The organism is Paraconexibacter antarcticus, assembly GCF_024220175.1.
GTDB lineage: Bacteria > Actinomycetota > Thermoleophilia > Solirubrobacterales > Solirubrobacteraceae > Paraconexibacter > Paraconexibacter antarcticus.
The window spans coordinates 3682766-3798108 of sequence record NZ_CP098502.1 but is presented as its reverse complement, the minus strand read 5'-3'; the positions used below and the strand labels follow the sequence as shown (position 1 = coordinate 3798108).

The window sequence follows — 115343 nt, the reverse complement described above, 5'->3', positions numbered from 1 at the left end:
GGCTGCGCCCTGGCCAGCTCGACACCCTCGTCCTAGACCACCTCCACACCACCGTCAGCCCAGGACCTCACGCACCCGCTGCCGTCGCTAAGGCCCTGGGACGATCCTCCGGCGCCGTCGCCAACTGCCTCACGCGACTCGCCGCCACCGGCCGCCTGCAGCAGGTCAGTGACCGCCCGCGACGCTACGACCTGTCGCCCGCCCGTAGCTGAGCGATGAGGAACCAACACCCCACGATTCGAACGCTGATCGCTGATCGCCGGTTGCTCAGACCCCTCGCGGAGCACCCGGCCCCTTACGAGGGCAGCGCGTAACCGCGGTCGGCCTTGACGAGCTCTCCGGCCTTGGCCATCCGGCTGAGCATCGTGCTTGCGCTGGCGGCGCCGATGCCGGTCTTGCTGGCGATCTCCGTCGCGGTCATCGGACCGCTCTTCAGCGCCGCGAGCACCTTCGCCTTGTTCTCGCCACGCGGAGCGCGCCCGCTCGTGCTCTTCGGCTTTGGAGCTGCGGTGCGCTTGGCAGCCGGCGTGGTCTTGGGCGCGGGGACGTTCTTCGTCACTTGGGTGCTCGTCGGTGCCGCGCCCGAGCCGCGAGCGCCGCCGACGAGTGAGCGGACCTCGCCCTCCAAACGACCGAGCACGTCACGGACTCGCTCAAGACCGTCACCGATGCCCTGATGCTGCCGCCGCTGCTCGTCCAGTCGCGCCCTGATCTGCTCAGAGATCGCCGAAACGTCGAGGACCTTCACCATGCTGACTCCTTCGTGCCGTAGAGCACGGATCGTAATGCGCATGGCGCCCACGCCGCCCGCCGGACCCCGTACCCTCGGGCGCAGGTGTATCCGATCGCGGCCGCGCTCGCTGCTCGCACGGCGCCTTTCGCCCAAACAGCTCCTTCAGACGGACAGACCCCGCAATTGGAAGGGCAACGCCCAGTCTCGGTCGGCCGCGCGTCCGCGGACGCCGACACGCGACGTCAGTCCGCTTCGCCTCTGGCGCTGCTTCCGGAAGCCACGGCGACGGGTGCCGGTGCCTCGCCCCAGAGCACCTCCACCGTGGCCGGCCATCGCTTGGTGAGGTGGCGCTTGAGGAACTTCTGGGCGTGCCCCCGCCGGCTGCTGCCCGCAGTGTCGACGGCGTGCGTGCCGGTGAGGGCGCAAGACACGGTGCGCAGCGGCGTGCGAGTTCTGGCGGGGGTGCTGCCGACAACGTGCATCCACTGGCGGTCGGCCTGCCCGATGACGAGCTCGTTGATCGTCGCGGCGATGTCCTCGCCGATGTCGCGAGGAGCCTCGCGGTCAGGGAGGTCCTCCCAGGTCATCACGACCGCGAGGCTTGGCGTGAGCGGCATGAGGACTTCCTGCGCGGTCATCGGGCCGAACTGCGGCCGGGTCGGCGCCGCGGCGACGGCCTCGATCCCGGCTGGCCACAGCACAACGGGCTGGTCGGAGTAGACGAGTGCTGGGCGGGCGACCTGCAGCAACTGCCAGCGCATCGACCCGAGGATCGTCGCGAGCTTCAGCGACATCTGCGTCATCGACATGAGCGCCGGTGTCTGCTCCTTGAGCTTCTCGATGGCGATCTCGCGGGCACGATCGGTGTCGTCTCCAGCGAGCTCGAGGAGCGCCGGCTTGGCGTGGTCGCGAACGAAGAGCTCCTCGATGGCGGTCGCGACGCGCTGATCGCGGATGCGGAAGAACTCGGGCGAGCGGACCATCTGAAGCGCGATGAACTGCGTAAGGCCGCCTTTGCGTTCGAGCGTGAGGCCCGGGCTATGCTCGAGCGCGTCGAGGATCGGCGCGAAGCGGCCTTCGGCCTCGCCGAGCGCGGCCTCCATGTCGTCGGTGCGTGTCCCGTCGGGTCGGTGGCGGCTGTACGGGCGGCGGCGGGTGCCGGCGTCCGCGATGTTCATCGTGACGGGCGCCGGCTTGGCGGCGATGTGCACCGTGATCTGGTCGTTGGTCGCCCAGGCCCGCTGGTAGACCCGCGGCACGATGTGGCCCTTCTTGACCTCGGGGTAGCTGCGACGCGTCATCACGTTGGTCGGTCGGTCCGGCGCCGCCTGATGGGCACGCCGCCGCTCAAAGCGTTTCTGTTGCTGTCGCCGGTTCATCGCGGTCCCAGGTTGACATCGCCTACGGCGTCCTTCTCCCGTTCGCATGGCACCCCGCGGTCCAGGACGGTCAGGTTGCGGGCCTCGTCGTAGTGCACCTTCGGCGGGTCGCCCTCTCTGCCAAGGTGACGTGAGACAGGTTCTACCGTTGTATTTACTGAGCCTGAGGGCGAGAACGGACGTGCGTTGTGTCGCAGTTCTCTGCAGGGATGAAGGACGAGCTGGAGGGTTCCGCCGGCGGTGTGCCGGAGGGAGCCGAAGGCGAGCGTAGGCACATCGCCGGCGGCGCGTCGTCGCTGGTGGGGGTCCCGGATCCCGAGCTCGTGCCGCGGGCGACGCGCCGCAGGTTCACCGCGGCGTACAAGCTGAAGATCGTGCTCGCCGCCGAGGCGTGCACCAAGCCCGGCGAGATCGGCGAGGTGCTGCGCCGCGAGGGCTTGTACTCCTCGCTGCTGACGGAGTGGCGGCGGGCCCGCGACAGCGGCGCGCTCGGGGCGCTGGAGCCTCGCCAGCGTGGCCCCAAGCCGCCGAGCGCCGAGCGGATGGAGAACGCGGCGCTGCGTCGCCAGCTGGAGCGCTCGCAGGCCGATCTGGTGACGGCGCGTCGGGTGATCGAGGTGCAGGGAAACGTCTCCGCGCTCTTGGAAGAACTGCTGGCCAAGAGCGCGCCGGAGACCGACGAGCAGCCGCCGCGATCATGATCGATCAGGCCGTCATTGAGATCGAGCCGCTGGTCGGCATCCTGCCCGCGTGCCGCGCCCTCGGCGCGTCCAGGGCGTCGTTGTATCGCCGACGCAGCCCGCCGCCCGCGCGCGCGTCAGTGCCGCGCAGGCGGCCCGGCCGGGCGCTGTCGGATGAGGAGCGTGCCGCGGTGCTCGAGCAGTTGCACAGCCCGCGCTTTCAGGACGCCTCCCCTGCCGAGGTCTGGGCGACGCTGCTGGATGAGGGGATCTACCTTGCGTCGCAGCGCACGATGTACCGGATCCTCGCCGCCGAGTACGGCGGCGTCACCGAGCGCCGCGCGCAGCTGACCCATCCGCCCTACGCCGCACCGGAACTGCTCGCCGAGCGGCCGAACGAGATTTGGTCCTGGGACATCTCGAAGTTGAAGGGTCCGGCGAAGTGGACCTACTACTACCTCTACGTCATTCTCGACGTCTACAGCCGCTACGCCGTCGGCTGGACGGTGCAGCACCGCGAGAACGCGCACCTGGCCAAGGCGCTGATCGGCCAGGCGTGCGAGCAACAGAACATCGTCCGTGGCCAGTTGACGGTGCACGCCGACCGCGGCCCGGCGATGACGTCCAAGCCCGTCGCGTTCCTCCTCGCCGACCTCGGCGTCCTGCGCTCGCATAACCGGCCGTACACGTCGACGGACAACCCGTACTCCGAGTCACAGTTCAAGACGATGAAGTACCGGCCCGGGTTCCCCGCACGGTTCGACCACATCGACCACGCCCGCGCCTTCTGCCGCGACTTCTTCGGCTGGTACCACCACGCTCACCGCCACGCCGGCATCGGCCTGATGACCCCACACGACGTCCACCACGGCCACGCTCCGGCCGTCCACGCCGCCCGCACCACCGTCCTCGACGCGGCCTACGCCGCCACGCCCGAACGCTTCGTCCGGCACCCGCCCCGACCGCCCGCGCTGCCGACCGCCGCCTACATCAACAAGCCCAAGCCCGAGGAGCCCGCCGCTCACTAAATTCGCCCCGACACTGTCTCATCCGGCTTGACAGGTTCCGTCGGCTACCGCCGGTAGTGGCGGCGGGCGGAACGCGGCTCCTCCGAGCGGTAGCGGGGGGAGCAACTGCATCGTCTCACTCACGCCGACGGCGGACGACCCCGGAGCTCCACACGGTCACCAGCAGGCCCGCATTGAACTCCGTCCCAAACCGAGTTCGCCGAGGCGCTCACAGCAGGTCGCGATCCCTCTATTGGACGGGTCCCGCCTCCGTAGAGTCGGCTTCCGGGTCGGTTACGCTTGATCGTCGCGTGACGGAGGCCGAATCATGGCCACGTTTGAGATGCCGCCTTGGTTCAAGCAGTCCTCGGCGAGGTCGTGGACGCTCCAGAAGAAATCAAGGGTCGGTTCCAGGGCCCTTACGGTGGTCTCGACAGGAGCGTAGTAGTGCAGGGGGGTCGATACGCCGTCGTAGGCGAAGCCGCTGTGGTCCTGCGTAAGGATCATGAGTGGCTGCTCACCCGTCCACTCGACTCCGACTCGCAGGTCGTATTCGTCCTGGTCGGTCACTTCCGCGGTAGTCCGAAGGAGCGCCATGACGTCCGCGATCGCGCACTCTACGGCGGAGGACTCGAGCTGCCAGCCCTCGAAATACGCCTCGTGGCTCCGACGATGTCCTCCGACCGTGGCCGCGAGGGTCACCGAGCCATCGTGGTGGATGCTCATCCAGGACTGCTTCCACATTGAGCGCTCATCCGTCGCCGTGTTCACGGCGACCCAGCGGCGGAGCCCCGGACGGGGGTTGAGCCGGTCCACGCTCTCCAACGGATGAATGCCGCTTTGCCCCGCGTAGGTCAACGCGATGCCTCGAGCCTTCGACAGCACATCTCGGGCCTCATCGCGGGTCAGCCGATCCCGAACGCGAGGCAAGCGAGGATGGGCCACCGCGATCAGCCATGCCCGCTGGTTTGTGTTGCGGCCGGCAGCTGCCTCGGTGAACAGCGCGTTCAGGGCCTCCGTTGCGTGGCGGCGCTCCTCGAATCGAGAACGGTACATGGCCTCGATCTGCCGTTCCTTCATCCACACGGTGTCTGCGTCGTTGCGCACGGGCGCGCCGAAATACTCGTGCCTGTAGATCAGGTGCGGCCCATCGACGCTTGCGGGCACCTCGACCACGACAGCCCGCTTCCCGTCGGCCCCCAAGCGGTGCACACCCAGACCGAACACAGGCGGGGAGATAGCGGTAATCGCGGCGCTGCGCAGGGAACGCTCGTACGCCTCGTCCAACTCGCCAACGTCAACGCGCGCAGTCGCCGCCTTCTGATTCTCGCGCACTCCGAAAACGATCACGCCGCCGCCGCTGTTCGCCATCGCTGCCACATCCTTCGGAAAGTCCGTCTGCGGCAGGCCCCGCATCGGCGGCAGCTCAGACTTCCAGTCCAGATCGTCGGTCTCCGATACGGCGGCGGCAACCGCGATATCAAGGAGCTCATCGGTCAACGGTCCGGGTCCAACCCCGAGCGCCCGGTGAAGTGCTGTGAAGCTCACGCACCAAGCCTACGGACGGCTAGCGAGAGATCCCGTCGCCACGCCCCGATGAGCCGCGCCGCGCCTCGGAGATCAAGGATTCCCAGCTCTCCTGCGATGTCACGTCCCAGATGCGGTGGATGCGAGCATCCACGAGCTGGTTGCCGGCACCGTCGATTCCCCAGTGCGCTTCGCTGGTGGTCTGTCCGAGCACTGCGGCCTCCACGTACCAAGCGGCGGTGTCGAGAACGCTGGGCGATGCGTCGCCGGGCATGATAATCTCCACGATGCAAGGACGAGTCGCATCGAGGTAGCGGCGGTGGAGGGGCAGGTCGTAGGCAGCGGCGACCGCGTCGCAGATGTCGACAACGATCTCGGCGCCGGCGAGGTAGTCGACAGTCCCCGGATATCGCTCGGCGTGCAGCACCGTGTCGAGAACGAGCGCCGCGCACGGGCCTTGCTGGGAGCGATGGTCGAGCCGGTGGCGGTATGGGAGATCAGCTCCGATAGTGCCGCTGTCCATGGCCCGGCGCACGTCTCGCCACTGAGTCGTCGTGATTTCCGGTTCGGCCAAGCGACCGATGAAGTCCCACAGCTCGTCAAGGACCACCGCCGTCGGATACAACCCACGCCTGAGCAGCGTCGGCGGGTCGGCCAGTCGCGTCGCGTGAAAGTAGAGGACCTCACCCGGTGGCGTGGGATCGTGGCCAAGGCATCGCGAGATCGCGTCAGGGAGCGCCCCTCGCGGGTCGTGGCCGGCGTCGCGGATTGACGCTGCCGCCTGCAGCAACGCGCCCTGGAAGTCCCCGGCCCCGACGCCCCACGCCATCGCAAGGCCGCGAAGGGTGCGTAACGGGCCGGAACAGCTGAGCAGTTGCGTTTGCGCGATCCGCTGAGCCTGCCGGATCGGTTGTCGATGAGCAACGCGAAGCCCCGACCTGCTCATCGCCCTCCTTGCCAAGGACGCCTGAGCCGGGTCGCTGAACACCTCCGTCAAACAGCCTGGCTCAACCCCACCACCCGCCGGCCACGTAGGACCGATTATCGAGCGCCTCGCGCGGCCAGGCTGAAGTTTCGGCCGGCGGCCGACCGCATCCATCCAAAGCGGCGCGATCGGGCGCTCGGGTTCACGCTTGCTGGGGGTCCTTGCTCAGGCAGTCGCGTACTGCACATCGTCTGCAGGCGCGAGGAGCGTCTCCGCTTCTTCGAGAGCGCGCTCGGTGCGGCCCGTCTCGGCGGTGATCTCGCGGCGACGCTCGCGGATCGCCGCGAGGTCCGCGGTCGCTTCCGGGGTGGAGGCCAGCGACCGCAGCTCGGCGTGGAGGTCGGACAACCTGCCGCGCAACCGCCGCGGGGCCTGCGGGTCGAGGGCGTACACGCCGGTCTGGGTGCCGCGGACGACTACAGGCGACCGTGACACCTGGGTGAGGAACACGGCCAGCGGATCCTTGCCGGCCACCGTGTACCCGGCGTCGGTCAGCAGCTCGTACCACTGGCGGTAGTGCACGGCCTCGGGACGATCGGGGTGATCGAGCAGCACGCGGACGGCCTCGCGGCGGATCGCAGGCCCGCGGAGCACCTGGCGGGTCGTACCTGTCGGCGTGCTGGTTGGCGATCCGCCGTGCCCGGGGATCTCAGCGGCCGGTTCGGGGTCGACATCGGGTGCCAGCCGCGTCAGCAGCGCAACGCGATCCTCGACTTCGCCGAGGGACGCTTCGATGCGATCCAGTTCGTCGCGGAGGCTGGCTCGGGCGGCCACCAGTCGTTCGCGGTGACGAGCGAGCTCGGCGCGCTCGGCGGCCGCGGCGCGGGCCAAGCGAGGGGATGTTGTCGGTGTCGGAGGAACCACTTGGCGGGTTGTACTCGGTGGACTGAGACGAACGCGAGCATCGCCTGTGCACAAGATGTTCATATGCCCGGCTGCGTGGCTACAGCCGCGCCAGATCCTGTTGACAACCCTGTGCACAACCGCAGGTATTCGCCGCAACGAGCGGGCATTTCACCGACACAGGCCCATTTGTAGGGCCTAGTGCCGCTCACAGCGACTTCGGGCGTCGCCGCGGATCCGTCCGGGTCGGGCGCTCTACTCCCGTGCCACGCAATGTTGCGTAGAGCCACGGAGATCTGATGACCACCCGCCACACCACCCAGATGCCTACCCACGTCGCGCCGCGCCGGCGCTCGTCCCGAGCCGTCAGACTGCTCGACCCGCTGACGGAGACCCGCGCCGCAGCGGCGACGGATGACGCCGCCGAGGCCGAGCGCCTGGTCGACGACCTGCTGGCCCTGGTCGATGCCGGACTGGTGACGATCACCACCGACCCCGGGGCCGCAGCGCGCTACGAGATCGCCGACGACTCCGCCTCCACGGCAGTGTGACTGCCATGGCCGCCCGCGTCCGCATCCAGTGCATCAACAAGACCTCGCGCTATGACCCGCACGAGCGCATCAGCAACGTCGGGGGAGTTAACCCTGACGGCAGACGCTGGAAGCTCACCCAGCCCGAAGCGATCCGCCGCACCGAGAACGGCGAGTTCGCCTTCTACACCCAGGACGCGTTCGGCCGGACGGCCGACGTGGTCGTCGCCGTCAGCCGCTTCGGCCACAAGTATCTGAAGACCGTCGCCGACGGAGAGCAGCCCGACAACCTGCTCTCCCTGCCCGAGTGCCCGCGATGACGTGCACCACCACCGGCTCGCAGGCCGCGCCGCAGACGGTCGCGTCCACCGCCACCTCCACCATGCCGGGCACGTGATCGGCCAGCGGCGACACGGAGATCGTCGTCAGGCACTGACCAGTGACCTCGGTGTCGCCGATGCGGTCGTGCGGGCTCGGTCAGGCGGCGAACACGCAGCCGACGGTGGCTCGCCGCGCGTCAGGTTTCCTACGCATCCTACGACGCCTGCGGCGGGAGACCGCCTCTTGCACATGACCACCGCGACCAGCCGCCTCCAGCCCGTCCGAGACGGCGACCCGACCCTCCGCGCGCTGCGCGGCGGCGCGCTGCTTCTCGGGGCGGCCCCCTGGAAGCCGTCCGGGGTGGAGGAGACCGCGTTCATCCTGGCCCGGTCCGCGGTGACGAAGAAGCGCGCGATCGCGATCGCGGTGCCCCGGGGATCGCATCACCTCGCCGCGGGGATCGCCACATACCTGGCGTTCGCGCGCACCAACGCGCTGCTGCCGTTCCCCGGGAACGTCGCGCTGGCCACCGGCGACGCGACGATCCGCGACACCCTCGACCGCCTGGTCGCGGGCCGCAACGGCCACAAGTCCCCCGCCGTCCGGCGGCTCGTCGCGGGCAAGCCGACGCTCGACGGCCGCCCGACCACCCGGTCGCGGCCGCTGCGTGGCACCAACGGCACCCGCGGCGTGTCCTCCGACGAGGCCCTGTTGCTGCTGCACCGCCCGACCTACCAGCCGACGGTCGCCGAGAACGTCATCGCCGTCTCGGTCGTCGACTGCTCGACCTGCGCCGACCGCACCTGGCCGTCGCTGCGCGTCTGGGCCGACGACAGCCATCGCGGCCAGATCTTCGTCGGCGAGCTCGGCGACAAGACCTTCGAGCAGATGTGCTCCTCGTTCGAGATCCCGATCTGGCGCTTCGACTGGGGGTTGTTGGCAGAGGAGACCGTCGAAGGCTCCGGCCGCCTGGCGCTCGGCGACCTCGTCCGCCGCGCGCGGGAGAGCGCCCCGGTGCTGCGCTACCGCGTCTGCGACGACGGCGAGGTCGACGAGCACCTGACCGAGCTGGACACCCGCTTCGCGCAGATGCTGCGCCGCGCTGGCAGCGACCCGCTGCCGCGCCCGGTGCTAGCCGCCCGCCGGCTGTCGTGGTTCCTGGCCCGCCTGGCCGTGCCGCTGGACACGTACGCGGCCGCGGCGCTGAACGAGTACGGGGCCCTGCAGCCGCACAAGGAGCTGGCCTACGTCACCGGCGCCTACCGCAGCCAGTTCACCGGCAAGTGGGCGGCGCTGTGGGAGAGCGACTGGGCGGCGGTCGCCGGGACCACGAGGCGCCTGTACGAGTACGTGGCCCGCGAGTCCCCGAAGTACCTGGACCTGCACGGCATGGTCGAGCACTACCGGGCGCAGCGCACGAAGCTGACGATCCGCTGCAGCACCCGGGCCGAGGCCCGCGCGCTGGGACCGGCGCTGGTCGACAACGGCGCGATCACCCTCGCCGAGCTGGCCGACGAGAACGGTCCGGTCGAGATCGTCTGGTTCGGCCGGCAGACGCCGCCGCTGCCGCACGGCCCGTCGACCAAGCGGCGCCTGACGATCGTCACTGAGCCGCCGCCGCCGTACCGGGCCAGCATGTACTGCTCCGCAGAAGAGGGCGCGATCGAGGCGCTGCTGTACCCCAGCCAGGCCCGCTGGTTCCCGATCAACGCCCGCCGGGCGGCCGCGTCGTGCGTCGGCGGCGCCAGCAACGCGGCGATCGTCACCGACGCCTACGGCGGCACGCTGGTCCCGGTCACCGGTGTGGTGGACTTCACCGTCCAGGCGCTGGAGCCGATCGGCTTCGGCGGCCGCAAGACCGTCAAGGAGGCCGAGCCGCCGAGCGACTCCGTCTCGCGGATGATGGACTTCTTCGCCAAGATCGCCGAGCTCGGAGACGGCGACCTGCCCGACGTCCAGGCCCCCGGCGCTCCCGCCGACGGCGACGCCTCGCCGCAGGTCGCCGCCGAAGCGGTCCTGATCTCCACGCGGCAGCGCACCTCGATCGCGTTGCCCGCCGACGCGAAGGTCGACCGCCTGGTCGACGGCAAGCTGGTGGCCACGACGGTGGCCCAGCTGGCCGAGGGCCACCACGTCGCGCTGGTCGACGGCAACGACCGCGGCACGCTCGTGCACGACCTGATGGAGGCGTGGGACGAGACGTTCGGCCCGGCCCGCGTCTTCTACGACCTGTACCTGCAGGCGTTTGCGGCCGCGTACGAGGCGTCCGGCGGCACCGACGCCGCGCTGGCCGCCAAGCTCGGCGTGCACGCCGGGACCGTTCGCGCGTGGCGCCGGCGCGACAACCTCGCTCCGCAGCAGGACGCGCCGCTGAAGGAGCTGCTGCGTTTGTCGGGCAACGAGAGCGCGGTCACCCACTTCCCGCAGATCCGCCTGTACCTGCGGACGGTCCGCGGGATGCACCGGCTGATCGGCCGCGTTCTCAACGAGGCGGTCGCCGAGACGCTCGTCACCGACGACGGCCCGCAGCAGCGCGAGCTGCAGGAGCTGACGCACATGGACCTGACGGACTTCTTCGCGGCCCTGCAGGTGTTCACCGTCGTCGGCACGACGATCGTGCGCGACGTCCCCGCGTCACGGCTGGGGCGTTTCCTGGCCCTCGACGACTCGATCGTGACCAAGGCATCTTCATGAGTTCTTCGCAGTCCGTCCGCAACGCCGACCAGGAACGGATCGTCCGGCACCTGTCCGAGTACGTCCGCCGCCAGTTGGCCGGGGAGGCGCAGCCGTACATCGAGCGGGTGCGTCCGTCGCGTACCCTGCAGCTGGGGATCCTGCCGCCGTTGGACCCGATCGACCCGCCGCCGGACCCGGCGTCCGCGGCCGCTGACCCGGCGCCGAACGTGCCCGAGGACGGCGACTTCGGCGGGCGCCCGCCGACGATGGGCCTGGACTTCGTCATCACGCCGCCGGCCGACGGGCAGCCCGCGGTCGAGGTCAGCGGCGGCTTCAGCGTCTACGTCCAGCGCTACCCGACCATCGAGGAGCAGCGCGCGTTCTGGCTCACCGAGGTCGCGCACGACGCCGACGACGAAGCGGCGGGCGCCGCGTCGGCCGCCGCCGAGCAGGACGCGACCAACGGCGCGGCCACGGCCGCCCCCGCCACGACACCGGTCGCCGCGGACGGCGACGACGCAACGACCGGCGACGGCGACGACGGCACGGCCGCGGCCGCTGCCGTCCCGGCCGCAGCGCCTCCGCCGGCCCCTGCGGCCCGGCGCGGACGGGTGCAGGGGATGAGCCTGTTCCCGCGGTACGAGCGGATCGACATCGCGATCCCGGCGACCCTGGTGCCGCTGGACTCCACCAAGGTCCACGACACGATCGACCTGACGACGGTCGCGCAGGCCGCCGTCGACGCGCGCCTGACCTCGGTGCTGACCGACGACCGGACCGTGCACGCCTTCGAGGGCAACCAGACGGTGCCGGTCACCGCGCTCGACGGCGACGAGGGGTTGTGGAGGCAGGCGCTGAAGGCCGGCGAGGGCGCCGCTCGGAGCAAGCGCGCGCTGCGCGCCCATCAGGTGTCGCTGACGCTGCAGACCCGTATGACGCGCCAGGGCGAGATGAACGTCAGCCTGACGCTGTCCAACGACTCGGTCGCGCCGCGCAAGGGCAAGGACGGCGACGCCAAGGAACTGCAGCGCGACATGCACCTGTTCAACTGCCAGCTGCGGTCCGCGTCGCGCGCCGGGCAGCTGACGGCGATCGAGTTCGAGCGCGCCCCCGAGGACTTCCGCTACGACCACCTGCGCCTGGTCTGGGCGCACGGGCGCAACGCCGCCGCCGACGGGTTCACCGAGGCCGGGGAGCAGTGCCCGCCCGACCAGACCCCAGACGAGGTCCGCACCACGACCTGGCCGCTGTTCGCCCAGCGCAAGCTGGTCACCAACCCCGACCTGGAGCTGGCCTTTACCGACCTGGCCGACCCCGGCAAGATGATGGGCGAGCTGGTGAAGGTCCAAACCGGGATGCAGGACTTCCTGCGCCGCTGGGACGTCGAGTTGGCCAACCCCCAGTGGCAGAACGACCCCGACCGCCTGGCCGCCTGCCAGGACGCCCGGGCCGTCTTCCAGGCCGAGGCTGACCGCTTCGACCTCGGGCTGCGAGCCCTGCAGCAGGACCCGCACCTGCGGATCGCGTTCACCGCGGCCAACAAGGTCTTCGCCCGCGTCGGCCAGGCCCGCGGACGCAACATCCGCACCTGGCGCCTGTTCCAGCTGGTCTTCCAGGTCATCCACCTGTCGGCGCTGCGCGCCCGCGAGGTCAACGACCCGGCCTACCTGTCGGAGCTGGACACCGCCGACGTCCTGTACTTCCCGACCGGCGGCGGCAAGACCGAGGCGTACCTGGGCCTGATCGCGATCGCGATGTTCTACGACCGCCTGCGCGGCAAGAAGCTCGGCATCACCGCGCTGCTGCGCTTCCCGCTGCGCATGCTGTCCGTCCAGCAGCTAGTCCGCGTCGGCCGGATCGTCTACGCCGCCGAGGACCTGCGCAGCAAGCTGGAAGCCGACGGCGACACCGACTTCGCCGGCGACCCGTTCCGCCTGGGCTTCTTCGTCGGCAGCTCGAACACGCCGAACCGGCTGTCCAACGACATCACCCGGGAGCGCGACAGCATCGACTGGTGGGCCCGGGAGCTGTCCCGCGACCCCGACCTGGCCGTCAGCGAGCGGACGATCACCGAGTGCCTGAACCCCGACTGCCCGGGCGGCGAGCTGACGCTCCGCGCCGACGTGCCCGGGGTGCGCCTGCTGCACACGTGCAGCAGCTGCGGCGACATGCCGGTCTGCGTCACCGACGAGGAGGTCTTCCGGTACCTGCCCGCGGTGACCGTCGCGACCGTCGACAAGCTCGCCGCCGTCGGCCGCGTCCCCGAGGTGTCGCACTTCACCGCCGGCCCGGCGTACTGCTGCCCCGACCACGGGTACTTCACCCACTACCAGCCCGTCTGGAAGGACGGCCGTCCCAGCCAGACGCGCGACAAGTGCCTGGCGGGCGGTAAGTGCAAGCGCACCAAGCGCGACCACACCTCCGTGCAGATCTACGACCCGGTGCCGGCCCTGCAGGTCCAGGACGAGATGCACCTGCTGCAGGAGGAGCTGGGCACCTTCAACGCGCACTACGAGACCCTGTTCGAGCACCTGCAGCGCCAGGTCGGCACCAAGAAGCCGACCAAGCTGCTGGCCGCCACCGCGACCGTCGAGCGCTACGAGGCCCAGGTCCGTCACCTGTACGCCCGCCGCGCCTGCGTGTTCCCGGCCCCGGGCTGGTCGCTGGAGGAGTCCTTCTACACGCGCCTGTCGGTCGACACGCAGCGGATCTACGTCGGCGCGATGCCGATGCTCCGCGAGGTCACCGAGTTCGGCTCCCGGGTGCAGGCGCTGCTGCACCGCGAGGTCGAGCGGCTCGCCGACGACCCCGACGGCGCGCTGGCCCGCCTGGGCCTGCAGTCGATCACCACGCCCGAGCAGCTGCAGGCCGAGCTGTTCAGCTACGAGCTGTCGCTGGGCTACGTCAACAGCAAGCGCGACGGCGACGCGATCACCAACAAGCTGGACGCGTACGCCAAGGACTTCGGCGGCGACGGGCTGCTGGTCCGCTTCCTGTCGGGGGACTCCAGCCTCAACGAGATCGCCGAGGCGCTGCGGCTGATCGAGGAGCAGAAGCTGACCGACCCGCGAGACCAGCGGCTGCGCGCGAACGTCGGCACGTCGGTGGTCTCGCACGGCGTGGACCTGGACCGCCTGAACCTGCTGATCATGAACTGGATGCCGTCGAACATCGCCGCCTACATCCAGGCGACGTCGCGGTCGGGGCGCCTGCACGTCGGCCTGGTCGTCTCCGGCTACGACCGCATCAAGCTGCGCGACCGCTCGATGTTCCACTACTTCCTGCCCCACCACCGCTTCCTGCAAGAGCTGGTCGCGCCGGTGCCGGTCAACCGCTTCGCGAAGTTCGCGATCGGCCGGACGGCGCCGGGGCTGATCACCGCGATCATCCTGCAGGGCTACGGCCGCCCCGACCGCGAGCGCGGCGCGCCCGCCCCGCTGGCCCTGGACTACGGCAAGGGGTTCGTGGAGTGGTGGAACACGGAGGCGTCGGAGGAGGCGATCGTCGAGCGGGTCTTCGACGCGCTGGGCCTCAGTCGGCACCTGCTGGCCCGCGACGGCAGCACCGCGGAGATCTACGACCCCGGCATGGTCGAGACGATGCGCCAGGACGTGCGCACCGAGATCACCGCGCTGATCCAGGACCTCAAGTCCCCGCGCGACCGGGCGCTGATCAAGATGCTCAACCCGCCGCCGCTGACCAGCTTCCGCGACGTCGACGCCTCGCTCGGCTTCGCCGGGCGGACCTTCACCAACAACGCCGCCGAAGCGATCCTGAGGTAGCCCGCATGCAGCGATCAAAGACCCAGGTCATGTTCAACCACCTGCCCGGGCAGGTGTTCCGTCACGAGAACGGCCTGATCGCGCAGGTCCAGCGCGTGGCCACCGAACCGTCCTACGAGATCAACTCGCAGCTCGTCTTCGACGCCCTGGACCGTGAGCTGCATCGCTGGACGCACCAGACGGGCTTCCGCCCGCCGCTGGTCAACCCCGACCGCTACTCGCTGGTCGAGCCGGTCGACGAGGTCGTCTACGACCTGTGGCCGCTGAACATGCGCTGCAAGCGCTGCGGCGTCATCAAGATCTTCAACGACATCACCGACATCCCGAAGTCGCCGCGGTGCGGGCGCAACGGCTGCCCCGGGCACCTGGAGCAGCTGCCGTTCCTGCAAGTCCATCAGTGCGGCGAGCTCAAGCCGCTGCTGATCCAGCGCTGCAACATCCACGGCTTCAAGAGCCTCGTGCTCGACGACCCCGGAAACTTCGCCGACGCCCAGCTGCGCTGCCTGGACTGCGGCGTGCCCGTCAAGGGCCTGGGGTACCGCGGCTGCACCGGCTGCAACCTGCCCGGCGACCGCTACATGCGCTCGCTGCCGGTCCGCGCCCCCGGCCGGTTCTTCACCCAGAGCTTCCCGCTGGTGACGCTCAAGAGCGGCCCGCTGCAGCGCCTCAAGCGCGACGCCGCCGGCCCGGCCGTCGTGCTGGCCACCTACCTGGACGATGTCCGCGACCTCGAAGAGGAACTCGACGCCGCGGCCTCGGTCCGCAAGGGGTCGAAGTACACGCCCGAGGAGATCGAGCTGATGCGCCAGGGGATGGCCAGCCTCCCCGAGGCGCTGCGCGAGCAGGCGATGAAGGACCTGGTCGGCGGCGGCGACGACAAGTGGTCGGAGATCGAGGACCAGGTCGGCGCGCACGCCGCCGGCGAGCTGGGCATCTCCCAGCGCCTGCAGGAACGGGCGATGATCTTCTCCGGGGCCGGCGACCTGCGGGTGCGCCGCCTGGAGCACTTCGAGGAGATCGCCCGGCGCCTGGGCCAGCAAGCCACCGTCCGCCGGTTGCAGGGCGAGCAGCAGGCGCTGCTGGACGCCGGGTTCGCCCGGGCGGTGGTCGTGGAGAACTTCCCGATCGCCCTGGTCGCCTACGGCTGGACGCGCCTGAGCAACAAGGACAGCGAAGCGCGCCTGAACCCGTTCCCACAGCTGAAGAACGACAAGACCCCGCTGTACGTGTCCACGTCGAACACCGAGGCGGTGTTCCTGGAACTGGACCCGGTGCGCGTCTGCGCGTGGCTGGCCGAGAACGACCTGCTGACCGAGCCCGCCCCGACCGACCCGCGGGAGGCCCGGCTGCTGATCCTGCGGGAGAACGCCGCCGAGGGAGCGGTCGCCCAGGCCACCAGCAACCTCTGCCACACGGTGTCGCACAGCCTGATCCGCAACCTCGGCGAGCTGTCGGGGTTCGGCGAGGACACAATGGCCGAGTACCTGATCCCGCAGGCGCTGACGATCGGCCTGTACGCCAACGTCCACCAGGAGTTCACGCTCGGCGCGCTGGTCTCCCTGGTCGAGCATCACCTGTCCACCTGGCTGCGCGCGGCCGTCCGCGGCACCGAGACATGCACCTGGGATCCGCGCTGCTCCGAGCACGACGGGGCCTGCGCCAACTGCCTGCACCTGGCGTTCGGCTGCGAGCACCGCAACCAGGACCTGGACCGCTCGCTGTTGTACGGGACCGCCGAGCCGACCCGGGCGACGGCGGTCGCCCACGGCTACTGGGCCTGACCGGTGCGCCAGCTGCAATCCGCCCAGCAGCTCGTCGACGCCGCGTACCTGGTATCCGAGCTGTTCGGTGGCGAAGCCCGGGCGCGCGAGTGGCTCAAGCGCCTGGACAGCGCCGGCACGTTCACGGCGGCCGCGCCGACGCACATGACCCCGGCGAACGTCGCGCTGCTGGTGGGGGAGATGACGACCGCGGGCGTCGTGCATGACGACGGCACCGTCGACGAGTACCGCCTGGACGACATGGACCAGGTCTTCCAGCTGCTGCCGTTCGTCCGCGCCGCCGAGCAGGCCCGGATCCCCGACCCGGTCAGCGCCCTGGTTTGCACCGTCCCGCCGCAGGTCGTGCTGCCGCCGAGGCTGCGGCCGCTGGCCCGCAGCCTGTCGACGCTGGTCGCCGACTCGCTGCGCTCCGCCGAGGAGCAGCCGCTGCTTCTGATGTCGCCGTACTGGTCGAGGGAGGGCTGCCAGGCGCTGCGCCCGGCGATGGACCGCGCGCTGGCCCAGCACCTGCCGGTCACGCTGGCCGGCGCGCGCCCGCGCGACAGCACCCATCACAGCGCGATGACGGCGTTCGGCGCCCGGCTGCGCGCGGACGGGTTCCGGCGGGTCACCGTCTACGAGTTCGCGCCGCCGCACCCGGACTCGATCTGTCACGCCAAGGCGGTCTGCGGGCGCACCGGGTACCTCGGATCGGGCAACCTGACCGTCGCTGGGCTGGAACGCCATGTCGAAGTCGGCCTGCCGTTGCGCGATCACGACGTCGAACGGGTCTGGTGGCTCGTCGACCTGCTGGTCGAAGCGAAGCTGCTGGTGGAGGTCTAGGTCGACACGGGGCCCGGAGAAGGCCTACAGTTGCGGCAGTGGGACTTCCGCCTTACCCCGAGATTTCTGCGCTTTCCAGGCACGAAGCTCATCGTAAGGCCGCTCACCGTCCCGCCTACTACGTCCATAAGTGGTGGGCGCGACGAACCGGGTCGGTGTTCCGGGCGATCCTTCTCGACCAGTTGCTGGACGGCGACGAGGACCGCATGGCCGCGATGGCCCGGTCGCACGACTTCTCTGACAAGGTCGTGCTCGACTGCTTCCACGGCGGCGGCACGACGATCGGCGAAGCGCTGCGCCTGCGCTGCAAGGTCGTCGGCTCCGAGCTGAACCCCGTCGCCTCGTTCCTGGTCACCCAGATGGTCCGCGACCTCGACGACGCCGCGCTCGACGCCGCCTTCGCCCAGGTCCGCGCCGCCGCCGAGCAGTCGCTGCGGGCCATGTACGTGACGGCCTGCCCGACGTGCGACCAGCCCGCGCAGGCGCAGTACACCAGCTGGGTCAAGCAGATCAGCTGCCAGGCGTGCGAGGACCCGGTCGACTTGATCACCAGCCGCGTGGTGATGGCCGACTTCACCAACCCCGGCGGAGGCCTCGTGCAGTGCCCGGCCTGCGATCACCCGTGGCGGGTGCGCAGCGTCAAAGCGCGGGTGCGGTGCCCCGGCTGCCATCACCGCTTCGTGCCCGCCAAGCGCCCGGCGTCGGCCAAGGAGTATCGCTGCGGCTGCGGGCATCACGGCCAGATCCTCGACGTCGTCTCCCGGGCCTCCAGCCCGCCGGCGCACCGGATGACCTGCATCGTCACCCACTGCGAGGACTGCGGACGCGGCTTCAAAGCGCCCGACCAGGCCGACCTCGACCTCGACGCCGCACACCAGGCCCTGGCGGCCAAGACCCTGAACCGGCTGAAGGTGCCGCGCGGGACGATCCCCGTCGGGCGCAACACCAACCAGATGCTCCGCTACGGCTACGAGCACTGGCACGAGATGTTCAACGCCCGGCAGCTGCTCGGCCTCGATGCGCTCGTGCGCGCCGTCGGCGCCGTCACTGACCAGGCCAGCCGCGAGACGCTCAGCCTGCACCTGTCGTCGGTGCTGGAGTTCCATTCGATGTTCGCCAGCTCCAAGGGGCTGGGGACCGGCGCGATCCGCCAGGTGTTCAGCCATCACGCGTTCATCCCGGCCAAGGCTCCGCTCGAAGCGCACCTGTGGGGTGTCGGCAGCGCGTCCGGCGGATCGTCCGGCGGGTTCGCCTCGCTGTACGGCACCCGGCTGAAAGCGGCCCGCCGGTGGATGGCCGCCACGCACGAGACGACGATCGTCGACGGGCAGCGCGTCCGAGCCGCCGTCGACGGAGAACGCCTGGCCGGCCGCCCCGCCGAGACGTTCCAGGATCTGCTCGACGACACCGCCGACGTGCTGCTGCTCAACCAGTCCTCCGCGTCGCTGCCGCAGATCCCTGATGGCAGCGTCGACCTGTGCGTCACCGATCCGCCGTACGCCGACAACGTCATGTACGCCGAACTGTCGGACTACTTCTACATCTGGCTGCGCCAGATGCTCCCCGACCATCCTTCCTTCCAGACCGAACTCGTCGACGACACCCAGGAGGCCGTCCAGAATCGCCACCGCGGCCGCGACGGCGACGACTACGCCCAGCTCCTCGCCGACGTGTTCAACGAAGTGGCCAGAGTGCTCAAGGATGACGGCCGCATGACCTTCACATTCCACCACGCCAACAAGGGCGCCTGGCATCATCTGGAGGCGGCACTCATCGACGCCGAGTTCGTTGTCGAGCGGTGGTGGCCCGTGTTCGCCGAGATGGAGAGCGCCATGCCGATCATCGGCAAGGAGCACAACGGCCACCTCGACGTCGTCTTTGTCTGCGCTAACCGAGCCGCCGGCATCCTGACGCCAGCTCGACAGGACACGGTCGCGAACATGGCCCGCAAGCTTGCCGCCGCCGATCTTCCGATGGTCGCCGCCGACCACCGCGCTCTGCTGAACGCGAGGGCGCTACAGAGCGCCACCTTCGCCGCGACGGCGGCGAACGCGGTGCTGATTGGGTCAGCGGAGTAGACACGTGCCCTCGTCCGGGACCACGGCGCTCGCATGTCGTCCGCCGCAGCGCATGTTTCGGCGCGCGAGTCTCAACGGGCGAGGCGAGGGCCGCTCCGCAAAGGTGCTGCGTGTTATTTTGCCGCAGGCGTCGGACCTGCCTCCGGTTGCTTCCGCAGGCATACCTTCGCCTGTGCGCCTGCGTCGGCGGTGCCGGCCGCCGGGATTTCCCGCTAGACATCGTCCGGAGGGTCAAGCAAGCTCTAGCGCTATGTCGCCAGCTACGTCCGTCATTCGGATCGTCCAGCACAGTTGTTCAAGTCCTCTGAGAGATCGAGTGGCGCCTGAATGACTTCACTCCGGAATGTCACTGGCTGTCAGTTCTGCGCGCCGGCCCATCACGAGGTCCTGCTAGAGACCGAGAACGCCTTCGTGCTCGCCGACATTCGTCCGCTGTGTGTGGGCCACGTCCTGGTAACTCCGAAACAACACGTTCGAGCAGCGCTGAGTACAGGCGCGCAGGGGGTCCTTGAGGTCGGCCGCCGCGTGGCGACCGCGATGCAGCAGATCACTGGCGAGGCTGGGATTTATGAGCACGGCGGACACCCGATTTGCCGTCCTGGGTCGTGCCGTACCGGACCAATACACGCTCACCTGCACGTGCTGCCGTTTGCCGAAGACATTTCGTCGATTTGGCGTGATGAGGTACGGCAGACCTATGCCACGCGGCCACTTGTTTCGGCTCGCCCGATGGAGCACTACTTGCTTCAGGAACTACATTCCGGTTCCCTCGACTTCAGCAACGAACTCGAAGCTTCCATGCTGCCGGCGGTGGTGCCACCGCATTTCGTGCGTCGGCTGCTTTCGCGAGCGATGGCCGAACGCCGTCACGCGTGGATACCGCATGGTGCTCAGCAACATCAACATGAAGCGGCGGTTGGTCAGACGTTCAAGCTCTTTGCTGAGTTCAGGCTCGCCGACTCGGAGTGCGGGGCCGCTACGACCGTGCGCGCAGCGTGACCCCATCGGCATCCATAGCCGCCACCCCTGGCCTCTGGCGGCGCACCGTGCTCGACATCGGCATGGTGCCGCGGCACCCAGACAAGTGGACCAAGCGGAGCCTCGCGATGGAGCAGGACCGGATCGCGATTGACCGCGCCGTTTTGCGCAGCAAGCGAGCCCCCGACAAAAGCCTCCGGGAATTGCCTAAGTACTCTTCGCCGGGCTGCCAGCCGTCCCCACGCTTATCGCGATGCGTCGCCTTTGGCAGGTGGGCGACGCAAGTGCCGGAAGGCCAAGAGAACAATGCGCAGTTCGGCATTTTCGGAACGTCGGCGGCTCTGCAGATATTGAGCCAAAGTCATTGGGCGGATTCGTTGAAGGCTGGTGAGTCGGGTGGCACCCTCGCGGAGTGGGTACCCGTCTACCTTCGCACCGTCAACTTCCTCGACTTTGTTGTTCAGGCATCGCTGTCGCCAAACCCGCCACCGGTCGCGACCGAAGTTGAGATTTCTCTTCGTGCGTGCCAGGCGGCTAAGGCGTTTGCCAGTGCAGCGCCGGTACTCGACAAGCTCCGTGAGCCTGTGGGTCATATTGCCAAGTTGATGGAACCCGCTGTGCTCAAAGACCTGTCGTTCAACCTGCACGATGTGAGCAAGCGGAACGTTCGTATCCTGATGGAAGGTCTAGCCAAAGCACAGCGCTCGAGCGCAGATGCGCCCAAGGAGGCGTTCAGGCCGACGAAGGTCACTCCGAGCACGCCTCTCTACGCGTTCACACAGAGAGCGGTCGATTTTCCTAGCGACGTGAACGATTGGGTCTTCCTGCAGTCCTCAGTACTGACGACGGTTGTCCGGTGTTGGACCTCTCAGGTGCTGACGGATCACGAGCTCGCGAAGAGAGTGCTCCCAGGGGAGTCAGTGGCGGCTCTGCGACACGTGCTCGAAGACCCTCCGGAAGAGCTTGACCCGCGGGCACGGCTCCTGGGTCTCTGGGCCCTGAGCCATCTTGACCGGATGACCGCCGGTGGGCCGCTGTCGCAGACAGGCATCGGGGTCACGTTCCTAGCGACCGGCGAGTTTCATAGCGCCGATGTCCGGTGGTGCGCGGGTCAGGTCCGGGGCGTCTGCGCGGCCTTGCTAGAGCGAGAGGCGAGCCTGGCCGACACCAGCTCGCCCTACTACTTTGTCACGGGGCCTGCTGAGGCCGACTACAAGAGCGACCATCTAGTGACACCTGTCGTACCGCTGGTGCTCAGCCTGTCGGCGCGCTACGCGCCGACATTTCTGTCTCGCCGCTCGGTTCTCGACCTCCTCGAGTCATGTGTGTTGCCCGTCGAGCGGATCAGCGTGTTCGCCGCACGCCCCCATCAACTTTCAACTGAAGACGGCGTGGTCAACCTGTCTTATTACCACGAAGCGAGCGCCGAAATCTCGCGCGCGGGTGAGGCGATCAGCGGTGAATTCTGGACGCGCATTAGCGGACACTTCGGCGGCTTTCTCGCTGACTGGGGCCGACTGACAGTGTTGGCCATGTTCGTGCTCATCGGCGGTATCGCGTTTACGGTTGCCAGCCTGGTGCACTCGTCAGCGAATGGCTTTCTCTTCGGTATCTTCGCTTCCATGCTCGCCGCCGTCGTCGGCCACGGGCTCGTCGGGTGGCTTTGGGGCGACCGATGACTTGCATCCACGCGACGTCGGCGCGATACCGAGGCCCGTTCTCTGACGTGGTGACCATCGACGGCGCCAGCGGTAGCGGTAAGTCAGGAGCGATAGGTGCCCTGAGTTGCGCGTACGGCGCACTCCCGATCGAGTTCGGCCCATTGATGCGAACAGTGGCTTACATAGCTCGCGAGCGTCGATTCACTGCACTTGATGCGGCGGCTCTTCTGGCCGCGCTTGAGCGCCGGGGGTGCGTCGAACTAGCGGGTGAATCGTCGAGTGGTTTAGCGGCATCGGAGCTCACGGTCGACGGCACGCCATACAGGCAGATCATTTTTGCAGCGAACATTCAGGAAGCCCTGGCGACGGCGTCGTCAACTCCTGCGATAGTAGATCTGCTCGCCGCAATGACGCGTTCGAGAATCACCGGACGCCGTACCTTGCTTTCGGGCCGGCAGGCGGGGACGATTCTATGCCCGGAAGCTGGATTGAAGATCTTGTTGACCGCGCGATCCGACGTCCGCCGGATCCGGAAAATGACCCAACTCCGGCAGGCGGGTCTGCGCCCGAAGTGGGCCGACGACGTCAGGCTCTTAGCGAATGACTCGCGGTTCGACCTGTCGATCGATACGACTTTCCTAAGCCAACAAGCTGTGGCGCTCGCGATTAGCCGCATTGTTGAGTACCGTCTCGGCTGGACCAGGGCATCGGTCTATCTGGAGCCGTCGCACCGGCCTGACCGAGCGGCATCCCCAGACCTCCTCCTGAGGTGATGCCTTTGACCGGGGGCGAAACCGACGCTGACGGCTGCCGCTTCTGCACCGAGATCGCTCAGACTCCTGCATGCCGCGGGACCGAACTCGCGGTCGTGTTGGAAGACGCGTTCCCAGTTGCGCCAGGGCACAGGTTGATCGTGCCGCGCGAGCATCACGACGACCTGTTCTCGTTGGCCCCAGCAGTGCTGCAAGCGATGTGGCGTTTGATCGCTGAGGAATGTCGCGACCTATCTCGGGGTGCCGACCATGGCGTGAACGTCGGCGCTAACGTCGGGCGAGCCGCGGGTCAGACTGTCGCTCACGCGCACGTCCATGTGATCCCGCGTGTCGTCGGCGACGTCGCTAACCCCCGCGGTGGTGTGCGCGGCGTCATCCCGTTAAAGCAAGACTGGGCGGCGTCTGGGCCGACTGATGTTTGACCGGCCGCTAGTCGTCGCGCCCGGACGGGGCGCATGGTGCGGCAGGGAATCGATCACGGTACCGCGCCCACGGATAGAACCGCTGATCGACCCAGAAGCCCCAGTTGTTCACGAGGGGCCCTGTCACCACGAGCGTAGTGCACCCGTCGGGTCCCACGCTCAGCCGATGAGTGTGGTCTGAACGACGTACCCGGACACTCGCGAACCGCAGCCTATCGGCGCCGCCAGTCTCCGATTGGTCGACGTAGCCGCCACGGAGCACCAGCGTCGCAAACGACCATGGGTGGGAGTGAGAATGAACATCTTCATACCCCGGGACGAAGCGATGCAGCCGTATGGAGAACCCGCCAATCGCCAGTACGGTACGGCTCATCACCGGGCAGGTTGGGTTCCCGACCTTCTCGTTTGCTGCGAGTGCGAACATCTTCATGCGAAGATCTCCTTCTGAAAATACGGGAGCTTGGATAGCGTGCAGCATTCGTCGGACGGAGCCCCGATCTTGCTGAGCCAGGTCGCGCTCGGCGTCAGCACGGCGCCCGTCGTCCGGCGGCCGTCGATGATGGGCGGTCGGGTGGATTTCGCGAGCGCCGGTTGCAGACTGCGCGTGGCGGTCTGCGACCAGATCCGTCGCGGAAGTCGTTTCCGCCCTAGATCGTCGAGGCGGAAACCCGAAGGTCGGAATCGGCCCGTGCGCCTCGTCGATGGGGCAACAATGGGGCAACACGCCCCACACATTCCAGCGAAGTTCGGCGGACGCCTCTTGTGCCGAAAGATACCGACTTGCGGGGTATTCCAGGCCGTGGAGTAGCCCCGGATAGCCCACGGAGACGCCTCATAACCCGAAGGTCGCAGGTTCGAATCCTGCCCCCGCTACTTCGAAGCCCCCCTCTCGCCAGGGGGGTTTCGTGCTTTAGAAGGCCTGCAAAGCGGTATCTTTGCGCGTGTCCGCAAGGGTGGGTCCTCTCTGGTCCGGTCGTGGTTGGCCTCAAGGTTGAGGTCTCAATAGGTCTTGTTCACGGACCGCTTCGCGCGGCCACGAAGGTTGGTGACGCGGTTGTCGCGTCGGGGCTGTGCTGACCGGCGCCTGTGGTCGGGCGCGCATGTCGTCGGCTGCAGCCGGGAGCGTTCCGGCTACCGCGAAGACGGCTCGAAACGCCCCCAGTTCGTGGGCGGCGCGGAACCTGTCAAGCCGGATGAGACAGTGTCGGGGCGAATTTAGTGAGCGGCGGGCTCCTCGGGCTTGGGCTTGTTGATGTAGGCGGCGGTCGGCAGCGCGGGCGGTCGGGGCGGGTGCCGGACGAAGCGTTCGGGCGTGGCGGCGTAGGCCGCGTCGAGGACGGTGGTGCGGGCGGCGTGGACGGCCGGAGCGTGGCCGTGGTGGACGTCGTGTGGGGTCATCAGGCCGATGCCGGCGTGGCGGTGAGCGTGGTGGTACCAGCCGAAGAAGTCGCGGCAGAAGGCGCGGGCGTGGTCGATGTGGTCGAACCGTGCGGGGAACCCGGGCCGGTACTTCATCGTCTTGAACTGTGACTCGGAGTACGGGTTGTCCGTCGACGTGTACGGCCGGTTATGCGAGCGCAGGACGCCGAGGTCGGCGAGGAGGAACGCGACGGGCTTGGACGTCATCGCCGGGCCGCGGTCGGCGTGCACCGTCAACTGGCCACGGACGATGTTCTGTTGCTCGCACGCCTGGCCGATCAGCGCCTTGGCCAGGTGCGCGTTCTCGCGGTGCTGCACCGTCCAGCCGACGGCGTAGCGGCTGTAGACGTCGAGAATGACGTAGAGGTAGTAGTAGGTCCACTTCGCCGGACCCTTCAACTTCGAGATGTCCCAGGACCAAATCTCGTTCGGCCGCTCGGCGAGCAGTTCCGGTGCGGCGTAGGGCGGATGGGTCAGCTGCGCGCGGCGCTCGGTGACGCCGCCGTACTCGGCGGCGAGGATCCGGTACATCGTGCGCTGCGACGCAAGGTAGATCCCCTCATCCAGCAGCGTCGCCCAGACCTCGGCAGGGGAGGCGTCCTGAAAGCGCGGGCTGTGCAACTGCTCGAGCACCGCGGCACGCTCCTCATCCGACAGCGCCCGGCCGGGCCGCCTGCGCGGCACTGACGCGCGCGCGGGCGGCGGGCTGCGTCGGCGATACAACGACGCCCTGGACGCGCCGAGGGCGCGGCACGCGGGCAGGATGCCGACCAGCGGCTCGATCTCAATGACGGCCTGATCGATCATGATCGCGGCGGCTGCTCGTCGGTCTCCGGCGCGCTCTTGGCCAGCAGTTCTTCCAAGAGCGCGGAGACGTTTCCCTGCACCTCGATCACCCGACGCGCCGTCACCAGATCGGCCTGCGAGCGCTCCAGCTGGCGACGCAGCGCCGCGTTCTCCATCCGCTCGGCGCTCGGCGGCTTGGGGCCACGCTGGCGAGGCTCCAGCGCCCCGAGCGCGCCGCTGTCGCGGGCCCGCCGCCACTCCGTCAGCAGCGAGGAGTACAAGCCCTCGCGGCGCAGCACCTCGCCGATCTCGCCGGGCTTGGTGCACGCCTCGGCGGCGAGCACGATCTTCAGCTTGTACGCCGCGGTGAACCTGCGGCGCGTCGCCCGCGGCACGAGCTCGGGATCCGGGACCCCCACCAGCGACGACGCGCCGCCGGCGATGTGCCTACGCTCGCCTTCGGCTCCCTCCGGCACACCGCCGGCGGAACCCTCCAGCTCGTCCTTCATCCCTGCAGAGAACTGCGACACAACGCACGTCCGTTCTCGCCCTCAGGCTCAGTAAATACAACGGTAGAACCTGTCTCACGTCACCTTGGCAGAGAGGGGCGGCCTGAAGTTCAAGCCGTGCTGCGTGCTGTGGGCGCGAGCTTGTGCCAGGCCTGCCGCGGGCCCGGGATCAGCCGGGCTGGTACCCGAGTGCGGTGTAGGCGCGCTGGCGTTTGGCGTACATGCGGCGCAGGACGGGGATCTCGTGGTCGACGTAGTCGAGGATCCGGATCTCGTGCTTGTCGTCGTGGTGGCGGTGCAGCCGGCCGGCGTATTGGGTCATGGTGCCCTTCCAGGCGATCGGCATCGCGAGTACGAGCGTGTCCAGGCGTGGGTCGTCGAAGCCTTCGCCGATGTAGCGGCCAGTTGCGAGGATGACGCGCGGCCCGTCGGTGTCGGCGAGGGCTGCGTCTGCGCGGCGCTGGGCGGGTGCGCCCATGCCGCCGCTGAGCACGATGAGTCCTGGCATCGTGGGTTTGAGCAGCGCGGCGAGGGCGTCGAGGTGCTCGCGGCGTTCGGTGAGGACGAGGGGGTAGCGGCCGGCGGCCAGTTCGGCGAGGACGTCGTCGGCGATCTGCTTGGTTCGGTGTGGGTCGGTGGCGACCGCGCCGAGGATCTCTTGGATGCCCGGATCGGTCGGCAGCGCGCTGGCGTCGAAGGCGGTGCGGCGCTCGATCAGGACGCGGCGTACGGCGGTCTCGGTGGCGTGCGTGACGGTGATGGTGTGGCGGACCGGGCCGCACTGCATGGCGATGATCGGCTGGTGGCCGTCGCGGCGACGAGGCGTCGCGGTCAGGCCGGTGATGTGGCGGGCGGGGAGGTCGCGCAGGAGTCGCTCGACGGAGACGGCGGGGACGTGGTGGCATTCGTCGATGACCACGTGGCCGTAGCGGTCCAGGAGTGTGGTGGTGTCTCGCCGGGTGAGCGTCTGGATCATCGCGACGTCGATTCCGCTGGTCCCCGGTGTGGTGGCGGGCGAGCCGATCTGACCTGGCTCGAGGTCGAGGAACTGCGTCAGGCGCTGGATCCACTGCTCCAGCAGCGGCCGGCGGTGCACGAGCACGAGCGTGGAGCGGCCGCGGGTGCCGATCAGGGCGGTGGCCATCACGGTCTTGCCCGACCCCGGCGGCGCGACCAGCACGCCCGCGTCGTGCTTGGCGAGCGCGTCGACGCCTGCCTGTTGAGCGGTGGACAGGGTCCCGGTGAACGTGGCGCCGATCGCGTTGCCGTCGGTGCGGGCGTCGTCGATGGCCAGCGTGGTGCCGACCGTCTCAAGCTCATCGCGGACCGCGTCCAGGCAGCCCCGCGGCAGCAGCAGATGCTCACCGGTGTCCTCGTGGCAGGCGATCACGCGTGGGGTGTTGTGGGTGGACAGGCGCGCTGCTTCACGTTCGTAGAAAACGGGGTTGGCGAACGCGGCGGTTCGCCGCAGTCGGTCCCGCACGCCGGCCGGCAGGTCGGTGGTAGCGATCTCCAGCCGTCCGCGCAGCCGAGCGGTGAGCGTCTCCGGGGCGGCTGTGCCGGACGGGAGAGGGCGGGCTGGTGATCGCGTCTTCGTGTCCGCCCAATGCGGCAAGGCGAGTGTGCCGCCGGCCTTTTCGGCTTCGGCGGCCAGGAGTCCAGCTCGGTCGGCGTCCAGTCGTTTCGCCTCAGCGAGAGCGCTCCACTGGTCGGCATAGGGCGTCAGGTTCGCGTCGAGGAACAGCGTGCATCCGTCCGGGCGACGGTCGCGTTGCAGCGGTAGTGCGATCAGGTTCCCAAAGCCGCCGGCCGGCATCGTGTCCTGGTTGGGGAACAGCCGGTCATAGGAGGCCATCGAGATTGAGCGACGGCTCATCGCCTGCGTCAGCAGCCAGGACCCGATCGTCCGCGCGACGCGCGCGGCGACGGGCTTGGCGAACAGCAGCCACACGTGAGCGCCTTGCCCCGATCGCGAGCGCTCCACCAGTACGGGGACCTCGGCGTCGGCGGCGACCTCGCGCAGCGCGCCTGCGTCCTCCTTCCAGCTTGGCCCGTCGAGGTCGATGGCCAGCAGCCAGCAGGTCTCGTCGGCGAGCAGCGGATAGATGCCGATCGTCTGATGCCCTTCCAGGTGCCGGCGTACCTCGGCCTCGGAGTAGGCCACGAATCGGCGGTGCGCGCAGACGGCGCATTTCACCCTCGGCTTCTCGCAGACCCCGGGCTTCCACTCGTTCGAGCATTTGGGTGCCCACCCCGAGCTGCCAGGCTTGGTCCGGCTCTGCCAGCGCGTCGCGAACACGTCCGCCCGGCCGCGGAACAGGCTCGCGAACAACGCCACACGGCCCTCCGCAGTGCCGGTCTGAGGTCCACCAAGGTGGCGCTCGAGCTCCGTGATGCCGGCGCGCAGCTCGGCGCGCTCGCGATCCAGGACGACCAGACGCGCGCGTGCGTCGCGGAGCTGCTCCTCAGGCGGCACGATCATCGCAGCGTGCATGCTCGTGGATCGCGCGGACTGCTTGAGCGGTCGGACCTTGCCCGGGGCTACCCCGGAAAGGGTGCTCTGGTCCTGATGTCTCTTACATGCCTTACACTGCCGGTATGACTGACGACCTGATCTCTCGGTTCGTGATGCTCCCGAGCCCGGCGCGGCGGCGCCCGCGGACCAAGCAGGAAGCGGTCAGTCAGATCATGGAGAGCGAGCAGCGGGTGATCGGGCAGCTCCCGCGTGCGCAGGTCGACGTGCTCTGGGACAAGGTCCTCGGCGCGCGCGACGGAATCGATGACGCCACCGCCCGGACGATCTCGCCGGTGACCGGGGAGGCGCAGCCGACGGCCGAGGAGACCGTCGCGGCGCTGAAGGACAACATGCTCAAGGAGTTTGCGCTGCGTCGGCGGGTGATCGAGGCGTGTCTGTCGGCGGCGGATGTCGCAGCGATGTTCGGTGCTTCGCGCCAGACCCCGCATGATCGGTTCCGGGCGGGCACGTTGCTGGCGATCAAGGACCGGGGGCAGTTGCGGTTCCCGCTGTGGCAGTTCGATCCGCAAGCCGCGGATGGTGTCGTGGAAGGACTTGACCGGGTGCTGGCGGCGTTGCCGATCACGCAGCCGCTCGGTCGCGTGTTGTGGTTCATGACGCCGAAGCCGCAGCTGCAGGGACGCGCTCCGATCCAGGTGCTCCAGGATGGCGATGTGGATCGTGTGGTAGCCGAGGCCCAAGCGGTCTACGCCAAGTAGGTGACGCCGGCGCGCAGGACCGTCAGACCGACCGGCGCACTCGGACTGGCGGGGCCTCCGACACTTCCGACGAGGTACCCGCGTGGGGTCGTCCGCACCGTCGCGGCAGGGACGGAGCTTCGTCGTATCTACGTCCCGCCGCCGGCCGGCTACACGCCGTCCGCCACGGCCTTTCGCACCGACGGGCCACGGGCACGGTTTGACCACCACCGGCGCCCCGGCCCGTTCCCCCAGGCCGCCGAGGACCCTTCCCGCGGCATCTTCTACGCGGCTGAAGCGTTCGGGTGCTGCGTGGCGGAGTTCTGGGGCGATGACTGGCTCATCACCCCAGGCCCCGCCCGCCTGGCGGTGCTCCGCGCTGACCGCGAGCTGCAACTCCTCAGCCTCATGGGCTCCGATGCGACGGCGGTCGGCACGCTCGCGGCGGTCACGATGGACGGAGACCGGCACGTCACCCAGGACTGGGGACGCCACTGGTATGAGCATCCGCAGTTCCAAGCGCTTCACGGGATCCGCTTTCCCAGCAGCCACACCTCGCAGCCCGCATGCGCCTTCTGGGAACGCGCCGCTGGCGCGTTTACGGTGCTCTTCGACGAGCCCGTGCTCTCACCGGCCGTCCTCCCCGATCTCCTCGTCACCGCCTCAGCGCTCGGCATCACCGTCCTCGGGACGCTCCCATCCTGAGTCATCCGGCGCCGGGCCGAAGGTCTCGTGCCGTCGGAAGTCCAGCGGATCCAGCTGGAACGCACGTTCCATCAGCGCCTTCTCGTGGGTGCGGGGTGCGTAGTCGGCGTAGATGAGCGTGGTCTTGTAGTCGCGGTGCCCCATCCATTCCTGCAGGGTGCGGAGGGGGACGCCGGCCGCTGCTGCCTGGGTGCCGAATGTGTGCCGCAGGTCGTGGAAGCGGACCTGCCTGACCCCGGCCCTGGTAAGGGTGCCCTTGAAGCGCTTGCGGAGCTTGGAGGTATCCAGGACGGACCCCAGGACGGGGTGGCCGAAGACGAGGTCGTCGTCGTGGCGGAACACCGTCTGCTTGTAGCGCTGGCCCAAGGCGGCGGCGGTCCGGTCGATGATCGGCACCGCGCGGCTGGAGCGCCGTGACTTCGGGGTGCCCCACTCACCACGCGAGTAGCTGACGCGGACCCGGATGACGCCGGCTGACCAGTCCACGTCGCGCCAGCGCAGGGCGACGAGCTCACCTTGCCGCAGGCCGGTAGTGATCGCGGTCAGGTAGAGCGGCCTGTCAACGCCGCCGAAGTCACCCTCGGCGGGGACGGCGCGCAGCAGGGCTTCGACTTCCTCATGGGTGAGGAAGCGGATGTCCGCGTCCGTGTCCGGATCCCGAGGCCGGTCCACGGCGGCGACGGGGTTTGCGTAAACCCAGCCCTTCTTCATCGCGTGGCGGAACAGGCCGTGCAGGAACGTGAGCTGGTTTCCGACGGTCTTGGACGCCAGGCCACCACGCTGCTTGGTCACCAGGTACTCGGCGACGAGGGGCGTGTCGATGCGGTCCATCGACCGGGTGCCGAAGAACGGGACTAGGTGCTTGCGCAGCATGATCTCGTAGTCCTGCGTCGTGGACGGCTTGCGCTTCATCACCTCCGTCAGGTGCAGGATGTAGCGCTCGCCGGCGGTCTTCAGGTCCACCCGCTCAGCCACGGGCACCAGGCGGATCTGCTCGTCGATGAGCTTCTGCAGCGCACGCTCGGCGGCCGGTTTGGTCAGCCCGGTCGCCTGCCCGGCCTGGCGCTTGAGGCCGAGCTTGCGACGGACCTGACGGTGCCCGGCGTAGAGGCGGCCGTAGTACACCTCACGTCCATGCTTGTCGGTGCGGATCTCCAGGCTGCCGGTCCCGTACGACCTGCGCGGCCTCTCGGCGCTCATGAGATCACCCGCTTCGGGCCAGCGGTCCGGGTCAGCGTGCTCGCGTGCATGGAAAAGGTCATGCACATCTTGTCGTGCGAGATCGGAAACACCCCAGGCCCAACTTCGGGCCGACTGCTCATTCTGGGTCTCTTCATGAGGGAACACCTCCGGGTCGGAGACCACCCGACAACAGCTCAAACGCTGCCCACAAGCCTGAGCAGACCGGCAAAGGTCGCGCTCATAACCCGAAGGTCGCAGGTTCGAATCCTGCCCCCGCTACTTCGAAGCCCCCTCTCGCCAGGGGGGTTTCGTGCTTAAAGAAGCCCTGCAAATCAGCATCTTTGTGGCCCGTCGCGGGCAGGTGACTTCGTGGATTGCGACCTGGTTCGCAGCGCGGTTGAGGTCTCAATTGGTCTTGTTCGCGACCCGCACGGCGAGAACCCGAAGGCTCTGCTGGCCAGCGCTGGCCCTGCGTTATCGCTGAGGTCACCTCGGTGGCTTCCGGTCGTGGCGGCGGGCAGACGTCTGGCTACGCGTAAATCCAAGCGCCGAGCGCCGAGCGTCGACGTCGGAGGGAATGCAGCGCCGTGCCGCTCGCCGCGCAAACCAGCACTTTGGATCGGGCGCTCGCTGGCACGCGAGGGGAACCGTCGTACCTCCAGCTCGACAGCACTACTCATCGTCGAGGCCGTCACGTGAATGCCCACTCACCGTGAGCGTCCCGGAGGTCAGCGCCGGAGTATCCCGCGTCAAGGAATCCGCATGGTTTGGCGCGTTGGGAGTGTGACGGGCTTCGGGTCTGACGGCGTGATCGCGGGGTCGGCGAGGTAGCGGTCGAGTGGCCGTTCGCCGCCGAGCGCCTCGTGTGGCCGTACCTCGTTGTAGAGCTGGCGGAAGTCGTCGACCATCCGGGTCATCTCGGTGCCGTCGGCCGGGAGTTCGCGCAGAGCTGTTCGATCTTGATCGCGCCGTGGTAGCGCTCGATCACGCCGTTGGTCTGCGGGCTCTTCTTGCGGGTGCGGATGTGCGTCACCTCCTGCCGGGAGGCGATGAACCTCGTGAACGCGGCGGCCTTGAAGCACGGGCCGTTGTCGGAGACGAGGTAGATCGGCGTGAGCTCGCCCGTGAGCGGGTCGGTGAGGTCTTGCAGCAGCGGCCGGCCGAGGAGGGTCTCGGCCTGTTCGATCGCGGCGAGGACGGAGGCGATCGCGTCGCGGTGTGTCTGGGTTGTAATGACCGGCCCGGCGAGCACGAGCTTGACCCAGTAGTCGACCACGTCGCCGGAGCGCCAGGTGCCGCCGCCCGCCGTTTCGAGCTCGAAGAAGTCCATCTGCCAGACCCGGTTGCGGCGCGTCGGCGGATCGAGGAACGCCTCGCGGCGAGCGCCGGCGAGGTCGTGGCGCTCGCGGGCGTAGTCGATCGGCAACACCAGGCCGGCCTCGCGGAGGATCCGCAAACACGTCGCTTCGGCGACCAGGAGGCCGTGCTCGTGCTCGGCAAGCCAGGCGATCTTGCGGTGCCCCCACATCGGGTACTTCAACGCGAGCTCGGTGATCACCGCGCGGATCCCGTCGCGGGCCGGGGTCGGCCACGGACCCCGCACCGTGTGTCCGGCGTGATGGCGGGAACGGCGGTCGTAGTACGTGCGCTCGGGCAGCCCGACCGCCCGGCAGAACCCGGCGATCGTCAGTCCATGATCGAGGCGGAGCTGCTCGAGCTCAGCGAAACCCCATCCCGGCGGCGCCGCCGCGCTTGATCGCCCGCAGCTCCACGTGAGCCTCGCCGAGGGCACGGGTCAGGTCGTCGACCTGCTCCTCAAGGCGAGCCTCGCGGCCGGTCGGCTTCCCGGCGGTCGGGCCGTGCTCAAGGCCGCTGCGGCCGCCGAGCACGAACTGGTCCTTCCACTTGCCGATCGACGTCTCCGACACCCCGTGCCGGCGCGCGGCCTCGGCCTGCGTGCTCTCGCCCGAGAGGACGGACAACACGATCTTCAGCTTCACATCGACAGGGTGCTTCGGCGGTCTGGCCACGATCGGATCTCCTTGGGCGGGGGCCGGCGCGGGCCGCACGCGAGCGGTGACGCAGATCGCGCCGCTCGCCCTACGGGCTCACGTCACGACCTGCGTCACCGCTCGGCCTCGCCCCACCGCCGAGCCCCAACTAATGACTGTGCGGAAGATCTGGACGCGGGACATCCGGCCATCGTGGTGTGACTCCCTTCGGATCCTTAGACAAGACCCGACGATGATGAGCACCACGGTGGCCGGAACCATCACCGGGCCGCGGAGCGAGCTACACCACAACTTACCGACTTCACCTCGCCGGGTTTAGCCAGCAGGTCGTCGACTGCCACGGGCTGCCACCGCGACCTGGGTAGGCGTCTGCGGAAGTCGGTCCGCTTGCGATCGTTCGTCGTGGAAGGTCCGCGGGTTGGGCAGGGCGCCTTGTCCCCGTATTTCGTCGCGACCCGCTCGGCCCGGATGCGAACCGGGTGCGCCGGGTACCACGACGGGATGCCCTCTGCACCGCCGCCGCTTCCGTCCTGCGCATCCTCCTCGCGTACGGCGACGATCCTGCTGACCGGGGCCTCGGGATTCGTGGGGAGCGAGTTGATGCCCGAGCTGCAGCGTTCGGGTCAGCTTCGCTGCTTTGTGCGCGACGCCGGGCGCCTCGGCGACGCGGGCTCTGCGAGCGTGCATGTCGGCGACCTGACGGAGGTCGACTCCCTGCGCAGCGCGCTTACCGGGACCGACGCGGTGTACTACCTCGTCCACTCGATGGAGCCGGGCGGCGACACGTCCTACGTCGAGCGGGACCGTCTTGCGGCCCAGACCTACACGGACGTCGCGCGGGAGTGCGGGGTCAGGCGCACCACGTATCTCGGCGGCATCGCCGGAGGCGACGATAACTCGAGCGAGCACCTGGTGTCCCGTCGTGAGGTCGAGGATGTGCTCTCGACCGCCGGCCCCGAGTTCGTCGCGCTGCGGGCGTCGATGATCGTCGGTGCGCGCAGCGCGTCGTTCGGGACGCTGGCGCGCATCGTCGACCGGCTGCCGGTCCTGGCGATGCCCACCTGGCGCGACCGCCGGACGCAGCCGATCGCCGTCGCCGATGTCGTGGCCGCCCTCGTCACCGCCCAGACGGTCGAGCCGGGCACATATGACATCGCCGGGCCCGACACGCTCAGCTTCCAGGAGATGACCGAGATCATCGCCGGGATCATGGGCAGGCGCCACCGGTCGTTCGCGCTCCCGTTCAGCAACGCCAAGCTCGAGGGCGTCGCCGCCGCGCTCATCACCGGGGAGGACTCCGAACTCCTCGAACCCCTCATGGCGGGCATGCACGGGGACCTCACGACCCGGTCGAACGCCCTGGCGACGGTGTTCGCCGTGACGCCGACCCCGTTCGCCGAGGCGGCGCGGGCCGCCATCGACCTCATGCCCGACGTCGGACCGACGACGGAGGCGTAAGCCGAAGCGTCCTCACGCTGCGCCCCGAGCCGCAGCCGCGTTCGCCCCTTCCTGTTTGCTCTAGGGTGGTGAGTGTGTTCGTGCCACGTTGTCCTGTCCGGTGAGCGCCACTCATCGCAACAACGTGCACGTTCGCGGCCGACCTGACGGTCGACCGATGCTGCTGGCGCACGGGTTCGGCTGCGATCAGCAGATGTGGCGCCGGGTCTGGCCCGCGTTCGAGGAGCGTTACCGCCTCGTGCTGTTCGACCACGTCGGCGCGGGTGGCTCGGATGTCCGTGCGTTTGATCCGGACCGCTACTCGTCGCTCGAGGGGTACGCGGACGACGTCATCGCGATCTGCGAGGAACTCGATCTTCGCGATGTCATCTTCGTGGGGCACTCCGTCAGCGCGATGATCGGGGTGCTCGCCGCCGCCCGCTCGGACCGCATTGCGCGTCTCGTCCTCGTCGGACCTTCGGCTCGGTACCTGGACGACGTCGACTACGAGGGCGGCTTCACCCGGCCGGACATCGAGGACATGCTGCGGGCGATGGAGAGTAACTACCTCGGATGGTCGAGCGTCATGGCACCGGCGATCATGGGATCCGATCAGCCCGAGGCGCTGCGGAATGAGCTCACCGAGAGCTTCTGCCGTGCCGATCCCGCGATCGCACGCCACTTCGCCCGGCTGACGTTCCTCTCGGACAACCGCGCAGACCTGCAGCGGGTGACCATCCCGAGTCTCGTGCTCCAGTGCCGCGAAGACGTGATCGCACCGACAAACGTCGGGAAGTTCGTCTCCGACGCCCTGGCTGGAGGTGAGCTCGTCCTGCTCGAGGCGACCGGGCACTGCCCGAACGTGAGCGCTCCCGACGAGGTCAACGCCGCGATCTGGGAGTGGCTTGAGCGGTGAACGGGCCGCGCGCGCCTGAGCGACAGCTCGAGGATCTCTTCGAGGAAGCTCCGTGCGGGTACCTCACCAGTGATCTGGATGGTCGCATCGTCCGGGCGAACCGCACGTTCCAGACCTGGACGGGGTACGCGCAACCCGAGCTGGTCGGCCGCCGGTTCCAAGAGCTCCTCAGCCAAGGCGCTCGCATCTACTACGAGACGCACTTCGCGCCGCTGCTGCAGATGCACGGGCGCGTGAGCGAGATCGCGCTGGACGTCGTCCGGGCCGACGGGTCGAGGATGTCGACGCTCGTCAACGCGACGATCAGCCCTGGCCTCGACGACCCGCGGATGCGGACGGTGGTCTTCGACGCGACGGACCGCCGCCGGTACGAGGAGGAGCTCATGCGGTCGCGGACACGCGAGGAGGGCATCGCCCGCGAGCTACAGGCAGGTCTGCTCGCCGGCGCGCTTCCCGCCGCGGCGGACGTCCAGGTCGACATCGTTTACCGGCCAGCGGTGACGGGCCTGGCGGTCGGCGGGGACTGGTATGACGCTTTCTGGCTCGAGGAAGGTCGCTCCCTGGCCTTGGTCGTCGGCGACGTCGTGGGACGGGGCATCCCAGCGGCGGCGGCGATGGGCCAGCTGCGAAGCGCCGTCCGGGCGATCGCCGCGGACGCGAGCGGCCCCGCGGCGGTCCTCGACGGGGTGGAGCGGTACGCGCGCCGGCACGACGTGGGCCGGTACTGCACCGTCGCCTACGGGCAGCTGGTGCTGCCCAGCGGTGAGTTCACGTATGCGTGCGCGGGCCACCCTCCGCCGATGGTGCTGCCGCCGGACGGGGATCCGGTCTTGCTCTGGGCCGGTCGCAGCCCGCCGCTCGACGCGGCCAGGGGCGTGCGGCGCCGGAGCGAGGGTCACTGGTCGCTGGCCCGCGGAACGACGGTCCTGTTCTTCTCGGATGGACTCATCGAGCGGCGGGGTGAGCCGCTCGACACCGGGCTCGCGCGCCTCGGCTCGGCTGCGCACGATCTCCGCGACCTCGACCTCGCGCGCTTCACCCAGGCTACCTCCGACCGGATGGCCGGAGACGACGACGCCGACGACGTCTGCCTGCTGGCGATGAGGTACGGCCTGGACGGGGGCCTATCCACTCCACCCGGGCGGGAGCTGTGATGACGACGGCCGGTGGCCCCGAGCTGTCGATCCGCGTGGTGACGGCCACCGGGCCGCTGGACATCGCCGGAGGCCCTAGGCTCAAGTCATCGCTGGCCCAGGATCCGACCGAGGCCGACACGCACCTCATCGTCGACCTGCGGGAGGTCGAGTTCGCCGACTCGACCGGTTTGTCCATCCTGCTGAACGCCGCCCGCCGCCGCGTCGCCGGAGGACGGCACTTCGTCGTCGTGTGCCGCTCGGGCCCGGTCCTGCGTCTGCTCGAGCTCACCGCCCTCACCCAGACCCTGCGCGTCGTCGGGTCGGTCGAGGAGGCTCGGAAGCTGATTCAGCAGGCCGTCGGAGGCCCGTACCGGCCGGCCGACGGAGACTGACCACACAGCTGCGCTCACCGTCGGTCCCTGCCTGTCCGGCGGGCAGCCACTCATTGGCAGTGCGGCGGGCGCTTGCCGGCGCGACCATGCGAGACGACGGGCATCCAGCTCCGTGGTCCTCGGCCAGCAGCGCCTTGCCGAGCAGGCTGGGCGCTGCCCGGGTCCGGGCATTCGGGTGGTCTCCGTCGCCTCGCCGAGCCCCCTCCCGGAATAGCGCGGCCACCTGCAGCCGGCCGTCCATCCCCATCGATTCGGGACGGCGAACCGCTTGATCCGCCGGCGTGCCTTGTGCAGGTCCCGTCCCTGACGAGCGCGTTCGGTTTCCACGTGTGACTCGGGAGGTGTTGATGTGCCCCTGGCGCTTGATCGATAAGCCAGAAAATGGCATGCTAGTGCCGACAACGCGAGGAGTCAGCGCATGCCCGACGCTGGAGTCCAGGTCTCACCCAGTCCCGCGATCCGCGACGGCGTCGCGCGGCGGACGGTTCCCATGGTCCTGCTCGCGCTGGCCGCGGTCGGGTGGTGGTGGTCGGTCAAGGTCGCCGGCGACATGTCCGGCGGCGGGATGGACGCGATGGCCGGTCCGATGTCGCTCGGCGCGTTCGTCGTGGCGTGGCTGGCGATGATGGCGGCGATGATGCTGCCGGCTGTGCTGCCGGTCGTGAAGCTCTACGGGCTGGCCGCTGCACGCGGGACCGTCGCACCGGCCCCCTTGTTCGTCGCCGGGTACCTCGTGCTGTGGACGACACTGGCGCTCCCCGCCTTTGTCGCGTGGCGCGCGCTCGAGATGCCTTTGGCCGACGGGGCCGCCTGGGCGGGCCGCGTCGCCGGCGCCACGCTGCTGGCCGCCGCCGTGTGGCAGGTCAGTCCCGTGAAGTCGGCCTGCCTGCGCCACTGCCGCTCCCCGATGGGCGTGTTCCTGCGCTTCGGCGGCGACGCCCGCCGGCCCGCCGGGGCGATGCGGATGGGCTTCGTCCACGGCGCCTACTGCATCGGTTGCTGCTGGGCGCTCTTCGCGGTTCTCGTCGCCGCCGCCAGCATGAGCGTCGTGTGGCTCGTGGTCTTCACCGTGTTGATCTTCGCCGAGAAGAACCTGCCCTCAGGCGAGCGGTTCGCGCTCGCCGCGGCTTGCGCGCTGGCCGCGCTCGGCGCCGCGCTGCTCATCGCACCGTCCCTGATCACGCACATCACCTAGGAGAAGGCATGACGACCACCGAGACCCGGACCGCCTGGCGCATCGCCGGAAAGGGCTATGAGTTCTGCAACTGCCAGCCCGGCTGCACCTGCAACTTCAACGGCTTCCCGACCTCGCCCGACGGCAGCTGCAAAGCCGCGGTCATAAACCAGATCGCGTCGGGCCACTGCGGCGACGTGGACCTGGCCGGCGTGACGACCCTCGCGATCCTCGACTGGCCCAAGGCGATCCACGACGGGGGCGGCAAGGCGGTCATGGTCGCCCCGCCGGCGGTCACCGACGAGCAGCTCGGCGCCCTGGCCCAGATCTACACCGGACAGCTCGGCGGCATGCCCTGGGAGATCCTCGGCACGACCTTCGAGGTCGCCGGCGTGGTCCGCGCCGACATCGACGTCGACGAGGACGGCATGCACAGCGGGTTCCGGGTCGAGGGCGTGGGTGAGGCCCGGGGCACGACGCTGAAGAACCCCGTCACCGGCGAGGACCACCTCGTTTCGATCGTCCTGAACCAGGGCTTCATCTGGAAGCAGGGCGACTGCGGCCAGGGCACCTTCGAGGTCGAGGCCGAGGGCATCCACATGTCCTTCAAGGACAGCAACTGGATCCTCTACGACTTCGACTGGACCAACCAGAACTGACACCCCGCAGGCCGGCCGACAGCAGACTGCGAGCACCATCGCGCCCAGCGGTGGTGCTCGAGTTCGGGGAGCGGCCGCGATAGGGTCGGTCGTGCCGGACTCGTGGGATTCTGATCAGTCTCTCGTCGGACGGCTTCTGTTTCCAAGGTGGTTCAGGAGTTGGCAAGACCGATGACGCCCGGAGAGTTCCGGACAGACCTTGAGACGTTCGACGCCCGAACTCATGTGTTGCGGTGCTTCGGCGCGCTCGACATCACCTCGATGATGGTGTGCCGTCAGGCCGTTATGCAGGTCACCGCGCCGTGCCTCGTGCTCGATCTGCGGGAGCTGAGCTTCCTCGACTCGTCGGGCATCGCGGTCCTCCTGATCGCGCAGCGACGCCACCGCGGAGGTCGGCTGGCGACCTGCGTCAGACCCGGCGGCCGTGTGGCACGAATCCTCGCCCTCGCCGGCCTCGAGCCGGCCCTTGGCGTCAGCCCTTCCATCGCCGGAGCAGTGGCCGCCCTCTCGCCCGCCGACGGCACCCCGCGTCCAGCCGATCTCGAAAACCCGCCGGCATGACCACGTCCACCTATCGCCGGAGTCCGCGGCCAGCTCACGACGTCGACGGTCGGCGCGTGCAAGCCCCGTGCAATGAGCTCTCGGGTGCCGGCGCGGCGGCTTGCGGCCGTGTTCCGAGACGCGACGAGTGTTGTCGTCCTACGTGAGGTCGATGTCGCGTATGCCCTCCCGCAACGCTGCCCCACGACCGACGTTCCGCGTCACCACGGAATAGCCGCCGCCAGCACGGGTGATCGGCGTGCGCGGTGAGCTCGTGGTCGCCACCATCGCGCAGCTGCAGCCAGAGCTTGACCGCATCACCCGCCACGAGCGTCGCCAGATCACCATCGACCTGCGCACCCTCACCCGGATCGACTCAAGCGGAGCACGCGCGTGAAGGAGTCCCGCCGTGAGCACCACCGAGAAACCCGCGCGTATCCTCGTCCTCGCCGACCGCACCGCGACCGACCCGGCCCTGCTGGAAGCGATGCGCGAGCGTGCCGCGCGCGGCCCGGCGCAGTTCCGCTTCGTCGTCCCCAACCCGGCCCCGGCCGAGTGGCACCCGATGCACCCCGAGCGGCGCGACAAGGCCGCCGAAGCCGAGCGAGCGCTGACCGAGGCGCTGCCCGCCATCGAGGAGGCCGCCGGTGGCCCGGTGATCGCTTCGGTGTCGATCCGCCACGACCCGATGGACGTCGTGGACGGCGTGATGTTCCACGAGCCGATCGACGAGATCATCCTCTCGCAGGCGTCGCACCCGATCGAGCGATGGTTCCACGTCGATCTCCCGCACCGCCTGGCCCACCTGAAGGTCCCCCTGACGGTGGTCGACAGCGCGGGCTGATCGGCCGCCGGGACGAGGCCGGCCCGCCCCAGCAGCCAACGCTCACGCCGGACCGTGGCGGTGCCCTACGCGACGACCTCGAGCCTACGCGGCAGCGCCGGCCGCCCCCGGGGGCATGGACGCTCGCTCTACAGGTCGCGGAGTTCCTCGATGGCCGGACGCCTCAGCTCGCGGAGAGTCACGATCCTCCCGGGTTCGAAAAAGCAGGGGTAGATCACCCTGTCCACCGAAACGGGGAGAACTCCACAGCGCCCCGGGCCGGCATGCCGCGACGGCACGGCTTCGGTCGTCGAGTGTGGACGGGAGCGGCCTCCGTTCTGCGTCTGCGCGACGCGAGGGCAGTTGTCGAAACGACGCCCGGGATGGGAGTCCAAGAAGGCGATGGCGGCTGGGGGAGGCAAGGGCCGAGAGATGAGGTAGCCCTGCACGACATCGCAACCCAGGTGCCCCAGAGCGGTCCACGTGGCGTCATCCTCCACGCCTTCGGCCACGACGCGCGTGCCGAGGTTGTGCGCGAGTTGGATGGTCGACCGGACGATGGCTTCGTCCACGCCGTCCGACCGCATACGAGCGACGAACGAGCGATCGATCTTGATCTCGCTGACCGGGAGGGTTCGCAGGTGCGACAGCGAGGAGTACCCCGTCCCGAAGTCGTCCAGCGAGATCCGGACACCCGTCTCGGTCAGTTGGGTGAGCACGTCGGCGATCTGCTCGGCGTCGGACATGGTCGAGCTCTCGGTGACCTCGAGCGTCAGGTACGACGGTTCGAGACCGTGGCGCGCGAGGGCAAAGGCGACCTCGGCGGGGAAGGTGGCGTCCATCAGATCGGTGAACGTGACGTTCACCGCCACCTGGATGGGGTGACCTGCGTCGTGCCAATCGCGACAGGCGGCGAGAGCCGCGCCGATGACGGCGCGAGTGAGCTCGCGCATCATCCCGGCCTGTTCGGCAAGCCCGATGAAGGCCCCGGGCGGGAGGAGCCCACGGTGGGGGTGGCTCCAGCGCGCGAGAGCTTCCATGCCGACCACGCGACCCGTTGCGGCGTCGGCCTTCGCCTGGAAGTGCACTTCGATCTGGTCGGAGTTGATCGCGCCGGGAAGCTCGGAGGCCAGGGTGAGGTTGTCGCGCGAGTTGTCGTCGCGCGATGAGGCGTAGAGGGCGTGGCCGGCGCGGTCGCGCTTGGCCTGATACATCGCTACGTCCGCGCGCGACAGCAGTTGCTCTGCGTCGCGGGCATGGAGCGGATAGAGGGCGATCCCGACGCTCGCCGCGACGCGCAGCTGCAGGCTCTCGATCTCGAACGGCCGGCTGAAGCAGACGCCGATGCGTTCGGCGACCCGCACGGCGGCGTCGGCGTCGCAGGGTGAGCCCAGCACGACAGCGAACTCATCGCCGCCCAGTCGCGCGAGCATGTCGTTCTCGCGCAGCGCGTCCTGAACGCGCGGGCCGACTTGGCGTAGGAGCAGGTCGCCTGCTCGGTGGCCGAGTGTGTCGTTGAGCTGCTTGAACTGGTCGATGTCGATGAGCAGGACCGATGCCGGGCGCCCTGCGGTCGCGGCTGCGGCGATCGCCTCGGTGAGCGTCGTCATGAACAGCCGCCGGTTGGGCAGCGACGTCAGCTCATCGGTGACGGCCTGCACGCGGGTGACTGCCAACGTGCGCACGTCGTGGAATGTGAACGCAGCTCGGGTGACCCCGGCGATCAGCGTCGCGCCGGCGAGCAGCACCGCCGACAGCGTGAGCGGTGAGAAGTGGTCGTAGAGCAGCAACCCGATCGACGTCGAGATGAACGCGCTCGGCCCGAGGAGCACCGACCACCGATCCTGTCCCGGAGCCTCGCGGGGCGACACCGGCTGCCAAGCGGCCATCGCCAGCAGCGCCACACCCGACAGGTAGAGGAGCGTGGCTCCTGCGCTGGTGCGGGTATCGCCCTCGGCGACCTCTAGGAGCGACATGCTGTCGGCCATGTAGCTCGCGATAAAGCCCAGGCCCAGCAGAGCCCACACGCGGTCCTCCGGAAATGCTCCGCTCCCTGTCGGGGCGAACACCACCGGTGGCCTTAGAAGGTCTTTCAAAATGACGGCAGGCGCCTGAAGCAGAGGATCGCGCAAGCGAGCTTGAGGAACGCCTCGTGGATCTCGGGCTGGCGTTCGTAGCGGATCCTCAGCCGGCGGAAGTTGTGCAGGTGCGCGAAGCCGCGTTCGACGACCCAGCGCTGACGACCGAGGCCGGAGCCGTGTGCGACGCCGCGGCGGGCGATCACGGGGGTGATTCCGCGGGCCCGGACCAGACGGCGGTGCTTGTCGTGGTCATAGCCTCGGTCGGCGAGCACGACGTCGGGCTTTTGGCGTGGTCGGCCGACCTTGCCGGCGACCGGACGGGCGTGCAGATCCTCAAGCAGCGGGATCAGCTGAGTGACGTCGTTGCGGTTGCCGCCGGTCAGCGAGACGGCCAGGGGGATCCCGCCGGCGTCGACCAGGAGGTGGTGCTTTGAGCCGTTGCGCCCGCGATCTACTGGGGATGGCCCGGTGTGGAGCCCCCCAAAAGCGCACGCACATGAGAGCCGTCAACGGAGGCGCGAGACCAGTCGATCACGCCCGCGGCGTTGAGCTTGACCAGCAGCTTCTGGTGCAGCGCCTCCCAGACGCCGGCCTGCTGCCAATCGCGAAGTCGTCGCCAGCACGTGACCCCGGAGCCGTAGCCATACTCGCGCGGCAGATCCGTCCACGCGATGCCGGTGTGCAGCACGTGCAGGATGCCGTTGAGGACCAGCCGGTCATCGATCGCCTTGCGGCCCGGGTGACGACGGCGACGCACGCGGACGGGGATCAACGGCTCGATCTCCGCCCACAGCTCATCGCTGACTTCAAAGCGAGAGGGCACCTCCACGACCTCCAATCCTCAACGACACCGCCGACAGATTCCAGATCAGGAGACATAACCCTTCATTCCGAAACAGCTTCTTAGCCTCGATCCACCGATCCATCCGGGGTCTGAAGTGGAGTGACCTCCCAAGCAGGGCTTGAAAGCGGTCGTTCGCGGCGACCGCGGCTCTGCTCAGGAGGTCACCCTCATGGTGAACGAGTCGGCGGTCGTGGTGTTCGATGATGCGCGGGCGGTCGCGAACGCTGGGGTGATGCTCCCCGCGCTCCTCGCGCAGCGCCTCGGGCTTGAGCAACTCATCGAAGAGTGCGTGGATCTCGGCGACCGTCCTGGCGCGGCGAATCCGGGCCGCAAGGTCATGACGATGTGCTCGGCGATGGTCCTCGGTGCGGACTGCATCGACGACTGCGATCTGCTGCGCTCAGGACAGACCGGCGCGGTACTCGGGCATCGCGTTGCGGCGCCGTCAACGCTCGGCACGTTCCTGCGGGCGTTCACGTTCGGGCACGTCAGGCAGCTAGACCGCGTGCTTGGCCTCGCGCTTGAACGCGCGTGGGCCGCGGGCGCCGGCCCGGGCGACGAGCGGCTGGTGATCGACGTTGATTCGTTTGTCGGCGAGGTCCACGGCTACAAGAAGCAGGGCGCGGGCTACGGCTACACCCGAAAGCTCGGCTACCACCCACTGCTCGCGACCCGCGCGGACACCGGTGAGGTCCTCCACATCCGGCTGCGGAAGGGCTCGGCGAACACCTCCCGCGGCATGCTCCGCTTCTGCGAGGAGCTCATCGCCCGCGTTGATCGCGCCGGCGCCACAGGCCCGAAGCTGCTGCGCACCGACTCGGGGTTCTGGGCGAAGAAGACGTTCGTGCGGCTTGACCGGGCCGGCTGGCAGTTCTCGATCGGGATCCGCATGCAGCCTCACGTTCGCGCGCTCGTCGACGCGATCGACGAGGACGCCTGGGTGACCTTGGAGGACTACCCCAAGACCTCTGTCGCGCAGATCGCCGAGACCACGATCGGCGACTTCCGCATGATCATCCGCCGAGTCAGGACGCTCTCCCAGCAAGGCGAGCTGCTCCCGAGTTGGGAGCACTACCCGTTCGCGACCAACCGCACCGACGACCTCCAGATTGTCGAGGCTGAGCATCGCCAGCACGCCGTCGTTGAGCTCGCGATCCGCGACCTCAAAGATCAGGCGCTCGCGCACTTCCCCTCGGGCAAGTACCACGCCAACGCCGCCTGGACCGTGATCGCCGCGCTCGCGCACAACCTGCTGCGCTGGACCCAGAAGATCGCCCTCCCGGACGCCACCACCCGCACCGCGCGGACCCTCCGCCGGCGGCTGCTTCAGGTCCCCGGACGACTCGCCCGCAGCGGCCGCCGCACGCTGCTGCGGATGCCCGCCCGCTGGCCCTGGCGACAGGACTTCCTCACCGCCCTAGACCTGATCCGGGCGCTGCCGCCACCCGCCTGACACCAGGGGCTCCCGACGTTCAGCCGCAGGACCGCTGGCCTCGGCCTGCCCGCGACCACCCAAACTCACGCCACCGCGACGGCCTCAACTGGCCCCACCCGCACTGCGAATCCCTCAGCGCGCTCGATCACCCGCGCCGCCACCCCGAGCTGACCCACTCGGCCGCTGACGCGGCCCACATCAAGGCGAACGGTGGATCGAGGCTTAGCTGAGTTCGCTCGGGGAACTCCTCCATGACCCTGTCCCGAACACGCGATGGACCACGTGCATGCGCGTCCCGTCAGGCGCGGCTCACAGTCGCGGCTGATGCTTGCGCAGCGGCACTCTGGAAGTCCCCCGGTCTGGTGGACAGGTCGGGGTTAGGCCGCGTGAGCGGCCGTTGTTGTAGTCAACAGGGTCTGGTCGGGGGAGGGGGAGAAAGCCGTTCCCGTATCGCGTAGAGGGGTGTTCTCGTAGTCCACGGGGCTGAGCATCCCGAGGCGGGAGTGGCGTCGGCGGCGGTTGTAGAACGTCTCGATGTAGCCGAACACCGCTGTTCGCGCCTCGGTCTTGGTCGGCCACGAGCGGCGGTGGATGAGGTCCTTCTTCAGGCTCGCGTGGAAGCTCTCCATCGCGGCGTTGTCGTAGCAGTCGCCCTTGGATCCCATCGAGATGTCGATGTCCACGCTGCGGCAGCGCTGGGTGAAGATCAGAGACGTGTATTGCCCGCCCTGGTCGCTGTGATGTATCGGCCGCCCGTCGGGCCGGCGCCTGGCGACGGCCATCTCCAGCGCGTCGATGACGAGCTCGGCGCGCATGTGATCGGCCATCGCCCAGCCGACGATCCGGCGGCTGTAGCAGTCCATCACCGACGCCAGGTAGAGCCACCCTTCCCACGTGCGGATGTAGGTGATGTCGGCGACCCACAGCTGGTTGATCCGGGTCGGGTTGAAGTCGCGCTCCACCAGATCGGGTGCGGTCCGCACGCCCTGCACGCGGATCGTGGTGCGTCCGCGCCGTCGTTTGTGCAGGCCCGAGAGGCCGGCGTTGCGCATCAGCCGCTCCACGCGTTTGCGGCCGACCAGAACGTCGTGCTGCAGCCGCAGCTCGGCATGGATCCGCGGGGAGCCATAGGTCTTCAGCGCGTCCGTGTGGATGACCGAGATCTGGTCGGTGAGCGCCGCGTCAGCGACGGCCCGGGCCGACGGCGGCCGAACGATCCAGGCGTGATAGCCCGAGCGCGAGACCGCGAGCACACGGCACATCAGGCTGATCGAGTGGCAGGCCTTGTTCGCCAGAACGAACCGGAAGGCGATCACCGGTTCTTGTTCTCTGCCACGAAGAAGGCCGCTGCTTTTTTTAGGATCTCACGCTCCTCCGCGAGGATCCGGTTCTCCTTGCGCAGGCGCCGCAGCTCCTCGCGCTCGCTGGTGCTCAGGCCCTCCGAGCGACCTTCGTCAGCGTCAAGCTGCTCGCGCCAGCTGCGCAGCGACCCTTCCGAGACTCCGAGCTCCTTCGCCAGCTGCGGGACGGTGCGGCCGCTGGACCGCAGGAGCCGAACGGCCTCCAGGCGGAATTCCAACGAGTACGGCGGGACCTTGGGCATATGCAGACATCCTCTCGGGCTGAGCAACCTCAGCCATCAGATGTCCACGAAACCGGGGGAACTCCAAACAGCCCGGCCGGGCTGTCGGGGCCGGCCGCCCCGTCGCGCAACATGGCTGACCACTGGCCTGTGAGCACCCCGCACGCGGGGCGCGCTCGATCATCAGACGGGTCAGCCAGCGACGAACAACGGTCCAGCGGTACCCAGCCCGCGAATATCAGGCAGATCAGTCGTCGCGCAGCGGCGGCCCGCCCCGAGAACCCGGCCCACACACCACGCAAACCGACCGCCGGCGGCCGGCGACACCACACGCCCACTCGACAACCGGATCCCCATATCAGGCCATGGTGAGGCCGCCGCTGACGGACAAGGTCTGCCCGCTGATGAAGCCGGCAGACTCGCCCGCCAGGAACGCAACGGCGGCGGCGACTTCTTCCGGCTGTCCAAGGCGTTTCATCGGCACCGCGCGGGTCATCGCGCCAATGACCTTGTCGGCGTCCTCGGCGGCGTCGACGATCGCACCGAGCAGCGGTGTGTCGGTAGGGCCCGGACACACCGTGTTGGCGGTGACGCCCTTGCGGGCTGCCTCTCGGGCGATCGTCTTCGTGAAGGCGATCACGCCGCCCTTGGTCCCCGCGTAAACAGCCTCAAGTGAAGATCCGACGCGGCCGGCGTCGGAGCCGATGTTCACGATCCGGCCGAAGCCCCGTTCCATCATCCCCGGGAGCGCGGCGTGCGTCGTGCGGAGGACGCCCTTGTAGTTGATCTCGATGACTTTCTGCCAGAACTCCTCGTCGGTCTCGACGAACGGCATCAGGACATCCCATCCGGCGCAGTTGACGAGGACGTCGACCGGCCCGAGTTCTGCGGTCACGCGGGCGAATGCCGTCGCGACGGATGCCGCCGAGGTCACGTCCAGTGAAACGGCAACGGCCCGCCCGCCGTCAGCCTCGATGAGCTTGACCGTCTCGGCTGCACCGTCCTCCAACAGGTCGGCGACGGCGACCGCCCGGTCGTCTGCAGCCAGGGCCTGGGCGATCGCCCGGCCGATTCCCCGCGCTCCACCGGTGACCAGGGCTACTCGCTCAGACATCGTTTTCTCCGCTCCGTTGCAGTTTCCCGGCGGACGCTACCAAGGCGCGTGCGCGGGTGAAGCACGAGTGAACGAGCGTTGCCAACGGGAGTCACGTTCGGGAAGGGGCGACGCGCATGCTCACTCCCATCCCCGCAAGAGTTCCCACGCGACCTCGACCTCCAGTGTCATGCGCCCCAGCGCGCGCTCGAGCTTCGCCACCCGCTGGCGGAGCTCGTCGGCCTCGGTGCGCTCGACAACCGCTCGGCGCCCGTGGCGAGGAACTGCTCCGCCCCTTGCGAAGGAGGCTGTCGGCGATGTCGTGCTCGCGGCACAGCTCGGCCCTCGTGGTCGGCCAGTCCGAGGCCACGCATCATGCCCGCTCGTCGCTTCCCGAACCGCAGGAAGAGGCCGGGCCGCTTCCCGTGGCGGTACTCTCGGAGGGTGCTGATTCGTGTGCTTGACGCCGTGGGGGAGCCGGACGAGGGCGTCGAGCGCATCCTCGACGCCGCTCTCAAGACTTTCGAGGGTTTCGGGTTTCGACGGACGACGATGGACGACGTTGCGCGGGCAGCGGGCGTCTCGCGGGTGACGATCTACCGGCGGTTTGCCGGGAAGGATTCGTTGACGGAGGCCGTGATCCTCCGCGAGGCACGTCGCTTTTTCGAGGCGCTCGACGTGGCCGTCGGGCAGCGTGACACCTTCGAGGAACGTGCTGCTGAGAGCTTCGTGTTCGCGCTCGAGTTCCTGCGCGCACACCTGCTCTTCAACCGGCTGGTCACCACCGAACCCGAATCGGTCGTCCCGCATCTCACGACGCTTGGGGGGCCGGTGATCGCCGCCGCCTCCCGTCTCGTCGCCGAACGCCTCGGCGTCGAGGTGCGCGCCGGTCGTCTTCCGCCGCTCGACGTGGAGGCCACGGGCGAGATCATCGTGCGCCTCGTGCTCTCGTTCATCCTCACGCCGACGAGTGTGGTCCCTCTGGATCGCCCCGACGATATTCGGCGCTTCGCGCGCCGGTACGTTGCCCCGGCATTGATCGGCACTCCACCCGAGGGTGCCGCGAAACGCCGCCCTCGCGCGGGCCGATGAGGCACTGACGCCGCCGCGGCCGCGTGGGGGGGCGTGCGGAGGAGGGCGAGTTACGCAGCGTTGCTCGCTGTTACATTGTTGCGATGCTTGGTCGACTCCTGCTGCCGCAAACCGCGACGATCAACGCGCACGGCGCAGCGGTGGTGCTGCCGATGGCGCACGCCGCGGGCTGGCTGGGTGCAGCACTCTTCGCCGTGCCCATCTTCGCGTTGATCGTGTTCCTCAAGATCCTCTCCCAGGTCGGGGGACGTCGCCTGGAACAGGAGGCCCCGTCGGCGGTGTCCGGCGCCGGGCCCGGGGGGACTGAGGGCGGGTCCGATTGACCGACCAACCTCGGCTTCGGGCACTGGCGCTGGGGGCGCGCGTCGACAGCCGGTCCTTGTTACGGACAGTTGATTTGTGTATCTTTGTTGCCGAGACCGCAGGGGTCTTGTGAGCACCTAAATGTTCGGTGAGGACGGCAGCAAGTCGTCCTACGACGAAAGGACACGAGATGGCGATGACGACGCGGGACCCGCGCGCTGCGGGTCCCGCACGCGGGACGCAGTTCTACGAGGAGCGGCTGAGGCCGTTGCTCCCGCAGCAGGTGGGTCTGATCCACCAGTGGCCGCTGACCTTGGTGATGGTGGCGGTGGTGTATATCGCGTTCGCCGGCGGGTACTGGGACATCGGCTGGCATATCCTGAGGGGACGCGACACGCTGCTTTCGCCTCCACATGTCTTCATCCTCACGGGGCTCGGACTCGTCGCTGTGATCCTCTCCCTGTTCACGGCGATGTCGTCGGCCGCGGCGATCGAGGGGCGCCCAGTGTCCACGCCGATGCGGATGTGGCGGGGCTTGCCGTACTCGCCGATCCTCGTGATCGCCCTGGCGATGATGGCCACCCCTCAGGCCGCGTTCGGCCTCGACGAACTGTGGCATCGCACCTTCGGTCTCGACGTCACGCTGTGGAGCCCGCCGCACCTGCTGATCATCATCAGCGCCGCCGCTGCCCTCTTTGCGATCACCGCGATCATCGCCGGTGAGGCCAACATCCACGACCGCAGTCGCCGCTTGTCGGTGCTGCGGCCACTGCGCTCCATATCGCGCGGAGAGCTCCTGGCCTGCGTGGCGATGGGTTCGATGACGCTCGTCAGCATGGGGACGCTGGCCGAGTACGACTTCGACATCCCGCAGTGGGATCTCCGGCTGGGTGCGCCGCTCATGGCCATCCTCGCGGCCTTCCCGGCGTTTCTCGCGCTGACGCTCATCGGGCGCCGGTGGAGCACGACGATCGTCATGGGGCTCGTCACGATCGCGCGGCTCGCCTTCGTGGGCATCAACGATCTCGTCAACGTCCCGCACGCCGACTTCGTCGTGCTCGTGATTCCCGCTCTGATCCTCGACGGGTTCTTCATCGCGACGGGCGGCCGCCTGCGTGGTCGGCCGCTGGCGATCGCGCTAGGCGCCTTCCCGGCGCTCGTCGTGGGCAGCGAGGCAGTGCAGCAGACCTTCCGCAGCCAGCCCGTTTGGACCGGCACGCTCTCGACTCCCGGCGTGTGGATCGCCGTGGTGGCTCTCGGGGCGCTCGCCGGGTACGTCGGCGTGCGGACCGGCCGGATGCTGCGTCCCTCGGACGACCTGGTCGAGCCTGTCGCCGACGGCGTCGCAGAGCGTCCCGCTGCCGTCGCGGGGGTGGGACGATGATCGTGCGCGGTCGTACGCTTGCCCTCGCGCTGAGCGCGGTGATCGGAGCGGGCTTCTTCGTTCCCAGTACTGCCGGCGCGCGCATCCTCGTGGATGTCAACATGACCGTCATTCCCGGAAACCCGCGCATCGGGGACCCGGTGAAGATCCGCGTGGATGCGTTCCGCGACGTGCAGCAGGTGACGCCCAAACTTCCCTTCACGGAGAAGATCAGGCAGACGTCAGACCCTGCCCCGTTTCTCGCGCACGCAAGCCGGGCTCCGGACATCTACACGCTCCGCGGGGGAAAGCGCCTCTACATCCCGTTGCGGAGGACCGGGCCTCGGAGCTACGAGACGGCGACCTTCAGCTGGCCGAAGGAGGGAAGCTGGTGGACGACCCCGAGGTTCTTCCTCGACAACAAGGTCTGGGCGTTCCGCGAGCGCGTCTACGTGCGTGAGAACGGCCCGCTGTTGACCGCCCCGAAGGTGATGCGCGTGCATCTCGTGGATGAGGCGGCACCAGGAAACCCGCCCTCGTGGGCCAGGCCAACGGCTTACGTGATCATCATCGCGGTCGGACTCGTTGCCCTCATGCTCGCCATGTACGTGGCGCGGCTCATCCGGGACGCGGGATCGACGATCCCGGCGGCCGGTGCTCGTACAGTCTCCCAAGGAGGATCCCATGGATATTCGTGATCGCGTCTGCCTGGTCACCGGTGGTGCGCAGGGCATCGGGCAGGCGACGGCCGAAGCACTGGCGCGCCGCGGCGGCCGGGTGGTGGTGGCGGACGTGCAGCTTGAGAAGGCGCAGCGCGTGGCTGCATCGCTCGCCGTCCCCGGGATGGCCGTCCATCTCGACGTCACCGACAATGAGTCGATCCAGGCCGCGGTCGCCCAGGTGGCTGAGCAGCTCGGTGACATCGCGATCCTCGTCAACAACGCGGGGATCGGCGAGGGCCATCTGATCGAGCACCTGGACGAGGAGGTCTGGCAGCGCACGCTGGACGTCAACCTCACCGGCCCGTTCCGCATGGTCCAGGCGACGCTCCCGCAGCTGAAGCGCACGGGCGGGCACGTAGTGACCGTGGCCTCGCTGGCCGCGCGCATCTGGGCGCCTCTGCTCGGCCACTACAACGCGACCAAGGCTGGAGTCGCGGCGCTCAACGAGACGCTGCGGATCGAGCTGAAGCCCTACGACATCGGCGTGACGACGGTCTACTTCGGCACGATCGACACGCCGTTGCTCAGCCACGGCATGGCCGACCCCCAGGTTGCCGGGGTCCGCGACGTCCTCGGCCGGCTGCAACGGCTCGGGGTGAGCCCGCTGGTCTCGTCGCAGGACGCGGCTGAGGCGATCGTCCGGGGGATCGAGCAGGACAAGGCGGCGGTGGTCAAGCCGCGCCGCGCCTTCCCGATCTACTGGGTGAACATGCCGTTCCAGCGGCTACTGGGCAAGGCTTGCGCGAACATCCCCCGGTCGGCGGCGGAGCGGCGACGCAGCGACGACCACTCTGCCGACGAGGTGGGTGCTTTGCGCTGACGGGCGCGCCGCTGCGGTGCCGGCGGACCCCGCTCGGCGGTGGCCCGCTGCTCGCGGCCGCGCGCACCACCCTCTGATTCGTCGACACACCTGATCACGCACTGCATCTCGAACCGACAGGACCTCGCATGCTCGAAACAGCCTCATCCGCACCGGCTCCTGACCACGAGGTCGTCATCATCGGCGGCGGCTTCTCCGGCATCGGCGCGGCCATCGCGCTCACCCGGGCGCACATGAATGATTTCGTCGTGATCGAAGAGGGCAGCGGTGTCGGCGGCGCCTGGCATTGGAATACCTACCCGGGCGTCGCCGTCGATATCCCGTCCTTCAGCTATCAGTTCTCCTACGAGCAGCGCTCGGACTGGTCGCGCGTCTACGCCCCGGGCCGGGAGCTCAAGGCATACGCGGAGTCTCTGGTCGACCGCTACGGGCTGCGCCCGCGGATCCGGCTGAACACTCGCGTGACCGGCGCGGCATTCGACGACGTTCGCCACGTGTGGAGTCTCAGCACCGCCGGTGGGGACACGATCACCGCCCGGCACGTCGTCGGTGCCACCGGTGTGCTGACGCAGCCCAAGCCACCGGAGATCGACGGGCTCGAGGACTTCGCCGGCACGACGATGCACACCTCCCGATGGGACCACGCCGTGGACCTGCGCGGCAAGCGCGTGGCCGTGATCGGGACCGGTGCCTCAGCGGTGCAGCTGATCCCGGCGATCGCCCCGGAGGTTGCAGCGCTGACCGTCTTCCAGCGCACGCCGATCTGGTGCCTGCCCAAACTGGATCTGCCGCTGGCCGGTCCGCTGCGCGCAGCGATGCGATGGGTTCCCGGCACGCGCCGGGCGCTCCGCGCGGTGAGCCAGACCCTGGTCGAGCTCACCTTTCCGATCGCCGCGCACTACCCCGACCTGGTCCCGGTCGCCTCGCACGGCGAGCGGCTGGGGCGCCGACAACTGCGCCGGCAGGTTCAGGACCCTGAGGTCCGAGCGAAGCTCACACCGAGCTACAGCCTCGGATGCAAGCGGCCAAGCTTCCACAACGAGTACCTGGCGACGTACAACCGTGAGAACGTCGCCCTTGAAACCACCCCCATCGCCCGGGTCACTCCCGAGGGGGTGCAGACGAGCGACGGAGTCGAGCACCCGGTCGACGTGCTCGTCCTCGCCACGGGCTTCAAGGTCTTCGAAGCGGGCAACATGCCCCCCTTCCCGGTCACGGGCGCAGACGGCGCGGACCTCGATGAGTTCTGGGCCGAGAATCGCTTCCAGGCCTATCAGGGCGTCAGCGTCCCCGGTTTTCCCAACTACTTCACGATCCTGGGCCCCTACGCGTACAACGGTGCGTCGTACTTCACGCTTATCGAGAACCAGATGCGCCACATCGTCCGCTGCCTCAAGCACGCGCGGCGGCAGGGCGCCAGCCGGGTCGAGGTGACCCGCGAAGCCAACGACCGCTTCTTCGCCGAAGTCCTCGGCCGGCGTGATCGGCAGGTCTTCTTCCAGGGAAGCTGCGGGACCGCCAACAGCTATTACTTCGACGTCAACGGCGACGCCCCGTTCCGGCCCGCCAGCACGCTGGAAGCCGCCTGGCGCAGCGCCCGCTACGACCTCGGGGACTACCGGTTCGACCCCCCAGGCACGCGCCGCGACGCCCCCGCGGAAACCATCGGTGCCGCCGTGTGAGGCGTGGCTGGTGATCGCGACGAACAGATGCGGGTCCTGTGTCGCCCATGGTGTCCCCGCCGGGTTGGGTCCGCGCTTGCCGCGACGTCGGCGTCGCTGACCACCATCGTGGGACCGGTCCTCATCACACCGTCTCGCGTCCCCGCTGATCCGTCTGCCGGCCTACGGCGCGAGGATGTCGGGCGCGTCCTCATCGGGTCTCTCGGGACCTCTCTGGAAGGGGGGAGACTTATGCCCCCTTTGCTCGGTTGTCTGGGGCCTCGGACGGCGGCTAGCGTCCGGGAACGGCGTTCAAAGGCGCCGGTCGCCACGCGCGATCGGCAGGGAGGATGGAGATGGAGCTTGACGGACGGGTGGCCCTGGTCACGGGCGCAGGGCGCGGCATCGGCAGCGAGATCGCGCAGTTGCTGGCGGCTCGCGGAGCGAGCGTCATCGTCAACGACATCGGCGGTGACTGGCGCGGCGAAGGCGCGGATGCCACGCCGGCGGGGGAGGTCTGCGAGCAGATTCGCGCTGCCGGCGGTGTCGCCGTCGCGGACGGCGGCAGCGTCTCGGACGCGGCCGACGCGCAGGCGATGGTCCAGCGGGCGCTGGACGAGTTCGGCCATCTGGACATCGTGGTGAACAACGCGGGGATCCTCCGCGACCGGATGATCTTCTCGATGGAGGAGGCCGATTGGGACGCGGTCCTCCAGGTCCATCTGCGCGGTCACTTCCTCGTCACCCGCGCCGCGTGCGCCAACTGGCGCGCGGTGGCCAAGCAGACCGGCGCCCCGGTCGACGGCCGCATCGTATGCATGAGTTCGGAGGCGGGGTTGTACGGCAACGTCGGCCAGGCCAACTACGCGGCGGCCAAGGCGGGCATCGCCTCATTCGCGGTGACGGTCGCTCGTGAGATGCAGCGCTACGGCGTCACCTCGAACGCGATCGCGCCGCGGGCACGGACCCGCATGACCGAAGGGACCTTCGGGCAGCTGCCGACCGGCCCGAACGGCGCCGATGTCTGGAGCCCCGCCAACGTCGCCCCCCTGGTGGCGGTCCTCGCCGGCCCACAGGGCGCGCGCTACAGCGGTCAGGTCTTCGTGTGCGGTGGCGGCGTGGCGCAGGTCATCGCCCCCTACTCCGTGGCCGCTGAGGTGCACTTCGATCAGACCCCGTCGACGGAAGAGCTCGAGGCGTTCCTGGGCGACAGCCTGGGCTCCGAGGCTGGGCCGGCGCCCTTCCCCGATCTCGGGCTCACCGTCGGAGGCTGACCGTGCCGCGGCATGGTCACAACCGCAGGCTGCCGGCCGGCGCCGACGGTGCAGTGGGCCGGGCTCATTCGTGAGCTCGGCAGCAGTGCTGGACGGCAGGGACATCGCAGTCGGCTCCGAGGCCGCGGGGCGGGCGTGGATCGGGCGGTCCGGCGGGCGGTCATTGATCAACGTGGCCTGTCAGACGGCGTTCCACCGGTTGTTGGCCGTCGGGGACCTGGTCTCACACGAGGAACAGATCGTCGACGTCAGCGGGCTGAAGCAGACACGGCTCGGACCCGGGCACGTCGTCCGGACGCGGACGTCCTACTTCGACCAACATGAGCATCTGGCGACCGTCACCGAACACGTCCTGCTGCGGTTCGACGCCGTCGGGGGAGCGGGCGGTGAGCCCGCGGCGCCGGACCCCGCGGCGACCGGCCCCGCGGGCGCGGAAATCCTGCCGCCGGTGCGCCTTCACGTCGACCATCGGCGGGTGTGCCAGAACGCCGCCGCCACGTGGGACTGGTTCCCGGGCCACCATGATCCGGGCTACGCTCGCGCGCAGGGCCAGCCGACCATCTACGTCTCCACGCTCTTCTTCCAGGGCCTTGTGGACCGCCTGATCACCGACTGGGCGGGTCCCGGCGCGTTCATCCGCAGCCGCGACATCCGGATCTCCGGCTCGCTGTGCGCCGGCCAAGACGCCGTGGTCACCGGCTGGGTCCGCGACCGGCGGGCAGCCGACGAGCACGACGTCGTCGACGTCGACGCGCAGGTCAGTGGCCCCGACGGGGTCTGCGTTCACGCTGCGCTCAGCGTCGAGATACCCCACGAAGAGGACACGGAACTATGAGTACCACCGCGATTGTCGGATATGGCGCCTACGTGCCGCGCTACCGCCTGAAGCGAAGCGACATCGCCGCGACCCTGGGCACCCCACCCGGCCGCGGAGCACGTCTCGTCGCCTCCTACGACGAGGACTCCACCTCGATGGCAGTCGAGGCAGCGCGGGCGACGCTCGGGGGGTCCCGTGATCTCGGCGCGCTGTACTTCGCCACCACGGCACCAGCCTACGTCGACAAGTCCAACGCCGCGATCGTCCACGCTGCGCTGGGGCTCGGGGAGCGGTGCCTGGCCGCCGACACCGGCGGCGCCGTGCGTTCGGCCACGGCGGCGCTGCGGGCCGCGGCCTTGGATCACGGACTGGCGGTCTTCGCGGATGTCCGCGGCGGGCGCCCGGGCTCCGCCGACGAGCGCGACGGCGCCGATGCGGCCGTGGCTCTCGCGTTTGGCCACGCGTCCGACGAGCAGGCGATCGCCGAGATCCTGGCGACCGTGAGCATCTCGGGTGAGGTACACGACCGGTGGCGACTCCCGGGGGAGAGCAGCAGCCACACCTGGGAGGAGCGCTTTGCCGTCGGCTTTCTGACTGCGGCGGCCACCAAGGCCACCGCGGCGGTCCTCGGCGAGGCGGGTATCACGGGCGCTCCCGAGCACGTCGTCGTGTCCAGCCCGCACACGCGGGCGGCCGCCCAGGTACGCCGGGGGTTTGCGAAGGAGGCGATCGTCGATGGTCCGGTGCTCGCCGGCGGGCACGCCGGGACCGCCGACATCGGCCTGCAGCTGATCGCGGCGCTGGATCGCGCCGCGCCTGGTGACACGATCCTGGCCGTGCAGATCTCGGACGGCTGCGACGCGCTCGTGCTCCGGGTGCTGCCGGGTGCCCTTCAGGCGCCGAACCGCGGCAAGCTCGCGGTTGCGCTGGCCGGGGGCGAGCCGGTGCCGTACCCGGCCTATCTGACCTGGCGAGGCCGGCTCGACCGAGAGCCGCCCCGGCGGCCGGAGCCGACCCCACCCGCGGGGCCGCCGGTCGCCCGCAACGCGAGCTGGAAGTTCGGCTTCGTCGGCTCGCGCTGCACTGCCTGCGACCACGTCCACCTTCCACCGCAGCGGGTCTGCACCGGATGCGGGGTCGTCGACGCGATGGAGGACGTGCGGATGGCCGACCGGCCTGCGACCGTCGCGAACCTGACGGTCGACCGCCTGGCCTACTCACTGGCGCCGCCGGTCACCAACGTGGTCCTGGACTTCGACGGCGGCGGACGCTTCGCTTGCCAGGTGGCAGATGCGGCGTTCGGATCCGTCGCGCTCGGCGACCGCATGGACCTCACCTTCCGCCGGCTCTTCACTGCCGGCGGCATTCACAACTACTTCTGGAAGGCGCGTCCGCTGGACGTGGCCGCTACCGGAGCGACGGAGGCGGCTCATGGCCAGTAACGGGATCTGCGACCGCGTGGCGATCGTCGGCATGGGCTGCACGCCCTTCGGCGAGCACTGGGACAGTTCGGTCGACGACCTGATGGTCGACGCCGTGCAGGAGTGCGTGGGTTCGGTCCCCGACTTCACCCGCGAATCGGTCGACGCCTACTGGCTCGGGACGATGGGCTCTGGCTCCTCGGGCATGACGCTCTCGCGTCCGCTCAAGATCGACCACAAGCCGGTCACCCGGGTGGAGAACTTCTGCGCCACCGGATCGGAGGCGTTCCGCAACGCCTGCTACGCGGTGGCGTCCGGCGCCTACGACTGCGTGATGGCCGTCGGGGCCGAGAAGCTGAAGGACTCGGGTTTCTCCGGGCTCGTGCTGCCGGCGCTCCCCGGGGACGGCACCGAGAGCGACCTGACGGCGCCGGCGCTGTTCTCGTTGCTGGTTCCGGCGTATTCCCAGGCGTACGGCGTCGACGAGGACGTCATGAAGCGCGTGATGACGCGGATCGCCTACAAGAACCACGCGAACGGGGCCAAGAACGAGCGCGCGCAGTTCCGCAAGGTGGTTTCGGAGGAGACGATCGCCTGTTCGCCGCTGGTGGCGGGGCCGCTGGGTATCTTCGACTGCTCGGGCGTCGCCGACGGCGCGGCCGCGGCGCTGATCGTCCGCGCGGAGGACGCGCACCGGTACTCCGACAACCCGATCTACGTCAAGGCGCTGTCGCTGATCGCCGGACCGGGGCAGGGCTCCCAGGACCCGCGTTACGATTTCACGTCGTTCACGGAGGTGGTGGCGTGCGCCAAAGATGCGTACGCCCAGGCGGGCGTGACGGATCCGCGCACGCAGATCTCGATGGCCGAGGTCCATGACTGCTTCACGCCGACTGAGCTCGTGCTGATGGAGGATCTCGGCTTCTCCGAACGGGGGGCCGGCTGGCAAGACGTCCTCGACGGGCACTTCGACCTGGACGGGCGTCTGCCCGTCAACCCCGACGGAGGTCTGAAGTCGTTCGGGCATCCGATCGGGGCCAGCGGCCTGCGGATGCTGTTCGAGATGTGGCTGCAGCTCCGGGGGGAGGCCGGTGAGCGCCAGCTCGAGAACCCGCGGCTCGGCCTCACGCAGAACCTCGGCGGGCAGCCGGGAGCCTGCGTGTCGTTCATCTCCATCGTCGGACGGGAACCGAACTGACATGAGCAGCACGGCGACCAATCCATGCCGGCTCGGCGCCGGCACCGGCTACTGGGGAGACATGGTCGATCCCGCGCTCGAGCTGCTCGAGCACGGCGAGCTGGACGCGATGGGCTTCGACCTGCTCGCGGAGCTCAGCGTGGCTGCGCTTCAGCGGGCACGCCTGCGGAACCCGGAGAAGGGCCATATCCCCGACACTGCCGGGATCTTCGCCCAGTGCCTGCCGCCGGCCCGCCGCAACGGCGTCACGATCGTGACCAACGCCGGGGGCGCCAACCCGCAGGCCGCCGCCCGGGCGATCGCCGGGGTTGCCTGCGAGCAGGGCGACGCCGAGCTGCGGCTCGGCGTCATCGAGGGCGACGACCTGACCGAGCGCCTTGACGCCATCCGGCGGTCTGGCTGGCGCTTCACGAACATGGACACGGGGGAGGAAGACGTCGACTCGATCGCCGACCAGATCGTCGCGGCACACGCCTACCTCGGATGCGATGGGGTCATCGAGGCCCTCGGCGGCGGCGCCGACGTCGTCGTCGGTGGGCGGCTCGCGGACTCGGCGCTGTATTCCGGGCCGTTGATGCACCACTACGGCTGGACCCCGCAGAGCTGCACCGACGCCCAGCGCGGCGCGGCGCTGACGGTCGGCCACCTGCTCGAGTGCGGCGGCGCCTCGAGCGGCGGCATGACATCGCAGTGGCGGGAGTCCGAGGAGCCGTGGCGGATCGGCTATCCCCTGGCGGAGGTGGCCGACGACGGCAGCGCCGTGATCACCAAGCTCCCGGGCAGCGGCGGCATCGTCAACGAGTGGACCATCAAGGAGCAGATGCTCTACGAAGTCCACGACCCGCGCGACTACCGGCTTCCGGACGGCGTCGTCGACCTCTCCGGCGTCACCGTCACCGAGCTCGAGAAAAACCGGATGCTCGTGGCGGGCATGTCGGCGGGCCCGCCACCGGAGCTGCTCAAGGTCCAGATCGGCTACGAGGACGGCTTCATCGGCGAGGGCCGCGTGCTGCTTCCCTGGCCTGACGCGTTCGAGAAGGCCGAGTGGTGCGAGCGCTTCGTCCGCCGGCGGCTCGAGTACCTGAACGTGAACGTGCGGGAGATCCAGCTCGATCACGTCGGCCGCAATACGCTGGCCGGCCCGTCGGCCCCCGGGGCCACCGGTGACCGTGACATCAACGAGATCGAACTGCGCGTGGCGGTCCGCACCGATACCCGCGCCGAGGCCGAGCTCGCCCGGCGGACTATCGTGCACCTGGCCACAGCCGGGCCGGTGGGAACGGCCGTGAACCTGCCGCCGCCGGTGCGCAAGGTGATCGCGCTCTGGCCGACCCTGGTGCCCCGTGACCAGGTCGACGTCCGCGTCGCCGTCCTCCGCGCCGATGAGGTGGTGTCCCATGCACGTGCATGATCTCGCGTACCTGCGCTCCGGCGACAAGGGCGACGTGTCCAACGTGGCGGTGATGGCCCGCAACGCCGACGCCTACGCGCTGCTCGAGGACGCGCTCGTTCCCGAGCGGATCCTCCAGCACCTCGATGGGCTGGTGAGCGGCCCGGTGGTCGTCCACGCCCTTCCGAACCTGCACGCTTTCGAGGTCGTCATGCACGGCGCCCTCGGCGGTGGCGCGACGCGGACCTTGCGCTTCGACGAGACCGGGAAGTCGATGGGCGCCGTGCTGTCCCGCATGGCGGTCGACACCTGATGCTGATGACCGCCACGGCGTTGCCGACGCAGATCACCGGTCGCGAGGACCTCTTCCACCGCAACCGTTCGGCGATGCTCGAGCGGCTCGCCGAGCTCGATGCGGCGCACGCCGGTGTGCGCGCCGGTGGGGGCGAGCGGTACGTCGCGCGGCATGTGGAGCGGGGCAAGCTCGTCGTGCGTGACCGGCTCGAGCTCCTCCTCGATCCGGACAGCCCGTTCCTTGAGCTCTCGCCGCTGGCCGGATGGGGAACCGAGTTCCCGGTCGGCGGCAACGTGGTGACGGGCATCGGGTATGTGGAGGACGTCGAGTGCGCGGTCATCGCCCACGATGCCACGATTCGCGGTGGCTCGCTGAACCCCGTCTCGTTCAAGAAGCTCATGCGGACGATGGTCATCGCGCGTGAGAACCATCTGCCGCTGATCAATCTCGTGGAATCCGGTGGAGGGGACCTGCCGTCGCAGCTCGATGTCGCGATCCCTGGTGGCGCCATGTACCGCGACCTGGCCAAGTTGTCGCGCGCCTCGATTCCCACCATCGCGCTGGTGTTTGGCAACGCGACTGCTGGCGGCGCCTACTTCCCCGGCATGTGCGACTACACCGTCTTCGTCAAAGGGCAGGCGAAGGTCTTCCTCGGCGGTCCGCCGCTGGTGAAGATGGCGACAGGCGAGATCTCCGACGATGAGTCCCTCGGCGGCGCCGACATGCACTCACGAGTCTCCGGTCTCGCCGACTACATGGCGAGCGACGAGGTCGACTGCCTGCGCCTGGGCCGCCAGATCGTGCGCAACCTCAACCGCCAGAAGCAGGGGCCGGGGCCGGTCGAGTCTCCGGATCCGCCGCTCCACGACCCGCAGGAGCTGCTCGGGATCGCCCCCGCCGACCTGACGGTGCCGTTCGACCCGCGCGAGGTTCTGGCCCGGATGGTCGACGGGTCGCGCTTCGACGAGTTCAAGCCGCGCTACGGCGCGAACCTGGTGACCGGGTGGGCGAGCATCCACGGCTTTCGCGTCGGCGTGCTCGCCAACCACCGCGGCATCCTCTTCTCGGAGGAGGCGCGCAAGGCGACGCAGTTCATCCAGCTGGCCAACCAGATAGACGTCCCCCTGATCTTCCTCCAGAACACCACCGGTTTCATGGTCGGCAAGGAGTACGAGCAGGGCGGCATCATCAAGGACGGCGCCAAGATGATCCACACCGTCTCCAACAGCACGGTGCCGCACATCACGGTCGTGCTCGGTGCCGCGTACGGTGCCGGCGTGTACGCCATGAGCGGGCGGGCGTTCAACCCGCGCTTCATGTTCAGCTGGCCCAACGCGAAGAGCGCCGTGATGGGTCCGGCCCAGCTCGCCGGTGTTCTCAGCATCGTCGCGCGAGCCGGCGCGGAGGCGCGCGGCATCCCGTTCGACGCGGAGGAGGACCGCCGTCAGGCAGCCGCGGTGGAGGAGCAGATCGAGTCCGAGTCCCTCGCGCCGATCATGAGCGGTCGCCTCTACGACGACGCGGTCATCGACCCGCGGGACACGCGAACCGTCCTCGGCCTGGCCCTGTCGGTCTGCCATTCGGCACCCGTCGAGGGCGCGGCGGGCTTCGGGGTGTTCCGCCCGTGAGCCATGACCCTGAAGATCGGACCGAGACGGTGGTCCGCAAGATCCTCATCGCCAACCGCGGCGAGATCGCCCGGCGGATTCAGCGCAGCTGCCGTGAGATGGGTATCCGGACCGTGGCAGTGTTCTCCGAGGTCGACGCTGACGCTCCGTTCGTCCACGAGGCGGACGAAGCCTTCGCCCTCGGGGGGCGGAGCGCGGCGGAATCCTATCTGCGGATCGACGCGATCGTCGGCGCGGCGCAGTGCACCGGTGCGGATGCGGTCCATCCCGGATACGGGTTCCTCGCCGAGAACGCTGACTTCGCCCGCGCCTGCGAGGAGGCCGGGCTCATCTTCCTGGGACCGACGCCGGCCACCATCGAGGCGATGGGATCCAAGGTACGCGCACGCGAGATGATGATCGCTGCCGGCGTCCCGGTGGCCCCGGCGATGACGCTCGACGGGGCCTCCGAGGAGGAGACTGCCTCGATCCCGGACCGGCTCGGCCTGCCGCTCATGATCAAGGCGTCGGCGGGCGGCGGCGGGAAGGGTATGCGGGTCGTCCGGCATGCCGAGGACTTCGCGGCAGCGCTGGCCGGTGCCCGTAGCGAGGCGCTGAGCACGTTCGGTGACGACACCGTGTTCGTGGAGCGGTACGTCGAACGGGCGCGGCACATCGAGGTGCAGATCATCGGTGATTGCCACGGCGATGTGCGTCACCTCTTCGAACGGGAATGCTCGATCCAGCGACGCCACCAGAAGGTCCTCGAGGAAGCACCCTGCATGGTGATGAGTCCCGGGTTGCGAGACCGGTTCACGCAGGTGGCGGTCGACGCCGGCAACGCGCTGCACTATCGGGGAGTCGGCACGGTGGAGTTCCTCTACGCGGAGGCGACGGACGAGATCTTCTTCCTGGAGATCAACACCCGGCTCCAGGTCGAGCATCCCGTCACGGAGGCGATCACCGGGCTGGACCTCGTCGCGGCCCAGATCGCGATCGCGGAGCGGAGCCACCTCAGCGAGGTCATCGGCGAGCCGCAGATCACCGGACACGCGGTCGAGGTGCGTCTCTACGCGGAGGACGCCGCGACCGGGTTCCTTCCCGCGACGGGCACGCTGGAGCGATTCCGCATCCCGGCGCTGCCCGGGATCCGGGTCGACCCCGGGCCGGTCGCGGGCGACGCCGTGACGGCGGACTACGACCCGATGATCGCCAAGGTGATCGCGCACGCGGCCACTCGCGCCCAGGCGATCCGGACGCTCGCAGCCGCGCTGCGCGATGCGGAGATCCACGGACTGACGACGAACCGCGATTTCCTCGTCCATCTGCTCGAGCACCCGGACTTCGTCGCGGGCCGGTTCGACACGCAGTTCCTGGACGCGCCGGCCGCGGCGTCGCTGACGGGCGCGCTCGTGGATGACCCTGGACAACTGCGCCTCGCCGCTGCTGCCGCCGCGCTCGCGTTGCAGGCGTGCCAGCGCGCGGGCGTGGTGAACGGACGCTCGCTTCCGTCGGGGTGGCGCAACAACCGTTCCACCCTCCAACGGCGTACCGTGCGCCATGGCGACCAGGACTTCGCGGTCGGCTACCGACTGGACCCCGATGAGATCACCGTCGATGGCGTCGGTCTGGACGGCTGTCGGGTCTACGATGCGCGTGAGGACCGGGTCGATCTGCAGGTCGACGGTCGTCGCATGACGCTCCGCGTTGCGATCTACGGTGAGGACGTCTACGTCAACCTCCCGACCGGACAGCTGCTGTTCCGCGCGCAGCCGCGCTTCCCCGGCGCGGAGGATGAACAGGCCCCCGGGTCACTGACCTCGCCTGTTCCCGGGAAGGTCATCCGCCTGGCGTGCGCTGTCGGCGAGGTCGTGGTCGCCGGGGACGTCGTGCTCGTCATCGAGGCGATGAAGATGCAGCACGAGATCGTGGCGCCGGCTGCCGGTGCCGTCACGCAACTGCTCGTCGACGAAGGAGCGCAGGTCGACGCCGGCGCCGTCGTCGCGGTGATCGCCGACCCTGAAACCGAGGACCGCTGAGATGACCGAGACCAACGAGGTGCTCTACGAGCGCCGTGGCCCTGTTGCGTGGCTCACCCTGAACCGCCCGGGGGCGCACAACGCGCTGAGCGCCTCGGTGCGAGGCGGACTGCGGGAGGGGTTCATTCGCTTCGCCCAGGACGACGAGGCGAGGGTGCTCGTGCTCACGGGCGCGGGCGAGAAGGCCTTCAGTGCCGGTGGAGACCTGAAGGAGATGGCCGACACCGCGCTCGGACCGCCGCCCGCGGACTTCATCGCCCATCTCAACCGCAACATCACCGTCGACAAACCCGTCATCGCCGCCGTCAACGGCGTCGCCTTGGGCGGCGGTTTCCTCCTCGCGCAGATGTGCGACCTGTGCATCGCTGCCGAGCACGCCAAGCTCGGCATCACTGAGGCACGGTGGGGGCGCGGCGCGCCGTGGGCCGCGCCGCTCGCCTGGATGATCCCGCCGCGCGTGGCCCTCGAGCTGCTGATGACCGCCGCACCCATCACCGCCACCCGCGCCTACGAACTCGGCCTCGTCAATCGCGTCGTCCCGGGCGAGTCGCTGCAGGCCGCTGCCCAAGAGCTGGGCGAGCAGATCGCGGCGAACGCGCCGTTGTCGGTGCGGGCCGGCAAGGCCATGGTCTACGCGACGGCGGAGGTCGGGTGGACGGAGGGTCTGGAGATCGGCGATCGCATCTGGGATCCGGTCTACCGCAGCCAGGACGCCCAGGAGGGCCCCCGGGCCTTCAAGGAGAAGCGCGCCCCTCGCTGGACGGCGAGCTGAGCGCGGCGCCAGAGCTTTTCGCCAAACCCCGAACCCAGGAGTCAGATGCCACACGAAGAGTTGAAGGGACGCGTGTTGGACACCGTCACCTTCCCCGTCGAAGCCGGGAAGATCCGCGAGTTCGCCCGCGCCACCCTCGCCACGTCCCCCATCCACGAGGATCCGCAGTCGGCCGCCGAGCGGGGCTTCGCCGCAGTGCCCGCACCGCCGACGTTCGCGGTTTCCGTCGCGCACCACCGCACCGTCGACGAGGCCTCGGCACTCGGCCTGGATCTGCGTCGCGTGCTCCACGGTGAGGCCGCGTGGGAGTTCTTCAAGCCGGTCGTGGCCGGAGACGTCCTGACCGCACATCGCGAGGTGGCCGACGTGATCCAGCGCGAGGGTGGCCGCGGCGGCCGGATGACGATGATCATCATCCGTACCGACTTCACCACCGCGGACGGTGCGCTCGCCATCCGGCAGAGCGACACGATCATCGAGCGGGCGGCATGAGCGCTCCGGACCTGGCTCCGGCCCCGGCCGACCTCACGGCGCTGACCGTGGGCGACGAGATCCACGGGCAGTTCGGCCCGATCACGCGTACCCAGCTTGTGCGCTATGCCGGCGCCGGCGGCGACTTCAACCCGATCCACCACGACGAGGAGTTCGCGAAGTCGGCCGGCATGCCGGGCGTCTTCTCGATGGGCCTCTTCCATGGCGGTGTCGCCGGCGGCTGGCTGGCGGCATGGCTCGGACTGGAACACGTCACGGCACTGAAGCTGCGCTTCACCGGACAGGTCTGGCCGGGCGATGTGCTGAGCCTGCACGCACGTGTGGACGACATCGAGGAGCACGCGGACGGCCGGTTGATCATCTGCTCGCTGCTCGTGGAGCGCCAGAACGGCGACGTGGCCCTCAAGGGCGAGGTCCGCGCGCGCTGAAAGCAGGTCTGTCCCTCTCACCAGTGAGAGGGGCAGACCCCCTTATGGGGATGCCGCACCGACCCACCCGCTCGACAATCACCTCGACCTCACCCGCCCGTCGAAAGGCACCATGCGACTGCACAGCGAAGCGCTCATCACCGAGTTCACCGACCAAGGCCATTGGGGTGACCAGACCGTGCTCGGCATCCTGGACGCTACGGTGGCACGTCTGGGCGACGCAATCGCCCTGGAGGATCCACCGGATCGCGAGGAGCTCGTCGGGAGCCCGGGGCGGACCCTCACGTGGCGCGAGTTCGGGACCGCCGTGGACGGCATCGCCGCTGGGCTGCACGCCCGCGGGGTGGGGAAGGACGACGTCGTAGTCGTCCAGCTCCCGAACGTCTGGGAGCTTCCGGCGCTGTACTTCGCGATCGCCCGCACCGGTGCGGTCATCGCCCCGATGCCCGTCCAGTGGCGCGAGCGAGAGCTTCGTCACATCGTCAGTCTGACCGAGGCGGTCCTGTACATCGGTGTGGACGAGCTCAAGGGCGCTGCGCTGATGCCGTACGCCGACGCCGCGTTGCCCGGCACGGTGCAGCGGCTGGAGCTGCGTGACGTCGCCGCCTTGGCCGCCACACCGGCGCCGCCGACGATCGCGTACCCCACGGTCGACGCTAACGACGTCTTCACCTTGTGCTGGACCTCCGGGACCGAGGCGCAGCCGAAAGGCTGCCCGCTGAGTCACAACAACTGGATCTTCCAGGGCCAGAGCTTCCGCCGCGCCACCAACCTGCGCGACAACTACCGCATTCTCGGCCCTGCCCCGATCGTGAACATGACGGGGGTGGGCATCATGGTCATGTGGCTGCTCAGCGGTGGCCGGCTGATGCTGCACCAGCCGCTGAACCTTCCGGCGCTGCTGCGGCAGATCCCCGACGCGGAGTTCACGATGCTCGTGCCCGCGATCCTGACGATGCTCCTCAAGCTGCCCGAGGCCCAGCAGCCGGATTTCTCGACGGTCGAAGCCATCGCCACCGGGTCCGCCCCACCGTCGCCGTGGGCGATCGAGGAGTTCCGTCGCCGCTGGGGGGTGGAGGTGGTCAACGTCTTCGGCCAGAACGAGGGCACGATTCTCGCTGCCGGCGCGGCCGACGTCCCCGACTCGGTGATGCGGTCCAGCCACTTCCCCTGGTGGGGGAAGGCCGCCGCCGCGTGGGCGTCGGGGGTCGACGGCATCGACGTCAAGCTGTTGGCCGACGACGGCAGCGTCTGCGCGGAGGTCGGCGATATCGGCGAACTCGCGTACCGCGGCCCGAACGTCTTCCCCGGCTACTTCAAGGCGGATGAGCTCAACCTCGAGGCGTTCACCGCGGAGGGGCACGTCCGGACCGGTGACTTGTTCAAGATCCTCGACGACCGGCACATCGGTTTCGTGGACCGCAAGAAGGACATCATCATCCGCGGCGGATTCAACGTCAGCGCGGCCGAGGTCGAGACCGTGGCTCAAGGCCACCCTGGCATCGCCGACGCGGCCGCCGTCGCCGCACCGGACGAGGTCCTCGGCGAGCGCGTCTGCCTGTTCGTCGTCGCGCAGGACAGCTCCGCGCCGCCGTCGCTCGAAGGCATCGTGACCTTCATGCGGGGCGAGGGCATCGCGATCTACAAGCTCCCGGAGCGGCTGGAGATCGTCGCCGAGATCCCGCGCAACCCCGTCGGGAAGATCCTCAAGAAGGACCTGCGAACGCGCCTTCGCGCCGTCACCCCGGCCTGAGCGCCTCCCAGACAGGCGGCGGGCGTGCAGCTCGCCGCCGACTCCGTCAGCCCCTCCCGTGTCCCAGAAAGCCCGCCATGCCATTTGCCCAGCACGCCGCCTTGACTCCCGACAAGATCGCCGCCGTGATGGGCGACAGCGGTCGATCGATGACGTTCGCGGAGATCAACGACCGTTCGATCCAGCTTGCGCGGTACCTCCAGGATCAGGGGTTGGCGCCGGGCGACGGCCTCGCGCTGCTCATCGAGAACCGCCTGGAGTTCTACGAGGTCTTCTGGGCAGCCATGCGGTCGGGGCTGCTCGTCACCCCGGTCAACACGCACCTCGCGGCCGAGGAGGTCGCCTACATCCTGAGCGACAGCTGGGCCTCGGCGATCATCACGTCCGGGACGCTGGCGCCGCTCGCCGAGGCCGCGCTGACGAACGCCCCGTCCTGTGCGGTCCGCCTCTGCCTCGACCACGGCGCCCCAGGCTTCACGGACTACGAGGAGGCGATCGCCGCACAGTCGACCACCCCGCCGGCGCTGCAGCCCCTCGGCGACTTCATGAACTACAGCTCAGGCACGACCGGACGGCCGAAGGGCATCCGCCGCCCGCTCCGTGATCAGGACTTCGCCGAGCCGACGGTCCTGGAGCCGTTGCTCGCCGGGATCTTCGGCGTTGGCGCTGACACCGTGTACCTCTCGCCGGCGCCCCTCTACCACTCGGCGCCGTTGGCGTTCTCGACCGGGACGATGGCGCTCGGCGGCACGGTCGTCCTCATGCCGAAATACGAACCGGAAGCGTGCCTGCGCGCCATCGAGCAGTACGGGGTGACGCACAGCCAGTGGGTGCCCACGATGCTGATCCGGTTGCTGCGCGTCCCCGACGACCGGCGCAGCGCCTATGACCTCTCGACACATCGTGTCGCGATCCACGCCGCGGCGCCCTGCCCGCCGCAGGTGAAGGTCGACATGGTGGAGTGGTGGGGGCCGATCCTGCACGAGTACTACGGTGCGACGGAGCTTCACTCGATGACGCACGTGACGAGCGAGGACTGGCTCGAGCATCCCGGAACGGTCGGGCGGCCCGTGCTCGGCGTCCTGCATATCTGCGACGACGACGGCAGCGAGGTCCCGACCGGTACGCCCGGCCTGATCTACTCCGAGCTGCCCGAGGCGCCATTCGAGTACCACGGCGACGCCGAGAAGACGGCAGCCTCGCGGCACCCCGCCCACGCCAACTGGACGACGGTCGGCGATATCGGCTACGTCGATCGGGAGGGCTACCTCTACCTCACCGATCGCAAGGCGTTCATGATCATCTCCGGTGGCGTGAACATCTACCCGCAGGAGATCGAGCACGTGCTCGTCGGCCATCCGGCGGTCGGCGACGTGGCGGTCTTCGGCGTCCCCCACGCGGAGATGGGTGAGGAGGTCGTCGCGATCGTCGAGCCACTCGGCACCGCGGGGTCCGACGCGCTGGCCGAGGAGCTCCGGGTCTACGCGCGTGAGCACCTCGCCGGCTACAAAGTGCCCCGCCGGGTGACGTTCATCGACAGCCTCCCGCGAATGGAGACCGGCAAGCTCGCCAAGGGCGCGCTCCGCGAACGCTTCCTCGCCGAGACCGTGGCCCGATGACGCCGGCGGCCCTCGGACGACCGGGGCCGGTCGGAAGTCCCGGCGGCTGGAGTGCGCACCGCCGCATCCTCTTCGCGACCGCCGCCATGCTCGCCATCGGCTGCGGCAGCCAGCTGACGACCCTGCTGGGCACCCTCAGCGGAGCCGGCTGGGAGAGGATCGGCAAGTTCGGCCTCTTTTCGCGGGGCTGATGACGCGGCCTGGTCAGGCACCGCCGATGCCTGCCGGCCGCTGCTCCCAGAACGGGTCGCGGATCTCCCGGCGCAGGACCTTGCCGATCGGCGTCTTCGGCAGTGGGCCGCTCCGGAACTCCACGGTCGTCGGCTTCTTCACCGAGCCGAGCGCAGAGCGACACCACTCGATCAGTTCCGCCTCGGTCACGGCGGCTCCGGGTCGCACCACCACTGCCGCATGGGGCGTCTCACCCCATTTGGGATGCGGCACGCCGACGACCACCGCTTCGGCGACCGCCGGATGCGCGTGGAGCGCGTTCTCGATCTCCGCCGGCCAGATGTTGTACCCGCCGGAGATGATCATGTCCTCCTTGCGGTCGGCGAGGTAGAGGAAGCCGTCGTCCTCGACGCGGCCAAGGTCCCGGGTGCGGATCCAACCCCCCGGCAGTGTCCTCGCGGCGGTTCCCTGGGGGTCCTGCCAGAGCCCCAGCATCCCTCCAGGCGATCGGCCCGCGACCTCGCCGATCTCCCCGGCAGGAACGTCGAGTCCCTCGTCGTCCACGATCCGGATGAAGGCGTTCGGGCTCGGCCGGCCCGCCGAACGCAGCCAGCGACGGAGGTCCCCGGAGAACACGTGCTCGTCCGGACGCAGCACGGTCAGCGGCAGGATCTCGCTCTGACCATAGAACTGGTGCAGGACGGGGCCGAACAGCGCGGCGGCATCCTCCAACGTGCGCTCGGAGGCGGGTGAGGCGGTGTAGAGGACGTGGCGCAGGTGGGAGAGGTCGCGCGTCCCTGCGTCCGGATGGGCGGCGAGCAGTTGCATCATGGTGGGGACGAGCAGCACCGTGGTGGCGCGCTCGGCCTCCAAGAGCCGCAGGACCTCGCCGGCGTCGAAGGCGGGGCAGAGCACTTGGGTGGCACCGCGGGCGATCATCGGCCAGAAGAGAAGCCCGGACGCGTGCGACATCGGCCCGCAGACGACCTGGACGTCGGCCTCGGTCAGGCGACCCAGAGACAGGCAGACCTCGTCGGCCATCTGTCGCCAGCCCAAATTCGAATGGGCGATGCCCTTCGGGCGTCCCGTCGTTCCGGCCGAGAAGCGGAGGATGTGCACGTCAGCGGCGGCGACGGCCGCTTGGGGGTCCGCACCGGATCCGCGCGCCACCAGCTCCGCGATCGAGCATTCGCCGGTGGTCGTCCCGACGACGAGCTCCACGTGCTGCAGCGCGCCCCTGCACGCGAGGATCGTCTGCACGTACTGGTCCTCGGCCAGGACGATCCGCGCTCCGCTGAGATTCAGCATGTACGCGTGTGTGTCGCTGGCGTTGTGCGTGTAGAGCGGGCAGCGGACGAAGCCGCCGAGGGCAATCGCGCAGAGCTGCTCGGCGGTGTCGAGCGCGTTGTCGCCCACGGTGGCGATGCGGTCCCCAGGGCGCGCCCCCGCCGCAACGAGGCCGGCAGCGAGCGCGGAGGCGCGCGCGTAGAGCTCGGCGTACGTGAGCTCGGATGCGTCGCAGCGGATGGCCACGCGCTCGGCGTGGTGCCGTGCGCTTCGCCGCAGGATGTCCCCGAAGTCCATGACTGCCTGCTCTCTCGACTGGACAGGCCCGGGTGGCCGTCTGTCACCCGAGAGTCGCAGCCCGTGGCGCTTGCGGGCATAGGCGGAACGAGGGACATCTCTCCTCCGGACGAGACAGCTGCAATCCGCGTGAGCGATCGTTCAGCTACCATCGGCGAAGTCGCTCCTGGGCGGCGGGGCCCGCCGGCGCGTGCTCAACCGTATTCCCTTCTCCGGAGGTCTCTCGTGGCACCCATCACTCCCGTTCGCGGTCGCGTCGTCGCCATCACCGGCGGAGCCCGTGGCATTGGCCGAGCCACCGCCCAGGAGCTGCTGCGGCGCGGCGCGCGGGTAGCGATCGGCGACCTGCAGGCGGACCTGGTGCAGCAGACTGCCACCGAGCTCGGGTCCGGGGTTCGCGGCTACGCGCTGGACGTGACGGATCGCGCGTCGTTCAGCACCTTCCTGGAGGCCGTGGCCGAGGACTTCGGCCGGCTCGATGTGCTCATCAACAACGCCGGCATCATGCCACTCGGAGACTTCGTCGACGAGAGCGATGAGGTCGCTGCGCGCCAGATCGCGATCAACCTCACCGGCGTTATCTTCGGGACCAAGCTGGCCCTTCCGGCAATGCTGGAGCGCGGTTCTGGCCATATCGTCAACATCGCCTCGGCGGCCGGCAAGGTCGGGACCGGCGGCGGGGCGACGTACTGTGCGACGAAGCACGCGGTGGTCGGCCTCTCTGAGGCCGTGCGGGCAGAGGCCCGGAGCCGTGGGGTTCAGATCTCGGTGGTGATGCCCACCATCATCAACACCGAGCTGGGCTCAGGCGTCGGCGCGACGCCGATCCTCGGCAAGCCGGAGCCGGCCGAGGTCGGGACGGCCATCGCCGACGCCCTGGAGCGTCCGCGCTTCGAGGTCTACGTGCCCCGGGCACTGGGCCCGATCTTCCGCGTCATGCGGCTTCTTCCCCGGTCGACCCAGGATCTCACGCTCCGGCTGCTCGGCGCGAACAAGGCACTGACGCAGATCGACCACGGGGCGCGTTCCGCGTACGACCAGCGCGTTGCCGATGTCGTCGACAGCACGCCCGTGCCCCGCTAGAACCGAACGTTCACTTCGTCCGTCATAACATCACCGTACCTCGGAGAACACATGGATCTCGATGACTCCCCTGAGCAGGCCCAGTACCGCGCGACCGTCCGCAGCTGGATCGAGCAGCACCGTTCGTCCGCGCCACCGGCGCGGGGTGACGCGGAGGACGCCGCCTACATCGAGCGCCGTCGCACCTGGCAGCGCGAGATGGCGGAAGAAGGCCTCGTCGGCGTCACCTGGCCGAAGGAGTTCGGGGGCCAGGGACGCGGCCCGCTCGAGCAGGTGATCGTCAATCAGGAACTCAACGCCGCCGATGCCCCGGGGGTGATCGACGTCATCGGCATCGGCCTGATGGGGCCGTGCATCATCGCCCACGGAAGCGAGGAGCAGAAATCACGCTACCTGGCGCCGATGCTCCACGCCGACGAGGTCTGGTGTCAGCTGTTCAGCGAGCCGGGGGCAGGCTCCGATCTGGCGGCGGTGCAGACGCGCGCCGTCAAGCAGGAGGACGGGAACTGGGCGCTCACCGGCCAGAAGGTGTGGACGACCAACGCGCAGTTCTCCGCGTACGGCATGTGCCTCGCCCGCACCGACGCCGACGTGCCGAAGCACAAGGGCCTGACGATGTTCATCGTGCCGATGGACGCCGAGGGAGTGTCGACGCACGGCCTCCGGCAGGTGTCAGGGGAGGCGGAGTTCAACGAGGTCTTCCTCGACGGCGTCGTCGTCGGCGGGGACGAGATGGTTGTCGGCGGGGTGGGCAACGGGTGGATGACGGCCCTGACCGTGCTGATGTTCGAGCGGGTCATGATCGGGCTGAGCGCGGAGGGGTTCGGATACAGCGCGGACCGCTTCGCGCCGGCACTCGCCGCCGTGCCGCATGCGCGCACGGACAAGGAGGTCCGCAAGCGCTTCGGACAGCTCTCTGCCGAGCTTCTGGCAATTCGCTTCGCCGGGTTCCGGGCGTTGTCTGCACTGGAGAACGGCCAGATTCCGGGCCCGGAGGCCGGACTGAGCAAGATCACGACGGTCAACGCGGCGATCGCGGCCGGCGAACTGCTCGCGGACGTGCTGGGCCCCGATGCCCTTGACGAGAGCGGCGAGTGGGCGTACATGATCTCGTTCCTGCCCGGGCTCAAGAGCGCCGGTGGCACCGAGGCCATCCTGCGCAACACGGTCGGCGAGCGGGTACTCGGGCTGCCGCCCGAGCCGCGGCTGGACAAGGGCATCCCATTCGCGGAACTCCGCGCGAAGGAGAAGCAGGCGGTGGCGTCATGAATCTCTCACTCTCAGACGAGCAGGTGTTCCTGCGTGACGCCGCTCGCGGCGCGCTCTCGCGGTTCGACACCCTCGAGGCCGCCCGCACCGGTCTCGAGGACGCCGCGACCCTTCCCGACCTCTGGCCGACGGCGGTCGAAGCCGGGTGGCCGGGCATGCTGATCCCCGAGGACGCCGGTGGCGCCGGACTGGCACCGTTCGATGCGATGCTCGTGGCCGAGGAGATCGGCCGCGCCCTCGCCGGAGTCCCCTTCCTCGGCGTGCTGCCCGCCACGGTCCTGCTCGCTGCGGGGGGCGATGACCGCCTTGCGGCCGTCGCCGGCGGCCAGACGCGCGTCGCGTACGTGCCGGCGCGCCCGCCCGGTGACCTCGATGAGCCTGAGTGGACCACGGACGCGGCCGGTGGCGGGCGCGGGCCCGCATTCCAGGCAGGCGGTGCGGAAGGTGCTCTTGCGCTCAGCGGCCGCGCGGCCTACGTCCCGGACGCGCACGGGGCGGAACTGCTGGTGGTGATCGCCGTGGACGAGCGCGGGGAGCCGGTCGCAGCGGTGGTCGAGGCCGGTGCATCGGGCGTGGCGGTCGAACACGTCCAGCGGTACGACGCCACGCGCTCGCTGGCGCATGTGACGCTCGAGGGGGCGCCGGCCCGGCCGCTGTCCTGCAGCACCGAGGACATGGGCCGGGCTTGGCACCTCGCCCAGGCGCTGATCGCCGCGGAGGCGGTCGGAACGGTGGCAGCAGCCCACGAGATGATGCTGGCCTACGCGAAGGAGCGCTTCACGTTCGGTCGAGCGATCGGGTCCTACCAGGCCGTCAAGCACGAGATCGTCGAGGTGTTGCGTCAGCTGGAGAACGCGCGCTCGCTGTTGTTCTACGCCGGGTGGGCCGGTGAGCGTCGTCCGGAGGAGTTCGCGTTGGCCGCATCGGCAGCCAGGACCTCGGCCGGGGGGGCGCTGGACATGGCCGCCCGCGCGAACATCAACGTCCACGGTGGCATCGGTGCCACATGGGAGCACGACGCGCCGTTGTACTTCCGCCGCGCGCAGGTCACGCGCCGCCTGGTCGGCGGACACGGGGACGCGGCAGACCGGGTCGCCGGCGAGTTGCTGCTCGTCGCCGACGCAGCCCAAGGGTGAACCGTGTCGTCCCGGGGCGCAATCCCCGGGACGACACCCTCCGACCGCGGGGGGTGTGCGAACAGGCCACTGCGCGGGCGGTCCCGACCTTGAACGCACCGATTGGTGTAGTCTCGTCGAGGCCTGGTTGCCCGTCCGGCGGAGAGGGAGAGATGATGGCGGAGCGTGAGACGTGGCGATGGGGACCGCTAGCGGCGGTCTGCCTCGCGCAGTTGCTGTTGATGCTGGACGTCACGATCGTGATCGTCGCCTTGCCGGACGTCGCTCGAGACCTCTCCGGAGATCTCCAGTCGATGCAGCTCATCGTCGACGCCTACGCGCTGACGCTCGCCGCGTTGCTGCTGAACACCGGAGCGATCGCGGACCGCGTGGGTCGGCGGCTGGTCTTCCTCATCGGTCTCGTGGTCTTCGGCGTGGCGTCGGCGCTCTGCGGCGTCGCTGGCTCTGCGGCGTTCCTCGTCGTCGCGCGAGGGCTGCAGGGGATCGGCGGCGCGATGCTGTTCGCCACCGGCCTGGCCATCCTTGGCGCCGCGTACCAGGGGGCAGACCGGGCCAAGGCGCTGGGTGCGTTCGGCGCGGTCTTCGGCGGTGCGGTGGCGCTCGGCCCGCTTGTCGGAGGTGCGATCATCGAGCTTGCGAACTGGCGCTGGATCTTCCTCGTCAACCTCCCCGTGGTCGTGCTCGCTGTGGTGATCGCCGTGCGGTACGTGCCCGAGACCCGGGATGAGCGCCCGCGGCCGGTCGACTGGATCGGTCAGCTCACGTTCACCGTGGGCATCGGCGCCCTGGTGTGCGCGCTGATCAAAGGTGGCGACTGGGGGTGGGGCGACCGCACCACCCTCACGCTGTTCGCGGTGGCGCCGGTGAGTCTCGGGCTGTTCACGTTCAGCCAAGCCCGCCAGCGGCAGCCGATGTTCGACCTGGCGCTCTTGCGCAACCGGTCGTTCGCCGGGGGCGCGATCGCCGCGTTCGCCACGTCGGCGTCCCTCTTCGGCATGTTCGTCTACCTGACGCTCTTCTTCCAGCAGGTAGAGAACACCAATGGGCTTGAGGCTGGCACGCGCCTGCTGCCGGTCACCGTGCTCGCGTTCTTCGCCGCCGCCGGCGCCGGTCGTCTGTCCGCTGTCGTGTCGGCTCGCCTCGTGCTGACTGTCGCGCTCGGGTGCACCGCGCTCGGGCTCCTGCAGATGACGATGCTCGACAGCGGCTCGAGCTGGACCGTCGCGCTGCCGGGTCTGGTGCTCTGCGGGCTGGGGTTCGGCCTGGCGAATCCGACGGTCGCCGCGGTCACCTTGGCCGTCGCCCCGCCTCATCAGGCCGCGACCGCAACGGGGATGAACTCGACCTTCCGGCAGGTGGGAGTCGCCTCCGGGGTCGCGGGGATGGGCGCGATCTTCAGCCATGCGCTCCGCAGCGTCGACATCGCGGCCCGGCGGGCTCCGGCCGGGAGCCTCGACAGCGCTGCGGTCCATCAGGCATTTGCTACTGCGCTTGATCGGGTGTTCTTCACGGGGAGCGCGATCGCGGGCGTGGGTGCGGTGCTCGCTGCGGTGCTGATCAGGCCCGTCGAGACGCCGGCCGTAGGAGTGCCTCGTGAGGAGGCGTCCGGCGCAGCGGCATCCGGTGTCGGCGCCGGCTCAGCCGCGTAGACCGCTTCCGCCTGGCGTGGTCATGCAGCGCTGCGGTGTCCAGCAACCGGACGGTTGCGTACTGTGCCGTTGATGACCTCGGTGCCGATCGCGTCGCGGTCGGCCAGGAGGTCGAGGTGCGCGAGGACCTCGCACATGCCGAGGAACATCATCGCGGTTGGGAGGTCGTCCCAAAGGACATCAACGAGATCGCGCGCGCTCCGGGGGCGATCGCTCAGCGCACGCAGGATGTCATTGGCGCGGGCATCGTGGAGTGCGATCCGTGACGCGATAAGGGCACGGGAGCCGCTGAACGGTGCGCCGTGCCCCGGAAGACCACAGCGCACGTCGAGTTCGCTCGTGCGGGCCAGCGAGTCGAGGTACTCGAGTAGTGGTCGTGGCCGCGTGCGCTCATCGGCGGCCAGGTTGACGTCCCGGGCACTGAGTGGCATGTGAGCGATCGGGTTCGATGACACCCCCGGAAGCAGGTGATCCCCAGCGACGAGCAAGCCGTGCGCGTCGTCGAAGAGCACGATGTCGCTCGGGCTGTGGCCCGGCCGGTGGTACACCTGAAAGGTCCGGGCACCCGCGCGGAGAAGATCGCCGTCTCGCAGCGGTACATCGACGGCCACCGGCGCGGCGTACTGACGATCATGACGCTCGCGGTCGGCGAGCACGCGCAGTTCTCGAGCCGTCATGCCATGACGCTCCATCAGCAGGGCGAGGTAGGCGTGCTGACGGATGAACATGGCGTCCAGGTCGTTCAGTTCATCGGCGAGGGGCGCGAACGCTGCAACCTGGGCTCCTGAACGACGGACGATGGCGGAGGCGTTGCCGATGTGGTCCTGGTGCTGGTGCGTGAGTACGAGCAGTTCGATGTCGGCGAGGGCGACCCCGGCCGCGGCAAGGCCGTCCTCGAGCGCGCGCAGCGCCTTCGGCATCCGCGGCCCACAGTCGACCAGGGTCAGGGGGGCGCCGCGGAACAGGTAGGCGTTGACCGGACCGATCGGCCACGGCGTCGGCAAAGGGATGCAGACGACGTCTTCCGGCAGATCGGTCGAGGTCACGGGAGGACCCGGTGACATCGGAGATGCGGTAGTTCGTCGGCGGAAGAGGATGGACCGGGCACGCAAGCATTCCTGTGTCGGGGGCAGGTGGCCGTCTGCAATGATAACAGTCGTTCACATCAGTACGTGAAGCGCAGCTGCTGGGGAGTGCAGATGCGCGACCGGCTGGAACGGGCGACCCGTCGGGTCGTCCTGATGGCACGTGCTCAGTCGATGAGCGATTCACGGGCCGCCTGCTCCCGTGCTCGGGCGATCCGTCAGCGCTGATGTGCTGCCCGACTGACGACCACGACCTCGCCCGCTGGCTTCCCGACGCCAGGTGCGCGCAACGCGGTCGGGCTCAGATATCGGGCTTCGACGGGGGTAGCTCCGCTTCCACCGGTGCCAGCCAGCGGTTCCACTCTTCGGGCATCGTGGCGCCGGAACGCTGAAAGTGGTCACCGTCGACGCTGATGAACAGGGCTCGTGCCTCGGCCACGAGGGTCTCGGCGTCATGGAGCTCACCCTGGAGATGGAGTTTGCGCCCGTCGCTGCGGGCGCACCATCCGGTCAATCGGAGGCGATGCCCGAGCAGTGCGGGTGCGCGGTAGTCGACGCTCAGGTTGGCGGTGACCGCGGCGCGCCCGAGCATCACCAGGACGCCGCCGAACAGGTCGTCCAGGGCGCTTGCCACCACGCCGCCGTGAGCGAACCCGGGCGCGCCTTCGTGACGATGGTCCAGGACGAGATCTGCTCGCACACGTGACCGGTCGACGTGCATGTTCAGGCCGAGACCTGCCGCGTTCTCCGGCCCGCAGCCGAAGCAGTTCGGTTGGTGGGGCGGGATGCTGCCGTCTGCGCGCGGCTTCATCTCAGCGCCTCCATCATCTCGACGCCCCGGTGCTCGAGGTCGCGAATCAGTCGCACCAGCGGGAGACCTTCCGCGTGGGTGCCGCGCTTGGCACATTCGGCGAGTTCGATCCATCGCGCAGCGAGCTGGTCATAGTGGTCGGCGACCGCCGCGAGCTGCGAATCCTTGAGGAGAGTCGAGGCCTCAAGCAGGAACGTCGAGTGCAGGGAACGGAACATCGCCCCACCGGTTCCGGCCTTCACGACGAAGACCCAGAGTCCCGGTAGCGCCGACGGGAGGAGCTCAGCGAGGGTCTCGGGCCACCGCTCGTAGCCGGCGAGGAAGGCGTCGACTCCAGCGAGGCCGAATCCGCCCGTGAGCCCGGCGACCTCGGGGGCCTCGGCCGTCATGTTCGTCACTGCTTGCGCGACGGCGCGGCGCGTCGCCGTACGGAGGTGCGGCAGCGCTTCGGGCCAGGTGTAGAGGAATGTCGTATTGCGGTTCGGACCAGGGAAGCCGCTGGAGGTCCGGGCGGCTGCCAGGGACTTCAGGGAGCACGTCTGGAGCTCTTCGCGATCGTTGTCGGCCACCCAGGCGATGTCGCTCTCGGGATCGTGGCCGACGATGAGGATGTCGTGACGCGTGTTGCTCATCTTCACGCGGAGGTACTCGAGTTTGGCGATGTCCGCCCACACCATCACCGGTCGGCCGGCGGCCAGTTCGTCGGCGACCCAGGACCAGCCGAGATCGGCGTCGTCGGTCTCGCGCACTTCGACCTGAGCCTCGAGATTTTTCGCGATGTCGCGCTCGAGGTCCGCGGTCCGCCCGACGAGGTAAAACGGCGGGATGAACGCGGTGCTCTCGGCGTAGAAGAACCCGAGTCCGCCGGCGAGGCCGAAGACCATGCCCTCGCTGAGCGGACCGTCTCCGTAGTCGAGTCCGTGGTGCTCCAGAAGGTCGCGAAGCGCTCCTGAGCCACAGTGGCCAGCACGACGGTGGGGGAAGGAGAGCTCGTTCGTCATGGACGACAGTATGGACATCTCGCCCCGACCGGTGGCTTTTGTGGGAAGCCCGTCCGATGCGGGACGGTGGCAGATCGCAACGGGGTGTCAGGTGCCGCAGCTGGTGGGTCGCGAAGATTTATGCCACCGATCGGTGCGGTCTCTGTACGCTTGACACCATGTCAACGCGCGAAGCCCTTGACCTTGACAACCTCCGCGTCGCGGACAACGCCTTGTGGGAGCAGGGCCCGCCTCACGAGGTGTTCCGGGAGTTGCGCTCCAAGTGCCCGGTCCACTGGAGCAGCGGCATCAGCCAGTCATCGGGCGACGCCGGCTTCTGGTCTGTCACCAAGGCCGATGATGTGCTCACCGTGAGTAAGGACTGGCAGACGTTTTCCTCAGCGTCGAACTTCCTTCTGATGGACGAGGGGGTGCCCCTGGACATCGTGCAAGGGATGTTCATCGGGATGGATCCGCCGATGCACGACCGCATCAAGTCCCTGTTCCAGCGGGCGTTCACACCGAAGGCGATCGCCCGCCACGAAGCAGCGATCCGCGAGATCACCGACGGCGTGATGGATGGCCTCGAGGGCCGCGAGGAGTGCGACCTCGTCGTCGATGTGGCTCAGCCGGTGGTCGCGCGCGTCATCGGCAGCTTCATGGGGCTGGACCCCGACGACGACAAGCCGTGGGCCGATGCGATCAACACGCTGCTGGGCTTCGGTGACCCGGTGCTGAACCCGGGCGGGATCGACCAGCTCGTGATGGAGCACATCCCGCCGATGTACGAGAAGTGCATGAAGCTCGTCGCGGCCCGCCGGGCGAGCCCGACCGAGGACATGATGAGCATCCTCGTGTTCGCCGAGATCGACGGCGACATGCTGAGCGATCTGGAGATCTTCGCCGGATTCGTGCTGATGATGGCCGCGGGCAACGACTCCACCAAGGCGACCTACACGAGCGCGATGCGGGCGCTGATGGAGCACCCCGACCAGCGCGAGCTGCTGCTCAACGATCTCTCACTCGTACCGTCGGCCGTCGAGGAGGCGCTGCGGATGTTCCCCGCGTTCGCGCACTTCCGCCGCACCGCGACGAAGGACACGCAGCTCGGCGGCTGCCCGATCAAGAAGGGCGACAAAGTCGCCATGTGAGGCTGTTGCTTAACTCGTCCGGTCTGCGTCGGAGAATTCGGTCATGGCGCAACGGTTTGTGTCGGCCGATCGCGATCAGGAGTGGCTGCTGCCACCGTCGATGCGCGACTGGCTGCCGGAGGGGCATCTGGCGTGGTTCGTGATCGAGCTCGTCGACGAGCTGGACCTGTGCGAGTTCGCTGCGGTGTATCGCCAGGACGGTCAGGGCCGGCCGCCGTTTGATCCGGCGGTGATGGTCGCGCTGCTGGTCCACAGCTACTGCGTCGGGGTTCGGTCCTCGCGGCAGATCGAGCGTCGCTGTATGGAGGACGTCGCCAGCCGGGTCGTCGCCGGTGGCCTGCAGCCGGATCACGTCACGATCGCGCGGTTCCGCTCACGGCATCAGGACGCGTTGGCCGGCCTGTTCTCGCAGGTCCTCGGCGTCTGCGCCAAGGCCGGCCTGGTGCAGGCGGGGACGGTCGCCATCGATGGCACGAAGGTGTTGGCCAACGCGTCGCTGTCGCGGTCGATGACCGTCGAAGGGCTGCGAGCGGAGGCGGAGCGGATCCTCGGTGAGGCCGAGCGGGTCGATGCGGCGGAGGACGCCGCGCTCGGCGAGCATCGCGGCGATGAGCTTCCCGACGAGCTTGCAAATCCACGGACTCGTGCGGGCCGGATCCGCAAGCTGCTGGACGAGGTCGAGGCGGAGCAGCAGGCCGTCAAGGACTCCCGTGCTGAGCGGATCGCTCGTTATGACGAAGCGGTCGCGCGAGGGCGCCGTCCTGAGGGCCGGGTTGTGAGCCGCAACCATGACGAGCGCGAGCTTCGTGTCCTGCGCAAGAAGGTCAACGTGACCGACCCCGACAGCCGGATCGTGCGCAGCCCCCGCGGCCTGATCCAGGGCTACAACGCGCAGGCGACCGTCGGCGAAGGGCAGATCGTGATCGCAGCGAGGATCGCGCCGGGCGCCGCGGACCAGACCCAGCTTGGGCCGATGATCCAGGCCGCCCGCGAGGAGCTCGCCGCGGCCGGGATTCAGCAGACCGTGCAGCGGGTGCTGGCCGACAGCGGCTACTGGAACACGCCCCAGATGACCGCAGCTCAGCAAGCGGGGATCGAGACGATCGTGCCGCCCACCAGCCAGCGCGGTGAGAAGCCCGCCCGAAAGCGCAAGCCGCCACGGGGCGAGCACGCCGACCGGATCAACGGGTTGCTAGCCACGCCGGAGGGCCAACGGATCTACAAGGCCAGGCAGTACACGGTGGAGCCGGTGTTCGCCTACGTCAAGCACCTACGCCGCATCGACCGATTCTCAAGACGCGGCAGGGCTGCCGTGGAAGCCGAGTGGCAGTTGATCACCGCCACGCACAACGTCCTGAAGCTGCACAGGGCGGCGACCGTCGCAACGTGAGACCACGGCACTGGGGCTCGCGAGCGCCAGCGACCGCCACGGTCATGGCCGCGACCGACGGTGCTCCCACATCGACCAAAGGTTGAGCAACAGGCTCATGTGGTATCCGTCGTCCAACCGTGACGAGGAGCGATACGAGAATTCCGACAGCTTCGACGTGACCCGCAACCCCGAGCACCAGGCGTTCGGCGCCGGCGGCCGCCACTTCTGCCTCGGCACCGCCCTCGCCCGCCTGGAGCTGAAGATCCTCGTCGAGGAGACCGTCAAGCGGTTCCCGCGCATGACGATGTCCGGCGAACCGAGCTGGGTCATCTCCCAGTTCTCAAGCCAGCTCAAGCACCTCCCGGTCCGCTTGCGCGGTTCGTGAAAGGGCGGCGCGGGCCCGGGCGCGCGTTGTACCTCATACGGATCGGCGCCAAGCCGGTCTACACGTCGGTCCGTCGAACAGACCCGCTCCGGACGCACAGGGCGTGAGCGGCCGCGTCCGGAGCGGCAGCCCGTCGTTCGCCGATGGCGAGAGCGCGCCGGTGAGCAGACCCTCCATGGTTGCCGCGGGGTCAGGATGTCCTTGGCCAGCAGTTTGGCGTAGTCGCGCGTGACCTGATCTCGCTTGGCGTGGAAGAGGCTTTGCCAGCGGATGCCCGGGGCGATTGCGCGTGACTGTCTGGGCCGGAAGATCATGGTCACCGCCACGTAGTCCGTCAGGCCGCCCGTGATCAGCCCGAAGATCGGCAGCACTAGGTGCGAGCCGGTGATGCCGAAGACCGCGACCTTCAAGAGCCGATGTGGAAGTCGAAGATCAGGCCTGAGCGGATCAGGAAGCGGAAGGCGTCTCGGCCGATCTCCTGGAACATCGCGTTGAGCATCTCACCGCATCGGGCGTCGTGCGCCAGATCCGCGGTTGAAACTCCAGCCCGATCGCGTCGACGATCTCCGCGGCCGCCTCGTGAAGCGGTCTCTCCAGCTACCAGCCAGAGCTCTTCGCCGAGCTCGGACAGCCGCAGCGTGCGGCGGATCACGCGGGCCTGGCGCCGCCCTGTGCCGTGCCAAAACTCTCAGGCGGCCCTCTGGTACTCGTTGATCAGGCCGCCGAGGATCTGGCGTCGCTGGATGCGCGAGGTCAGGTCGATGACCTCGCCGTCGTCGTGATCGGGCGGTAGTTGCCCGCGAGCCTGGTGAGGACGGTGCGCGTTGTAGTGACGCGCGTACTGGGCGAGGACGCCGCGGAGGTGCCGCTCGTTGCGGATCAGCAGGTGGTCCAGGCACTCCCGGCGGAGGGTGCCGACGAATCGCTCGGCGTACGCGTTCGCCATCGGCGAGCGGACCGGCGTCTTCAGCGTGCGGAGCCCGATCGACGCGAACACGGCACCGAATGCCGTGGTGAACTTGCAATCTCGATTCCGGATCAACACCGTGAACTGGCCGGCGCGCTCGTCGAGGTCCATCAACAGGTTCCTGGCCCGTTGCACAACCCATGGCCCGGTCGGGTTGGCGGTGACGCCGAGGATGTGGACCCGACGGGCTCCGACTTCCATGACGAAGAACACGTAGATCCGGCGCAGCAGCCGCGGGTTCTCCCGCGCCACCCGGATCACGAGCTCGCGGACCTCCTCCCGAACCGGTGGCCGCCCCATTGAGCCGTCCCGGGATCGACGGGGACTTCTGAAACAGGCATTCGGTCTGTTGAGAGGAAGTACGTGGTCATATGGCTCGTGGAAGGAAGTACCCGCCGGAGTTGCGTGAGCGGGCCGTCAAGACGGTGCTGGAGTCCGGGCGTCCGATCGCGCAGGTCGCCCGCGACCTGGACGTGCACAAGGAGTCGCTTCGGAACTGGGTGCGGCTCGCCGAGGCCGACGCCGGAACGCGCAGCGACGTGCTGAACACGGTCGAGCGCGACCGGATGCGTCTGCTCGAACGTGAGGTCAAGGAACTGCGGCGGCAGAACGAGATCCTCAAGGCCGCTTCGGTGTTTTTCGCCAAGGAGCTCGACGGGACCCCGCGGAGGTGAGCGCCTTCATCGAAAAGCAGCGGGCGGCCGGCTTCGCTGTCGAGCTCACCTGCCGCACCCTCGGGACCTCGCCCTCGGCGTTCTACCAGCGCGCGACCGGGGTGTTGTCGACCCGCGCGCAGGAAGACGCCGTGTTGCTCGAGCAAATCCGGGCGGTGTACCGCGCCAACTACGAGGCGTACGGATCGCTGCGCGTGTGGAAGGCGCTGCGCCGTCAGGGCGTGCAGGTCGGCCGCGGCCGCGTTGAGCGGCTCATGGCAGCGGACGGTCTGATCGGGGCCAAGCGCCGCGGCCGAGCGTGGAAGACCACGGTCGCTGACCCGGCCGGCTCAGGGCGACCGGACCTGGTCAACCGCCAGTTCACCGCGACCCGGCCGGACGCGCTGTGGATCGCCGACTTCACGTATCTAAAGTCGTGGGAGGGCGTGGGGTTCTTCAGCTTCGTCCTTGACGTCTACTCCCGCCGGGTCGTCGGCTGGCAGCTCGCCGGCCACATGCGCACCGACCTCGTGCTCGACGCGCTGAAGATGGCCTTGGGCACCCGCCGACACGGCGCCGATCTACAACTTATCCATCATTCGGACAGGGGATCGCAATACACGAGCTTCGACTTCACCCAAGCGCTCCTGGACAACGACGTGCTCGGCTCGCTCGGCTCGACCGGTGACGCGTACGACAACGCGATGGCCGAGAGCTTCGTGGACAGCTTCAAGACCGAGCTGATCCGCGACCGCGTCTGGCAAACCCGCACCCAACTGGAGCTCGCCGTTGTGGAGTGGGTCGGCTGGTACAACCACGACCGCCTGCACTCCGCGATCGGTCACATCCCGCCCGTCGAATTCGAGACCCTCTACGCGATACGGTCCGGCTCACCCCTCTCCCACTGACGAGAGAGGAAACCCAAACAACAAGTCTCCGTGAAACCGGGACGGCTCACATCGTGTTCGGGTAGCGCCAATGCCGCGCGACCAGCCTTCGGTGCCAGGCACGCAGGGTTGCCGGCGTGACCAGCCTGAACGCCCGCAGCTCCCGAGGCAACTCCCGGGCCAGCGCCGCGAGCAACGCCCGATCCGACCACTCAAGCCGCGGACGCGAGACCTGACGACGAAGGACCGCGACCTCGTGGCGCAACACGAGGATCTCGGCCTCCTTCGCACCGCCGGACCGGCCCCGCAGCGCGAGCCAGGCGAACACCCTGGTCGTCACCAGATACAGCAAACGCACGGCCACGATGACCATCCCGCCGCAACCACTGCCTCGGCGAATCGCCGGCCTCCATGGGCTCACGCACGTATTGGCACGGCACAGGGCGTCGAGCGCGGTGAGCTGACGCTCGATGCCGTCCAGGTGCGTGAGGGCTTGCTCGAGCGCGAGCTGCGCCAGCGGGTCCTCCAGCCGCTGGGCGCTGACCCACGCGCGGTGCTTCAGCGTCCACGACTTCACGCCGTCTCGGTAGCTCCGGCCGAGGCGCAGCAGCTGCTTGGCGACGCGGTGGCGGGCCGCCATCCGCGCCAGGCGCAGGTCGTCGCGGCAGCGCATCAGATGACGCAGCCCCTCCGTCTCCGGCGAGGGCGCGTCGACGAACGTCAGCGCGCCGCCGCGGAAGTACGTCACAAGCTTCCTGGCGTCGCGGCGGTCGGTCTTCACGCGGTCTCCGGCGCGTGTCGGCACGAGCGACGGGGCGATCACGTCACAGGCCACCCCGCGTTTGCGCAGCAACCTGAGCAGTTGGAAGCCGCCGGGGCGGGCCTCGTAACAGACCGCGAGGCCCTCGGGGCCGCCGAGCTTGTCGATCAGCCGGCCGATCGCGCGGTCGGTCGTCTCGATCCGGTGCAGCTCCGGCCGGCCGCCGACCGGCGGCAGCACCGCGGCGAAGATCGAGCGCTTATGAACATCCAAGGCGACCCACAGCCGCACATTCGCGGGCGCGGTCGAAATAACATCAGGCACGGGCTGGTCCTCCAAGGTCGTATGCGGCTCTGGCCAAGCGGCCCTCAACACCAACAGTCAACCCGCGACTCCTGCGATGCAAGAGGGCCAGCCCCCTTGCGTCCATCCTGGCTGACCGCGCCGTTCCCGACCGCCAGTAGTGCGCGCCTGCGCCGCGTATGCATCACAATGCCGAGCATGTCGCCTGAACCCCATCACGTGGACGTCCTGATCGTCGGCGCCGGCCTGTCCGGCATCGGCGCCGCCCGCCACCTGCAGGCCCAGTCGCCGGCCAAGAGCTTCGCGATCCTGGAGGCGCGCGAGGCCATCGGCGGGACCTGGGACCTCTTCCGCTATCCGGGCATCCGCTCGGACTCGGACATGTACACGCTCGGCTACGACTTCAAGCCGTGGGAAGCCGCGAAGGCGATCGCCGACGGGCCGTCGATCCTCGAGTACGTGCGCGAGGCGGCGCGCGAGGGCGGCGTGGAGCGCCTCATCCGCTTCGGCCACAAGGTCGTGCGCGCCTCCTGGTCCACGGCGGACGCGCGTTGGACGGTTGAGGCCGTCCGCACCGACACGGGGGAGACCGTGCGGCTGACGTGCGGCTTCCTCTTCTCCTGCAGCGGCTACTACCGGTACGACCAGGGGTACACGCCGCAGTTCCCGGGCGCCGATCGCTTCGCCGGCCCGATCATCCACCCGCAGCACTGGCCGGAGGACCTCGACTACGCGGGCAAGCGCGTCGTCGTCATCGGCAGTGGCGCGACGGCCGTGACGCTCGTCCCCGCCATGGCTTCGGACGCCGCCCAGGTGACGATGCTCCAGCGGTCCCCGAGCTACATGGTGGCCTTCCCGGCCGAGGACCCGATCGCCAACGGCCTGCGGAAGGTGCTGCCTGCCAAGGCCGCCTACGCGATCTCCCGCTGGAAGAACGTCCTGCTGACGATGGGCCAGTACCAGCTGAGCCGCAGGCGCCCGGCACTCGTGAAGGCCGGCGTCCGCAAGCTCGTCAAACACCAGCTGCCTGACGGCTACCCCATCGACACCCACTTCAAGCCGAGCTACGACCCGTGGGACCAGCGCCCGTGCCTGGTGCCCAACGGCGACCTCTTCAAGGCGATCAGCAGCGGGCGCGCCTCGGTGGTGACCGACCACATCGAGACCTTCACGCAGACGGGCATCCGCCTGGTGTCCGGACAGGAGCTCGAGGCCGACATCATCGTCACTGCGACGGGCCTGGACCTCATCGCGTTCGGCGGGATCGAGCTCGTCGTCGACGAGCGGACGGTGTCGCTCCCGGAGGCCGTCACCTACCGCGGCCTCATGCTGAGCGACGTGCCGAACTTCGCGTTCGTCCTCGGCTACACGAACGCGTCGTGGACGCTGAAGGCCGACCTCGCGTGCGGATTCGCCTGTCGGCTGCTGAACCACATGGACGCCGGCGGCTACGCGTTCTGCGCCCCGCGCTACCGAGAGTCGACGTCGGCCTCCGAGCCGTTCCTCGACTTCGCCTCCGGCTATGTGCAGCGGGCGCTGGACCGCTTCCCGGTGCAGGGCTCCGCGGCGCCGTGGAAGCTCTACCAGAACTACATCCGCGACCTGCGGATCCTGCGGCGCGGCGAGCTGGAGGACGGCTCGATGGAGTTCACGCGGGTGACCTCGCTACCGGTGGAGCCGCCGGAGCTCGCGGCCCGCGTCGCAGCCTGACCCTGCGCGCGTGCGGGGGTCAGCGCATGATCCCCGCGTGCCCGATCGAGTAGCGGCCGGCCTGCGGCCACACTGCGGACCGCGGCCCGGACGATCGTGCTGACCGCGACGTCCGCCTGGTTCAGGCCGCCGAAGAGGATCGCACCGCGGCCCGCACCGGCACGTCCGCGCCACCCGTGGGCGGGTGCGGCTGTGGCACATCGAACCGGGCGCCGGCCGCGGCGGAGGACCGGCGGTTGCGACCGCGCAGACCTGGTGGGCGCCAGACCAGACCCGTCCCCGACAGAGCTGGAGGCCGTCCGAGACCGTCGACGCCTGGGCGCTGCGTGTCCTCGAGAAGATGGTCGTCGACGTCGCCTTCATGGGCACGAACGGGATCAGCGCCGAGCGTGGCCTGACCACCCCGGACACCGCCGAGGCGGCGGCCGAGCGTGCGATGATCCGCGCCGCGCGCCACGTCGTCGTGCTCGCGGACCACACCAAGCTCGACGCCGACCACTTCGCCCGCTTCGGTGACCTCGCCGACGTGGACGTCGTCATCACCGACAGTGGCCTGGACCCCGAGGACGCGTTCACCCTCGAGACCGCCGGGCCGCGCGTGGTGCTCGCATGACCTTCACGACGGTCGACCGGGAGGGGCTCAGCGTGATCCTCACGTTCACCGCGAACCCGTCCGTCGACCGTACCGCCGAGGTCGACGCCCTCGTCCGCGGCTCGGTCATGCGCCCGCTGCGCGTCCGCGCGGACGCCGGCGGCAAGGGCGTCAACGTCACCCGCGCGCTGCGCGCCAACGGGATCGCGTCGATCGCGGTCCTGCCGATCGGCGGGCACGAGGGCAACCAGCTGCTCGGCCTGCTGCAGGAGCAGGAGCTCCGGGTCCGCACCGTGCCGATCGTCGGCGCCGTCCGCGCGAACATCACCATCGCCGAGCCGGAACCGGGTCGCCGCCACCCGCGCCCTGGTCGAGCGGCTGGTCGCCGCCGGCCGCGTCACCGACCTGGACGGCTTCCTCGCCGACGTCGCCGCCCGCGAGTCGCAGATGCCCACCGGCCTGGTGGGCGGCATCGGCATCCCGCACGCCCGCTCGGCCTTCGTCAAGGAGCCGTCGCTCGCCTTCGGCCGGTGCGCCGGCGGCGTGGACTTCGGCGCCGAGGACGGCCCCGCCACCCTCGTCTTCCTCATCGCCGCGCCGGACGGCGAGGGCGCTGAGCATATGAAGATCCTCGCGTCCCATCCTCGGCCCTCCGGGATGGGCCGGACAGGCGCTCCGCGCGCGGCTCGCGGGTGTCCAGCAGGCGCGCGGCGATTACCCCGCCGAGCCCCCCGAAGAGGCGGCCCTGCCAGGAGATGCCGTCCTGGGGGATGAGGCCGCCGGCGAGCGTCGAGCCGTAGACGACGCCCACGAGCACGGCGGCGCCGAGGTGAGCCAGTTGCGGCTGAAGAGCGCACGGCTGATGATCTCGTGAGCGGACGACGCGCCCTGGAAGCCACCCCCGACACCATCCGCACCCTCACCCACGGCGCCTGGATCACAACACCTGGTGTTAGCGTTCGCGTCATGGCCTCCTACAAGCTCACCCCGCGCGACCGCGCCGAGCGCGTCGCGGCGCGGCTCATGTCGCGGCTCTCGCCGCGCACCGTCCGCCTCCTCGCCGGCAAGCCGATCGTCCGCGACGGGCTCACGCTCGACCCGCAGATCCAGCTGATCCTCAAGGCCATGGAAGCCAGTTCCCCGGGCCCGTGGTCCGCGATGGGCGCGGAGGTCGCCCGGCGCGAGTTGCGGCGGACCGCCATGGTCAACGCGCTCCCGGTCCCGCGCGTGAAGGCCGTCACCGACCTGACGGTCCCCGGTCCCGCCGGGCCGCTGCCGGCCCGGTGCTACGACGCCCCCGGGCTGGCGCCGGACGGGCCCCGGCCCGCCCTGGTCTTCTTCCACGGCGGCGGCTTCGTCTTCGGCGACCTCGACACCCACGACGAGCTGTGCCGGATGCTCTGCTTCCACTCGGGCGCGACGGTCATCGCGATCGACTACCGCCTGGCCCCGGAGGCGCCGTTTCCCGCGGCGGTCGACGACTGCCTGGCGGCGTTCCGGTGGGTCCACGAGCAGGCCGCCGCGCTCGGGGTCGACCCGGCGCGCATCGCCGTCGGTGGCGACAGCGCCGGGGGCAACCTCTCGGCGGTCATCTGCCAGCAGATGCTGGCCGCCGGCGGGCCGGTGCCCGCCTACCAGTTGCTGATCTACCCGGCGACCAACCGCAGCGAGCGGACGCGCTCGGAGGAGCTCTTCAGCGAGGGCTTTCTCCTCATCGCCGAGGACATGGTCTGGTTCACCGAGGCGTACGCGGCCGCCGTCGACGACCTGCGCGTCGCCCCCCTGCTCGCCCCTGACCTCACCGGGCTGCCGCCCGCCTACGTGACGACGGCGGGCTTCGACCCACTGCGCGACGAGGGGGAGGCCTACGCGGCGAAGCTCGCCGAGTTCGGTGTCCCGGTGGCCCTGCGCCGCCACGACGGCCTGATCCACGGCTTCGCGAACATGTCCGCGGTGTCGCGGGCATCGCACGACGCCGTGGTCGAGATGGCGGGCGCCCTGCGGATGGGCCTGGCCGCCGCCGCGGCGGCCGACCGCACCGGGACGGCCGCCTGAGCGGCCGACGGTCCGCGCCGACGGGCGCGGACTGTCAGACTTCATCCCGTGAGCTCCTACGACGCGGACGACCTGCTGACCGACGCGACCCTCGACGCGGCCGTATCCGCGTTGGCCAGCAACGCGCACCACCTCCCCACCTCAAGGACATGACCCGGCGGAGCACGCCGAGGCCGCGGGCCACTGGTGTGCCCTCGCGATGGACGTGCTGGTCGCCGTACGCGTGACGGTGACGAACCCGCAGATCACGATCGCGCCGGTGGACGAGGGCGGCCCGGGCCGCGCGGTCATCGTGCTCGAGGACGCCGGGGAGAAGGAGATCAACGTCCACGTGTCGTTCCACCCCGAGCTCTCGAGTTTCGTGTTTGTGGGCTATCCCCTTCACTACCGCAGGGCCTGTCGGCGTCAGGAATCGGGGTCCGCGGTCAGGTCGGCGTAGGGATGCGGGTCGGTCGCGACGGCCTGCTCGAGTAGGCGGTAGAACAGCAGGCCGCGATGGTGTGAATGGCGGCGGTTGAAGCGGAAGGTGTACTCGTCCAGGTAGTAGTCGAGCTGGTCGTGGCTGACGGCGCCCTGGTGGGTCCTACGGCTGCGACCGCCTGAACAACCCGCAGCTGATCCCCGTCATCGGCGTCGGCCCTCCCGTCTGTGACGTGCAGCCGCCGTTCACCATCGCAGACCGGAGCAGCCAGTTCCCCCAGTTGCAGCGATCAACGCCGTGAACGTACGTTCATGACAGCTGTCCTGTAGGTTGCGTCCCAGCCTGCTCCAGAGCCGATACCGGAGGGTGTGATGTTTCGTCAGATTGCTGATCGAGCGTTTCTTCCGACGAAGAGCGTGCTGGAAGAAGTCGGGGACATGATGATCCTTACGGGGAAGACGATCGTGTCTGCGTTGCGTCCTCCGTACCCGTACGGTGGGGAGTTCGTGTCGCAGTTCCTGTTCGCGCTGCGGTTGTGCTGGTTTCCGCTGCTGGTGTCGACGGTGGCGTTCGGGTATGGGGCGCCGGGGCTGCAGGCGGCGAACTTCCTCGTGCTGTTCGGGGCGCTGGACCGTCTGGGCGGGTTCTTCGTGCTGGCGTCGATCCGCGAGTTCGCGCCGTTCGTCGTGGCGATCGTGCTGGCGGGGGTGGCGGGCACCGCGATCACCGCGGACCTCGGCGCCCGCAAGATCCGCGAGGAGCTCGACGCGCTGCAGGTCCTCGGCGTGGACCCGGTCAAGAACCTGGTCGTGCCGCGCTTTCTGGCGCTGATGGTCGTGACCGGCCTCTTCGACGTGTACGCGCTGCTGTTCGGCATCTTCGGCGGCATCCTGGCCACGCTCGTCAACGGCGCGCCGCTCGGGCCGTTCTGGGCGACGTTCTTCACGAATGCCTCGGTGACGGACCTGTGGGGCTCCTTGGTGAAGTGCACGCTCTTCGGGGCGATCATCGCGATCGTCTGCTGTTACAAGGGGATGACCGCGTCGGGCGGTGCCGCGGGCGTGGGCCGCGCGGTCAACCAGGCGGTCGTGATCGCCTTCCTCGGCGTCTTCGCCTTCAACTACGTGTTCACGCAGACGCTGCTGGCCACGCACCCCGAGATCACGGTGATCAAGTGATGGCGAAGAACCGCGCCCAGATGGCTTGTGTTCCGTTGGTGGGGAGGTTGGGTTAGATGGGCTGGCTCGCGGTACCCAAGGACTGGATCTCGACCTTCGGGGAGATCGCGAAGTTCTGCGGCAAGATCGTCGGCCAGGTCTACGGCCTGCGCGTGTTCCGCTTCTTCGGTGAGGCGCTGCGGCAGTGCGGGATCCTGATCCTGTCCTCGACGCTCGTGATCTGGGGGCTGGTGTTCATCATCGGGCTGCAGTGCGGGATCGAGGGCGCGTACTTCACCCGTTCGGTCGGTGCTCCCGCCTATTCCGGTGTCTTTGCCGCTTGGTGTGACCTGCGCGAGTTGGTCCCCTATGCCTTCGGGTACATGATGGCCGCGAAGGTCGGCACGGGGATCGTCGCCGAGCTCGGCTCGATGCGGATCTCGGACGAGATCGACGCCCTGGAGGTCATGGGCATCAACTCGGTGACGTTCCTCTGCGCCACCCGCCTGCTCGCGGCGTGGATGGTGCTGCCGTTCATGTACATCGCGGCGATCGGCGCCGGGTTCTTCGCGTCCTACCTTGCAGTGGTGCAGCAGATCGGCGACGTCTCCTCTGGCGGCTTCTTCCTCATCTTCTGGATGTTCCAGAACCCACCAGACATGCTGTTCAGCATGATGAAAGCCATGGTCATGGCCACGGGCATCGTGTTGGTGGGCTGCTACTACGGCTACAACGCCAGTGGCGGCCCGGTCGGAGTGGGCACCGCGACCGCGAAGTCCATGGTGTTGAACATCGTCTTCGTGCATCTCATCGGGATGCTCGGAACCCAGCTGTTCTGGGGCGCCAACCCACGCGCCCCGATCGGAGGATGACGTATGTCAATCACCACCGAGACGTCCTCCCGAACGAGACGAGCGGCGGCGTGACGACCGCGACGACGAAATGGCTCTGCGAGTCGTGCGGGTTTTATCTACGACCCCAACGAGGGTGACCCAGACGGACGCATCCCACCGGGAACCGCGTTCGCGGACGTTCCCAACAGTTGGTTTTGCCCCGTCTGCGGCGCCCAGAAGCGCGACTTCACGCCCTACGACGACTGCACCGCGGGTTCCCGCCGCCGGCGCCAGGTGCGAGCCGATTGTGAGCACCGCCCACGACCGCCCGAGTACCTTTGCAGCGCAGCGCAGCGGCCCGCTCGAACCCGAGGTCGTCACAGGCAGCGCGCGCCGCCGTCTGCCAGACCTCTGGCTCCGACACGCAGCCCTGCAGCTGCGTTAGTGCCCTGTGGAGCTGACCGGTCCGCGAGCGCGTCACGCTGCGGCATGGTAATGGCGCCGGCCGCGCCTGGCGAACGAATCAGGTTGGATGAGCGGCGCGCGCGATCAGCTCGACGAGCAGGTTGCTCAGATCGTCAGTGGCCAGCGCCTCGCGCGGCCAATGGGCGACCGACAGGAGCAAGCCAATCAGCGCGTACGTCATCGACGTGAGTTCCTTTTCGCTCGCCGCCGTATTCACGCGACGCAGCGCTTCGCGCCAGCGTTCGGCGAACTGGCGCTGGCGCCGGTGCAGGCGTCGGCGGTGCGCCTCGGTAAGCGAACGCTCCTCACGTGCGTAGATGCTCAATAACTCGCGGTCCTCGAGCGCGAACTCCGAGTGGGCTCGAGCGAGGCTCCGGAGGTCCTCGTCGGGATCCTCCATGGGCGACCCCGAGAGGACGAGCAGTCGGTCCATCGCCTCGTCGAACAGCGTGGCGAGGATCTCTTCTTTCCCCGTGAAGTGCCGATAGATCGCCGGCCCGGTTACGCCAGATACGGCGCCGATTTCGTCGACGCCTACACCGTCATAGCCGCGCTCATAGAAGAGCCTCTTGGCGGAGTCCAGGATGGCGCGGTCTCGCACGCCCGCCATGGTACCGGCGAGTCCACGTTCACCCGTGCCCGCCCCGGCTGAACCGGCGTATCGTTCGGACGCGCTTCCCCCCGGGCAGGTGGAGTCGTTGTTCGATCTTGGGTTGCCGGTGGAGGTCGCTGAGCTACCGGCGGACCTCGCGGCGCTCGACCGGCTGCTCGAGGACCCGGCGTTGCTTGCGCCGATCGAGGCGGTGTGGGCCGTGGAGCATCGAGACCGTGGTCGTCCGTCGATCCCGATGGATCGGCTGGTGCGGCTGATGATCGTCAAGGCTCGCTCGGGCGGGTGGGGCTATGAGACGCTCGTCCGGGAGGTCTTCGACTCGCTGCACCTGCGCCGCTTCTGCCGCATCCCGCTGACGGACCGAGTGCCCGACGAATCGACGGTGCGCAAGCTCGTGCGTCGCCTGGGCCCGCAGGTCGTTGAGGAGATCGTCATGGCCGTGATCGCCGGCGCCACGCAGCGCGGGGCTGAGCAGCGGTTCGTGGTCCGGGCGGCGCGGATTGACTCGACCGTCGTTGAGTCAGACATCCGCTACCCGACCGATCTCGGCCTGGCACAGGACGCCGCCCGGATGCTCGCCACCGAAGCCGCCAAGGCCCGCCTGGGACCGTCGCGCTGGGGCCAAGCGAAGCCGTCGCTCTCACCGCCATCTCGCCGGCGCAGGCGCGCCGCGCGTGAGCGACCGCTCGGCGTCGATCAGCCGACGGCTGCGGAAGCTGAACCGGTCGATCGCCGGACGGACCGGCAAGAGCAAGGACCTCGCGCTCAAGCTCACCGGCGAGGCCGGCGAGCTCACCACCCGGTCGCTGCGCGAAGCGCGGCGTCTGGCCGCGACGCTGCGGAAGCGTGCGCGGGGCCGCGGCGCTCGGGCCAAGCTCCAAGCGGCCGAGCGGATCGACGTGCTCGCAGAGCGGGCGAGCAAGGTCTGCGAACAGATCCGTAAGCGCGTGGCGGGCGAGAAAATCACCGACCGCCTGGTCTCGACGAGCGACCCCGACGCCCGCCCGATCCGCAAGGGCAAGCTCCGTCAGCCGACCGAGTTCGGCACCGTCATGCAGGTCGCCGAGCTCTGCCAGAACACCCGCCGCGGCGCCCGCGGCCTGATCCTCCCGCTGGCCACGAGCATCGGCTCCCCGAACGAGCACGAGCTCCTCAAGCAGACCGGCGACCGCCTCCGCGAACTCGACCTGCGCCCACGCGAACTCGCGCTCGACGGCGGCTTCCAACCCGGCCCCCTCGCCGAGCACCTCCCACCAACAGACCGCGCGTTCATCGCCGGCAGGCAGTCCGCCGGCTCGCGGAAGACCAACCGGCGGTTGGCGAAGTTCCGGGTCGGCTGCGAAGGACGCATCAGCCACCTCAAACGACGCTACGGCCTACGCCGATCCAGGCTCAAAGGACACGACGGCGCCCGCACCACCGCCGCCTGGGCGCTGCTGGCCTACAACTTGGACACCCTCGCCATCCGCAGCGCCTGAAACCATCCCGGGCGGTCGTTCTCCGCCCGAGATGACCACCCCGAACGGCCGCGTCTCCGCCCGAGCGCGGCCGTTCTTCGTTCACCCCGACCCCATTCCGCGGAATCGGTTATCCGGGGGAAGTAGTTAGCCTCGGCCTGGCCGACTTCCCACGCCGCTGTTCGGCCAACCCCTTCCCGAACGCTGACAAGCCGCCGTCCGAACCCTTGCCGCGCCCCGGTTGCGCCACGCTTGTCCGACCAGGTCCTCTCCGCTGCGACTGTGAGCGCGACCACTGGCTGGTCGGCCCGCTCCAGATGAGCGGTGAAGATCTCCCCGGCTCTCGCTGTGGCTATCGCGACGAGGGCGCCGCGTGTGAGACGTCCGGCAGGCTGGAGACGTTGGCCAGGAACCTTTGGACAGTCGCGATGGCGTTGTGGAGCTCGGGGGTATCGCCGCTGTCGAGGTACATCAGGATCAGGCCCTGGACGTTGGCGAGGATCAGGACTTCGAGTGTCGTGCGATCGAGGTGAAGGGTGCGCCCGCGCAGCAGGAGACCGTCGATCAGTCCGCTGACGAGGTCTCGGAACCGGGTGTTGATGTAGCCGGCCGCCCCGCGGAATGCGGGGTTGGTGATCGATTCGGCCTGGAGGCCGAACCAGGCGACGAGGAGGGCGCGATCGGTGGTGATCGCAGCCCAGAGTGTCTCGAAGCTCCGATCGATGATGTCGGCGGGGTCCTCGAGTCCGCGCACCGCGTCTTCGAGTCCGCCGATGAACCGTCCGCCGACATGCTGGACGACATGCGTAAAGAGGCCTTCGCGCGTGTCGTAGTAGTAGATGACCGCGCGCTTGCCGACACCGGCTTCGTCGGCAACGCGCTGCAGCGAGGTCGCGGCGAACCCGTCGCGGGCGAGACAGCGAAGGGCGGCGTCGAGGATGGCGGTCGCGCGCTGCTCGCCCTTGCGCGTGAGGTCGCCGTCCGCTCGCATCGGACGCGATCATACACCCAGAAAAAGACACCGCCTGGTACATTCTGTGGGTGTTCGGGATTGACGGCGGGAGCCGATGATGAGGTTTGGGGCCCTCGCCGTGGCGCGGCCGAAGCTCACCATCGGCTTGTGGGCGGCGGTCACCTTGGTGCTGGCGGTCCAGGGGCTGAGCTTCGCGGCGCGGCTCTCGCCGAGCGCGATCGATGTGCCGGGGACGTCGAGCGAGAGGGCGCAGCAGGTCGCGGCGCGGTACTTCGGAATCGAGGCGTCGATCCCCGTGTTGTTGCAGGGCCCTCGTGCGGATCTGGACCGTCAGGGTCGGCGGCTGGTGCGTCAGCTGCGAGCGCACAAGGACTATAGGGTCCTCTCACCGTGGGACCGCGGGGCGAAGATCCCCGAGCTGCGGCCGCGCACGGACGCAGCGTTGGTGCTCGTGGTCGCCAGGACGGACAACTCGTTCGCCGGAACCACAGGGCATGCGGTGCGCCGTCAGGTCGATGCTGAGGTCCGCTCGCCGGTGCGGGCGTCGGTGACCGGGTTCTCGACCGTCGGCGGGGATCTGAAGGACGCGTCGCTGAGCGCGGCGCACGAGGCGGAACTGGTGGCGATTCCGGTGCTGCTGATCGTGCTGCTTTTGGTGTTCCGCTCGCCGATCGCGGCGCTGATCCCGGGACTGTTCGGGCTAGCGGCGGTGGAGTCGGGGTACGGAGCGGTCGGGCTGATCGCGACGGTCCATCCGATCACCGACGTGGCGACGGCGCTGACGTCGATGATGGGCCTGGCGCTGGGGGTGGACTACTCGCTGCTGCTGGTCTCACGGTTTCGGGAGGAGCTCGCCCATGGGGCTGAGCCAGCGGCTGCCGCTCGTACCGCGCAGGGCAGCGCGGGCCGCACCGTGCTCTTCGCCGGGGCCACGCTGGTCGTCGCGATGGGCGTGGCCATCCTGCTGTCGCCCGGTGACTTCCTGGTGTCGGCGGCGGTGAGCGTGGCGACGGTCGCGGTGATCAGCATGGGCGGCGCGTTCCTGGTGGTGCCGGCGATCCTGGGGCTGCTCGGTCACCGGGTGGACAAGTGGCGGATCGGCGGGATCCCGCGTGATGACGGCAACTGGGCCAGCATGGCGCGGTTCGTGCAGCGCCGCCCGCTCGTCCTCGGGGGCCTGGCGCTGCTGCCGCTGCTAGCCCTGAGCGTGCCGGCGCTGGGCCTGGACACCGGACCTCCCGACGTACGGACGCTCCCGAAGAACGCACAGGCCCGGATCGACTCCCAGCGGACCATCGCCGTCCTCGGCCCGGGCTGGGGGGCCCCGTTCGAGGTCTTCGTCACCGACCCCGATGGCCCGGTCACGACCGCGACGCGGCTGCGGGCGATGGAACGCTGGCAGCGCCGCATCGCGCGGCTGCCTGCGGTGCAGACCGTGATCGGGCCGGGCGCGATCTCCCAGCGCGAGCCAGGCCTGCTGGATGCCAATCGCAGCGTCGACCGCACCCAACGGGCGCTGAAGAACAGTCGTGGCCAGGCCCGCAAGCTGTCCGGCGGCCTCGCACAGGCCCGCGGCGGCGTGGCGAGCCTGCGCGGCGGTCTGCGCGACGCGCGCACCGCGTCTGACCAGCTCGGCAGCGGCGCCGGACAGGGCAGCGCCGGAGCGGCCAGGCTCGCTGCGGCGCTGACCCGGGCGCGCGGCGGGGCGCGGCAGCTGCGCACCGGGATCCTCCGAGCACGGGATGGTGCCGCCAAGCTCAGCGCCGCCCTCACCAGCGCCCAAGCCGGATCGCGCCGGCTGACCTCGGGACTGGGCAAGGCGCGCCAGGGAGCGCGGAAACTCGCCGACGGCAGCGGCCAGCTCGCTGCCGGCCTGCGCTCCGGGCAGCAGGACCTGACCAAGCTGACCGCGGCGGCCACCGATGCGCAGGCCCAGACCGCCGACCTGCTCAAGGCGCTCTCGACGATGACCCTCGGGCGCACCGACCCCCGCTACCGCGCCGCCCTGGAAGCGGCCGGGAAGCTCTCGGCGTTCGCGACCGGCAAGGACCCCCGCAACGGCCAACAGATCGACCCGGCCTACCCTGGCCTGAGCGCCGCGCTGCAGACGGCCTCCGGTCAGCTCACGCAGGCTGCCGACGCCGCTGCCAAGCTCCAGGCCGGGGCCGACCAGCTGCAGGCCGGGCTGCAGAAGCTGAAGCACGGCTCCGCGTCCCTGACCTCGGGCCTGGGAAAGCTCGACACCGGCGCCGGCCGGCTCGAACACGGTCTGGGCCGCATCGGCGCCCAGACCGGGACCCTGCCCAGCGGCCTGGGTCAGCTGGCCGACGGCGCCGACAAGCTCGCCGCTGGCCTGACCCGGCTCGAGGACGGAAACCGTCAGCTCGCCGCCGGCCTGGCCGACGGCAACACCCGCAGCGCCAAGCTCCAACGCGGCCTCGCGCAGGCCCGCAGGCAGACCGCGAACGCCGCAAGCCAAGGCGCTGGGCAGGACAGGCAGCTCAAGGAGCTTCAAGACCGCTCACCGCGCTTGCTCGACTCCGGCTACTTCGTCCTGGCCGCCCTGGACGGCTCGTCGGCCGGCGCCCGCACGCAGGCCGGATACTCGGTCAACCTCCAGGGCGGCGGACAGGCCGCCCGGATCACGATCATCCCGAAATACGGGATCAACACCCCGCAGACCACGGCGCTGAATCACACGCTGCAGCAGGAGCTCCCAAGCCTCGAGCGCAGCACCCACGCCAACGCCGACCTCGGCGGCGTCGCGGCGCAGATCACCGACTACCAGCGGATCCTCGGCGCACGCCTGCCGGTCCTGATCATCGCCCTCAGCCTCGTCACGTTGCTCGTGCTCGTGCTGATCCTCCGGACGCTGGTGCTGCCGCTGATCAGCATCGTGCTGAACCTGCTGACGGTCGGCGCCTCCTTCGGCATGATCGCGCTGCTCTTCCAGGGCCAGCACCCGACGCTCGGCGGCCCGGGCTGGGCCGACATCCTCTCGCTGCTGGCAACGTTCACGATCGTCTTCGGGCTCTCCCTGGACTACCAGGTGTTCATCCTCACCCGCATGCGGGAGGCGTTCAACCACGGCGGCGACCTCGGCGAGGCGATCACGTTCGCGATCGACCGCACCGGCCGTGTGGTCACCGGCGCCGCCGCGATCATGGGCGGCGTCTTCATCGCGTTCACCACCACCGACCTGACGATCATCAAACAAAGCGGCGTGGGCCTGGCCTCCGCGGTGATCATCGACGCCACGCTCGTGCGGATGGTCCTGCTGCCCGCCGCCATGCGCCTGGCCGGCCGCTCCACCTTCTGGCTGCCGGCGTGGCTTGATCGGCTGCTGCCCGAGCTCGACGTCGACGGCGCCGCCGAACCCACCCAGACGATGACCGTGCAGCCGGCATGAACACCACACACCGCGAGATCCCGCTTGACGTCTGCGAGCCCGCCCCCGGGGTACGGCGATTCACCGTCCCGCTTGCGATGCCCTCACCCGATCACGTGCACGTCCACGTCCTCGACACCTCCGACGGGCCGCTGCTGATCGACACCGGCGCCGTCGGCTGCGAAGCCGCGCTCGCCGCCGGCCTGGAAGCGATCGGCGTCAGGCCCACGCGGGTGCTGATCACCCACGCCCACATCGACCATTGGGGGCTGGCCACGACCTTCGGCGACACCGTCCTGGCCCACCCGGGAGTCCTGCCAAGCCTGCGGTTCGCGAGCGACGGCGCCACCCCCGTGCTGGCCGAGGCGTGGCCGGGCGCGGAGAAGATGGCGGCGGTCTTCTCGGCCTTCACCACCATGGCCAGCGGCGTTCCCAAGGTCGACGAGCTCCACGACGGTCAGCTGCTCGGTGACTGGCAGGTGCACTGGACCCCCGGCCACGACCCCGGACACGTCTGCCTCTTCCGCCCCACCGACGGCGTGCTCATCTGCGGCGACCTGCTGCTGCCCGGGTACACCCCGAACATCCAGCCCGGGTTCGACGGCGCAGACGCCCTCGCCGACTTCCTGCACTCACTCCAGCGGATGGCCGCGCTCCCGGTCAGCCTCGTGCTCCCGGCCCACGGAGAGCGCTACGTGGATGCGCAGACTCGCGCCGGCGAACTGGCCGCCCACCACGCCCGCCGACTGCAGGAGCTTCAAGCGGCGTTGCGCCGGCGTCCACGACCTCCGCGAGCTCAGCAACCGCGTGTTCGACGCCCACCTGCAGGCGCCCGCCGATCGGATGCTCGCCCGAATGGAGACCTACGCCCACCTCGATCACCTGCACCGCCGCGGGTTGGCCCGGGGCCACGCCGACGGCAGCTGGACGCCAACCGATCCACCTGCGACCCAATCGTGACCGGATACGCCACGCGCATGCCCGCCGACACGCGCCGCGAGCAGCTCCTGGACGCCACACGACGCGTCGTGGCGCGCGGCGGCTACACGGCGCTGACGATGGAGGCGATCGCGCGTGAGGCGGGCGTCACCAAACCGGTGGTGTACTCCGCCTTCGCCAACCGCGACGATGTGATGGCCCGCCTGCTGGAGGTCGAAGGCGCTCGGGTGGTGGCTGACATCGGTGCCGTGATCGAGCGCGCAGCCCACGAGACGTCGACCGCAGATCTCACCGCGATGGTGAGCCTCGGCCTCGGCCTCGTGCTCGATGTCGTGCGCCGGCAGCATCAGCGCTACCGGCTCATCCTCGTCGGGATCGACGGCGCACCCCTTGAGGTCCGCCAGGCCGTCGACGAAGGGCGGCGCACCGTGACCGCTCGCATCGCCGCGATCCTCGGCCGAGCACCGCTCCCCGCCGGCACCGATGCGGCGCTGCTGGCCACGATCCTTGTCGGGATCGGCGAGCACGCGGCAACGCTCGTGCTGACCGAGCCAGACGTGACGCCCGAGCGGTTGGCGCAGTCGGTCCAAGATCTGCTGCGCCTACCGGCTACGGCCACACCTTCTCACGAGGTATGGACTTGAGCATCCAACCTGGTCGTCACCCAGCTCAGCGCTCCGGCGGTCCGCCCTGACGGCGCTGCCCGCGGATCACAGGCGTTCGGCGCCGAGGCGGCAACCCCTGCGTGGTCCGGCAGGTCCGCAGGTCCTCCTCGGACCCATCGCACGAGAGCGGACGGCGACCTGACCCCCGAAGACGAGGCCGGACTCACCAAACGCGCCGTGATCTCCTACTACGACTCGCGCGAGGGACTGTTCGCCCACGAGCAGCTCGAGGACGCACTACGCTCAACCTGGTTGAGCGTGCCGACATGATCGATCGCGGGTTCGCGACGATCTGGGCAGCGATCACCACCGACCGAGCACTCCTCGTCGCCTGGTTCGGCCTGCAGGCCGAATCGATCACCAACGCCGAGTTCCGCGGCGGCGCGAGCTACATCACCACCCGACTCTCGGAGCTGCTCAGCTCTCTGATCGACCGTCTGTTGGTCCGCGGACGAGTGCTGCACATCGACCGGGACGCGCTGGAGATCCTCGTCGTCGCCGACGTTCAGGGCCTGATCCTGAAGTACCTCGACAGCGCCGACACGCCGCAGCTGCAGGTGGCGATCAAGACGCCGCAGGACTTCCTCGCCACCGTCAGTTCGCCGCCTCCAACAGCGCAGACGCCACGCTGAGGAACAGTCGGCGGTACGCCCGGCGCAGAAAAAGGAACCATATGGTACGTTCCGCAGCGTGAGGGTCCGGCACGGAGGCGGGGAGGATAGACAGCGGACTGTTGAGCCGAGCCGATCCTCGGCGAGGACCGCGTCGTGTCCGTGACGCGTGGCCCCCGTTCGGGGACGTTCGCAGCGGGCCGGGTCATTGCCTTGGGCGCGCTCGTGCTCGTTGCTGTGGTCATCGCCGTGGTGCTGTTGCGAGGCGGCGGCGCGTATCACGTGCGGCTTGAATTCGTGAACGCGAGCCAGCTCGTCAAAGGCGACCAGGTGAAGGTCGGCGGCCTTCCGGTCGGGACGGTCAGCGGCATCGACCTCGGAGCGGACGGCCAGGCAATCGTCACCGCGAATATCACCGCCGGTGACCTGACGCCGCTGCACGTCGGCACGACCGGAGTCGTGCGGATCAACTCGCTGTCGAGCGTCGCGAATCGTTTCGTTGCGCTGAATCCCGGGCCGAACTCCTCGCCCAAGCTCGGCGAGGGGGCGTTGATCCCGACGGAGAAGACGACGTCCCAGGTCGAGCTGGACAGCGTCCTGAACACGCTTGACGTCGCGACGCGGAGCGCGACGCAGCGCCTGCTTCGCGGGACCGCTGGCATCTACACCGGACAAGAGGCTGCGGCGAACAAGGGCCTTGAGGCCTTGGATCCTGCGCTCTCGCAGCTTGATGCGACCGCTCGCGAGATCTCGCGCGATCAGCCGGCGCTTGAGCGGTTCCTGGTGAAGTCGGCCGTGGTCGTCGGCGCGGTGAGTGACCGCGACCCTGAGCTGCGCACGGCGCTGGACGCGACTGCGACAACGGCGCAGACGCTCGCCGACCGCCGAGCAGAGCTGGAAGGGGTTTTGGCGAAGGCGCCGGCGACCCTCGGGCAGGCGTCGACCACGCTCAGGGACCTCGGGACGACGTTCACGAGCCTGCAGCCCGCAGCGCGTGAGCTGACGCCTGTAGCGGCCCCGGCTGCGAAGCTCGTCGCGGAGCTGCAGCCGCTGCTGCGCCAGGGGCCGTCCGCCCTGCGATCGGTCAGCGTGCTCCTCCCGAGCGTGCAGCGGGTCCTGCGCGCGATGCCGACGCTGCGCAGCGCCGCGCTCCCGGCGTTCAAGGCGGCCATCGCCGGTATCAACGGTGCGCTGCCGATCGTCGACGAGGCATTGCCCTACGTGCCCGATCTCTACGGTGGCCTGGTCTCGGGGTTCGGCGGTGGCGCCGTCCAGGCGTACGATGCCAACGGCCACTACGCGCGGATCGAGCCGATCGCCAACACGCAGGTGCTGACCGGCGCCCTCGGAGCGCTCGGCAAGGCGATCCCGACCTCGCACGAGGACGGGCTGACCAATCGCTGCCCGGGCGCCGCCTACGAGCAGCTGTCGGATAGCTCCAGCCCGATCCACCTTCCGACCGGGCTGTGCGACGCCGGCCAGGACCCGGGTCGATGAAGCGCCTGGTGACGCTCGGGGCCGTGCTCGCGCTGGTGGCCGGTGCGTGGCTTGGCGCGGGTGCCGGCGGCAGCTCGGCCAGCGGCGGCTCCTTCCGCGTGGACGCGATCTTCGACAACGCCGGCTTTCTCGTTCCGGGGCAGGACGTGAAGATCGCGGGTGCGAAGGTCGGCACCGTCGCCGCGATCCACCTGACGCCTCAGAACAAGGCGCGGATCTCCATGGATGTCGACTCGCGCTTCGCGCCGTTTCGCAGCGACGCCGACTGCACCATCCAGCCGCAGTCGCTGATCGGCGAGAAGTTCATCCAGTGCACGCCCGGCAGCGTCGCCGGCAGGCCCCTGGTCGCCTCCGGTGACCGGCCGCCGACGGTCCCGCTCTCTGGCACGCACGCTCCTGTTGACCTCGACCTGGTCCTCAGCACGTTCCGGGAGCCGACGACCACGCGCTTGTCGCTGTTGCTGAGCGCGCTCGGCAACGGCCTGGCCGGCCACGGCACGGACCTCAACGAGGCGATCCGCCGGGCGAACCCGGCGCTCGAGCAGACCAACCAATTGCTGTCGCTCGTCAACGGTGACCGCCGGACGATCCGGTCGCTGATCAGCGAGTCCGACCGCGTCCTTACGGTGCTCGCGCGGCGTCGCGAGGATGTCGCCCGGTTCGTCCACGAGGCGTCGGGCGTCACGGCGACGACCGGCACCCGCCGGGCGGAGCTGCGCGCGACGGTCCGCGGGCTGCCGGCGCTGCTGGATCAGGCTCGGCCGGCGTTGGCGGACTTGCAGTCGCTGGCTCGCACGGGCACCCCGGTCGTGCGCAGCCTCGGCGCCGCGGGCCCTACGCTCACGCGGCTGCTTCAGCGCGTGGAGCCCTTCTCCGCCCAGGCGCTGCCGACGCTGAACGCTCTCGGCAGCGCCGCCGTGGCCGGGCGGGCGACGGTGAAGCCGCTCGCGCCACAGCTCCGTCGCTTGCGCCGTCTGACCGTGCCGCTGACGACGGTCTCCGCGCTCACCGCAGACCTATTTCAGAGCACGCAGCAGAAGGGCGCGGTCGAAGGGCTGCTCCGCTTCCTGTACTACGCCGCGGTGGCGCAGGCCCGGTACGACGACGTCGGCCACATCCTGCCGGCCTTCCCGCTGGTCAAGGACACCTGCAACCTCTACGCCACGACGACGGTCAAGAGCTGCGACGCCCACTTCGCCACCGGCACGGTCCGACGCACGAGCGGCAGGGCGGCGCGCCCCCAGCCCAGCTCGGCCCCGCCCGCAGCACGCGCCCCCGGCCCATCGACAACGCCGGCGCCGGCCCCCGGTGCGCCGTCGTCGGCCCCAGCCCCGAGCACGCTGCCCAAGGCCGCCGGGAACGTGCTCGACGGAATCCTCGGTGCGCTGACCGGCCGCACACCGAAAACGTCCGCTCCGCCGACTCCCCCCGCCGCCGCCCCCGGCTCGACGACAGACCTCCTCGACTACCTCCTGGGCCGATGAAGCGCCGCCCCGGCCCATCGGTCCTTGCCAATCCCGTGATGATCGGCGCGGTCACCGTGCTCGTCGTGGTCGTGGCGGTGTTCCTCTCCTACAACGCGAACTCGGGACTGCCGTTCGTCCCCTCCTATGAGCTCACCGCATCGGTCCCCGACGCCGCGGAGCTGGTCCCCGGCAACGATGTGCGCATCGGCGGCTCACGCGTCGGGATCGTCAAGTCGATCACCGCGGTTCCCGGAGCCCGTACCCCGACCGCCCGCCTCAAGCTCTCCCTGTCCAAGGACGTGCAGTTCCTGCGCAGCGACACCCGCGTGCTCATCCGCCAGCGCTCGAACCTCGGCCTGAAGTACGTCGAGCTCACTCCGGGATCACGCGGCACACGAATCCCGAACGGCGGCACCCTCGCGCTCGCCCAAGCAGCCGGGACCGTCGACCTCGACGATGCTCTGTCGGCGTTCGACCACCCCACACGCACCGCGGTGCAGAGCGTCGCCCGCGAGCTGGGCGGCGGCCTGGCCGGCCGCGGCGCCGACCTCGGCAACGCGCTCGGAGACCTGCCGCCGGTGCTGAGCTCGCTGCGGATCGTGGCGCACACCCTGCGCCTGCCCGCGACCCGACTGATCGCCTTCCTGCGCGGCGCCGACTCCGCGGCACGCGCGGTGGCTCCGGTCGCGGGCAGGCTCGGCGACCTGCTTGCCGCCGGGGCCACGACGTTCGCGGCCCTGAACACGGAGTCCGCGGCGCTGTCGCGGACGCTGAGCGACGCCCCCGGCACCGAGCGCATCACCGCCGACGGCCTGCGCCGCACGCGGCCGCTGCTGAACGAGGCAGCCGGCTTCCTCACCGACGCCGCGCCCGGCGTCAACGCCCTCCCTGGTGCCGCACGCACCGTTGAGCGGGCGTTGGCAGTCAGCGGACCGGTGCTGCAGCGCGCCCGACCGACCGCCGACGATCTGCGGCGCACAGTCGCCTCGCTGCGACGCCTGGCTGTCCGACGGTCGCTGCCCGCGTCGCTGCGCCGCTTGACCAACGCGATGCTCCCGCTCGAGTCCGCGCTGCGGACGATCACCCCGTTTCAGACCAGGTGCAACTACCTCGGCCTCTGGGGGAAAAACGTCCCCGGGGTGATCAGCGAGGGCGACTCGATGAGCACGTGGTTCCGGTTCATCCCGATCGTCGGCCAGGACGAGATGCTGCAGAGCCCGACGCCGTCCAAGACGCTGCATGCCGACGATGCGGCCGACACCGGCTACGGCGGCGAGTGCGAGGTCGGCAACGAGACGTTCGTGCCCGGCCAGCAGCTCGGCGGCGCCCCCGGCGTGCAGCCGCTCGCCACACGGAACACCGCCCCGCCGCCGGCGACCGGAAGTCAGCCATGAGCCGCCGCCGAAACCCCCGCCGATCCGACTTTCAGATCGGGCTGATGACCCTCCTGGTCATCACGATCGCCGTCTACCTCGGCTTCACCAAGGGGCACCTGCCGTTCGTCGAGCAGCACTACGAGGTCGACGCGACGTTCGCCAGCGCCGCCAGCCAGCTGCAGGCCGGCTCCCCGGTTCGGATCGCGGGGGTCAACGTCGGCAAGGTCGTGCGGATGCACCGCGGACCCGGCGGAACCGCGATCGCGACGCTGCGCATCGAAGACCGCGGCCTGCCGCTGCACACCGACGCGACGATGAAGATCCGTCCGCGGCTGTTTCTGGAGGGCAACTTCTTTGTCGACGTCCGCGCCGGCACCCCGCAGGCTCCGGTGCTGAAGGACGGCGGCACGATCCCCCTCGCGCAGACTGCGGTACCGGTCCAGTTCGACCAGCTGCTGGACACGCTCCCCGGCGCGACCCGCGCCGACCTGCAGCGCACGGTCAAAGGCCTGGCCGCAGCCCTGGGCGACGGCGGCGCTCAAGCAATCAACAAGGGATTCCCCGCCCAGGAGGGGGCGTTCAAGGGAACCGCGATCGTCGCGCAGGCGGCGCGTGGCGAGCAGCCCGGTGACCTGTCGCGGTTCATCGACGCGACCGGCCGCGTCACCGCCGCTGTCGCCGCCCGCGAACGCGACCTGCGCGAGCTGATCCCGGCGTTCGCGCGCACGACCGCCACGCTCGCCGACCGGCGCGCTGACCTCGCCGCGACACTCACCGCGCTCGACAGCACCCTGGGCACCGCCCGCCCGGCGCTGCGGGCAATCGACGACACACTGCCCGCGCTGCGCACGTTCGCCGGGGCCCTGCGCCCGGGCCTGCGGGCCGCGCCGGCCGCGATCGCCGACCTGCGCCCGTTCATCCGTCAGGCCGGCGCCCTGGTTCAGCCCGACGCGCTTCCCGCCCTGGCTGAAAGCCTGCGCCCGGCGCTCAACAACATCGCGCAACTGCAGCCCGGGACCACGACGCTGCTGCGCAGCGCCACACCGGTCGCTGCGTGCGTCGCACGGAACGTCGTCCCGACGCTGAACGCCAAGCTCGAGGACGGCAAGCTCTCCAGCGGCCAGCCCGCCTACCGAGAGCTGTTCCACCTCTTCGTCGGACTGTCCAACGCCGCCGAGAGCTTCGACGGCAACGGCCACACGATCCGCTACGGCGCCGGCCTGGGGGAGGACTCGATCGCGACGGCCCTCCCGAGCAGCCTCGGCAGTCTCGTGAGCCTCGGAGCAAACCCTGTCGTCGGCGCCCGGCCGCGGTACACACCGAACACCGAGCCGCCGTTCAACCCCACCGCGGGCTGTACCGACCAGACACTCCCGGACCTCGCGGCCCGCAACACCCCGGCGCCGGCCGCCCGGACCAAGCGCATGTCGGCCGCCTCCAGCCGCCAGCTCATCGGCGCCGCCGTCAACCGGGTCCGCCAGGGCGGTGCGGTCACCCGCGCGCGGCGTGCGCTGCGCGCCTATCAGCAGCGTGGGGGCGGGCGATGAGGCAGCGGCTGATCCGGGAGTACGGGGTCACGATGATCGCAATCGCGGGGCTGATGGTCATCGCCGCCGTCGTCGGCGGCTACGTCCTGATTCACCAGCGCATCACCCTGCCCGGGGAGGACCGGTACGCCATCGACGTCGAGCTGCCGACGGCCCAGGCCTTCACCCCCGGCCAGGGCCAGCAGGTCAGCGTCGCCGGCGTCGACGTGGGCCGGATCGGCAAGGTCACCCTCCGCAACGGCCGCGCGATCATCCGCATGGACATCAAACGCAGCGAGCTGCGGGCGGTCTACGCGGACGCCACAGTGCTCAGCCGTCCGCGCACGCCGCTGGACGACATGTCGCTCGAGCTCGATCCGGGGACCCAACGTGCGGGCAAGCTCGCCGACGGCGCGCTGATCCCCGTCAGCCGCTCGCAGCCGAACGTCAACGTCGACGAGATCCTCGCGGGCCTCGACGCGGACACCCGCCCAGCGCTGCAGGCGCTGCTCCAGGGCGTGGCCCAGGGCATCGGCACTGGGCGCGGGCCGATCAACCTCCGTGAACTGCTCCAAAAGACGCGGCCGACGCTCGTGCAGACCAAGGTCCTCACCGACGCGATCCGCGGCCGCCGCGTCGAGCTGCGCCGCCTAGTCGGCAACCTCGCCCGGCTCACCGGCCGCCTCGGCAGCCAGACCGGTGACCTTCAGACCCTCGTCACCGGCGCAAATCAGACCTTCGGGGCCCTCGCAGCCGAGGACCGAGCGGTCCGGGCGTCCCTGACCAAGCTCCCCGGCACCCTGCAACAGGCCGACTCCGCGCTCGCCGCCGCCACGCCGCTCGCACAGACCCTGAAGCCCGCGCTCGGCACGCTGACCCCGGCTGCGAAGGCGCTCCCCGACGCACTCGCCGCCGTGCGTCCCCTGGCGCGAGCCGGGACCCCCGATCTGCGCCAGCTCCGCGGACTCTCCGTCGAGGCGCAGCCCCTGGCCAGCACCCTGAACACGGCCGTCACCGCGCTGCGCCCGATCGTCCCGAACCTCTCCCGGGCCACTCGGGTGCTGCAGTACGTCGCCAACGAGCTGGCCTACAACCCCGAAGGCAAAGAGGAGGGCTACCTGTTCTGGCTTGACTGGTTCGCCCACAACACCAACTCGATGCTCGGCAGCCGCGACGGCAACGGCGGCTGGTGGCGCGGGCTGGTCGTCGCCTCGTGCTCGACCACCGACATCCTCGGCACGCTCACGCCGGTGCTGGCGCCGCTGGCCAAGACAGGGGTCTGCCCGAAGTGAACAAGCAGCCACCGACCCTCGGCCGCATCATGATCATGGTCACGTTCGCGCTCTCGTGCTTCGGACTGCTGCTCTTCCTCTGGATCAGCTTCGGCGGAGCGGTACCGCTGCAGCCCAAGGGCTACCGGGTGAAGATCTCCGTCGCCGAGGCGACCCAGCTCGCGACCCAGGCCGACGTGCGGATCTCCGGGGTGCCGATCGGGAAGGTCGTCACCCTCGAGCGTGACGGCGACCGTACCCTCGCCACCCTCCAGATCAAGCCGAAGTACGTCCCGCTCCCCGACGACGTGCGCGTCATCCTGCGGCAGAAGACGCTCCTCGGCGAGACCTACGTCGAGATGACCCCCGGAACCCGCACCGCCCCCAGACTCGCCGAGAACGCCACCCTCCCGGCCAAACAAGCCCAGAACACCGTCGAGCTCGACGAGGTCCTGCAATCACTGGACGCCCCGAGTCGCAAGAACCTGCAGAGCTGGCTCAACGGATGGGCCGCCTCGATGGACGGCCGCGCCGAGAACATCAACGACATCCTCGGCACGCTCCCGGCAACCGTCGACGACGCCGGCGATCTGCTCGGCATCCTCGCCCAACAGCGCCGGGCCCTGCGGCAGCTGATCTCCGGCGCGGGCACCGTCTTCGCCACCGTCGGCGACCGCGACCGGGCCACCCGTCAGATCATCACCGCCGGCGACACGGTCCTGCGCACCACCGCCGCACGCCAAGGCGACCTGCGCGCCACCGTCCGCGCGCTGCCGCCGTTCCTCGCCGCCCTCCGGGGCGCCGCGCGACCGGCCGCCCAGCTCTCCCAGACGCTCACCCCGTCCCTTCGCACCCTGCGACCGGTCGCCCGCACCCTCAAGCCGACCGTCCAAGGCGCCGCCCGCCTCGGGACCCAGCTGTCCCTCACCGCCCGCCGCCTGGATCCCGTGATCACCACGGCCAAGCAGGGACTACCCGCGACCCGGCAGGTGCTAGCCGCCGCCGGCCCGGCGCTCGATCGCGTCTCTCCGCTGGCCGGCGACCTGGTCCCGATCGCCCAGTTCCTCGACGCTTACAAGAAGGACTTCACCCGCTCGTGGGCGTACGTGGCCAACGCGACCGCGCCGACCGCCGCCAGCGGTGGAGGCCGCCAGGTGCACTACCTGCGCCTGATCCTCCCTGTCTGGAACGAGATCGTCGCCGAGTACGCCAAGCGCGGCCCGACCAACCGGGCAAACCCGTACCCGGCCCCCGGCGGCCTGGCCCGCCTCGGCCAGGGCAAGCCCCTACAGACACTCGGCTGCGGGCACCTGAACAACCCGCAGCTGGTCCCCGTCATCGGCCCCGGCCCACCCGTCTGCGACCCGCAGCCGGCGTTCTCGATCGGCGGCGGCCACTCCAGCGAGTTCCCCAACCTGCAGCGGGCCGCACCGTGACCCGCACGGCACCATCTCGAGGAGCACGCTGAATGGTCCGCACCGTCGCCGATCGCACATTCCTGCCCGCCAAGGCAGTCCTCGAAGAAGTCGGGGACATGATGATCCTTACGGGGAAGACGATCGTGTCTGCGTTGCGTCCTCCGTACCCGTACGGTGGGGAGTTCGTGTCGCAGTTCCTGTTCGCGCTGCGGTTGTGCTGGTTTCCGCTGCTGGTGTCGACGGTGGCGTTCGGGTATGGGGCGCCGGGGCTGCAGGCGGCGAACTTCCTCGTGCTGTTCGGGGCGCTGGACCGTCTGGGCGGGTTCTTCGTGCTGGCGTCGATCCGCGAGTTCGCGCCGTTCGTCGTGGCGATCGTGCTGGCGGGGGTGGCGGGCACCGCGATCACCGCGGACCTCGGCGCCCGCAAGATCCGCGAGGAGCTCGACGCGCTGCAGGTCCTCGGCGTGGACCCGGTCAAGAACCTGGTCGTGCCGCGCTTTCTGGCGCTGATGGTCGTGACCGGCCTCTTCGACGTGTACGCGCTGCTGTTCGGCATCTTCGGCGGCATCCTGGCCACGCTCGTCAACGGCGCGCCGCTCGGGCCGTTCTGGGCGACGTTCTTCACGAATGCCTCGGTGACGGACCTGTGGGGCTCCTTGGTGAAGTGCACGCTCTTCGGGGCGATCATCGCGATCGTCTGCTGTTACAAGGGGATGACCGCGTCGGGCGGTGCCGCGGGCGTGGGCCGCGCGGTCAACCAGGCGGTCGTGATCGCCTTCCTCGGCGTCTTCGCCTTCAACTACGTGTTCACGCAGACGCTGCTGGCCACGCACCCCGAGATCACGGTGATCAAGTGATGGCGAAGAACCGCGCCCAGATGGCTTGTGTTCCGTTGGTGGGGAGGTTGGGTTAGATGGGCTGGCTCGCGGTACCCAAGGACTGGATCTCGACCTTCGGGGAGATCGCGAAGTTCTGCGGCAAGATCGTCGGCCAGGTCTACGGCCTGCGCGTGTTCCGCTTCTTCGGTGAGGCGCTGCGGCAGTGCGGGATCCTGATCCTGTCCTCGACGCTCGTGATCTGGGGGCTGGTGTTCATCATCGGGCTGCAGTGCGGGATCGAGGGCGCGTACTTCACCCGTTCGGTCGGTGCTCCCGCCTATTCCGGTGTCTTTGCCGCTTGGTGTGACCTGCGCGAGTTGGTCCCCTATGCCTTCGGGTACATGATGGCCGCGAAGGTCGGCACGGGGATCGTCGCCGAGCTCGGCTCGATGCGGATCTCGGACGAGATCGACGCCCTGGAGGTCATGGGCATCAACTCGGTGACGTTCCTCTGCGCCACCCGCCTGCTCGCGGCGTGGATGGTGCTGCCGTTCATGTACATCGCGGCGATCGGCGCCGGGTTCTTCGCGTCCTACCTTGCAGTGGTGCAGCAGATCGGCGACGTCTCCTCTGGCGGCTTCTTCCTCATCTTCTGGATGTTCCAGAACCCACCAGACATGCTGTTCAGCATGATGAAAGCCATGGTCATGGCCACGGGCATCGTGTTGGTGGGCTGCTACTACGGCTACAACGCCAGTGGCGGCCCGGTCGGAGTGGGCACCGCGACCGCGAAGTCCATGGTGTTGAACATCGTCTTCGTGCATCTCATCGGGATGCTCGGAACCCAGCTGTTCTGGGGCGCCAACCCACGCGCCCCCATCGGAGGCTGACGCCGCCGCGTCGGCGCGCCGCGCGCAGCGTTCATGTCCGTCGTCCAGGCCCGCGGGTCTCGCAGGTGAATCGTTTGCACCACTCGCGTGAATGGCGTGGTGGGGCGGTTCACCGATCCTCTGATCGGTCAACCGACGATGGTGGCACAGCGTGTTCAGCGATCGGTGCAGGGGTGGTCGGTCTGACGAGCGCAGGGTCGTCGACCGGGGCGACCTGTCGTCACAGCGAGCGGGCTACCCCCACGGCGCGGAGGCGTGCGGATGACCGAATCGCCGAGGCGGCCGCCGGGAGCGCCATCGTGCGCTGGCGCAGCGGACACCGGCATGTCTTCGCGATCACCCACCCCGACTACATCGAGCATGTGCTGCGCCAGCACGCCGACCGCTACCACAAGTCCGTGGAGTATCAGCTGGTCAGCGCCGTTGGCGTGACCGGTCACCGTCCTCGGGCGGAGCCTCTTCACCGACGACGGCGACTCGTGGCGACGCCACCGGATGATGCTCAACCGGTGAGGAGCCGCCCTCACTCAAGCGGTGCGCCGCGGTGCTATACCTCAGCGCGTCAGTTCCTTGACGTGCTCGCCGGGATCGAGGCCGGGCTCGGAGGCCGACGCGCGCAGCTCGTACGCCTTGCGCGCAGCGGGGTCGGCGGACGCGAGCACCTGGTCGGCCTTCATGACCCGGGTCATCGCCTCGCGGCCGCGGCGCGGGACCAGGCCCATGACGCTGAGGATCGGGCCGATCGACTTCGGGACGAAGACGTCGAACCGCGGGACCTGCAGCGCGTCGACGATCGCCTCGGCGACGTCCTGCGGCTGCACGTTCTTCACGCCGCGCGCCTCCTTCAGACCGGTCGCGAGCTCCGTGTTGACGACGCCCGGCATGACGCAGCTGACCTCGACGTTCGTCCCGCGCAGCTCGCCGCGCACGGCCTCGGAGACGCCGACGACGAAGTGCTTCGTCCCGCAGTAGGTCGCGCCGCCGGGAAAGCCGCCCTTGCCGGCGGAGGAGGCGATGTTGACCAGGTGGCCGCGACCGCGCGCGACGAAGCGCGGCAGGATGATCTTCATGCCGTAGAGGACGCCGTGCACGTTGATGTAGACCTGGCGGTGCGCGGTCAGGTCGTCCTCCTCGAGGAACGGCCCGATCTGCATGATCCCGGCGTTGTTGATGAGGACGTCGACCGGGCCGAGATCGGCCTCGGCCGCGTCGAGGAACGCGACGAACGAGTCACGGTCGGTGACGTTCAGCTGGTAGCCCTTGACGGTCGGGCCGAGCTCGGCGGCGGCCTGCTCCGTCGCGGCGAGGTCGAGGTCGCCGATCGCGACCTTCATCCCCTGCGCGACGAGCGCGCGCGCCGTCTCCTTGCCGATGCCACGGGCACCGCCGGTGATGACGGCGACCTGGCCGCTGAGGATGCGGGGCTGCTTGGCCATCAGAGAGTCACGGGCAGCGTCTTGAACTGATTCAGGAACGTCGACCGTGTCCGGGTCGGCTCCCCCGCCAGGTGAAGCTGCGGGATGCGCGCGACGGTCTCCTCAAGGAGGATTCGCAGCTCCAGACGCGCCAACGCCGCGCCGAGGCAGAAGTGCCGGCCGCCGGCGCCGAAGGCCTGGTGCGTCGGAGCGCGGGTGATGTCGAACCGGTGCGGGTCCTCGTACACCGTCTCGTCGCGGTTGCCGGATGCGTACCAGAGGGCGACCTTGTCGCCTGCCTTGATCGTTTGCCCGTGCAGCTCCACGTCGCGGCTTGCGGTGCGCCGCATGTAGGAGAACGCCGGGAAGTACCGGAGCATCTCCTCCACAGCATCGGGGATCCGGGAGGGCTCGCGCTGCAGCAGGGCAAGCTGTTCGCGGTCGTGCATCAGGGCATGCATCGCGTTCGTATAGACCGACTTGGTGGAGTCGGTCCCGCCGGCGATCAGGATGCCGAACTGCATGAAGATCTCCATGTCGTTGAACCGGTCGCCTTCGACCTCCGCGAGGGCCAGGGCGGTCAGGATGTCGTTCGTCGGCTGTTCGCGGCGCGCGGCGATCAGCGGAAGGATGTATTCGCCACCCTCCTGCACGAGCTCGTAGAGCCGCTCGAGATTCGGTCGATACTCAGGATCCTCGAACGCGAGCCCGACGTTCGCCCACTCGACGAGCGTGGCATCCATTCCAGGGTCGGTGCCGAGCATCGATCCGATCACCCGCGAGGTGACCGGGCCGCCGACGTCCTTGACGAGATCGCCACCACCTGCGCGCACGACCCCGTCGATCGCGTCCGCCACGATCCGGCGAACCTCGACGGCGTGCTCCTCGATCGCCTTCGGCGTAAATGCCCGTTGAAAGAGGCCCTTCACGCGGGTGTGGCGCGGCGGGTCCATCGAGATGATCACCTCTCGCTGCAGGTCCATCGGCACCGCGGACTCGTCCGGCAGCATCATCCCACCGAGCGCCGAGCTGTAGGTCTCCCAGTCCATGTTCGCCGCCCGGATGTCGGCGTGCCGCGTCAGCGACCAGAAACCGGGCTCGCCGTCGTAGGTCGTCATCTCACTCCAGTGCACCGGCGCGTCTGCTCGCAACCGATCGAAGATCGCATGTGGGGGGCCGTCGTTCCACAACGTGAGATCGCTGAGGTCTGCCCCAAGGCCCGAAATCGTGCTCATTCGCGGACCATAGCAATAAAGAACCATGTGGTGGCTTTTTTGCCGCCGGGTTGCCAATATCACCGGACCGGGGGTTTGGATCGCGCCCGGTCGACCGATAACGCGATGAAGGAGCAACGATGAGTGGATCACGCGGAACGTCCATCAAGGGGATCGCGAAGGCGAACGCACCGAAGCTCGTGAGCAGGATGAGCGACCGACTGCTCGAGCAGACCATCGGGCGTCAGCCCGGCCTGACGCTGATCTTCAGGACGATGGCTGGAGAGTTCGTGCCCGCCGCCGCCGAGGGATTCAGCGGCGAGATCGCCTACGAGCTGACGGGCCTGGACGGCGTACTGCGGTCGCGAACAATGCGCATCACGTCCGTCGCCGCAGTGCCCGTCGCTGAGAAAGCGGCCGATCCGGCACTGACGATCAAGCTGGGCCTGGCCGATTTCATCCGCCTCAGCGCCGGCGAGGCAGATCCCGTGACCCTGCTCATGGGTGAGCGGATGACCCTCGAAGGCGACTTCATGCTCGCCGCCAAGGTCGGGGCGATGTTCGGCCAACCGCTGCCCGAAGCCTGAGGACACGTAAGTCGCAGCGGCCGACCGGTATCGCTCACATGGCAGCGTCGGCGGTCACGGAGCTCGAGATACTGAGCTCTCGATCGTCGACGGGGGCCGCAGCGTAGGTCGCCTTGGGTGGCGCCCAGAGCGCGGCGAGGATGCCGGCGGCGAGCATGATGAAGACCATGACCAGCGAGGTGTGCTGCGTGGCGTGCACGTAGGAGTCCCGCGCTTTGTCGGCCAGGGCCTGCCCGCTGGGGCCCAGGCGGCTTGCGACCTGGAGCGCGCCGGCGGCCGATCCGCGGCTGGCGTCGCGGGCGGGGGCGGGGAGCTTGTCGGTGATGGCGAGCATGTCGGAGGTGTATTTGCCGGACAGCAGTCCGCCGAAGAGCGCGACGCCGAGCGAGGTGCCGAGTTCGCGGGTGGTGTGGTTGACGGAGGCGGCGACGCCTTGTTTGGCCTCGGAGACGTTGCTGATGATCGCCTGGGTGCAGGGGACCATCGCCATGCCGAGCCCGAGGCCGATCGGCAGCGTGGCGGCGAACAGGACCCAGACCGGTCCGGCGCTGCCGATCCCGAGGAGGATGAGGAACCCGAGGGCGTTGAAGATGCAGCCAGCGCAGACGATGACGCGTAGGCCGAAGCGGCGGGTCAGGCGTCCGGCGTAGATCGTGATCGGGATCAGCGTGAACGCGGTCGCCGACATCGGTAGCGACGCGGCCAGCGCGGTGTCGCCGAGCACGACCTGCTGGTAGGGGATGATCAGGAACGCGAGGCCGTAGACGCTGGCAAAGCACATCATGACGGTGAACGACGCGACCGCGAAGGAGCGGTTGGCGAACAGCCGCACGTCCAGCAGCGGGTAGCGGCGGCGCAGCTGAATCGCGGCGAAGGCGCCGCCGGCGAGCACGCCGAGGCTCAGCAGGCCGATGATCTTCGGGTCGCTCCAGCCGTCCAGGCCGGCCTGGATGAACGCGGCGACCAGGGCGCTGACGCAGATGAGTGCGGCCAGGGCGCCCCAGACGTCGATCGGTGGCTGGTCCTCGTCGCGCGAGGACGGCAGCGTCGGGGAGACGGCGAGCACGATCGCGGCGCCGGCGAGGATGCTCCAGAAGGCCGAGCGCCAGGAGAAGAACTCAAGCAGGATCGCCGCCACGAGGCCGCCGAGCACGCCGGCGAGGGAGAACGCGGCGGTCCAGATGCTCACGCCGGCATCGCGCATGTCCATGGGCAGGGTGCTGGTGATCAGCGACAGGGTCGAGGGGAGGATCAGCGCGGCGCCGACGCCGAGCGCGGCGCGGGCGCCGATCAGGGCGTTGGGGGTGTCGACGAACTGCAGCGCGACGGCGGAGGCGGCGAAGATCCCGAGGCCGGCGATCATCACGCCGCGGCGGCCGAAGCGATCGCCGAGGGCGCCGGCGGGGAGCAGGAGGCCGGCCATCGCGAGGGTGTAGACGTCGATGATCCAGGTCAGCTCGGTCTGACTTGCCCCGATCTCGCGGGCGATCTGTGGCCCGGCGATGTAGAGCGTGGTGATCGACGCGACGACAAGTCCGACCGACGCGCAGAGGATGCCGAGGACCCAGTAGGCGCGGGACGTGACATCTGCTCAGGCATGAACGGCGACCTCCGGCTGGTTGGGCTTCTGGGTGCCGGGCGCGACGGCGCCGGGTTGCCGGTGGGAGAGGCTGAACTTCGGCAGCAGTCGTCCGAGCCAGTGGGGCTGATGCCAGGCGCGGGGGCCGGCGATGCTGATCAGGGCGGGGAGGAGCAGCA

General features: G+C 69.3%; 101 protein-coding genes and 4 pseudogenes (2 of these 105 running past the window's edge). 77 read left to right on the top strand and 28 right to left on the bottom strand.

The annotated features are described in order from the left end of the window. A protein-coding gene (locus tag NBH00_RS18525; protein WP_254570066.1) for a LexA family transcriptional regulator crosses the window boundary here: on the top strand, positions 1–212 show its end. The gene continues 220 nt to the left of window position 1, outside the view; only the last 212 of its 432 coding nucleotides appear in the window; its start codon lies beyond the left edge, outside the window; it ends in the stop codon at positions 210–212. A gap of 83 nt (positions 213–295) precedes the next feature. Here the strand turns inward: NBH00_RS18525 and NBH00_RS18520 are convergent, their stop codons facing one another. Further along, a complete protein-coding gene (locus NBH00_RS18520) occupies positions 296–751 on the bottom strand; it encodes a winged helix-turn-helix domain-containing protein (protein WP_254570065.1) in 456 nt (151 codons plus the stop codon). A 224-nt stretch (positions 752–975) separates the two neighbouring features. Continuing rightward, positions 976–2034 (bottom strand): DUF4238 domain-containing protein, encoded by a 1059-nt coding sequence (locus NBH00_RS18515; RefSeq protein ID WP_254570064.1) that lies wholly within the window; start codon positions 2032–2034, stop codon positions 976–978. A gap of 353 nt (positions 2035–2387) precedes the next feature. On the opposite strand from NBH00_RS18515, the gene NBH00_RS18510 reads away from it, so the two are divergent. Next, positions 2388–3820, top strand: a protein-coding gene (locus NBH00_RS18510; RefSeq protein ID WP_254573690.1) for an IS3 family transposase whose coding sequence is annotated in 2 segments (ribosomal slippage) — positions 2388–2736 and positions 2736–3820 — 1434 coding nt in all. Because the reading frame shifts where the segments join, the coding sequence is not laid out codon by codon here. 273 nt (positions 3821–4093) lie between these two features. On the opposite strand, the gene NBH00_RS18505 is transcribed toward NBH00_RS18510, so the two are convergent. From NBH00_RS18505 to NBH00_RS18495, 3 genes are all read right to left on the bottom strand, one after another. After that, on the bottom strand, positions 4094–5347 hold the full coding sequence (locus tag NBH00_RS18505; RefSeq protein WP_254570063.1) for an AlbA family DNA-binding domain-containing protein: 1254 nt from the start codon (positions 5345–5347) through the stop codon (positions 4094–4096). Between the two features lie 19 nt (positions 5348–5366). Next, positions 5367–6155 (bottom strand): hypothetical protein, encoded by a 789-nt coding sequence (locus tag NBH00_RS18500; RefSeq protein ID WP_254570062.1) that lies wholly within the window; start codon positions 6153–6155, stop codon positions 5367–5369. 321 nt (positions 6156–6476) lie between these two features. Beyond that, the gene (locus tag NBH00_RS18495) at positions 6477–7142 is read right to left on the bottom strand and encodes a hypothetical protein (RefSeq protein ID WP_254570061.1); all 666 of its coding nucleotides are present in this window, start codon (positions 7140–7142) and stop codon (positions 6477–6479) included. 311 nt (positions 7143–7453) lie between these two features. On the opposite strand from NBH00_RS18495, the gene NBH00_RS18490 reads away from it, so the two are divergent. From NBH00_RS18490 to NBH00_RS18440, 11 genes are all read left to right on the top strand, one after another. Further along, positions 7454–7705: a hypothetical protein gene (locus tag NBH00_RS18490; protein WP_254570060.1), complete on the top strand. Its 252-nt coding sequence runs from the start codon at positions 7454–7456 to the stop codon at positions 7703–7705. A 5-nt stretch (positions 7706–7710) separates the two neighbouring features. After that, positions 7711–8004, top strand: a complete 294-nt coding sequence (locus NBH00_RS18485; protein WP_254570059.1) for a DUF3892 domain-containing protein — start codon at positions 7711–7713, stop codon at positions 8002–8004. 250 nt (positions 8005–8254) lie between these two features. After that, positions 8255–10699, top strand: a complete 2445-nt coding sequence (locus NBH00_RS18480; protein WP_254570058.1) for a DISARM anti-phage system protein DrmE domain-containing protein — start codon at positions 8255–8257, stop codon at positions 10697–10699. Continuing rightward, on the top strand, positions 10696–14463 hold the full coding sequence (locus NBH00_RS18475; RefSeq protein ID WP_254570057.1) for a DEAD/DEAH box helicase: 3768 nt from the start codon (positions 10696–10698) through the stop codon (positions 14461–14463). The genes NBH00_RS18480 and NBH00_RS18475 overlap by 4 nt, the downstream gene beginning before the upstream one ends. A 5-nt stretch (positions 14464–14468) precedes the next feature. Continuing rightward, positions 14469–16244, top strand: coding sequence for a DUF8724 domain-containing protein (locus NBH00_RS18470; RefSeq protein WP_254570056.1), 1776 nt, complete (start codon positions 14469–14471; stop codon positions 16242–16244). Between the two features lie 3 nt (positions 16245–16247). Then, positions 16248–17066 carry a phospholipase D-like domain-containing protein gene (locus NBH00_RS18465; protein ID WP_254570055.1) on the top strand — a complete coding sequence of 273 codons (819 nt, stop codon included), beginning with the start codon at positions 16248–16250 and terminating at the stop codon, positions 17064–17066. A 155-nt stretch (positions 17067–17221) separates the two neighbouring features. Further along, complete coding sequence (locus tag NBH00_RS18460; protein ID WP_254570054.1) at positions 17222–19144, top strand: hypothetical protein; 1923 nt, start codon at positions 17222–17224, stop codon at positions 19142–19144. 411 nt (positions 19145–19555) lie between these two features. After that, positions 19556–20143, top strand: a complete 588-nt coding sequence (locus NBH00_RS18455) for an HIT family protein (RefSeq protein WP_254570053.1) — start codon at positions 19556–19558, stop codon at positions 20141–20143. Positions 20144–20190: 47 nt separating this feature from the next. Next, the gene (locus tag NBH00_RS18450) at positions 20191–21801 is read left to right on the top strand and encodes a hypothetical protein (RefSeq protein ID WP_254570052.1); all 1611 of its coding nucleotides are present in this window, start codon (positions 20191–20193) and stop codon (positions 21799–21801) included. A gap of 47 nt (positions 21802–21848) precedes the next feature. After that, a complete protein-coding gene (locus tag NBH00_RS18445; RefSeq protein ID WP_254570051.1) occupies positions 21849–22556 on the top strand; it encodes a (d)CMP kinase in 708 nt (235 codons plus the stop codon). Continuing rightward, positions 22556–22978: an HIT family protein gene (locus tag NBH00_RS18440; protein WP_254573745.1), complete on the top strand. Its 423-nt coding sequence runs from the start codon at positions 22556–22558 to the stop codon at positions 22976–22978. The genes NBH00_RS18445 and NBH00_RS18440 overlap by 1 nt, the downstream gene beginning before the upstream one ends. Before the next feature lie 1215 nt (positions 22979–24193). On the opposite strand, the gene NBH00_RS18435 is transcribed toward NBH00_RS18440, so the two are convergent. Together NBH00_RS18435 and NBH00_RS18430 are read right to left on the bottom strand one after the other, a co-directional pair. Then, a protein-coding gene (locus tag NBH00_RS18435) for an IS3 family transposase (RefSeq protein ID WP_254573690.1) occupies positions 24194–25626 on the bottom strand; the annotation gives its coding sequence in 2 pieces (ribosomal slippage) (positions 24194–25278 and positions 25278–25626; 1434 coding nt in all). Positions 25627–25861: 235 nt separating this feature from the next. Further along, on the bottom strand, positions 25862–28174 hold the full coding sequence (locus NBH00_RS18430; protein WP_254570050.1) for a DEAD/DEAH box helicase: 2313 nt from the start codon (positions 28172–28174) through the stop codon (positions 25862–25864). 116 nt (positions 28175–28290) lie between these two features. Between NBH00_RS18430 and NBH00_RS18425 the strand changes: the two genes are divergently transcribed. Further along, positions 28291–28926, top strand: coding sequence for a hypothetical protein (locus tag NBH00_RS18425; protein WP_254570049.1), 636 nt, complete (start codon positions 28291–28293; stop codon positions 28924–28926). Then, entirely contained in the window at positions 28927–29610 is a 684-nt protein-coding gene (locus tag NBH00_RS18420; protein ID WP_254570048.1) for an RES family NAD+ phosphorylase, read from the top strand. It abuts the gene before it with no gap. Here NBH00_RS18420 and NBH00_RS18415 read toward each other — a convergent pair. The 4 genes from NBH00_RS18415 to NBH00_RS18400 all read right to left on the bottom strand — a co-directional run bounded on the left by NBH00_RS18415 (position 29569) and on the right by NBH00_RS18400 (position 32792). Continuing rightward, positions 29569–30975, bottom strand: a complete 1407-nt coding sequence (locus tag NBH00_RS18415) for a tyrosine-type recombinase/integrase (RefSeq protein WP_254570047.1) — start codon at positions 30973–30975, stop codon at positions 29569–29571. The genes NBH00_RS18420 and NBH00_RS18415 overlap by 42 nt on opposite strands. A 566-nt stretch (positions 30976–31541) precedes the next feature. Beyond that, complete coding sequence (locus NBH00_RS18410) at positions 31542–31700, bottom strand: integrase core domain-containing protein (protein WP_254570046.1); 159 nt, start codon at positions 31698–31700, stop codon at positions 31542–31544. A 5-nt stretch (positions 31701–31705) separates the two neighbouring features. Continuing rightward, a complete protein-coding gene (locus NBH00_RS18405; protein WP_254570045.1) occupies positions 31706–32350 on the bottom strand; it encodes a DDE-type integrase/transposase/recombinase in 645 nt (214 codons plus the stop codon). A 160-nt stretch (positions 32351–32510) separates the two neighbouring features. Further along, positions 32511–32792, bottom strand: a complete 282-nt coding sequence (locus tag NBH00_RS18400) for a helix-turn-helix domain-containing protein (protein ID WP_254570044.1) — start codon at positions 32790–32792, stop codon at positions 32511–32513. A 480-nt stretch (positions 32793–33272) separates the two neighbouring features. On the opposite strand from NBH00_RS18400, the gene NBH00_RS18395 reads away from it, so the two are divergent. From NBH00_RS18395 to NBH00_RS18355, 9 genes are all read left to right on the top strand, one after another. Then, positions 33273–34262 carry an NAD(P)H-binding protein gene (locus NBH00_RS18395; RefSeq protein WP_367401264.1) on the top strand — a complete coding sequence of 330 codons (990 nt, stop codon included), beginning with the start codon at positions 33273–33275 and terminating at the stop codon, positions 34260–34262. 157 nt (positions 34263–34419) lie between these two features. Next, positions 34420–35157 (top strand): alpha/beta fold hydrolase, encoded by a 738-nt coding sequence (locus NBH00_RS18390; protein WP_254570043.1) that lies wholly within the window; start codon positions 34420–34422, stop codon positions 35155–35157. Then, on the top strand, positions 35154–36311 hold the full coding sequence (locus tag NBH00_RS18385) for a PP2C family protein-serine/threonine phosphatase (RefSeq protein ID WP_254570042.1): 1158 nt from the start codon (positions 35154–35156) through the stop codon (positions 36309–36311). Before NBH00_RS18390 ends, NBH00_RS18385 begins: the two co-directional genes overlap by 4 nt. Beyond that, complete coding sequence (locus tag NBH00_RS18380; protein ID WP_254570041.1) at positions 36311–36685, top strand: STAS domain-containing protein; 375 nt, start codon at positions 36311–36313, stop codon at positions 36683–36685. The genes NBH00_RS18385 and NBH00_RS18380 overlap by 1 nt, the downstream gene beginning before the upstream one ends. A 418-nt stretch (positions 36686–37103) precedes the next feature. Then, positions 37104–37880 carry a DUF2182 domain-containing protein gene (locus NBH00_RS18375; protein WP_254570040.1) on the top strand — a complete coding sequence of 259 codons (777 nt, stop codon included), beginning with the start codon at positions 37104–37106 and terminating at the stop codon, positions 37878–37880. Between the two features lie 8 nt (positions 37881–37888). After that, positions 37889–38518 (top strand): DUF1326 domain-containing protein, encoded by a 630-nt coding sequence (locus tag NBH00_RS18370; RefSeq protein ID WP_254570039.1) that lies wholly within the window; start codon positions 37889–37891, stop codon positions 38516–38518. A 171-nt stretch (positions 38519–38689) separates the two neighbouring features. Next, positions 38690–39079, top strand: coding sequence for an STAS domain-containing protein (locus NBH00_RS18365; protein WP_254570038.1), 390 nt, complete (start codon positions 38690–38692; stop codon positions 39077–39079). 229 nt (positions 39080–39308) lie between these two features. Further along, positions 39309–39455, top strand: a complete 147-nt coding sequence (locus NBH00_RS18360) for an STAS domain-containing protein (RefSeq protein WP_302182651.1) — start codon at positions 39309–39311, stop codon at positions 39453–39455. A 12-nt stretch (positions 39456–39467) separates the two neighbouring features. Continuing rightward, positions 39468–39902 (top strand): hypothetical protein, encoded by a 435-nt coding sequence (locus tag NBH00_RS18355; protein ID WP_254570036.1) that lies wholly within the window; start codon positions 39468–39470, stop codon positions 39900–39902. A 128-nt stretch (positions 39903–40030) separates the two neighbouring features. Here NBH00_RS18355 and NBH00_RS18350 read toward each other — a convergent pair whose 3' ends face one another. Continuing rightward, positions 40031–41908 carry a putative bifunctional diguanylate cyclase/phosphodiesterase gene (locus tag NBH00_RS18350; protein WP_254570035.1) on the bottom strand — a complete coding sequence of 626 codons (1878 nt, stop codon included), beginning with the start codon at positions 41906–41908 and terminating at the stop codon, positions 40031–40033. A gap of 65 nt (positions 41909–41973) precedes the next feature. Next, positions 41974–42791 (bottom strand): IS5 family transposase gene (locus NBH00_RS18345; RefSeq protein WP_437126595.1). Its coding sequence is split into 2 segments (ribosomal slippage): positions 41974–42446 and positions 42446–42791, totalling 819 coding nucleotides; the frame shifts between segments, so codons are not numbered across the junction. 184 nt (positions 42792–42975) lie between these two features. Here NBH00_RS18345 and NBH00_RS18340 point away from each other — a divergent pair. Next, positions 42976–44259 carry an IS1380 family transposase gene (locus NBH00_RS18340; protein WP_254570034.1) on the top strand — a complete coding sequence of 428 codons (1284 nt, stop codon included), beginning with the start codon at positions 42976–42978 and terminating at the stop codon, positions 44257–44259. Positions 44260–44708: 449 nt separating this feature from the next. Here NBH00_RS18340 and NBH00_RS18335 read toward each other — a convergent pair. Together NBH00_RS18335 and NBH00_RS18330 are read right to left on the bottom strand one after the other, a co-directional pair. Further along, positions 44709–45844, bottom strand: a pseudogene (locus NBH00_RS18335) (IS3 family transposase); the annotation flags it as partial. Between the two features lie 337 nt (positions 45845–46181). Next, positions 46182–46937, bottom strand: a complete 756-nt coding sequence (locus NBH00_RS18330; RefSeq protein WP_254570033.1) for an SDR family NAD(P)-dependent oxidoreductase — start codon at positions 46935–46937, stop codon at positions 46182–46184. 423 nt (positions 46938–47360) lie between these two features. On the opposite strand from NBH00_RS18330, the gene NBH00_RS18325 reads away from it, so the two are divergent. From NBH00_RS18325 to NBH00_RS18230, 20 genes are all read left to right on the top strand, one after another. Next, positions 47361–48008, top strand: a complete 648-nt coding sequence (locus NBH00_RS18325; protein ID WP_254570032.1) for a TetR/AcrR family transcriptional regulator — start codon at positions 47361–47363, stop codon at positions 48006–48008. 83 nt (positions 48009–48091) lie between these two features. Then, complete coding sequence (locus NBH00_RS18320; RefSeq protein WP_254570031.1) at positions 48092–48331, top strand: hypothetical protein; 240 nt, start codon at positions 48092–48094, stop codon at positions 48329–48331. A 170-nt stretch (positions 48332–48501) separates the two neighbouring features. Then, positions 48502–49695 (top strand): hypothetical protein, encoded by a 1194-nt coding sequence (locus NBH00_RS18315; protein WP_254570030.1) that lies wholly within the window; start codon positions 48502–48504, stop codon positions 49693–49695. Beyond that, positions 49692–50372: a hypothetical protein gene (locus NBH00_RS18310; protein ID WP_254570029.1), complete on the top strand. Its 681-nt coding sequence runs from the start codon at positions 49692–49694 to the stop codon at positions 50370–50372. The genes NBH00_RS18315 and NBH00_RS18310 overlap by 4 nt, the downstream gene beginning before the upstream one ends. Continuing rightward, entirely contained in the window at positions 50359–51216 is an 858-nt protein-coding gene (locus NBH00_RS18305) for an SDR family oxidoreductase (protein WP_254570028.1), read from the top strand. The genes NBH00_RS18310 and NBH00_RS18305 overlap by 14 nt, the downstream gene beginning before the upstream one ends. A gap of 128 nt (positions 51217–51344) precedes the next feature. Continuing rightward, positions 51345–52898: a flavin-containing monooxygenase gene (locus NBH00_RS18300; protein WP_254570027.1), complete on the top strand. Its 1554-nt coding sequence runs from the start codon at positions 51345–51347 to the stop codon at positions 52896–52898. A 335-nt stretch (positions 52899–53233) separates the two neighbouring features. Then, positions 53234–54151: an SDR family NAD(P)-dependent oxidoreductase gene (locus NBH00_RS18295; protein WP_254570026.1), complete on the top strand. Its 918-nt coding sequence runs from the start codon at positions 53234–53236 to the stop codon at positions 54149–54151. Positions 54152–54221: 70 nt separating this feature from the next. After that, positions 54222–54986, top strand: a complete 765-nt coding sequence (locus NBH00_RS18290; RefSeq protein ID WP_254570025.1) for a hotdog family protein — start codon at positions 54222–54224, stop codon at positions 54984–54986. Then, a complete protein-coding gene (locus tag NBH00_RS18285) occupies positions 54983–56410 on the top strand; it encodes a zinc ribbon domain-containing protein (RefSeq protein WP_254570024.1) in 1428 nt (475 codons plus the stop codon). The genes NBH00_RS18290 and NBH00_RS18285 overlap by 4 nt, the downstream gene beginning before the upstream one ends. Continuing rightward, positions 56400–57587, top strand: coding sequence for an acetyl-CoA acetyltransferase (locus tag NBH00_RS18280; RefSeq protein ID WP_367401263.1), 1188 nt, complete (start codon positions 56400–56402; stop codon positions 57585–57587). The genes NBH00_RS18285 and NBH00_RS18280 overlap by 11 nt, the downstream gene beginning before the upstream one ends. A 1-nt stretch (position 57588) precedes the next feature. After that, complete coding sequence (locus NBH00_RS18275) at positions 57589–58998, top strand: acyclic terpene utilization AtuA family protein (RefSeq protein ID WP_254570022.1); 1410 nt, start codon at positions 57589–57591, stop codon at positions 58996–58998. Further along, positions 58985–59290 carry an AtuA-related protein gene (locus NBH00_RS18270; RefSeq protein ID WP_254570021.1) on the top strand — a complete coding sequence of 102 codons (306 nt, stop codon included), beginning with the start codon at positions 58985–58987 and terminating at the stop codon, positions 59288–59290. Before NBH00_RS18275 ends, NBH00_RS18270 begins: the two co-directional genes overlap by 14 nt. Positions 59291–59364: 74 nt before the next feature. Beyond that, positions 59365–60900, top strand: coding sequence for an acyl-CoA carboxylase subunit beta (locus NBH00_RS18265; protein ID WP_254570020.1), 1536 nt, complete (start codon positions 59365–59367; stop codon positions 60898–60900). A gap of 29 nt (positions 60901–60929) precedes the next feature. After that, positions 60930–62918: an acetyl/propionyl/methylcrotonyl-CoA carboxylase subunit alpha gene (locus NBH00_RS18260; RefSeq protein WP_254570019.1), complete on the top strand. Its 1989-nt coding sequence runs from the start codon at positions 60930–60932 to the stop codon at positions 62916–62918. 1 nt (position 62919) lies between these two features. Further along, a complete protein-coding gene (locus tag NBH00_RS18255) occupies positions 62920–63690 on the top strand; it encodes an enoyl-CoA hydratase/isomerase family protein (RefSeq protein ID WP_254570018.1) in 771 nt (256 codons plus the stop codon). Positions 63691–63762: 72 nt separating this feature from the next. Further along, entirely contained in the window at positions 63763–64182 is a 420-nt protein-coding gene (locus NBH00_RS18250) for an FAS1-like dehydratase domain-containing protein (protein WP_437126622.1), read from the top strand. Beyond that, the gene (locus NBH00_RS18245) at positions 64179–64610 is read left to right on the top strand and encodes a MaoC/PaaZ C-terminal domain-containing protein (protein WP_254570016.1); all 432 of its coding nucleotides are present in this window, start codon (positions 64179–64181) and stop codon (positions 64608–64610) included. Before NBH00_RS18250 ends, NBH00_RS18245 begins: the two co-directional genes overlap by 4 nt. Positions 64611–64722: 112 nt before the next feature. Next, positions 64723–66363 (top strand): class I adenylate-forming enzyme family protein, encoded by a 1641-nt coding sequence (locus NBH00_RS18240; protein WP_254570015.1) that lies wholly within the window; start codon positions 64723–64725, stop codon positions 66361–66363. Positions 66364–66440: 77 nt separating this feature from the next. Continuing rightward, a complete protein-coding gene (locus tag NBH00_RS18235) occupies positions 66441–67982 on the top strand; it encodes an acyl-CoA synthetase (protein ID WP_254570014.1) in 1542 nt (513 codons plus the stop codon). Then, the gene (locus NBH00_RS18230) at positions 67979–68173 is read left to right on the top strand and encodes a hypothetical protein (RefSeq protein WP_254570013.1); all 195 of its coding nucleotides are present in this window, start codon (positions 67979–67981) and stop codon (positions 68171–68173) included. Before NBH00_RS18235 ends, NBH00_RS18230 begins: the two co-directional genes overlap by 4 nt. Positions 68174–68186: 13 nt before the next feature. On the opposite strand, the gene NBH00_RS18225 is transcribed toward NBH00_RS18230, so the two are convergent. Then, positions 68187–69737, bottom strand: coding sequence for a class I adenylate-forming enzyme family protein (locus tag NBH00_RS18225; RefSeq protein ID WP_254570012.1), 1551 nt, complete (start codon positions 69735–69737; stop codon positions 68187–68189). Between the two features lie 225 nt (positions 69738–69962). On the opposite strand from NBH00_RS18225, the gene NBH00_RS18220 reads away from it, so the two are divergent. From NBH00_RS18220 to NBH00_RS18205, 4 genes are all read left to right on the top strand, one after another. Then, on the top strand, positions 69963–70820 hold the full coding sequence (locus tag NBH00_RS18220; RefSeq protein ID WP_254570011.1) for an SDR family oxidoreductase: 858 nt from the start codon (positions 69963–69965) through the stop codon (positions 70818–70820). A gap of 51 nt (positions 70821–70871) precedes the next feature. Then, positions 70872–72089, top strand: coding sequence for an acyl-CoA dehydrogenase family protein (locus NBH00_RS18215; RefSeq protein WP_254570010.1), 1218 nt, complete (start codon positions 70872–70874; stop codon positions 72087–72089). Continuing rightward, positions 72086–73225 (top strand): acyl-CoA dehydrogenase family protein, encoded by a 1140-nt coding sequence (locus tag NBH00_RS18210; protein WP_254570009.1) that lies wholly within the window; start codon positions 72086–72088, stop codon positions 73223–73225. Before NBH00_RS18215 ends, NBH00_RS18210 begins: the two co-directional genes overlap by 4 nt. A gap of 155 nt (positions 73226–73380) precedes the next feature. Further along, complete coding sequence (locus tag NBH00_RS18205) at positions 73381–74874, top strand: MFS transporter (RefSeq protein WP_254570008.1); 1494 nt, start codon at positions 73381–73383, stop codon at positions 74872–74874. 20 nt (positions 74875–74894) lie between these two features. On the opposite strand, the gene NBH00_RS18200 is transcribed toward NBH00_RS18205, so the two are convergent. The 3 genes from NBH00_RS18200 to NBH00_RS18190 all read right to left on the bottom strand — a co-directional run bounded on the left by NBH00_RS18200 (position 74895) and on the right by NBH00_RS18190 (position 77771). Continuing rightward, on the bottom strand, positions 74895–75920 hold the full coding sequence (locus NBH00_RS18200) for an MBL fold metallo-hydrolase (protein WP_254570007.1): 1026 nt from the start codon (positions 75918–75920) through the stop codon (positions 74895–74897). A 340-nt stretch (positions 75921–76260) separates the two neighbouring features. Continuing rightward, entirely contained in the window at positions 76261–76770 is a 510-nt protein-coding gene (locus tag NBH00_RS18195; protein ID WP_254570006.1) for a PaaI family thioesterase, read from the bottom strand. Further along, positions 76767–77771, bottom strand: coding sequence for a BtrH N-terminal domain-containing protein (locus NBH00_RS18190; protein ID WP_254570005.1), 1005 nt, complete (start codon positions 77769–77771; stop codon positions 76767–76769). Before NBH00_RS18190 ends, NBH00_RS18195 begins: the two co-directional genes overlap by 4 nt. 212 nt (positions 77772–77983) lie before the next feature. Between NBH00_RS18190 and NBH00_RS18185 the strand changes: the two genes are divergently transcribed. The 3 genes from NBH00_RS18185 (at position 77984) to NBH00_RS18175 (ending at position 80658) form a co-directional block, all read left to right on the top strand. Continuing rightward, entirely contained in the window at positions 77984–78901 is a 918-nt protein-coding gene (locus NBH00_RS18185; protein ID WP_254570004.1) for a cytochrome P450, read from the top strand. A gap of 43 nt (positions 78902–78944) precedes the next feature. Beyond that, positions 78945–80291 carry a transposase gene (locus NBH00_RS18180; protein WP_254570003.1) on the top strand — a complete coding sequence of 449 codons (1347 nt, stop codon included), beginning with the start codon at positions 78945–78947 and terminating at the stop codon, positions 80289–80291. A 97-nt stretch (positions 80292–80388) separates the two neighbouring features. Continuing rightward, a complete protein-coding gene (locus NBH00_RS18175; RefSeq protein ID WP_302182649.1) occupies positions 80389–80658 on the top strand; it encodes a cytochrome P450 in 270 nt (89 codons plus the stop codon). Between the two features lie 406 nt (positions 80659–81064). Here NBH00_RS18175 and NBH00_RS18170 read toward each other — a convergent pair whose 3' ends face one another. Together NBH00_RS18170 and NBH00_RS18165 are read right to left on the bottom strand one after the other, a co-directional pair. Next, entirely contained in the window at positions 81065–81310 is a 246-nt protein-coding gene (locus NBH00_RS18170; RefSeq protein ID WP_254570001.1) for a hypothetical protein, read from the bottom strand. A gap of 36 nt (positions 81311–81346) precedes the next feature. Continuing rightward, positions 81347–81877: an integrase core domain-containing protein gene (locus NBH00_RS18165; RefSeq protein ID WP_254570000.1), complete on the bottom strand. Its 531-nt coding sequence runs from the start codon at positions 81875–81877 to the stop codon at positions 81347–81349. 119 nt (positions 81878–81996) lie between these two features. On the opposite strand from NBH00_RS18165, the gene NBH00_RS18160 reads away from it, so the two are divergent. Further along, a complete protein-coding gene (locus NBH00_RS18160; protein WP_254569053.1) occupies positions 81997–82299 on the top strand; it encodes a transposase in 303 nt (100 codons plus the stop codon). Then, positions 82296–83186, top strand: coding sequence for an IS3 family transposase (locus NBH00_RS18155; RefSeq protein ID WP_254569052.1), 891 nt, complete (start codon positions 82296–82298; stop codon positions 83184–83186). The genes NBH00_RS18160 and NBH00_RS18155 overlap by 4 nt, the downstream gene beginning before the upstream one ends. A gap of 46 nt (positions 83187–83232) precedes the next feature. Here the strand turns inward: NBH00_RS18155 and NBH00_RS25705 are convergent, their stop codons facing one another. Next, a complete protein-coding gene (locus NBH00_RS25705; RefSeq protein ID WP_254569999.1) occupies positions 83233–84264 on the bottom strand; it encodes an IS110 family transposase in 1032 nt (343 codons plus the stop codon). Positions 84265–84426: 162 nt separating this feature from the next. Between NBH00_RS25705 and NBH00_RS18145 the strand changes: the two genes are divergently transcribed. From NBH00_RS18145 to NBH00_RS25700, 9 genes and pseudogenes are all read left to right on the top strand, one after another. Then, positions 84427–85938: a flavin-containing monooxygenase gene (locus tag NBH00_RS18145; RefSeq protein WP_254569998.1), complete on the top strand. Its 1512-nt coding sequence runs from the start codon at positions 84427–84429 to the stop codon at positions 85936–85938. Positions 85939–86278: 340 nt separating this feature from the next. Then, positions 86279–86551: a DeoR/GlpR family DNA-binding transcription regulator gene (locus tag NBH00_RS25305; RefSeq protein WP_254569997.1), complete on the top strand. Its 273-nt coding sequence runs from the start codon at positions 86279–86281 to the stop codon at positions 86549–86551. After that, a pseudogene (locus NBH00_RS25600) lies at positions 86548–86808 on the top strand (hypothetical protein); the annotation flags it as partial. The gene NBH00_RS25305 and the pseudogene NBH00_RS25600, both read left to right, overlap by 4 nt. Before the next feature lie 88 nt (positions 86809–86896). Next, positions 86897–87304 (top strand): PTS sugar transporter subunit IIA, encoded by a 408-nt coding sequence (locus NBH00_RS25595; RefSeq protein ID WP_437126621.1) that lies wholly within the window; start codon positions 86897–86899, stop codon positions 87302–87304. Between the two features lie 192 nt (positions 87305–87496). Beyond that, positions 87497–88585: an alpha/beta hydrolase gene (locus tag NBH00_RS18130; RefSeq protein WP_254569995.1), complete on the top strand. Its 1089-nt coding sequence runs from the start codon at positions 87497–87499 to the stop codon at positions 88583–88585. A 199-nt stretch (positions 88586–88784) separates the two neighbouring features. Beyond that, positions 88785–89024: a hypothetical protein gene (locus NBH00_RS18125; protein WP_254569994.1), complete on the top strand. Its 240-nt coding sequence runs from the start codon at positions 88785–88787 to the stop codon at positions 89022–89024. A gap of 419 nt (positions 89025–89443) precedes the next feature. After that, positions 89444–90184 (top strand): MlaE family ABC transporter permease, encoded by a 741-nt coding sequence (locus tag NBH00_RS18115; protein WP_354701194.1) that lies wholly within the window; start codon positions 89444–89446, stop codon positions 90182–90184. A 56-nt stretch (positions 90185–90240) separates the two neighbouring features. Next, positions 90241–91035, top strand: coding sequence for an ABC transporter permease (locus NBH00_RS18110; RefSeq protein ID WP_254569980.1), 795 nt, complete (start codon positions 90241–90243; stop codon positions 91033–91035). Positions 91036–91131: 96 nt separating this feature from the next. Beyond that, positions 91132–91188: pseudogene (locus NBH00_RS25700) on the top strand (rubredoxin); the annotation flags it as partial. A 331-nt stretch (positions 91189–91519) separates the two neighbouring features. On the opposite strand, the gene NBH00_RS18100 reads toward NBH00_RS25700, so the two are convergent. Continuing rightward, a complete protein-coding gene (locus NBH00_RS18100; protein WP_254569992.1) occupies positions 91520–92062 on the bottom strand; it encodes a TetR/AcrR family transcriptional regulator in 543 nt (180 codons plus the stop codon). On the opposite strand from NBH00_RS18100, the pseudogene NBH00_RS25590 reads away from it, so the two are divergent. Both NBH00_RS25590 and NBH00_RS18095 read left to right on the top strand, forming a co-directional pair. Further along, positions 92046–92456 (top strand): annotated as a pseudogene (locus NBH00_RS25590) (transposase); the annotation flags it as partial. The gene NBH00_RS18100 and the pseudogene NBH00_RS25590 sit on opposite strands and share 17 nt — an antisense overlap. Positions 92457–92748: 292 nt before the next feature. Next, on the top strand, positions 92749–93552 hold the full coding sequence (locus tag NBH00_RS18095) for a transposase (RefSeq protein ID WP_254569991.1): 804 nt from the start codon (positions 92749–92751) through the stop codon (positions 93550–93552). A 331-nt stretch (positions 93553–93883) separates the two neighbouring features. Here NBH00_RS18095 and NBH00_RS18090 read toward each other — a convergent pair whose 3' ends face one another. Beyond that, a complete protein-coding gene (locus NBH00_RS18090; RefSeq protein ID WP_254569990.1) occupies positions 93884–94522 on the bottom strand; it encodes a TetR/AcrR family transcriptional regulator in 639 nt (212 codons plus the stop codon). A gap of 100 nt (positions 94523–94622) precedes the next feature. On the opposite strand from NBH00_RS18090, the gene NBH00_RS18085 reads away from it, so the two are divergent. The 11 genes from NBH00_RS18085 to NBH00_RS18035 all read left to right on the top strand — a co-directional run bounded on the left by NBH00_RS18085 (position 94623) and on the right by NBH00_RS18035 (position 110369). Continuing rightward, on the top strand, positions 94623–97913 hold the full coding sequence (locus tag NBH00_RS18085; protein WP_254569989.1) for an MMPL family transporter: 3291 nt from the start codon (positions 94623–94625) through the stop codon (positions 97911–97913). Beyond that, complete coding sequence (locus tag NBH00_RS18080) at positions 97910–99475, top strand: MBL fold metallo-hydrolase (protein ID WP_367401262.1); 1566 nt, start codon at positions 97910–97912, stop codon at positions 99473–99475. The genes NBH00_RS18085 and NBH00_RS18080 overlap by 4 nt, the downstream gene beginning before the upstream one ends. 287 nt (positions 99476–99762) lie before the next feature. Further along, positions 99763–100128 (top strand): hypothetical protein, encoded by a 366-nt coding sequence (locus tag NBH00_RS18075; RefSeq protein WP_254569988.1) that lies wholly within the window; start codon positions 99763–99765, stop codon positions 100126–100128. A gap of 135 nt (positions 100129–100263) precedes the next feature. Next, positions 100264–101604 (top strand): MlaD family protein, encoded by a 1341-nt coding sequence (locus tag NBH00_RS18070; RefSeq protein ID WP_254569987.1) that lies wholly within the window; start codon positions 100264–100266, stop codon positions 101602–101604. Then, positions 101601–103088: an MlaD family protein gene (locus NBH00_RS18065; RefSeq protein ID WP_254569986.1), complete on the top strand. Its 1488-nt coding sequence runs from the start codon at positions 101601–101603 to the stop codon at positions 103086–103088. The genes NBH00_RS18070 and NBH00_RS18065 overlap by 4 nt, the downstream gene beginning before the upstream one ends. Continuing rightward, positions 103085–104464, top strand: a complete 1380-nt coding sequence (locus NBH00_RS18060; RefSeq protein WP_254569985.1) for an MlaD family protein — start codon at positions 103085–103087, stop codon at positions 104462–104464. The genes NBH00_RS18065 and NBH00_RS18060 overlap by 4 nt, the downstream gene beginning before the upstream one ends. Before the next feature lie 44 nt (positions 104465–104508). Beyond that, positions 104509–105993 (top strand): MlaD family protein, encoded by a 1485-nt coding sequence (locus NBH00_RS18055; protein ID WP_254569984.1) that lies wholly within the window; start codon positions 104509–104511, stop codon positions 105991–105993. A 32-nt stretch (positions 105994–106025) separates the two neighbouring features. Then, positions 106026–107264, top strand: coding sequence for an MlaD family protein (locus tag NBH00_RS18050; protein ID WP_254569983.1), 1239 nt, complete (start codon positions 106026–106028; stop codon positions 107262–107264). After that, positions 107261–108679, top strand: a complete 1419-nt coding sequence (locus NBH00_RS18045; protein ID WP_254569982.1) for an MlaD family protein — start codon at positions 107261–107263, stop codon at positions 108677–108679. The genes NBH00_RS18050 and NBH00_RS18045 overlap by 4 nt, the downstream gene beginning before the upstream one ends. 32 nt (positions 108680–108711) lie before the next feature. Beyond that, a complete protein-coding gene (locus NBH00_RS18040) occupies positions 108712–109518 on the top strand; it encodes an MlaE family ABC transporter permease (RefSeq protein WP_254569981.1) in 807 nt (268 codons plus the stop codon). Positions 109519–109574: 56 nt separating this feature from the next. Further along, positions 109575–110369 (top strand): ABC transporter permease, encoded by a 795-nt coding sequence (locus tag NBH00_RS18035; protein ID WP_254569980.1) that lies wholly within the window; start codon positions 109575–109577, stop codon positions 110367–110369. A gap of 554 nt (positions 110370–110923) precedes the next feature. On the opposite strand, the gene NBH00_RS18030 is transcribed toward NBH00_RS18035, so the two are convergent. Then, positions 110924–111805: an SDR family oxidoreductase gene (locus NBH00_RS18030; protein WP_254569979.1), complete on the bottom strand. Its 882-nt coding sequence runs from the start codon at positions 111803–111805 to the stop codon at positions 110924–110926. After that, positions 111805–113019 (bottom strand): cytochrome P450, encoded by a 1215-nt coding sequence (locus NBH00_RS18025; protein ID WP_254569978.1) that lies wholly within the window; start codon positions 113017–113019, stop codon positions 111805–111807. The genes NBH00_RS18030 and NBH00_RS18025 overlap by 1 nt, the downstream gene beginning before the upstream one ends. Positions 113020–113207: 188 nt before the next feature. On the opposite strand from NBH00_RS18025, the gene NBH00_RS18020 reads away from it, so the two are divergent. Next, complete coding sequence (locus NBH00_RS18020; RefSeq protein ID WP_254569977.1) at positions 113208–113585, top strand: SCP2 sterol-binding domain-containing protein; 378 nt, start codon at positions 113208–113210, stop codon at positions 113583–113585. A 34-nt stretch (positions 113586–113619) separates the two neighbouring features. Here the strand turns inward: NBH00_RS18020 and NBH00_RS18015 are convergent, their stop codons facing one another. Together NBH00_RS18015 and NBH00_RS18010 are read right to left on the bottom strand one after the other, a co-directional pair. Then, positions 113620–115140 (bottom strand): MFS transporter, encoded by a 1521-nt coding sequence (locus tag NBH00_RS18015; protein ID WP_302182755.1) that lies wholly within the window; start codon positions 115138–115140, stop codon positions 113620–113622. A gap of 36 nt (positions 115141–115176) precedes the next feature. Continuing rightward, positions 115177–115343, bottom strand: the 3' end of a protein-coding gene (locus tag NBH00_RS18010) for an MMPL family transporter (protein ID WP_254569976.1). The gene runs 2062 nt beyond the window's last position; 167 of the gene's 2229 nt are visible here — the last part of the coding sequence; its start codon lies off the right edge, out of view; its stop codon occupies positions 115177–115179.

Coding starts and splice junctions, on each gene's coding strand:
- NBH00_RS18485 (WP_254570059.1), top strand. CDS start 7,711: ATGGCCGCCCGCGTCCGCATCCAGTGCATCAACAAGACCTCGCGCTAT.
- NBH00_RS18245 (WP_254570016.1), top strand. CDS start 64,179: ATGAGCGCTCCGGACCTGGCTCCGGCCCCGGCCGACCTCACGGCGCTG.
- NBH00_RS18475 (WP_254570057.1), top strand. CDS start 10,696: ATGAGTTCTTCGCAGTCCGTCCGCAACGCCGACCAGGAACGGATCGTC.
- NBH00_RS18390 (WP_254570043.1), top strand. CDS start 34,420: ATGCTGCTGGCGCACGGGTTCGGCTGCGATCAGCAGATGTGGCGCCGG.
- NBH00_RS18300 (WP_254570027.1), top strand. CDS start 51,345: ATGCTCGAAACAGCCTCATCCGCACCGGCTCCTGACCACGAGGTCGTC.
- NBH00_RS18410 (WP_254570046.1), bottom strand. CDS start 31,700: ATGGTCGACGACTTCCGCCAGCTCTACAACGAGGTACGGCCACACGAG.
- NBH00_RS18055 (WP_254569984.1), top strand. CDS start 104,509: ATGACCCTCCTGGTCATCACGATCGCCGTCTACCTCGGCTTCACCAAG.
- NBH00_RS18060 (WP_254569985.1), top strand. CDS start 103,085: ATGAAGCGCCGCCCCGGCCCATCGGTCCTTGCCAATCCCGTGATGATC.
- NBH00_RS18215 (WP_254570010.1), top strand. CDS start 70,872: ATGGATCTCGATGACTCCCCTGAGCAGGCCCAGTACCGCGCGACCGTC.
- NBH00_RS18305 (WP_254570028.1), top strand. CDS start 50,359: ATGGATATTCGTGATCGCGTCTGCCTGGTCACCGGTGGTGCGCAGGGC.
- NBH00_RS18490 (WP_254570060.1), top strand. CDS start 7,454: ATGACCACCCGCCACACCACCCAGATGCCTACCCACGTCGCGCCGCGC.
- NBH00_RS18285 (WP_254570024.1), top strand. CDS start 54,983: ATGAGTACCACCGCGATTGTCGGATATGGCGCCTACGTGCCGCGCTAC.
- NBH00_RS18050 (WP_254569983.1), top strand. CDS start 106,026: ATGATCGCAATCGCGGGGCTGATGGTCATCGCCGCCGTCGTCGGCGGC.
- NBH00_RS18265 (WP_254570020.1), top strand. CDS start 59,365: ATGCTCGAGCGGCTCGCCGAGCTCGATGCGGCGCACGCCGGTGTGCGC.
- NBH00_RS18195 (WP_254570006.1), bottom strand. CDS start 76,770: ATGAAGCCGCGCGCAGACGGCAGCATCCCGCCCCACCAACCGAACTGC.
- NBH00_RS18175 (WP_302182649.1), top strand. CDS start 80,389: ATGTGGTATCCGTCGTCCAACCGTGACGAGGAGCGATACGAGAATTCC.
- NBH00_RS18270 (WP_254570021.1), top strand. CDS start 58,985: ATGCACGTGCATGATCTCGCGTACCTGCGCTCCGGCGACAAGGGCGAC.
- NBH00_RS18090 (WP_254569990.1), bottom strand. CDS start 94,522: ATGCGAGCGGACGGCGACCTCACGCGCAAGGGCGAGCAGCGCGCGACC.
- NBH00_RS18110 (WP_254569980.1), top strand. CDS start 90,241: ATGGGCTGGCTCGCGGTACCCAAGGACTGGATCTCGACCTTCGGGGAG.
- NBH00_RS18520 (WP_254570065.1), bottom strand. CDS start 751: ATGGTGAAGGTCCTCGACGTTTCGGCGATCTCTGAGCAGATCAGGGCG.
- NBH00_RS18425 (WP_254570049.1), top strand. CDS start 28,291: ATGACTGACGACCTGATCTCTCGGTTCGTGATGCTCCCGAGCCCGGCG.
- NBH00_RS18180 (WP_254570003.1), top strand. CDS start 78,945: ATGGCGCAACGGTTTGTGTCGGCCGATCGCGATCAGGAGTGGCTGCTG.
- NBH00_RS18515 (WP_254570064.1), bottom strand. CDS start 2,034: ATGACGCGTCGCAGCTACCCCGAGGTCAAGAAGGGCCACATCGTGCCG.
- NBH00_RS18395 (WP_367401264.1), top strand. CDS start 33,273: ATGCGAACCGGGTGCGCCGGGTACCACGACGGGATGCCCTCTGCACCG.
- NBH00_RS18480 (WP_254570058.1), top strand. CDS start 8,255: ATGACCACCGCGACCAGCCGCCTCCAGCCCGTCCGAGACGGCGACCCG.
- NBH00_RS18065 (WP_254569986.1), top strand. CDS start 101,601: ATGAAGCGCCTGGTGACGCTCGGGGCCGTGCTCGCGCTGGTGGCCGGT.
- NBH00_RS18235 (WP_254570014.1), top strand. CDS start 66,441: ATGCCATTTGCCCAGCACGCCGCCTTGACTCCCGACAAGATCGCCGCC.
- NBH00_RS18040 (WP_254569981.1), top strand. CDS start 108,712: ATGGTCCGCACCGTCGCCGATCGCACATTCCTGCCCGCCAAGGCAGTC.
- NBH00_RS18365 (WP_254570038.1), top strand. CDS start 38,690: ATGACGCCCGGAGAGTTCCGGACAGACCTTGAGACGTTCGACGCCCGA.
- NBH00_RS18190 (WP_254570005.1), bottom strand. CDS start 77,771: ATGACGAACGAGCTCTCCTTCCCCCACCGTCGTGCTGGCCACTGTGGC.
- NBH00_RS18205 (WP_254570008.1), top strand. CDS start 73,381: ATGGCGGAGCGTGAGACGTGGCGATGGGGACCGCTAGCGGCGGTCTGC.
- NBH00_RS18315 (WP_254570030.1), top strand. CDS start 48,502: ATGGCGATGACGACGCGGGACCCGCGCGCTGCGGGTCCCGCACGCGGG.
- NBH00_RS18025 (WP_254569978.1), bottom strand. CDS start 113,019: ATGAGCACGATTTCGGGCCTTGGGGCAGACCTCAGCGATCTCACGTTG.
- NBH00_RS18295 (WP_254570026.1), top strand. CDS start 53,234: ATGGAGCTTGACGGACGGGTGGCCCTGGTCACGGGCGCAGGGCGCGGC.
- NBH00_RS18280 (WP_367401263.1), top strand. CDS start 56,400: ATGGCCAGTAACGGGATCTGCGACCGCGTGGCGATCGTCGGCATGGGC.
- NBH00_RS18440 (WP_254573745.1), top strand. CDS start 22,556: ATGCCTTTGACCGGGGGCGAAACCGACGCTGACGGCTGCCGCTTCTGC.
- NBH00_RS18225 (WP_254570012.1), bottom strand. CDS start 69,737: ATGGACTTCGGGGACATCCTGCGGCGAAGCGCACGGCACCACGCCGAG.
- NBH00_RS18470 (WP_254570056.1), top strand. CDS start 14,469: ATGCAGCGATCAAAGACCCAGGTCATGTTCAACCACCTGCCCGGGCAG.
- NBH00_RS18020 (WP_254569977.1), top strand. CDS start 113,208: ATGAGCGACCGACTGCTCGAGCAGACCATCGGGCGTCAGCCCGGCCTG.
- NBH00_RS18275 (WP_254570022.1), top strand. CDS start 57,589: ATGAGCAGCACGGCGACCAATCCATGCCGGCTCGGCGCCGGCACCGGC.
- NBH00_RS18075 (WP_254569988.1), top strand. CDS start 99,763: ATGATCGATCGCGGGTTCGCGACGATCTGGGCAGCGATCACCACCGAC.
- NBH00_RS18320 (WP_254570031.1), top strand. CDS start 48,092: ATGCTTGGTCGACTCCTGCTGCCGCAAACCGCGACGATCAACGCGCAC.
- NBH00_RS18035 (WP_254569980.1), top strand. CDS start 109,575: ATGGGCTGGCTCGCGGTACCCAAGGACTGGATCTCGACCTTCGGGGAG.
- NBH00_RS25305 (WP_254569997.1), top strand. CDS start 86,279: ATGGTCGTCGACGTCGCCTTCATGGGCACGAACGGGATCAGCGCCGAG.
- NBH00_RS18210 (WP_254570009.1), top strand. CDS start 72,086: ATGAATCTCTCACTCTCAGACGAGCAGGTGTTCCTGCGTGACGCCGCT.
- NBH00_RS18080 (WP_367401262.1), top strand. CDS start 97,910: ATGAACACCACACACCGCGAGATCCCGCTTGACGTCTGCGAGCCCGCC.
- NBH00_RS18240 (WP_254570015.1), top strand. CDS start 64,723: ATGCGACTGCACAGCGAAGCGCTCATCACCGAGTTCACCGACCAAGGC.
- NBH00_RS18125 (WP_254569994.1), top strand. CDS start 88,785: ATGGACGTGCTGGTCGCCGTACGCGTGACGGTGACGAACCCGCAGATC.
- NBH00_RS18310 (WP_254570029.1), top strand. CDS start 49,692: ATGATCGTGCGCGGTCGTACGCTTGCCCTCGCGCTGAGCGCGGTGATC.
- NBH00_RS18430 (WP_254570050.1), bottom strand. CDS start 28,174: ATGATCGTGCCGCCTGAGGAGCAGCTCCGCGACGCACGCGCGCGTCTG.
- NBH00_RS18130 (WP_254569995.1), top strand. CDS start 87,497: ATGGCCTCCTACAAGCTCACCCCGCGCGACCGCGCCGAGCGCGTCGCG.
- NBH00_RS18375 (WP_254570040.1), top strand. CDS start 37,104: ATGCCCGACGCTGGAGTCCAGGTCTCACCCAGTCCCGCGATCCGCGAC.
- NBH00_RS18115 (WP_354701194.1), top strand. CDS start 89,444: ATGATGATCCTTACGGGGAAGACGATCGTGTCTGCGTTGCGTCCTCCG.
- NBH00_RS18255 (WP_254570018.1), top strand. CDS start 62,920: ATGACCGAGACCAACGAGGTGCTCTACGAGCGCCGTGGCCCTGTTGCG.
- NBH00_RS18330 (WP_254570033.1), bottom strand. CDS start 46,937: ATGTCTGAGCGAGTAGCCCTGGTCACCGGTGGAGCGCGGGGAATCGGC.
- NBH00_RS18370 (WP_254570039.1), top strand. CDS start 37,889: ATGACGACCACCGAGACCCGGACCGCCTGGCGCATCGCCGGAAAGGGC.
- NBH00_RS18145 (WP_254569998.1), top strand. CDS start 84,427: ATGTCGCCTGAACCCCATCACGTGGACGTCCTGATCGTCGGCGCCGGC.
- NBH00_RS18030 (WP_254569979.1), bottom strand. CDS start 111,805: ATGGCCAAGCAGCCCCGCATCCTCAGCGGCCAGGTCGCCGTCATCACC.
- NBH00_RS18500 (WP_254570062.1), bottom strand. CDS start 6,155: ATGGCGTGGGGCGTCGGGGCCGGGGACTTCCAGGGCGCGTTGCTGCAG.
- NBH00_RS18230 (WP_254570013.1), top strand. CDS start 67,979: ATGACGCCGGCGGCCCTCGGACGACCGGGGCCGGTCGGAAGTCCCGGC.
- NBH00_RS18380 (WP_254570041.1), top strand. CDS start 36,311: ATGACGACGGCCGGTGGCCCCGAGCTGTCGATCCGCGTGGTGACGGCC.
- NBH00_RS18340 (WP_254570034.1), top strand. CDS start 42,976: ATGGTGAACGAGTCGGCGGTCGTGGTGTTCGATGATGCGCGGGCGGTC.
- NBH00_RS18160 (WP_254569053.1), top strand. CDS start 81,997: ATGGCTCGTGGAAGGAAGTACCCGCCGGAGTTGCGTGAGCGGGCCGTC.